Consider the following 115343-nt stretch of genomic DNA (forward strand, 5'->3'; position numbering starts at 1 on the left):
CGGCGACCTGAACCGCTGGCAGAAGGTGATCGAAGCGCATCTGGAACGCTTCGCCTTCCGCGAAGAATTTAAACTCAAATGGAATGAGTGAGGGGTTTCTCCGGACCAACCGCCAATACATCAACATCAGTGTGAGTTTCAGTGTATGACCCAGCAATCTATGCGCGCGTCGCGGCGGATGTTCATGACCCCCGCCCTCAGCAGCGCCGCTGTCATCAGCGATGCAACATTTGCCCGCGCCTTTGCCCAAACGCCTACATCCGGACCGCGCATGAATAGCGCTGAGGCGCCGATATCCATTTCCCATGTTTCATTGGTCGTTAATGATCTGGATCTGGTCGCCGATTTCTATCAATATGCTCTCTAGGTCTGTCGCTGCTGACCAAAGACGGGGAAAGCGCGACCCTCGGAGCCGGTGAGACGCCTCTGCTCTTGCTCCGCAAAGACCGGCAGGCGCGGCGATGGCAGCGCCGGGCTGAAGGAAGGAAGCTGCTGTCGCGCGCACCCGAACTGTCACCGCAATCGGTTACAGACCCCTAGGGCACGCGATTCAACATCCTTGCCAAATGGTAGATTACGCCGCGATTTCTTACGCCCTGCCGGTCAGCGGGGCGTAATTGTCTTTTCGATCAGATCGTGCGGCAATTCGCGTTCATCGTAGATCCCGATAAAGATGCCGACCTGTTCCGCCCCCTTGTCGCGCATGTTAAACAGGGTTTCGGAGCTGACAGTGGTGCGCTGCGACGGACGACGGGCCCATTGTGACAGGCGTTTCATGAACAGATCGACGACTTCCGAATGGGCGGGGTCGGCACCCAGATCATTCAGCTCATCCGGGTCATTGACCAGATCGAACAACAACGGCCGGAACCCGCCATCAGCAAAGACAAATTTCCAGTTTTTGTCGGCCAGCATAAACAGACGCGCGTGTTTGGGATCAAGACCCAGATTTGCCGCTTCGGGCGTGGCGGAGTAGTCATATTCGCTGACCGCATACTCGCGCCATTCCGCCGGGGTCTCACCGTGCAAATAGGGCAACAGCGACCGGCCTTCGATGATGTGGTCCGGCACATCTCCGCCTGCCAGATCGACAAATGTCGCCGCCAGGTCGATGCTTTCAACCAGTGCGTCACAGACTGTACCACGAGTTGCGTCGGCCTGTTCGGACGGGTCATAGACGATCAGCGGCACCCGGACCGACGGGTCATGGAACAGGTCCTTTTCCCCCATCCAGTGATCGCCCAGATAGTCACCATGGTCCGAGGTCACAACGATCATGGTGTCCTGCATATGGCCCGAGTCCTCGAGCCATTTGAACAGGCGGCCCATTTGATCATCGGCCTGTTTGATCAGGCCCATATAGGCCGGGATCACCTTTTCGCGCACCCCCGGCTTGGAAAAGGTCTGCCCGATCTCGTTCTGCATGAACTGTTCATAGACCGGATGCGCGTCCTGCAATTCGGCGTCCGAGCGGATCACGGGCCGGATCTGATCGGGGCCATACATGTCGTGGTAAGGCGCGGGCACGATATAGGGCCAGTGCGGTTTGATGTATGACAGGTGACACATCCACGGACTGGCACCCTTGGCGTCCTGCGCTTCGATGAACTCGATCGCCTGCCCGGTCAGCCACGGTGTCTCGCTGTCCTCTTCGCGGATATTGGCGGGTTTGTCGGCGTGGCGCATGAACCAGCCGGAGGCCACATTGCCCTTTTCATCCAGCCCGGCATTGGCCCGGTGCTGCCACGGATTTTCTTCCTCATACCCCTGCGTCTTGAGGTATTCGTTGTAAGGTGAACGCTTCGTGTCATAGAACCCGGCTGGCCCCTCGCCCCACAGACCGTCATCGCGGATGAAAACGTCAAACCCGCACTCGGCCACACGCGCACCGATCACCCCGTCCCGCGAAATGCCAAGGCGGTCCATCCCGGCCTGATCCACCTGCATGTGTGTTTTGCCGATCAGCCAGCTGTCCATGCCGCGTTCGCGCAGGTGATCGCCCAGCGTCACCTCACCCACTTTGAGCGGAAAGTTGTTCCACGCCGCGCCGTGGCTGTGCACGTAGCGGCCGGTATAAAAGCTCATCCGCGACGCACCGCAGATGGGCGACTGTACGTAGCAATGGGAAAACTGCACGCCCTTGGCGGCCAGCGTATCCAGATGCGGCGTTTCCAGATAGGGGTGGCCAGTACAGCTAAGGTAGTCGTAGCGCAGCTGGTCGAACATAATGAACAGGATGTTCTTAGCTTTTTTTGTCATCTATTCCGACCTTACGATCCCTTTGGCCACCCAATCATCAAAGATGGTAAGCGCCACTTCGGCAAATTTCGCATCGTTGATGTGGCAATCCAGTTCGATCTTTTCGACATTATACGGGCAAGCCTGGCGTAGCTCGTCCATAAAGGCGGCCAACCCTTCGGGGTCATTTAGGTCCTCGCCGGGGCGGTCCCACTCGCCACAGCCCTGCAACGGCATCAGCAACGTTGTCGGGGCACTGGATTTGGCCAGTTGCTCAGAATGCGCGCGGGCTACTTCACGGCGTTCTTCGTTGTTCAGAACGATCGACCGGATCAACCGGTTGTGGTCGTGGCGCGGGTGGTTCTCCCATTTTTTGGGCAACGCATCCCAATATACGATATCGACCAGATCATAACATCCTGGTGCCACAATCTGTGGCGTGCCTGCTGCACCTGCATTGGTCATCCGGTCCGGTCCGGCGGATACGCGTGAGCCATGTACATGGTTGCCCAGTTCCTGCGTACAGAAGTCGAACACGCAGGCGAACGCCCCCTGTGAGGCGAGGCTTTCGAACGCCCGCCCGCCCATACCGGTGGCGTGAAACACAGCCACCTCGAATCCACGCTCCTCCAGCGCGGGTTTCAGCGGCACCATATAGCGCAAAGCGGATTTACCAAGGCTGGTCATGCCGATCAACGGCCTGCTGCGCTGCGGAAGCTCAACCGCCCGCGCCGCGCCCAGAACCGCACCAGCCGCCTGTGATAGTGAGGATTTACAGACCGAGTTCAGCCCATAGAGCCCGCCGGCCCATAGGATCATCTGGACATCCGCCGCCAGTCGTGCAGGCGGCATCAGGGGTGAGAACGAGACGGTCGAAACAATGAATTTCGGCACGCCCAAAGGCAGTGCGGCAGTGGCGTCAAGCGCCAGATCGGTGCCCATGGACCCGCCCAGAATGACGATGCCGTCAAACACACCTTCGTCATAGAGCCGCGACACCAGCGCTGCGCAGCCACGCGCCATGATCTGCATGGCTGTGTTTTCGTCCCCAGAAGCAATAGCCTCGGCAATGGATGATCCACCTTCCTCGGCCACTGCGTGTTTGGAGTAATCCGTGGGAGCCGAAGGATCGCCCAGAACACTGACATCCAGGGTCAGCACGGCGCCACCCTGCCCCCGGATGCAATCCGCCAGATAGTTCAGCTCATCGTCCTTGGTGTCGTATGTGCCGACGATCAGGATTGTCTTGTCGCTCATGTGGTCCTCCCTGCCCGAACTCAGTCAGAGCTGAATCCAGGCTGATTTCAGATCAAGGTATTTGTCCAGCGCGTGCAGGCTCTTGTCATGGCCATTGCCGGACTGACCGACACCACCAAGCGGCACGGTATTGTCCGAGCCGCCATAGGTGTTCACATGCACAACCCCGGCCCGAATCTGCCGGATCATCCGGTGCGCCCGGCTCAGATCCGACGTCCACAGACCCGACGCAAGCCCGTAGACGGTAGAGTTCGCCAGATCGACGGCCTGTTCCTCAGTTTCAAAGGTGTTGACCGCGAGAACCGGGCCGAACACTTCCTGCTGGTTCAGCGTGTCGTTGCGGCCGACATTGGTAATGACTGTCGGTTCCATGTAGAAACCGCCGGTTTCCTCAAGAATACGCTTGCCGCCCAACGCCAGATCAGCGCCTTCGGACAAGGCCTTATCGACAAAGCCCAGATCCTGCTCAAGTTGCACTCTGGAGTGGATCGCGCCCACATCCGAGGACAGATCCAGCGGATCACCAACCGTCAGCTTGCTGGCATGACGGATCAGCGCATCGACAAACTGATCGTGGACCGAGCGCTCGACCACCAGCCGCGAGCCCGCGACGCAGACCTGTCCCGAATTACGGAAGATGCCATTGGCCGACACCTTGGCGGCGTGATCCAGATCCTTCACGTCGGCAAACACGACATTGGGGGATTTGCCGCCCAGTTCCAGATAGCACCGCTTGAGGTTTGAACGGGCCGAGTATTCCAGCAGGCGGCGGCCGACGCCGCCCGATCCGGTAAAGACCAGAATGTCCACATCCATCGACAGGCCGATGGCCTCGCCCACCACCGATCCTTTGCCGGTGACAACGTTGAACACGCCCTCGGGCACGCCGGCCTCGACGGCCAGTTCCGCCAGCCGCAGGATTGAAAGCGAGGCGCTTTCGGCCGGTTTCACCACAATGGAATTGCCGGTGGCCAGCGCGGGCGCGATCTTCCATGCGCCGATCATCAGCGGGAAGTTCCATGGCAGGATGGCACCCACCACACCCACCGGTTCGTGATGCACTAGGCCCAGCACGTTTTCCGCAGTCGGGGCGACCTCGCCATAGACCTTGTCGATGGCCTCGGCATAATAGCGGAACGTGCCCGCCGCCGAGCCGCTTTCGGCCTTGAAGGCCATCGCGATTTCGGTCCCGTTGTCGCGCACGCCCTGTACCGCGATTGCCAGCGCTTCGCGCTCGATCAGTTCGGCCAGGCGCAGCAGCACCTTCTTGCGCGCCGCAGGCGGCTGCCCGGCCCAGACCCGCCGGTCATAGGCGCGCCGGGCGACGGCGACCGCGCGGGCCACATCTTCGGCGCTGCCAGCGGCCAGAGTTGTAATCACCTGCCCGTCGATGGGCGAGATCACATCAAGACTATCGCCACTTGCGGCGTCGGATTGCTGGCCGTCGATGAAATGGCCTTTGGGGGGAATGACCTCAGCGCGTAGTGCGTTCAAGTCTGTCTGAGTCATCGACATCTGTCTGGTTCCTTTTGCGGTGTTCGATTACCAGCACCCGGACGTGGATGATCAAAACCGCCACGATGATGGTGAAGATGATGAAGGAGATCGGTCGGTCGATCATGTCCAACGGCGTTTTCAACCTTGGCATTGCGCTGCGCAACTTGGTCTCCATGATGCCGCCCAGAACCATGCCCAGAATGATCGGAACGATGGGCAGATTCAGCCGCTTGAGGATCACACCCAACACGCCGAAGGCCGAGGCGATCACACAGTCAGTGAACGAGTTGCGCAGCGAGTACACGCCTACAAAGCTGAGCGTCAGGATGAGCACGCCGAGGAACCGGGTCGGGATCTGCACAACCTTGAGCAACTTGTTGGTCGACACCATCAGGAAACCCAGCACCAGTACGTTCAGCACCAGCAGCGCAATATAGATCGCGACGACGAAATCCATCTGCTGTTCGAACAACTGCGGACCGGGCAGAACGTTGTGCACGTAGAACACTGACAACATCATCGCCGTAAGCGCCTCGCCGGGGATACCAAGCGCCAGCAGCGGTATCATTGCAGCGGCAGGCACGGCGTTGTTGGCGGTTTCCGAGGCTACCAGACCTTCCGGAGAACCTTTTCCAAACAGCTCGGGCTTTTTCGAGGTTTTCTGCGCGTAGGTATAGGACAGGAACTGAGCAGTGAATTCGCCCACGCCGGGGATCATGCCCATCAGCACCCCAAAGCTGGCCGAGACAGAGGCCACACGTTTGTGCCCCATCAGCTCTTTCACACCGCCAAACAGATTGCCCTCAACCTTGGCGGCATCAGGTGCATGGTCACGTTCAAGCAACAACAGGAACGCCTGACTAAGTGCGAAGAGACCCAGAACCACAACGATCACATTCATGCCCGAACTCAGCCAGCTCTGCCCAAAGGTAAAGCGCTGAGAATAGTTCACGGGCTCTAGACCGATGGTCGCCAGAAGAATGCCGAAACAGGCCATCATGCCGGCAGCCATGATCTGCCCTCGGTGGGCCAGCACGACAAGGATTATACCTAGAAGCGCCGCTAGAAAGATCTCTCGACTGCCGAAATGTGGGGCGACCTTGGCAAGCAGCGGCGCCATCAGGATCAGCACGACGACCGAGAAGATGCCGCCGAAGAAGGACGAGAAATAGGCCAGTGACAAGGCCCGCCGTCCGTCCCCCGCCTTGGTCATAGGATAACCGTCATAGGTGGTCAGGGCATTCACCGCCGTTCCCGGAGTATTAACCAGAATGGCTGGGATCGCGCCCCCAAAGGCCGAGGAGCCATATATGCCCAACAGAATGATCAGACCCACGATCGGGTCGAGTGAAAACGTAGCAGGCAACAGGATCGCAATTGCCACCGCAGGGCCAACGCCGGGGATCGAACCGATGATGACACCGCCGAAGGAGCCAATCATCAGCGCAACGATCACATCCCAACGGGCCAGAATCTCGAGGCTTGAGAGAAAGATGTCCATGTCGGCCTCACATATAGGTCAGCATGAAGGCACGAATGCCATCGGGGAGGTGCTCGTAGATGGCACCACCAGGGATCTTCACCTGAAGCAGGCCCCTGAAAAGGATGACGATGAGCAGACCGGACCCGGCCGCCGCCAACAGCATCTTGCTGTCGCGATACCCCACACGCAGAGCCAGCAGCACCGAAAACACCAGTGTGGTCGGCAGATAGCCGGTGATTGGTACGAGATAAACGTAGATCAGGAACCACGCCACGTATTCGAGCGACCGAGCCCAGAACCACATTTCCTTTAGACGACCGTAGATGCGCGGGGACCAGAAAGAGCCGATCAGATGCAGCGTGCCGAACAGAACCATGCCACCAACCGCAACAGCGGGCCAGAACCGGGGCTGCACAAACAGCGACTTGCGCGCCACCCATTTGGTCTGGTCACCCAGCTGCGTCAGCAACGCCACCGAGAACACCAGAAAGAATATTGCGAAAACCAGATCTCCCGGTTTGCGGTATCGTTGAAACAACTGCTGAAGCGTCTTTGTCCTGACCATGTACCTTCTCGCGCGCCGAAGATGAAAATTGGGCGCCGGATTATCCCGGCGCCCGCTTTGCCTTGACCAGTTTACTCGCCCAGAAGCTTTTCAATGGCAGCGAAGGAGTCCCTGTCGCTCTGAATCTGGGCGTTGGACGCTTCGGCATCCTGCCAGTAGATCAGCGCACCAGTCCGTTCGGCCAGTTCGCTGGCCTCATCCGACTGCAGCGCCTTTTGCGCCACCGCGATAATCTTTTCACGTACATCCGCAGGCGTATCCTTGTGAACGAACAACCCGTTCCAAAGCGCCAGTTGCAGCGACGGGTCGATTTCGGCAACGGTGGGGACATCCGGGGTTTGGCTGGTGCGCTCACCACCAATCGATGCGAGGATCACTACATCGTCCTGGCATGCGCTGATCTGCTGAATGGTAGTGTTGATCACGTCTACATCGCCCGACGCCAGAACGTTACAGTCAACGTTATCGAACGCAGTTTCAGCCGCGAAATCAAAGCCCATATTCTTGGCCAGCGCAAAGGTCACCTTGGTGGGCGGCAGGAAAGAACCGAAGTGGCCCAGCGTTACGTCGTTGTCTTTGGCATAGGCCGCCAGCTCTTCCATGCTGGAATAGTTGTCGTTTTTGGATGCCGCGATCACGAACGGATAGGTCAGAAAAATACCCAGCGGGTCAAACGGGTTCGGGTTGAGTTCAGGAATGCCGATATCCGGCCCGATGACCGGAACACCGATCACGAAGGAACCCACGGTGTACCCGTCCGCTGGCGCAGTTGCCACTGAAACGGCACCGGGGAAGGGGCCGCCGCCACCGCCGGGCTTATTCACCACGGCAGCCGGAACACCGTAGGTTTCCTGAAACTCCTCAGCGATCAGGCGGGTCAGTACATCCTCAAGATCACCCGGAGGCCACGGGACGACAAACGAGACAGGCTTTTCAGGATATTCAGCTGCAACCGGTCCTGCCAGCAGCGCCGTCGCGCCCAGGGCTACCAGTGCCAATTTTTGAGCGATTTTAGTCATGAGTTCCTCCCATAGATGGTATCGAGTACCGAAGTCGGTTACAATAATGAACCACATTTCACGAATAACACTTGCCATGACAAGTTGTTTGTGTCAAGTATTCATCATCATCGGATCGCGGCATCCAGCAAAAGGATAAAATCTGGCATGGGGACAACTTCCAAATCGTTGCAGCTGCTCGATCACTTTTCGACGACTCGTCCCGAAATTGGTTTGTCTTCTCTGGCAAGGATGTCCGGCAGGAACAAAGCGGCGGTTCACCGGTCTCTAGTTGAATTGCTGAATCTCGGTTTTGTTGAACAAAACAAACACACGAGACTCTATCGGCTTGGACCGACAATCATACGATTGGCAAATGTCCGGGAGGCCACCGTGCCCATCAATCAGGCTGTATCGGGGCCGCTGACTCAATTGGTTGATGCAGTTCACGAAACCGCGCATGTGACCTTATTGCAGGGTAATCAACTGGTTGTTGCCGGTTTTTGTCAGTCCCGCCACCATGGAACACGTGTCGAGATCGAACCTTCGGAAGTACTGCCGTTACACGCAACCGCATCAGGCAGCGCAATCCTTGCCTTCTCAGAAGCTAGTCTGATCGAAGAAGTGCTGAGCCAGCCTTTGCCTGCAGTCACAAACGGGACTTTGACAGAACCCCAGCACGTGCGTGAAAAAACGGCCCTTGCCGAGGCCACGGGATTTGGCAGGTCGGACGGTGAGTACGAATCTGACGTTTGCAGCGTCGCCGCTCCGATTTTCGGTCCGTCGGAAGACTGCATCGGGGCTGTGTCGGTTGCCTTCCCGCGATCTCGATCTTCGGATGCGCTCCAGACCACGATCAAAGAAAACCTCAAACCCGCCGCCAAGGCGATCTCTTTGGCCTGCGGTGGTGAAATTCCTGCTTCACTCGATGAAATCTGGAGACAAAATGAGCCGAACTGACCCCATTTCGGCTTTGGTGCTGGATTTCGGCGGTGTGGTGACCAAAACCCTGCTCGAAACTCATACGCTCACCGAAGCCGCACTAGGATTGAAACCCGGGGCACTGGTTTGGCGCGGGCCTTTTGCGCCAGAAACCGATCCTTTGTGGTGATCCATGCAAGCGGATGAAATCAGCGAGCAGCAATACTGGCTGGGGCGCACGGATGAAGGCGCCGCACTGGTCGGTCAGGATTGGACAGGCATGTCCGATTTCGTCAAAACCGCGCGCGACGCGGCCCATCAGGCGGGCGCCAAACTGCCGTTCATGGCAAATTTCGACGTCTTAATTGACGATCAACTGCGCAACATACGCAACGCGGCCGACGTGGGAATGAAAACCGTCCATTTTGATGTCCGCAACCCTGCCCAAGGCTATGCCGAAGCATTCGCAAAGCTTGGTTTGTCAGAGGAGATTTCACTGTGAAAACCGAAAATTTTATCAAGGAAAACAACGCGCGCCAGTTCTGGCAGCCCATGACCCACCCGGCCGAGGCGCAAAAGAACCCGCCCAAGATCATCACCGGAGCATCCGGCGTGCGCATTACGGATATTGACGGGCACGAGACGATCGACGGAGTCGGCGGTCTGTGGAACGTCAATCTGGGTTACTCCAACGATGCTGTAAAGCAGGCGATTTCAACTCAGCTGGATACCCTGCCCTATTACTCGACCTTCCGCGGCACCACGAATGACGCTTCGATTGAACTGGCCTATGAGCTTTGCGAGTTTTTCCAGCCGGAAGGCATCAAACGGGTGTTTTTCACGTCCGGCGGATCGGATTCGGTCGAAAGCGCCCTGCGCCTGGCACGCCAGTACCACAAGCTGCGCGGCGAACCGGGCCGGACCAAATACCTCTCGCTGAAAAAGGGCTATCACGGCACCCATACAGGCGCGGCTTCGGTCAACGGCAACAACAAGTTCCGTACTGCGTATGAACCGCTGCTGCCCGGATGTTTCCACATCCCGGCGCCTTACACCTATCGTAACCCGTTCAACGAAACCGATCCGGCCAAACTGGCACAGCTCTGTGCTGCTGCACTGGAAGACGAGATCAAGTTTCAGGATCCGTCAACCATCGCCGCCTTCATCATGGAGCCGATCCTGGGCGCGGGCGGCGTGATCCCGCCGCATGACAGCTTCATGCCCATGGTGCGTCAGATCTGTGACAAATACGGTATCCTGCTGATTTCCGACGAGGTGATCACCGCCTTTGGCCGGACCGGCGCATGGTCAGGCGCGCGCCTGTGGGGGGTGCAGCCCGATATGATGTCGACCGCCAAGGCGGTCACCAATGGCTATTTTCCGTTCGGGGCCGTGCTGATCGGCGACAAAATGACCGAGGTTTTCGAAAACGACACCACGGGCGCAGGTGCGATCAGCCATGGCTATACCTATTCCGGCCACCCGGTCGGCGCCGCCGCTGCCATCGCCTGTCTGGCAGAGACCAAGCGCATCGACGTTGCATCCAATGCCGCCGCCCGGGGGGATCAGCTGTTCGCGGGTCTCAAGGAGCTGAAGGCCAAGTACGAGGCCATCGGTGACGTGCGCGGAGGCCACGGATTGATGGCCGCTGTCGAGGCCGTCTCTGACCCGGCAGCCAAGGCACCTGCCTCGGGTGAAACAATGGCCCGGATTTTTGACGTCGCCTATGAGAACAACGTGATGCTGCGTGTTTCCGGCAACAACATCATCCTGTCGCCTCCGCTGATTGTCTCGGAACAGGACGTGTCGGATATTCTCTCGGCCATAGATGCCGGTTTTGCAGCGCTGTAGGGACGGATTACCATGCCTATGAACCCCGAAAAGCTGGCGCGTATTCAGGCGCTTGCCGAAAAGGACTTCACCGAGTATCTGGAGCCCGAACTGGCGGCTTACCTGCGCGAAAGCTCGCGCGAATCTCAGGGAGAGTCGGCGGAAAGTGAACTGCCTCCTCCGCCACGTTTTGCTGGTGAGGCGACGCTGATGAATGCTCTGCGGTCCGACACTCTCGAGGGTGTTGATATCGGCCTCGTCGGTGTGCCCTTCGATATTGGCGTGACCAACCGCCCCGGCCCCCGTTTTGGCCCCAAGCAGATGCGCGAAATGTCGTATCTGGCGGTCAATGGCCCACCGATTCACGAAACCAGCCGGATTGCACCGTTCAACCTGTGCAATATAGCGGATCTGGGCGACGTTGGCTTCCGCAGCCTCTATGACATCAACCTGGGTGTCGAGGACATGATCACCTATTTCAACCGGATGGTTGCAGCCGATGTGATGCCCTTGTCGGCCGGGGGCGACCATTCGATCAGCTATCCGATCATCAAGGCTCTGGGTGCGGACGAACCGGTCGGCATGGTCCATATCGATGCCCATGCGGATACGCTGGGTCCGATGGACGGATCGCGCTTTCACCATGGCGGGCCGTTCTACAACGCCGCCATTGAGGGTGTTCTGGACCCTGAGCGCACGATCCAGATCGGCATCCGCGGCTCGGCAGCCGTGCTTTGGGGCTTTAGCCACGCCACCGGAATGCGCGTCATCGACATGACAGAGTTTTCGGATATGGGGGTTGATGCCGTCATCGCCGAAGCCCGCAAGATCATCGGCGACGGCCCGACCTATGTTTCGGTTGACGTGGACGGGATCGACCCCGCCTACACGCCCGGCACCGGTACGCCCGAAGTGGGCGGCCTGACCCCGCTGGACGTCCAGAAAATCCTGCGTGGGCTTCAGGGGGCCAATCTGGTCGGTGGCGACGTGGTCGAGGTGTCCCCTCCGTTCGATCAGACCGGCGTGACCGCCATGGTCGGCGGTCGGATGATGTGGGAACTGCTCTGCGTTCTTGCAGACGCACGGTCCCGGCGCAGCTGAGTCACACCGGCGAGGCAATTTACCCTTTGCCCGGTCGACAGAATTGCACCGGTCGATATTGAAACTTGAGACCTGAGAAGCATTTGAACCGAGCAGTTGCGAGGTGATGTTATGAAGGTCGGAATTGCATTCCGTTTTGGTAACGCGGTCTAAAGTCTGGTGACTTTGGCAATACCGACCCATGCATAACCCAACCCTTGTGATGCCCAAATGATTGTCGACCTGCCAGCAGATTGCGAAACCTTAGAGGTTTCGCATCCCTTCGAAAGGCTGGAGAACTTTCGCGAAATTTCAAAACCGGACAACCGCATTTAGCCCAACACATTTTTCCGATCTGATCAGCTTGATGCGCTGAGCGGGCAGGCCATTGCGGATCTGGCCGGGATCGGAATCGAAACGATTGTGGATTTGCGCTCGGTCGAAGAACTGACCTCGCACCCCAACAAACATCCGCCGACGGCAAATTTTTACATCAACCTTCCGATCCGGTCAGACCTGGCAGATATTACCAAGATCATGCCCCTTGTGGTCTATGAGTAAATTCTACCACTGTGGTTCGACGAAACGTTTCTGAAAGTCAGCAGTGCGGACAAAACAGTCATCCAGGTTATCGAGCCAATGCTGGCTTTCGCCTGTTGCCGATGCGGGTCAGGAAGCTGATCAAACATATGGCGACTGGCTGATCTTACCAGTCAATGGGTTCCCCATCTCGAAAGAAACCGCCTGTCGGGCCGGAATCAGTAAGCATTGCCGCCCAGACGACCCCTTTGGCACCTTCAGACACCGGGCGACCGCCACCACCCATATCTGTCGCCACCCAGCCTGGGCAGACCGCATTGACAAGTACGTGGTGCGGTTTCAATTCCGCTGCGGTCTTCAGCGTCAGCGCGTTCAAAGCCGCTTTCGAGATACCGTAGCCTGGTGTGCCGGAGGACATTCCGTTCATCGTCCCCGCCCCGGAAGACACGTTCACGATCCGGGCGCTGTTGCCCCGTTTCAGAAGTGGCGCCGCAGAGATTGTCGTTGCCCAAGGGCCGAAGAGGTTGGTTTCGAATGCGCGGTGAACACGGGCAAGATCGGCGGTATGCGCCTGCTGATCCGTGTCGTAATCTACACCGGCGTTGTTCACGAGGATGTCAAGACGGCCATGTTCTGCTGCGATTCGAGCAAAAGCGGCCGAGACAGAATTCTGATCGGACACGTCCAGTTGTAGAGCCTCCGCTTCATATCCGATCTGCTGTGACGCAGCTTGTCCCTTTTCTAATTCGCGTGAACCAACGAAGACTTTCAGCCCGTGATCACTGGCCAGCTGACGAGCCACTTCTTTGCCGATGCCACGATTGGCGCCGGTCACAAGAGCTATACGTTGTTCGGTCATTAGAATCCCTTTCACTCTTTCGCAGCAGCCCGTTCGCCAGCTTGAGCCACAAGGTCGCGATCGCCGGTTTCCCATAGGGGTGTCATGGTCATCGATGTGACTTTCCAGCCGATGCCGTCTTTCACCAGATCATAGCTGTAGCGCCCGCCCAGCACCCAGAACCCATCCTCAATTCGGTGGGTGGCGGTGAAATCAGCTTCGGCCTTGGCGGTAGTGTCGGTCAGTTCGTTGATTGCGTGATTGGTCACCATGTGGTGGGTGATCTCGAACCCCGGCAAAAAACCGACCCAACCAGCAATCAATTCGTCGGCGGGCTGGGTAACGGGATCACCGCCCCACAATCCGGTGTAGTCGGTGGTGACAGTGTCGGCAAAGGCGCTGCGTACACGGGTCCAATCGTGACGGTCGGCTCCGGCGGCGATGTCAGTGATTGCGCGGCTGATGCCTTTGGCGGTGTCAACAGGGATCATGTCGGCCATGGCGGCTCCTCCGATCAGGGTTGCGGTTGCAAGGGTTGCGATAAGTCCACGGGTCATTTCAGTGTCCTTTCATCGAATGGCAAAGCGCTTCATTCATTGGCCAAGCGCTCGGGCACAGGAGCCAACTGATATTGCGACCAAAAGAAAGTGTTGGCGGCGTCTTGATCGGCGCTGAGATTGGTCGCCTCGACGATCTTGCCATTCTCGATCCGGTAAACCAGCGCCCAGGTCGTATCGACATTTGGCTTGCCTTCGGCATTGGACCAGCCCCTGTGGATATCAACCACATGAGTGTCATCAGCACCAAAATAGATCGGATCGGCCTGGAAACCGGCCACACCAAGCTGTGCAAAAAAAGCCAGAACTTCGTCTCGGCCATTCTTGGTGCCGCTAAGGGGGTGACGGCCCGGAATGTGCCATTTCACATTTTCGTCCATGACAGCGGCAATCCCGTCGAGATCATTGGCGCCGTAAGCGGAAAAGAAGTCCTGGACGATTTTCATGTTGTCTTCGGGTGTTTCGGCCATGGCAATGCCTCCAGTCAGGGCTGAGGTTGCAAGGGTTGCGAGAAGTTTGCGGATCATTGGGGTTCCTCCAAGAAAGGGGATGCCGGGCAGCGTGGCCCGGCACTTTTTGACTCAGCCATCAAGGCCGATGCGGAAATGGTCTGCCACGGTGTCGGCGGCGCGGGCCACATCCTCGGGGTTGTCGTAGAAGTCGAACTGGGTGACGTCTTCCAGCCACTGTGCCGTGGCCTCACCGGCAAAGCCCGCCAGAAAGGTTTGCACACCTTGCGGGATAGCGGCACTTTCCGAGTGAACGATGGCCAGCGGCTTGTCCAAACGCTGCGGGTTGTCGGCAGGATGATATGTCAACCAGCCTTCCCAGCCTGCATTGTTCCACTTGTCGTCATATTCCGGGATCGCACCACGGTCGGCTTCGTAATAATAGCCTCCGATCGGCATCAGAACGCCTTCCGCCCCTTCCGGACCAGCCGCGGGAATGATCTCTCCGCCCTTGGCTTCTGCAGCGTGCGAGACTTCGATCAAGCCAGCGATGCCCTCCTCACCGCCATAAACTGCCTCGACGATCTCTTTGTTTTGCAGCCACGGGGCCACCAACCCAAGACGATCCACGAGCGGGTTGCCCGCCACAGCATCGACCATATAGCCAGCCGAAGCGCAGATCCCCAGACCGTTGATGTGATCCGCATCGACCTCTGGTAAGGTTGCGACAAATTCAAAGGCTGTCCGGATATCTGCAGTTTTTGCTTCGGGGCTTTCGACGAAACGTACGTTGCCTGGCAGATCGCCCGACTTGCCCCAGCCGCGGAAATCAAAGGTGAAGGCGGCAAAGCCACGTTCGGCCATCTCGCGGGCATAGTTGGCGGGCATCTGTTCCTGTACCGAGGTCCAGGCGCCGGTTACGACGACAGTCGGCAGCGGCGCGTTACCTCGTTCTTCCGGCAGGTAAAGCGTGCCCGACAGGATGGCGCCTTCGTTTTCAAAGGTCACGGTGCGCGTTTCGACCTGAGCGATCGCAGCGGTCGAAGCCATCAGGGCGGCTGCGGTGGTGAGAGCGAGAGTTTTCATGGCTGCATCTCCGTTGGATTGTTCGATTGGGCTCAAGCCCGATGACCAAAGAGATACGACGTCCGTGACAGGAATTATTGCACGTGACTGCCGGGTTTTTGAAGGATTCTGCTCAGGCGGAATTGGCTGTTCGATAGGCGCGCGGGGTCTGGCCCACGACTTGCTTGAAGCTGCGTGTGAAATGCGCCTGATCCGCGAATCCACAGGCCAGTGCGATGTCACCAAGCGGACGTTCTGCGTCATCCATCATTTTGATGGCCTGCTCAATCCGACAGGCCATGACATACTGCATGGGTGTAGATCCGAGCGTTTCTTTAAACACACGGGCAAAATGCGACGAGCTCATCCCTGCTTCGGCGGCCAGTTGGTCAACCGTGATTGTTTGGTCCAGACGGTTCTGCACGTATGCGAGAACGCTTTGATAGTGTCGCGAGGTAAAGCGCGCCGACAACTCAACCTCGTCCGCGCGACGTTTTCCGTATTTCTGAAGCAGCTTAACCAGGAACACGCGGCTCATCGCCTCAAACATCACGGCCGAGGACATATCGTCGGTCTCAAGCGCGTCGCGCAGAATGACACCAGCGGCGCAGAGGTCAGGGTCGGAAAACTGCGGTAAATCCCGAAATTGCTGGGGATCAAGCAATATACCAAGCTCGGACTGCGCAAAATGCTCTACCTTAGCTGGGTCTAGAGTGATCACGATCACATCCGACTTCTCATACCAGCGCCAGCCAGATCGCATCCCAGCCGGTGTGACGACAATCTCGTCCATGAGAAACGTGAAATCGCGCAGTTCGCCATCCTGCCAATTCTGCACGCGATGCGCGTTGGGATTGAGGTTCAGAAGCACATGATGCTCTTCAAACACCTCTTCTGGCATCTGATCCGGTTCGGCCTGAAAATACCGCACAGACATCAGCCCCGCCGCCGAAGGACGCGCCATCGCATCGCTGTTCAGCAGCGGGTCCGAAGGGTATATGTCGACGTATTTTGAGGGCACTTTTTACTTGTCCTGCTTGTAGTGCGCCAGAAACATCGCGACGCAATCGTCCAATACATCTTTGGGCGTCGGGTTCTCTCCGAGGAAGAACTCCGGCCAGAAGAAGAAGTTTTTCACCAGAGCCAGAAGCTGGTTGGTGGCAAAAACCGGATCAGCTTTTCGGATTACACCTGCGTCCATGGCTTCGCTGATCAACCTCGTTATTGGGTAATCATGTGTTGCGGTTTCACTGAAGAATTGCCGGGACCGATCAAGGTCACGGATCAATTCTGAGATGACCATTCGATTTAACCCGATGGCGGTCTCATCAGTGATTACTCCAATGTAGCGCCATAAGGCTTCCTTCAATTGTTCGACGAAGTCACGACCCGGATCATAGGGCACTGGCTCCATGCTCCGGTTTTGCTCCAGCATGATCTGTGAGATCGCCTCAAAAAGGGCCTCCTTGCTTTCGAAGTGATTGTAGAGCGTGCGACTCGATACGTTCGCCTTTTTGGCAATTGAAGTGGTCTTTGCCCCCAGAAACCCCTGCTCACGGAACTCGTCGATGGCTGCATCGATGATATCTTTTCGTTTCTTTTCCGTACGTTTCACGGTTTTCGCCTCAAAAAGTAAAAAGATGTGTTTACAAACATCATTCCTTCACCATAAGTAAACACAACGATTTACTTTAGCAAGGTGCAATGCAGCCTGACCTTGAAAGGACCAGACCATGACAACTCGACGCTTCAACGCTGGCAAAAACGAAGTCACATTCAAATCTTTTGGCGTGGATTTGGCGGGTGACCTTTACCTTCACGACGGCTTTGATGAGGCCAAAACCTACAAAGCCATCGTTGGCGCAAGCCCGTTCCCGCAGGTCAAAGATCAGATCCCGGCCACTTACGGCCCCGAAATGGCAGCGCGGGGCTTCATCTACCTCGGTTTCGACTATCTCGGCATGGGTTCTTCCCCTGCGCTGCCCAGGGAGCACAAACAGTCGCGCTACATGTTCCGTCTGATCGAAAACACATGGGACGCAGTGTCTTACCTGGGCACGCTTCCGTTCGTCGATGAGATCTATGGCTTGGGCGTATGCCAAGGTGGCTCGATTATCGCGTCCGCTGCTGTGACCGATCATCGGATCAAGAAGATCGCCATGGTCTCCGGCATGATGGCAGCCGATGGATTCCAATGGACCGACCGTGATGCAGCGAAACAGTTGATCGCTTCCGCGAATACGTCAACGCAAAAGATGTATGAAACTGGTGAGCCGGATTACGTCGCGCCGTTCGGACTGAACGACGAAATGTCCCGGGAAGAGTTCGTTGACGCGGCCGCCTATCCGGCAATGGCTGGCGAGACCTATGACTACTACGGTCGAGATGGTGCAAAAGGTCCGGTTGCGGTTGCGACTTTCACAAACCTGCACATCGGCGATCAGCCCATGCAGTCGCTGATTTCCATCGGTGAAGCCTATGCAGACAAGATCGTGCAGCCGTCTCTCACTATTTATAGCAGTTCGGCATTTACGGCTCCTTGCTCAACTCAGTTTGTGGAGAAGTTGACGAATGAGCACGAGGAGTTGGCCTTTGATGAGTTCTCCCATGTGGACTTCTACTACAAGCCCGAGGCGGTAAAAGCGTCGACGGACGCTGTGGCCGAATTCTTTGGCAGATAACCAGATTAGGCAGAGGTCATTCCGTGACCTCTGCCAATTTGATTGGTCAAATGCAGGATCGCTTGACAGCACCCTCAGGGCTTTGCCGTCACCGCATGTGCTTGTCGAAGAATTCGACCAAAGTTTCAGGGTGATCACCGAAGAAATTTCAACCAATAAAGCGCCGCGTATCGCCGTCCTTGATCCTGTGTAGCTTCTCGTCTTCGCCCGGGATCAGATCACAAGTGGTCTGAACGTCTGCGGGGATCGTCCAGACGTCATCCTTGTTTTGCACAATGTAGGTCGGCATGGTGACGTTCTTGGTGTGAAGATGAGGGGTCATTTTGTCCAAGGGCACGCCTCTGAATTTCTCAATCTCTTCGCCCAGAATATCGTGGAACGCGCCCAACCCCATGGAGTCCAACGACACCTTCGACAAGATAGTGATGGACGCGGGCTGCGCGCAAACAAACGCTTTCACATCTTCCAAATATTCTGGGTTTTCCGTCATTGCGTACATCGCGGCGTTGTCACTGGTACATAGATTGAACAGGCCGATTTTCATGTCTTTCAACTTGTCCTGAGATTTGAAGTAGTTGAAAGCCGCCAGAACATCTTTGTGTTCATCGCAACGGCAGCGAATACCCTCGGCCGATCTTTGTGCCAAGACCAAGTAACATCTTCAGCCCAGCGCAATCGTTGTTCACCGGTGCGGTTAAATTTGCGAACGGCCCCGGAAGAAATCCGAGGCCGTTTTCTCATATCACCAGCCAAAATGACCTATAGAAACGTTTCGGTCATGTCGCGTGACGCGTCACAGCAATTTACATCAGGTCTCAACCATCACACTTGGAATGACCGCAGCTTCGGCAGGTCATGCATCCTTCAATCATAACCATTTCGAATTGTCCGCAAGACGGGCAGGCCTTGCCGCGCGGTGCGTCCATGTTGACGACTTGCGCCTGAGGGTCGGCCTTCAGACCCATTCCCTCGCCTTCCAGGAAACCGATATTGATCAGGTGCTGTTCGATCACTCCGCCGATGGCCGCCAGAATGGATGGGATGTACTTGCCCTTGACCCAGGCCCCGCCACGTGGGTCGAACACGGCTTTCAATTCCTCTACCACGAAAGACACGTCGCCGCCCCGACGGAATACGGCCGAGATCATTCGGGTCAGCGCCAGCGTCCACGCGTAATGCTCCATGTTCTTTGAGTTGATAAACACTTCGAACGGGCGACGACGGCCTCCGATGACGATGTCATTGATCGTCAGGTAAATAGCATGCTCGCTGTCTGGCCATTTCAGCTTATAGGTTGAACCCTCCAGCGATTGCGGGCGGTCCAGCGGTTCGGACATGTAAACAACCTCGCCACCGTCCACCTCGTGCGGCGCGGCGGGATTTTCACCCGGTGCCGCGTCGGCGCTTTCTGATACAGTCAGAACCGATCCGGTCACGTCGTTGGGGCGATAGGTCGTGCAGCCTTTGCATCCCTGATCCCAGGCCTGCATGTAGACGTCCTTAAAAGCGTCAAAGCTGATATCCTCGGGGCAGTTGATCGTCTTTGAGATCGAGCTGTCGATCCATTTCTGCGCGGCGGCCTGCATCTTGACGTGATCGGACGGGGACAATGTTTGCGCGTTGACGAAAAATTCGGGCAACTCCTTTTCGCCGAACTTGTCGCGCCACATCTGCACGGCGTAGTCCACCACCTCTTCCTCGGTGCGCGATCCATCCTTCTGCAACACTTTACGGGTGTAGGCATAGGCAAAGACAGGCTCGATCCCCGAAGATACGTTCCCGGCATAGAGCGAAATGGTGCCTGTCGGCGCAATCGAAGTCAGCAGCGCGTTGCGGATGCCATGCTCGCGGATGGCGTCGCGTACATCCTCATCCATCTTCTGCATCGTGCCGCTGGCCAGATATTTCTCGGCATCGAACAGGGGGAACGCCCCCTTTTCCTTCGCCAAGTCGACCGACGCCAGATATGCGGCGCGGGCGATTGCGTGCAACCAGCGCTCGGTCTGGCGCGCCGCCTCGTCCGAGCCATAGCGCAGGCCCAACATCAGCAGCGCATCGGCCAGCCCCGTCACACCCAGCCCAATACGGCGCTTGGCCTGCGCTTCGGCAGCTTGTTCCGGCAGCGGGAATTTCGAGGCATCCACCACGTTGTCCATCATTCGAACAGACGTGGAGACCAGATTCTGCAGCGCGTCCTCGTCCAGATGCGCCGTGTCCTCGAACGGTTCCGCCACCAGCCGGGCGAGGTTGATCGAGCCCAGCAGGCACGCGCCGTAGGGCGGCAGAGGCTGCTCGCCACAGGGGTTGGTCGCCGCGATGGTTTCGGCGTAGCTGAGGTTGTTGGCCTGGTTGATCCGGTCAATGAAGATCACGCCCGGCTCGGCGTAATCATAGGTGGCCTGCATGATCTTGTTCCATAGATCGCGGGCCTGAACGGTGTGATAGACCTTGTCGCCGAACACCAACTCCCACGATCCGCCGGCCTTGACAGCCTCCATGAAGGGATCGGTCACCAGAACCGACATGTTGAACATGCGCAAACGGGCCGGGTCGGACTTCGCGGTTATGAACTGTTCGATATCCGGGTGATCGCAACGCATGGTCGCCATCATCGCCCCCCGGCGCGAGCCTGCAGACATGATCGTCCGGCACATCGCATCCCACACGTCCATGAACGACAGTGGGCCCGAAGCATCTGCGGCAACACCATGCACATCCGCGCCACGGGGGCGGATGGTTGAGAAATCGTAACCGATCCCCCCACCCTGCTGCATGGTCAGCGCGGCCTCTTTCAGCATGTCGAAGATGCCGCCCATACTATCGGGCACGGTACCCATGACGAAACAGTTGAACAGCGTCACCTGACGCGCGGTGCCAGCACCGGCTGTGATGCGGCCCGCAGGCAGGTATTTGAAATCTTCCAGCGCCTCGTAAAATTGCTGCTCCCAGTGGCCCTGGTCCTTTTCGACCTTTGCCAGATCGCGTGCGATGCGGCGCCACGAATCCTCAACCGTCTGGTCGATGGGTGTACCATCCGCCTGCTTGAAGCGGTATTTCATATCCCAGATCTGCTCGGCAATGGGGGCGGCAAAGCGGCTCATTGGTGATTCCCTGTCTTGAAAGAGGTATCCAGACTATCCCAACTCACACCTTCACCACAACACCTTGATGACAACGTACAGCGAGCTACAATATAAAGATGAGCCTCGGGACGACTCTGTGGGAAAGCTGTGGATAAGTACGTAAACCTGATAAAACTCTCGGTCGGATCGGAAAGCGTCGACACGCTTATGGAGTGGCAGGACAGCCGCAAGCCGCTCTATCAGGACGGCTGTCCGCGCCATGTCACCCGCATGTGGCCCAAGCGCGAGGTCGAGATTCTGAACGGCGGATCAATCTATTGGGTGATCAAGGGCACGATCCAATGCCGTCAGCGCATCCTGCGGCTGGATGAGGTGATCGGAGATGACGGCATTCGCCGCTGCGCAATCGTGCTGGACCCCGAGGTTCACCGCACCCAGACCGCGTTGAAACGCCCGTTTCAGGGCTGGCGCTATCTGAAACCAGAAGATACGCCCGCCGACCTGCCCAAAACCCGCGCGCAGGACGACGCATTGCCCGACGATCTGAACCGCGCACTGGCAGAAATCGGCGTGCTTTAACGCAGGCGATCCAGCAAGTCGGTCAGAACAGCCTTTTCCCCGGCATCGCATTTCGCCACCCGGCTGCGCCACAGCGTCGCCTGCGATTGCAGGATCAGCCCGTCCGACAGGATTTTCAGATGGTTGGCCCGCAGGGTCTCGCCGGTTGAGGTGATATCGGCAATCGCTTCGGCGGTCTCGTTCTTCACCGTACCTTCAGTCGCGCCCTGACTGTCGACCAACGTATAGTCGGCGACACCCGCGTCGGTCAGGAACTCGCGAACCAGACGGTGGTACTTGGTGGCGATCCGCAGCCGGTGACCGTGAGTTTTGCGGAACGCGGCCGCAGCGGCATCCAGATCGTCCAACGTGTCTACATCCACCCAGCAGGCGGGGGTGGCGATGATCAGGTCCGCCTTGCCAAAGCCCAGTTGCGACACCTCTTCCACCTGCTGCTCCCATCGCGGCAGTTTTTCCTGCACCAGATCGATACCGGTGACGCCCAGATGGATACGGCCAGCTGCCAGTTCCCGCGGGATTTCCCCCGCCGACAGCAGGATCAATCGGACACCGTCGATCCCCTCGACCTTGCCCGCGTACTCCCGATCCGACCCGCTGCGCGACAGGGTGATGCCGCGCTTTTCAAACCACGAGAAGGTCTTCTCCATCAACCGGCCCTTCGAGGGCACGCCCAGTTTCAGGCTCATTGCGCGTCCTCCTCGACTTCCAGCATCAGGTCGGGGCGGATGACGCCCCCAACAGCCGGGATTTCTGCACCGTTGCCCAACTGCCGCGTCAGTGCGTCATAGCGCCCTCCGGTGGCAATGGGTGGCAGGTCCGGGCGGCCTTCGGCATAAAACCCAAAGACGAACCCGTCGTAATACTCCATCGAGGTGCGCCCATAGGCAGCCTCGAAATCCAGCCGCTCGACATCGACGCCACGAGCCTGCAACGCCGCGATGCGCGCTTCGAGCCGGTCCAGCGCCGGTGTGATCTGCGGCAGGTCCACTGCCACATCGCGCAGTTGTTCCAACGCAAACGGCATAGTCTCGCGCACGTTCAGCAGCGTTTCCAGCCCGGCCAGTTCATTATCGGAGATCGGTGGTGTATCGCGATCTTCGCGCAAGGCTTCGATCCGCGCCTCAATCTCGGAGGCGCGGCGCTTGCCGATCATTGGGATGTCGTTGTTAAGCGGGTTTTCCACGTCCAACAGGGTGTCTCGCCCCTCCGGACCGGGCTTTCGCCCGGCGAAACGATCCAGCAGAACCCGGAACCGGCGCGGACGCCATAGATGCCGCATCAACGCGGCCTTGCGGCGGTCGGTCGTGCGCAGACCTCGAACGGCCGCCGTCAGGATGCCGATATCCCCGGTTGCCGCACGCAGCGACAATCCCCGCAGTTGCAACGCAAACAGCGAGAAAACCTCGGCATCAGCACCCGATGGGTCGTCACGGTCAAAAACCTCATAGCCGACCTGAATGTATTCGTTGGACCGATCGGGGTCGTGCTCCTGTCGCCGGAATACCTCACCGGAATAGGTATAGCGCGCAGGTTCGGCCCCTTCGGTCATATGCATCTGCACAACGGGCAACGTGAAATCCGGGCGCAGCATCTGCTCACCCCTCAGCGCGTCCGAGGTCACGTAAGCGCGCGCGCGGATATCCTCGCCGTAAAGGTCCAGCAACGTTTCTGCCGGTTGCAGCAGAGGCGTATCGACGATCTGAGCGCCCGCGGCCTCAAAACGCACCCGCATCATCGCGGCGCGGGCCTGTATCTGGGAACGATTGGGCATAGCTCAGTCCTGATTGTCCAGAATTTCGCGCACCTTGTCGACCAGATCGCCACGCGACACTTCGAACTGGCTGGGGCGTTCTTTCCATTCCTCCAGCGTGGCGCTTTCGGCAATCTTCGCACCCAGGATCAGATCCTTGATCTGGACAATGCCGTTGGCCTTTTCGTCACCGCCTTCGATCACCGCAATCGGAGAGTTCCGCTTGTCCGCATATTTCAGCTGATTGCCAAAGTTCTTGGGGTTGCCCAAGTAGACCTCAGCCCGGATACCGGCATTGCGCAGCTCAGCCACCATCGCCTGATAGTCGGCCATACGGTCGCGGTCCATCACTGTGACAACTACGGGGCCTGTCGCCTGCGCGGCGATCCGGCCCTTTTCGCGCAGCGCGGCCAGCAAACGATCAACACCGATGGAGATGCCAGTCGCGGGAACCTCTTGCCCGGTGAAGCGCTTGACCAGATCGTCATAACGCCCACCACCCGAGACCGATCCGAACTGCCGCTTGCGGCCTTTCTCGTCGAAAATCTCAAAGGTCAGTTCGGCCTCATAAACCGGCCCAGTGTAGTAGCCCAGACCGCGCACGACCGAGGGGTCAATCTCGATCCGATCCGCGCCATAGCCGCCCGCATCCAGCAGCGCGTCAATCTGTTCCAGCTCGGCAATCCCGTCCGCACCGATCTTGCTGTCACCCACGGCGGCGCGCAGGTTCGCCAGCGTTCCGGCGGTATCCGCAGCTTTCGAGGTCAGGAACGCGATCACCGGCTCGGCCTGATCCTCGCTCAGGCCTACGCCATCAATGAACGCGCCTGAGGCATCCAGGCGGCCCTTGGTCAGAAGCTCACGCACACCGGCCTCACCCACCTTGTCGAACTTGTCGATGGTGCGCAGGACGTTGTCGCGGGCGGCGGCGTCTTCGCCCAGACCCATCGCCTCGAGCACGCCGTTCAGAACCTTCCGGTTGTTGACCCGGACCAGATAGTCGCCGCGCGGAATGCCCACGGTTTCCAGCGTATCCGACAGCATCGCACAGATCTCGGCATCGGCGGCCATCGAAGCTGTGCCAACCGTATCCGCATCGCACTGATAGAACTGCCGATACCGCCCCGGCCCCGGCTTTTCGTTGCGCCAGACCGGCCCCATCGCATAACGACGATAAGGCGTCGGCAGATCGTTGCGGTGCTGCGCGTAGACGCGGGCCAAAGGCGCGGTCAGGTCATAGCGCAGAGCCATCCAATCGCCATTGCCGCCTTCGTCGAATTCCTGCCACGCAAAGACGCCTTCGTTCGGGCGGTCCACGTCGGGCAGAAACTTGCCCAGCGCCTCGACAGTCTCGACCGCGCTGCTCTCCAAGGCATCGAACCCGTACCGATGATACACGCCTGCAATCGTCCGCAGCATCTCGGTGCGCTGCGTGACTTCCTCGCCGAAATAGTCACGGAACCCTTTCGGCGTTACGGCCTTGGGGCGGGGCTGTTTCTTGGGCTTGGCCATGTGGGGCGTCCTTGGGCGAATAGTGTTCCGCGCGCGGTCTATCCCATGGCCTGCATCGGGGCAAGGCGCGCTTTCGCTGGTCATACGGTCAAAGCGCCGCTATGACCGGCCTGTAAGGAGATCCCAATGCAGCATCTGGAAGAACAGATCGCCCATCTGACCCGCACGGTCGAAGAACTGAACACGGTCGTCACCCGCCAGCAGGGCGAGATCGACCGCCTGACCCGCCGGGTTGAGATGCTGTTGCAGCGCGAGGCCGAACGGGCGCAGGAAGGGTCCGGCGGGGTTGTGTTCGGCGACGAACGCCCGCCGCATTACTGAGACATTACAACCCCAGCGTCGATTTCACCGCATTGTCCACGACGCCACCCAACAAAGCGTTTTCGTCCCCGGAACAACCTTCTTTCAGCGCAGCCAGAAAAGTCTCGCGCAGAGCGGCTTTGTCCTCGTCGGAACTGGCATGAGCTTCGATATCGACCTGACGGTTGTAAAGCGACAAGGCGGTCATCTTGCCGACCACGTCCAGAATGTATTCGTCATTCCCATCGGCCTCTTCGATAACCGACGTGCATGTGTGATACATCAACGGCAGCGCCTGTTGCATCATCTGTTCGGCTTCCTCATCGGCCTGGGCCAATCCGGGTGCCATGACCGTCGCGGCCAGAGCGATTCCTTTCAACGCATTGAAACGCATCTTGCGACCTCCCCCGCTCACTTAGTATTTGCGCCGATCAGCGCACCAGCGACCGCACCAGCAGCGGCGCCTTTGCCGTCACCAACCAAGGCACCGACACCGGCTCCGATCACGGCACCTTTGATCGCTCTTTCTTTCTTCTTGTCGTCCGCCAACGCGACAGACGCCGATACCAAAGCCAGCGACGCAGTCGCGCCAAATACTATTTTTCTTAAATCGAGACCTGAAATCGCCATATCAACGCCCTCCCGTGGCATGACCAAGAACATCTCTATGCGGTCAGCCTAGCGGGGTGCCAAACGTCTGGCAACAAAGGGCTCAAATCTCTTCGACGGACAGGATGCCCTCCAGGGATTTGATCGCGCCCTTGATCTGCGGGTTGATCGGAAACTCACGCCCCAGATCCATTTCCACATCTCCCGGCAGGCTCGGGTCCAACAACAGCAGTTGGATCGGCCCCCGGGCGGCCCCTTTGGCGGCGACTGCGGCATCCTCAAGGACCTTGGCGACCGTCGGCAATGCCTGCGCTTCGTCGACAAAGATGCGCAGACCGGTTGCCCCGGCCTCGGCCACGACTGTATCGGCGGGCCGGACCGAACTGCATAGCAGCTTGAGTTGATCTGTCTCCATTTCGGCCTTTGCGGTCAGAACCACCTGCGCGCCGGACTCTAGGAACTCACGTGATTTTTCTAGTACTTCCGAAAACAACGTGACCTCATACGCGCCTGACGGGTCGGAAAGTTGGGCAAACGCAAAGCGATTGCCCCGTGCTGATTTCCGTTCCTGCCGCCCCGCCACGACGCCCGCCATCTCAGCAAAGAACGGACCCGAACGCGCCTTTTCCGTTACCTCATCTAGGGTCATCACCTTTTTACGTTTCAGCGCGGGCATGTAATCGTCCAGCGGATGGCCTGAAAGGTAGAAGCCAATCGCCTTGAACTCCTCACTCAAACGTTCAGCAGGCAGCCAGTCCGGGGTCGGCGAAAGACGTGGTTCCGGCAAGTCGTCACCCGCTTCGCCGAACAACGAGACCTGATTGGAGTTCTTCTGATCGTGGATCGCCGCCGAGTATTGCACCAGCGGATCGAGGCTTTCGAAAACACGACGGCGGTTCTTGTCGAGTTGGTCAAACGCCCCGGCCCGGGCCAGCATCTCCAGCGGACGCTTGCCAACCTTTTTCAGATCAACGCGCCGGGCAAAATCGAACAGGTTCACGAACGGTTTTTCTGCGCGCCCCTCGACCAAAAGGTTCATCGCCTCAACACCGACGTTCTTGAGAGCGCCTAGCGCGTACACCAAATGGCCTTCGACCACATCGAATGTCGCCAAAGAGCGATTCACGCAAGGCGGCACATAGGGCAGTTCCAGCCCCTTGCGAACCTCTTCGAAGTAAACCGCCAGCTTGTCGGTCAGATGGATATCGCAGTTCATGACACCAGCCATGAACTCAACCGGGTGGTTCGCTTTCAGCCAGCCGGTCTGATAGCTGACAACCGCATAGGCCGCCGCGTGGGATTTGTTGAAGCCGTAGTTGGCGAATTTGTCCAGTAGGTTCCAGACCTCGGTCGCCTTGGCCTCGTCCACGTCGTTCTCGGCAGCCCCTTTTAGGAATTTGGGCCGCTCGGCGTCCATCGCCTCTTGAATCTTCTTACCCATCGCGCGGCGCAGCAAGTCTGCACCGCCCAGGCTGTAGCCCGCCATTTCCTGCGCGATCTGCATTACCTGTTCCTGATAGACGATGATGCCCTGGGTCTCGTCCAGGATATGGTCGATGGACGGGTGCAGGGTGTCCCGTTCGCTGAGTTTGTTCTTGACCTCGCAGAACTTGGGAATGTTCTCCATCGGGCCGGGACGATAGAGCGCGACGAGGGCGATGATATCCTCGATGCAGTCCGGCTTCATCCGCTTGAGCGCATCCATCATGCCCGAGCTTTCAACCTGGAACACCGCTACCGTCTTGGCCGCCGAATAGAGCTTGTACGTTGCCTCATCATCCAACGGGATGGCATTGATCTCGTTCACCGCACCCTCGGCGGGTTCATAAAGCTCAGTGCCATCGGGTGCGATGTGAAGATCACGTCCGGACTTGAAGATCAGATCCATCGCGTTCTGGATCACGGTCAGGGTTTTCAGGCCCAGAAAGTCGAATTTGACCAACCCCGCCTGTTCCACCCATTTCATGTTGAACTGGGTCGCCGGCATATCCGAACGCGGGTCCTGATAAATCGGCACCAGTGCGTCCAGAGGTCGATCGCCAATCACCACACCCGCCGCGTGGGTCGAGGCGTTGCGCAACAACCCTTCGACCTGCTGACCGTAGGTGAGCAGGCGCTCCACCACCTCTTCGTTGCGGGCCTCTTCGCGCAAGCGGGGTTCGTCTTTCAGTGCCTTTTCGATGGAGACGGGTTTCACACCCTCAACCGGGATCATCTTGGAAAGGCGGTCAACCTGACCGTAAGGCATCTGCAGAACCCGACCGATGTCACGAACAGCGGCCTTCGACAGCAACGCACCGAAAGTGATGATCTGCCCTACCTTGTCGCGCCCGTATTTCTCTTGCACGTAGCGGATCACCTCTTCACGGCGATCCATGCAGAAGTCGATATCGAAGTCGGGCATCGAGACCCGCTCGGGGTTCAGGAAGCGTTCGAACAGCAACGAGTAGCGCAGAGGGTCAAGGTCAGTAATCGTCAGCGCATAGGCCACCAGCGAGCCCGCGCCCGAGCCCCGCCCCGGCCCCACCGGAATGTCGTGATCCTTGGCCCATTGGATAAAGTCGGCAACGATCAGGAAGTAGCCGGGGAACCCCATGCCTTCGATGATGCCCAGCTCGAAGTCCAGCCGCTCCTGGTATTCCTCGGTCGTCACCGCGTGCGGGATTACAGCAAGACGTTTCTGTAGGCCCTCGTTGGCGATGCGGCGCAGTTCGGCGACTTCGTCATCTGCGAATTTCGGCAGGATCGGATCGCGGCGATAGGCCATGAAGGCGCAGCGTCTGGCGATCTCGACCGTGTTCTCAATGGCTTCGGGTAGGTCAGCGAACAGGGTCACCATTTCCTGCTGCGACTTGAAGTAGTGCTGCGCGGTCAGGCGTCGGCGACCGTCCTGCTGGTCGACATAAGCGCCCTCGGCAATACAGATCAGCGCGTCATGCGCCTCATACATATCCGAGGTCGGGAAATAAACATCGTTGGTGGCGACCAGCGGCAGGTTCTTGGCATAGGCCATCTCGACATGGCCGCGCTCGGTCAGGCGTTCAGCCTCGGGCTGGCCGTCTTCGCCGGGATGGCGCTGTAGTTCGATATACAAGCGGTCCGGGAACATCGAAGCCAGCCGATCCACCAAAGCCTCGGCTGCCGGGCGCTGCCCCTGCTGTAACAGGCGGCCCACTGGCCCGTCCGGTCCGCCGGACAGGCAAATCAAACCGTCCGATCGTTCCGCCAGTTCCTCCAACGTGATCTGCGGCAACTGCCCGCCCTTGTCCACGTACAGGCACGAGCTGAGCTTCATCAGGTTCTCGTACCCAACCTCGGACTGTGCCAGCAGAACCAAAGGCGCGGGCGCTTTGGGCTTTTCCCCCGGCTGTGCCTGCACATAGGTCAGATCGACCTGACAGCCCATGATCGGCTGCACTCCTGAGCTGCTGGCGGTAACGGAAAACTCCAAGGCCGAGAACATCGAATTGGTGTCGGTAACAGCGACAGCGGGCATCTCCATCTTCTCACACAGACCGGGCAGCTTTTTCAGCCGCACGGCGCCTTCCAGCAAGGAATATTCGGTGTGAACGCGGAGATGAATGAATCGAGGAGTACTGCTCATGACCGCTACGCTATCTCAGTCGGGCATGGTTCAAAAGCAGGAACCTTGGCCGTCAAATGCCAAAAAGATAAGGATTGATTATTCGGATTTTTTGGAAGGTGCTTCGGACATCAGACCGAGCCAAGAGACAAAAGCCTTTTAATTTCAACTTATTGGCCGTTAAACGGATATCTCAATCAAACACCATTGGCACCCATTGGTGTATCAAATAGGCAGTTTTTCTTGCCAGACAACCTATGCACTTTCTAACATCTGACGGCAAGCTATTCGCCCGCCACTCTTTCTACGTCGCATCGAAGGAGGGCACCGAAGGGCGCAACCGGGTAAGGCGACGGGTTTCTCGAATGAACATCACGTTTCTTCTGAACGGAGAGACAGTGGAACTGGCGGATGTCGATCCGACAGCAACTCTGCTGGACTGGCTGCGCGAGGATCGCGGCCTGACCGGCACCAAGGAAGGCTGCAACGAAGGCGATTGCGGCGCCTGCACCGTCATGGTCACGGATGAAGGCGGCCACAAGGCGCTGAATTCCTGCATCCTGTTCCTGCCGCAATTGCACGGCAAGGCGGTCCGCACCGTTGAGGGCGCGGCTGGTCCGAATGGCGAAGCGCACCCGATTCAGCAGGCAATGGTAGACCTGCACGGCTCGCAATGCGGCTTCTGCACCCCCGGTTTCGTGATGTCGATGGTCGCCAGCCACGCCAATGGCGCGAAGGATCACGATACGCAGCTTGCGGGCAATCTGTGCCGGTGTACCGGGTACGCTCCGATCATCCGCGCCGCCGAGGCTGTAGAAGACGTGCCTGTTCCGGTCTGGGTCAAGGACAAGCCAGCCGCCGCATCCACCGCGTCGCCTATGTTGCCCGGCTCGTCCGACGAGTTGGCGGCCGTCTATGCCGAAAACCCCGACGCCACTCTGGTCGCTGGTGCCACCGATGTCGGGCTTTGGGTCACAAAGCAATTGCGCGATCTGGACCCGGTGATCTTCCTGAATCGTTGCGACGATCTGAAGGGCATCACGATCACTGACGATGAAATCCGTTTCGGCGCCATGGTCGACATGAACCGAATGGGCGAGGCGTTGGCCGATCTGCACCCTTCTTACGCCGAGATGATCCGCCGCTATGCCAGCGTTCAGGTGCGTCATGCGGCGACCGTCGGCGGCAATATCGCCAATGGCTCGCCCATCGGGGACAACCCGCCTGCTCTGATCGCTCTGGGCGCGACGCTGCATCTGCGCAAAGGCGATGCGCGCCGGTCTATCCCGTTGGAGAAGTTCTTCCTCGACTATGGCAAACAGGACCGCGCACCCGGCGAATTCGTCGAGGCAGTCGGCTTTACCCGTCAGGAGGATCGGCTGAAGGTCTACAAGCTCAGCAAACGGTTCGATCAGGATATCTCGGCCGTGTGCGGATGTTTCAACATCACCGTCTCAGACGGCACTGTCGCTGAGGCCCGCATCGCATTCGGCGGCATGGCCGGTATTCCGAAACGGGCTGCGAATGTCGAGGCCGCTCTGACCGGCAAGCCATGGGCGCGCGCGACTGTTCAATCCGCACTGCCAGCCTTTACCGCTGATTTTACCCCGATGACGGATATGCGCGCCTCTGCCGCTTACCGGTTGGAAACCGCCAAGGCGATGCTTGAGAGGTACTTCCTAGAGGATCAGGGCGAACTGACCAACGTTTTGCAGGTGTCGGCATGAGCGTGACCAAGCCCCTGCCCCATGACGCGGCCCCTCTGCATGTTTCGGGGACTGCCCGGTATGTCGACGACATCCCGACGCCCAAGGGATCACTGCACTTGGCCTTCGGTCTCAGCGCGATTGCCAAGGGCAAGATCGCGGCGATGGACCTGTCTGCGGTGAAATCCGCCAAAGGCGTTGTCATGGTGATGACCGCCGAAGACCTGCCCTTCGCCAATGATGTCTCGCCGTCGATCCATGATGAGCCGCTGCTGTCGGACGGAAAGATTCACTATATCGGCCAGCCGGTGTTTCTGGTGATTGCCACCAGCCATCTGGCGGCGCGCAAAGCTGCCCGTCTGGGCAGGATCGATTATGCCGAAGAGACGCCGATCCTGACTGTTGAAGAGGCGCTGGCCGCCGACAGCCGGTTCGAGGACGGCCCGCGTATCTATGCAAAAGGCGATGCTGAGGCAGCTATTGCGCAGTCCGCTCACGTAATCGAAGGCGGTTTCGAGCTTGGCGGGCAGGAGCATTTCTATCTGGAAGGTCAGGCCGCGCTGGCGGTGCCGAATGAAGGCGCGGACATGCTGGTGCACAGCTCGACCCAGCACCCGACCGAGATTCAGCACAAGGTGGCGGACGCCTTGGGCGTTCCGATGCACGCCGTCCGTGTTGAAACCCGCCGTATGGGCGGAGGTTTTGGCGGCAAGGAAAGTCAGGGCAACGCTCTGGCCGTATCCTGCGCTGTCGCAGCACGTGCAACGGGCAAGGCCTGCAAGATGCGCTATGACCGCGACGATGACATGATCATCACCGGCAAGCGCCATGCCTTCCGCATCTCCTACAAGGCCGGGTTCGACGAGAACGGACACATTCAGGGCGTGTCCTTCCTGCACCATGCCATCTGTGGCTGGGCGCAGGATCTGTCCCTGCCCGTTGCCGACCGCGCGATGCTGCATTCGGACAACGCCTATCTGCTGCCCAATGCGCGGATCGAAAGCCACCGGTTGAAGACCAACACCCAATCCGCCACCGCCTATCGCGGCTTTGGCGGCCCGCAGGGAATGGTCGGGATCGAACGGGTGATGGACCACGCCGCGTATGAGCTGGGGATGGACCCGGTCGAGCTGCGCCACCGGAACTATTACGAACCGGCTCATGCGGTTGCAGACCCTGTGCCTACGGAAAAGCCTCTGGGCCACCCCGATCCGCATGAAGACCTGACCAGCCGTGGCGCGGTCGAGATGGGCGACGCACCCGTGCGCCCTCTGCCCGCAGGTGGCAACACCACGCCCTACGGGATGGAAGTCAGCGATTTCGAACTGCATGGCATGACCGAGGCACTGTTGAAATCTAGCGACTATACCGCGCGCAAGGCCGCCATCGGGAAATGGAATGCAGAGAACAGCGTGATCAAGAAAGGCATCGCCTTCTCTCCGGTCAAGTTTGGCATCTCATTCACGTTGACCCACCTCAATCAGGCCGGCGCGCTGGTGCATGTGTATCAGGACGGCTCGGTCCACCTGAACCACGGCGGCACCGAGATGGGTCAGGGTCTGTTTCAGAAGGTGGCGCAGGTCGCCGCCTCACGCTTTGGCATCCCACTGGAAATGGTGAAGATCACTGCCACCGACACGGCCAAGGTGCCAAACACTTCAGCCACGGCGGCATCTTCGGGCAGTGACCTGAACGGCATGGCGGTGAAAGCCGCCTGCGACACGATCCGCGACCGGATGGCCGATTATCTGGCCGAACGGCATCAGGCCGATCCGTCGACAGTGACGTTCTCGGACGGTCATGTTTCGGTCGGCGAGGAGCGCTATACATTCGCGCAGGCCGCCGCGATGGTCTATCAGGGCCGCGTCAGCCTGTCGGCGACAGGGTTCTACAAAACCCCCAAGATCGAATGGGACCGGATCAAGGGCCGGGGGCGTCCGTTCTACTATTTCGCCTATGGTGCGGCGATCACCGAGGTCGCTGTAGATACGCTGACCGGTGAGAACCGCATCCTGCGCACCGATATCCTGCATGACGCAGGCGCATCGCTGAACCCGGCGCTGGATATCGGACAGGTCGAAGGCGCCTATGTTCAGGGCGCAGGCTGGCTGACCACGGAAGAGCTGGTCTGGGACGGCAAGGGCAACCTGCGCACGCATGCGCCCTCGACCTACAAGATCCCGGCCTGTTCCGACCGGCCCGACATCTTCAACGTCGCGCTTTGGACCGGCGAAAACCGCGAAGACACCATCTATCGCTCGAAAGCGGTAGGGGAGCCGCCTTTTATGCTGGGTATCTCGGCCTGGCTGGCGCTGTCGAATGCGGTGGCGGCCTGCGGCGACAGCTATCCAGCATTGGATGCCCCGGCTACGGCAGAAGAAGTCTGGCGCGGCGTTCAAAGGGTGAAGGGAGGAACCTGATGGGATTTGATCGGGAGGCTTTGAGGGAGGCGGTCAATTCCCACGGCACTGTGGTCCGGGTCGTTATCGCCGGCATCAAAGGGTCGTCACCCCGCGAGGTCGGTGCAGCAATGCTTGTTTGGGAGGACGGGCAGTCGGGCACCATCGGTGGCGGCACGCTGGAGTTTCAGGCGACCGAGGCAGCACGGTCTCAGACCGCTCCGTCCCGTCTGACGCAACACGCGCTTGGCCCCGACATGGGCCAATGCTGCGGCGGCGCGGTGACCTTGTTGAGCGAGGTCTATGATGCGGAAACCGTGAACGCGCTGGGCGACACCGTCATCGCGCGCGCGGCTTCGGGCGGCGAGATGCCGTTTTCCGTCAAGCGCCTGCTGGCGGCGGCCCGTGGACAGGGCATAGCGCCCGAACCTCAGCTAATTGACGGCTGGATGGTCGAACCGGTGCATAAACCGGCGCGGAATCTGTGGATCTGGGGTGCGGGCCATGTGGGCCGGGCTCTGGTCGATGTTCTGTCACCGCTGCCCGATCTGGCCATTACCTGGGTCGATACCGGGCCGGACCGATTTCCCGGCGTAGTACCGAATGGCGTGACCGTCGTACCAGCCACCAAACCGGCCGAACTGGTTCGCCATGCGCCCCGCGATGCTGAACACTTGGTACTGACATATTCGCACAATCTAGACCTGGAACTGTGCAACCGACTGCTTTCGCACGATTTCCACTTTGCGGGGTTGATCGGTTCGGCTACGAAATGGGCGCGATTCCGGTCGCGGCTGGCTGCCCTGGGGCATACGCCCGAACGGATCAGCCGGATCACCTGTCCGATTGGCGATCCGGCTTTGGGCAAGCACCCGCACATGATCGCAGTTGGTGTCGCGGCGCAAATCCTGCGCCCCGCCCGGCAGAACACATTGAAGAAGGACCTGAGCGCGTGACCACTCCTTTACTGAGCCTGCAAGGGCTGACCAAAGCCTATCCTGGCGTCGTGGCCAATGATCAAGTGTCCTTTGACATCGGAGAAGGCGAAGTTCACGCTCTACTGGGCGAAAACGGTGCAGGTAAATCCACGCTCGTCAAAATGATCTACGGGTTGGTGAAGCCGGACAGCGGCACCATGCTGTTGCGCGGCCAACCTTTTGCACCTGCCGAACCTCGCGCGGCGCGGGCTGACGGGATCGCGATGGTGTTCCAGCATTTTTCGCTGTTCGACGCGCTGAACGTGGCCGAGAATATCGCCCTAGGCATGGAAAACCCGCCGCCCATGGGCGATCTGGCCTCGCGCATTCGGGAAGTATCCGAGACCTACGGTCTGCCGCTGGACCCTTACCGCACGGTCGGTGACCTTTCCGCGGGTGAACGTCAGCGGGTCGAAATCATTCGCTGCCTGCTGCAGGACCCCAAACTGCTTATCATGGACGAACCGACCTCGGTTCTGACACCGCAAGAGGTCGAAATCCTGTTCGAGACGCTGAACAAGCTGCGCTCTGAAGGCACCTCGATCCTTTATATCTCTCACAAGCTGGAAGAGATTCGCACCTTGTGCGACCACGCCACGATCCTGCGGCTGGGCAAGAATGTGGGCGAGTGCGTCCCTTCCGAAACCTCAGCCCGCGATATGGCCGAGATGATGGTGGGATCAACCCTGCAAACGCCGGAACGCGCAGGCCGTGAATTCGGCGAGGTCGCGCTGGATGTCAGTGGGTTGTCCGTGCCGTCGCCGTCAGAATTCGGTACTGCGCTGCGCAATGTTCACATGGCGGTACGTAAGGGTGAAGTGCTGGGCATCGGCGGCGTCGCCGGGAACGGGCAGGATGAATTGCTGGGCGTTTTGTCCGGTGAAATCCCGACACCAGCCGATGCGATCAAATTCAACGGCCAGCCAATTGGCAAACTGGGGCCGACCGCCCGCCGCAAGCTGGGCGTGCTGACCGCCCCCGAAGAACGGCTGGGCCATGCGGCGGCCCCGGATATGAGCCTGACCGAAAACGCCCTGCTGACCGGATCGGTCCGCGAGGGACTGGAAAGCAACGGGTTCCTGAAATGGAACGAAACCAAAGGCTTTGCGGAAAAGATCATCGAAGCCTTCGACGTGCGCACGCCGGGACCTGAAAACGCGGCGCGATCATTGTCGGGCGGCAATCTGCAGAAATTCGTGATCGGACGCGAGGTCTTGCAGAACCCGGATGTGCTGGTGGTTAACCAGCCGACATGGGGAGTTGATGCGGCTGCTGCGGCCTCGATCCGTCAGGCCATTCTGGATCTGGCCGCCAAAGGGACTGCGGTCATCTGCATCAGCCAGGACCTGGACGAATTGATGGAAATCTCGGACAGCTTCGCCGCCCTCAACGAAGGACGGCTCAGCGCACCGCGCACCACAACTGGCCTGACTGTAGATGAGATCGGCCTGATGATGGGCGGCGCGCACGGGATGGAGGTGGCGCATGTGTGAGCCGGCATGCCGCCTTCGGCGAGAGTATTTACAAAAAGATGAAGACTTTGGGGGGATGTGCAGATGATAGTGTTGGAGAAACGACCTCAGCCGTCAAAGGCGTGGTCCTACGCAACGCCGTTGGTGGCGGTGCTGGCCACCATGATCTTTGGCGGTCTGCTCTTTGCCATATTGGGCAAGAACCCGGTGCAGGCCATCGGCACCATTTTCTGGGAGCCGCTGTTTGGCGAATTCTCGTTTTACTATCGACCCCAATTGCTGGTGAAAGGTGCCCCGTTGGTGCTGATCGCCATTGGCTTGTCGCTAGGGTTTCGCGCGGGCATCTGGAACATCGGCGCCGAGGGCCAATACATCATGGGGGCCATCTTCGGCGCAGGGGCGGGTCTGGCCTTCTATCCGCTGGATGCTTGGTACGTCTTTCCGATCATGGTGATTGCAGGCGCGTTCGGCGGCTGGCTGTGGGCGATGATCCCGGCTTTTCTGAAGGTACGATTTGGCACCAATGAAATTCTCGTCTCACTGATGCTGGTCTATGTGGCCGAACAGATGCTGGCCTCGGTCTCGCTGGGCCTGTTGAAGAACCCCGAAGGGTTCGGCTTTCCCGGCTCGCGAAACCTGCAGTCCTATGAAAGCGCACACAACGCCGAACTGATTGCCGGATCGGGCATGCATTGGGGTGTCGTCACCGCCCTGATCGCGGTGATCTTCGCCTATGTCCTGCTGAACCGCCACATGCTGGGCTTTCACATCCGCCTGACCGGTGAAGCCCCGCGCGCGGCGAAGTTCGCAGGCGTGAACCCGGCCCGGCTGATCCTGTTCTGTCTGGGCCTGGCCGGGGCACTGGCCGGACTGGCCGGCATGTTCGAGATTTCGGGCCCTGCCGGTGTCGTCAGCATCGACTTCAACGTGGGCTACGGCTTTACCGCGATCATCGTTGCCTTTCTGGGCCGCCTGCATCCGGTGGGTATCCTGCTGGCTGGTGGCCTGATGGCGCTGACCTATATCGGCGGCGAAATCGCGCAATCCCAGATGGGCCTGCCTGCCGCTGCCATTCAGGTGTTCCAGGGGATGCTTCTGTTCTTCCTTCTGGCCTTCGATCTTCTGACCAACTACCGCATCCGTGCGGCCCGTAGCGAGGTGGCGTGAACCATGGACCTAGGTGAAATCAATCCCGTACTTCTGATTGCCTCGCTAATGGTAGCCGCAACGCCTCTGCTGTTGGCCGCAATCGGTGAACTGGTCGTCGAAAAGGCAGGCGTTCTGAACCTTGGCGTTGAAGGCATGATGATCGTCGGCGCGATCAGCGGCTTTGCAATCTCGGTCGAGACCGGTTCACCCTGGCTGGGCTTCGTCGCAGCAGCCGTTGGAGGTGCACTGTTGTCATTGCTTTTTGTACTATTGACGCAAGTCGCACTGGCTAATCAGGTTGCCAGTGGTCTTGCGCTAACCCTATTTGGCCTTGGGTTCAGTGCACTTATGGGACAAGGGTATGTTGGGATAACACCACCCGACGTGGCAGATCTGCATATCCCTGTGGTCAGCGATATACCGGTAATCGGTCCAATCTTTTTTCAGCATGATCTGATCCTATATGTCGGTATCGCTCTGACTGCAGGGGTCTGGTACGTTCTAAAATTTACGCGTGCCGGATTGGTCTTGCGCGCAGTCGGCGAAAATCACGACGCGGCGCACGCACTGGGTTACAAGGTCATCAGAATTCGCATTCTGGCGATCCTGTTCGGTGGGGCCTGTGCCGGGCTAGGTGGCGCCTATATCAGTCTGATCCGCGTGCCCCAATGGACCGATGGAATGACGGCTGGCGTTGGCTGGATTGCCCTGGCACTGGTGGTGTTTGCCAGTTGGAAACCGTGGCGCGTTCTGTTGGGTGCCTATTTGTTCGGCGGCATCACTGTCTTGCAACTGAATTTACAGGCGGCAGGCGTTGCCATTCCCGTCGAGTATCTGGCAATGTCGCCTTATCTCATCACGATCCTTGTGCTTGTGATCCTTTCGGCCGACAAGAGCAGCGCACCTGCCTCACTGGGCCGAATTTTCCATGCTTCGCATTAGACGAGGCCAAATCTACCAACTTGGGGAGTAACCACATGAAAATTAAAACACTTCTGACAAGCGCCGCCTTGGCGCTAGGGCTGGCTTCGAGCGCCATTGCCCAAGAGAAAACCAAGGTCGGCTTTATCTATGTCGGCTCAATCAACGACGGGGGCTGGAACGAGCACCACCATCACTCAGCCAAGGAAATGCAGAAGCATTTTGGCGATAACGTCGAGCTTGTTTACCAGGAAAATGTCGCCGAGGGGCCAGACGCCGAGCGTGCGATGACCCAGATGGCGTTGGAAGGTGCAGACCTGATCTTTTCGACGTCATTTGGATTTATGGACCCGACAATTAACGTGGCCAAGAAGTTCCCGAATGTGAAATTCGAACATGCCACCGGTTACAAGAGGGCAGACAACGTCTCGACCTATTCTGCACGTTTCTACGAAGGCCGTGCAGTACAAGGCCACATTGCAGGCAATATGACGGAGTCAAACATTGTGGGATACATCGGCTCCTACCCGATCCCCGAAGTGATACGCGGCATCAATTCTGCTTACATCCACGCCAAGAAGGTAAACCCAGACGTCGAGTTCAAGGTCATTTGGATTTACACGTGGCTAGACCCCTCGAAAGAGGCGGATGCCGCCAAAGTTCTGATCGAACAAGGCGCGGACGTTATTTTGCAGCATACGGACTCAACTGCACCGTTGGCCGCTATGAAAGACGCCGGCAATGTGATTGGGTTTGGTCAGGCTGCGGATATGGCTGAATACGCTCCACATCCCCGCGTCAGCTCGATTATCGACAATTGGGCACCTTACTATATCGCCAGAACCCAAGCGGTGATGGATGGAAACTGGGAAAGCATCGATACTTGGGATGGAATCAGCGAAGGTATGGTCGGTATCGGCGAAATTTCCGAAGTTGTTCCGGCTGAAACCAAAGAAGAAGCTCTGACGATGATTTCGGCAATCGCGGACGGCAGCTATCACCCCTTCACAGGTCCGATTAAGAAGCAAGACGGTAGCGATTGGTTGGCCGAAGGTGAAGTGGCCGATGACGGCACGCTGGCAGGTTTGAACTTCTATGTCGAAGGGCTGGAAGGCGAGATTCCGCAGTAAGCGGTATCGTCAGTGAATGACAAAGGCCCGCGGGTAGTCTGCGGGCCTTTTTCTTTGGATTTGTCCTATTCCTCACAACCAGGTTTCAGGTGACCTTGCTTGTGACCAGATTGGACCCTTTGGGGCAGCACCAAAAACCTAGCCCAGATTCTCACTTATGGATTCAAACGCCGGCCACTGGCTGTGTCGAACAGATGCAAATCCGAAAAGGACGCGCCCAATTCCAGCTCGCTGCCGGGTTCGGGCAAGTGAATGCCTTGCAGGCGCACGCCTAACGGCGAGGAAGTGCCATTCGCGGAAACCTCACCATGAACGATCGTGTCTGCGCCCAGTTGCTCGACAAAACCGGTTTTGAGTTTCAGGTACAGCGCATGATTGTGAGCGCGGTGAAGATGTTCCGGGCGGATGCCTACCGTCGCGCCTGTCCCGGCGCGTCCGAGGCGATCACCTGCTCATCGATCTGCAACGAATGCCCATCAGACCCGACCGTTGCGTCGATAAAGTTCATCGCCGGTGTGCCGATGAATTCCGCAACAAAGCGTGTCGCCGGACGCAGATACAGATCCATCGGCGAGCCTATCTGTTCGATCTGCCCTTCACTCATGATCACGATGCGGTCGGCCAGCGACATCGCTTCGACCTGATCATGGGTCACATAGATGAAGGTGCCGTTCAGGCGTGCATGCAACGCTTTCAGTTCAGCCCGCAACTGCGTTCGCAGCTTGGCGTCGAGGTTCGAAAGCGGCTCGTCAAACAGGAACACTTTCGGGTTGCGCACGATGGCCCGGCCCATGGCGACGCGCTGACGCTGACCACCCGACAACTGGCGCGGTTTGCGGTCCAGATACTCCGACAGACGCAGCGTGCGCGAAGCCTCGGCAATCCGCTCGGCGATTTCGTCCTTGGGCAGGCCTTCGTTCTTCAGGCCATACGCCATATTCGCGCGCACGGTCATATGCGGGTAGAGCGCATAGTTCTGAAACACCATCGCTATGTCCCGATCTCCGGGTTCCAGATCATTCAACCGGTGTCCGTCGATGTCCAGATCACCGGTTGTGATGGTCTCAAGGCCCGCAATCATCCGCAGAATGGTGGACTTTTCGCAACCCGATGGGCCGACCAGCACAATGAACTCACCATCTTTGATCTCGATATTGACGTCACACACAGCCGACACGTCGCCGGGATAGGTTTTGCCCAGAGACCTGATGCTCAGATTGGCCATATTATTTCTCGCTTTCCACAAGCCCTTTGACAAAGAGCTTTTGCATTGCAATCACAATCAGAACCGGCGGGATCATCGCCAGCACGGCCGTGCCCATGATCAAATGCCAGACCGGCAGGCTTTCCCCCGAATTCACCATGCGCTGAATGCCCATCACGATGGTGTAGAGCCCTTCGTCCGTTGTCACCAAAAACGGCCACAGATACTGGTTCCAGCCGAATATGAAGAGGATGATGAACAGCGCTGCGATGTTTGTACGGCTCAGCGGCAGCAGGATGTCCAAGAAGAACCGCAGAGGCCCCGCCCGGTCAATCCGCGCGGCCTCGACCAGCACATCCGGGATGGTCAGGAAGAATTGCCGGAACAGCAGCGTCGCAGTAGCCGAGGCAATCAGCGGCACGATCAGCCTGGCATAGCTATTCAGCAGCCCCATTTTGGTAACCACATCAAAAGTTGGCAGAATGCGTACTTCGACCGGCAGCATCAGGGTGATGAAGATCATCCAGAAAAAGACCATGCGAAACGGAAACTTGAAGTACACAACCGCATAGGCCGAGATGATCGAGATGGCGATTTTGCCAAATGTGATGCCCAGCGCCATGATCGCACTGTTCAGCATCATTCGGCCCAGCGGCACGCCTCCCGCTTCGGGCATGCCCTGACTGATCAACAAAGAATAATTCTGCCATCCCTGATCGCCAAACCACATCGGAATGGGGGACGAAGACAAGGCGTCGGCGCTGTGCGTCGACGCCACCAGCGCCATCCAAACCGGAAAGCACAGGAACAGCACACCGGTGATCAGCGCAGCATGCGTCAGAAAGGTCAGGAAAGGGCGATTTTCGACCATCAGTAATTCACCTTGCGCTCGATATAGCGGAATTGGATGAAGGTCAGACCGATCACCAGCACCATCAAAACAACCGACTGCGCGGCCGAACTGCCGTAGTCCTGACCGACAAAGCCGGTGGAATTGACGCGGTAGACCAGAATCGACGTCGCATCGACCGGGCCGCCTTCGGTTGTGGCGTGGATCAGCGCAAAGATGTCAAAGAACGCATAGACCAGATTGACCACCAGCAGGAAAAAGGTGGTGGGCGTCAGCAACGGGAACACGATAGTCCAGAACCGGCGCGTCGGGCTGGCACGGTCAATGGTGGCAGCCTCGATCAGTGATTTCGGGATGCTTTGCAATCCGGCCAGAAAAAACAGGAAGTTATAGCTGATCTGTTTCCACGCCGCTGCCACGATCACCAGCAACAAGGCCTGATCGCCATTCACGTAATGGTTCCAATCTACCCCCAAACTTTTCAGCCAATAGGCAACGATGCCAAGGCTTGGGTTCATCAGAAAACACCAGATCACACCTGCCAGCGCGGGCGCGACTGCATAAGGCCATATCAACAATGTGCGATAGGCGTTTGCAGCGCGGATTACACGATTGGCGGTCGCCGCCAACCCCAGTGAAACACTCATGGCCAACGCCGCGACGGAGACGCTGAAAATCAGCGTGGTACGAAAGGACCTCAGATATCCTGGATCTGCGAACAACTCGGCGTAGTTCTGCATCCCGATCCATTCCCTGGAAAAGCCAAACGCGTCCTCCAGGAAAAACGAGCTTTCCAACGCCTGATAAGAGGGCCAAAAAAAGAAGATCAACGTGATGGCGATTTGCGGTGCCACCAGCAAATACGGCAGCAGCCTGGATCGGAAGACAACGCGTTTCTGCATGTCATGTCTCGGCAGTCAGATGAAAAAACAACGCGGCCCCCAATGTGATCAGGGGGCCGCGTCACGGGGGCTCGTCTTAGCTGTTGGCGCCCTGGAACTTGCGCAGCAGGGTGTTACCGCGCTCGACAGCGTCATCCATCGCAGTCTTGGCGTCCTTTTGACCCGACCAGACGGCTTCCAGCTCTTCGTTGATCACGTCGCGGATTTGAACGAAGTTGCCAAAGCGTAGGCCTTTCGACGCCGGGGTCGGTGCATTCAGGCTCAGCTGTTTGATCGCAGTGTCTGTGCCTGGATCGGTCTCATAGAAACCCTGTTCCTTCGACATCTCATAGGCTTCGGTGGTGATCGGAACGTAACCGGTTGTCTGGTGCCAGTGGGCCTGCTGCTCTGCTTCCGACAGGAACTGGAAGAACTCGGCGGCGCAGGTGTATTCCGGCTGCTCGTGGCCGTTCAGAACCCACAGCGTCGCACCGCCGATGATCGAGTTTTGCGGTGCATCCGCCACGGCGGCGTCCAGCGGCAGCATGGACTGGCTGAATTCGAAGTCCTTGATGTCGTTCTTGAAGCCACCGTAATAAGCCGATGAGTTGATCCACAATGCGGTTTCACCATTCACGAACTGACCACGGCTGTCCCCTCGGCGACCACCATAGACAAACAGGCCCTCTTTCCCCATGTCGGCGATACGCTGGATGTGGTTTACAACGGCATCGTTGTTAAAGGTGAACTCGGTCGACAGACCGGCAAAACCTTTTTCTTCGGTGCCCAGATCCACATTGTGCCAGGCCGAGAAGTTTTCGATGTTCGACCAGGATTGCCAACCGAACGAGAACGGCTTTTCAACCCCGTTGGCCTTCAGTGCGCGAGCGGCTTCTTCAACTTCGTCCCAAGTGGTGGGCACGTCAACGCCAGCGGCGTCCAAGGCAGTCTTGTTGTACCACAGAACCGGGGTCGACGAGTTGAAGGGCAGCGAAAGCAGATTGCTGTCCGTGTCCGTGTAATAAGAGATAACGGCAGGCAGATATTTCGACTGGTCGAAGGCGATCCCTGCGTCTTCCATCAGCTTGTAGACAGGGTAGATCGCACCTTATTCTCCGGCGGCCGTCATGTTCTCGGTGTAGTTGCCCTTGTAGGTCGAATTAATCACGCAGCTGTCCGACTGCGCGTTGAAATCGGCTGCGAATTTGTCGGTGATCTCGCCCAGTTGGCCACCTTTGGCGTGCCAGAATTGTACTTCGGCCTTGTCGGCTGCGAATGCGGTGGGGGCAGCGAAAATCGCTGCTGTTGCAGCAGCGTATTTCGTCGGTTTCATTGGATTCTCCAGGCTGTGTCACCGATCAATGGTGTCAGATGCGTCGGGTCTGACGCACGCCCGGGCAGTACGGCGATTCTGTAACGTTCATATGAACTTAAGCTGCGTTCACATGAGCGATCCGGATCAAAACCCACCGATGGATTCGGTCAGAACACATTCGAACAATTCAGTTGAAAAGAGGACTAGAAGCTCTGCCGGTCGCGCAAGCCCTACAGCCTTGCCTCGGCCTTCAGCCAATCGATGAAAGCCTCACGTGCCGGGGTCAATGAATGAGGGGACGGAGGAAGAAGGTAATAGCCTTCGATCAACTGGGCCGCGGTGTCAAACGGCCGTATCAACCTGCCCTGTTCGACGAGACCCGCAGCCAGTGTGTCGTGCGCCATGGAAATACCGGCGTTATTCAATGCCGCATTGATCGCAATTACGTAGGTAGAGGCGAGGTTCACGCTGCCCGATCTGTCAAACGCGCGCCCATCCGCCTGACACCATGCGCCCCAGGTTCCGGTCATTCCTGCGCAATCAAAAAGAACGGCAGTGTCCAGATCAATTTCACCGTTCTGATAATCCGGCGCGCAAACCGGGTAGAACCTGTCATCTGCCAGTTTAATGGCCGTTTCCGCCATCTCTTCGGGCCGACCAAAACGAATTTCAAACGCGGCCTGCGCCGCATGTCGCTCGGGGTCCCAGATCGGAGTAACGATATCGAGAACCAGCCAGGGGTGTTGTTCGTACAGACGGTGCAGTCGGGGCGTAAGCCAAAACACGCTAAAGGCCATATTGCACTGCAGACGCACGATTTCACCGCCATGGGCACCCGTGAAGGCCTTCGTACTGCTGGCGATCAGTGCAAACGCCTCTCGTATCCCGGGCACATAATTCGCGCCGTCTTCAGTAAGTTCCAGCATCCTCGTTTTGCGCACAAACAGGTCACGGCCGAGGAAAGCCTCAAGATGGCGCACATGCTGACTGACCGCCGATTGCGTCAAGCTAAGCTCGTTTGCTGCACGGGTAAAACTCAGGTGACGCGCGCTGGCCTCGAAAGCGCGCAACCATGTCAGCGGAGGCAGGCCCGAGCTGGGATCAATCATGCGTGACAGCTCCATTAATTTTCTTAATGCAATAACCCAAGATATATCATTTGTCATGCGCACCCGCCGTGCGGCATCTCTTTTGAAAGCAAGCCGAGAGATACCATGCCAGATTATGTTCCCACCAACGCCGCCTCGTCAGGTGTGAAACTGGATAAGAAAACCCTCAAAGCTCTTGCCGCCAGATCCGACCGACCCGGCCTGATCTATCTGGGCAAATGGGTTGCGACACTTGGCCTGACTGGCGCGCTAATCTGGCTGAACCTGCGGACCCTCTGGATGTGGCCCGCGATGTTTGTTCACGGAATCGCTCTGACAGTTCCGGCCTATTCCTTCAGCCACGAGACGGCGCATGGTACGGCCTTTCGCTCGCGCTGGTTGAATGAATGCGTTTTGTGGGTCACTTCATTGCTCTATATGGAAGAGCCTTTGCACCGGCGCTATACCCATACCAATCACCACACGCACACCTGGCATGTAGGCAAAGACAGTCAGATGCCGTTTGACACTCCGATGGGTTTTGGCGGCTGGCTGACGGAAGTCACAGGCTTTGGCCTGTTGCGGTTTCACATGCAGGTGTTCTGGCATCTGGCAATTGGCCACTATACCGAAACCATGAAGATGGTGACGCCCGAGGGTGAGTTCGCGAAGATGTCGCGCAACGCCCGCGTCATGTTGGCGATCTATGCATTGATTGCCATTGCACCCTTCGTCGGCATCTGGTGGCCGGTCTGGTTCATCGTGATCCCCCGTGTTCTGGGCGCGCCTGTCATGCTGCTGTTCACGCTGATCCAACACGTTGAGCTACAGGAAAACTCGCCTTCGATCCTTGAGAGCACGCGGTCTTTCCGCAGCAACTGGCTGGGCAATTTCCTGTATATGAACATGTGCAATCACGTTGAACATCACCTGTATCCCAACGTTCCGTTCTATGCGCTGCCCGATCTGGCCTCGGCCGTTGAGGATCAGGTTCCCGCACCGGATCCCGGCTTTTTCCGGACCAATTGGGAAGTTCTTGTTGTCACCCTGCGCAGGACGCTGGGAAAACCGACCCGTGCCGCCTCGATCCGTCAGGCGCCGCATATGATCACAGAAGGCGGGCCTGTCGCCCGTGTAGCCCAAAGGACAATGTAACATGAAACGGATCTATGATTTCAGTCGCAATCCGGCAACGCGCAATTACACCGTGTCGGACCTGAAAGCGCTGAAGGGGTCTGGCAAAACGCTGTCCATGGCCAACCCGGCGGACCGGGATCAGATCACAGCCTGTGTCGAAGCTGGTATTGACCTTCTGGTGGTCGGCACCGAGCAGATGGAAGATGTGCGCGAGCTGGCCCCCGCGCATTTCACCGGGGCAGGATCAAGCTGGGCGCAATTCGGTTCTGATGACGAGATCGTCGCCCATGCCTTTGAAGCCATGCGGCGCGGCGCGGACATGTACTACACTCTGCGCTCGTTTGACGTGATGGAGCGCATGGCGCGCGAAGGTATTCCGGTGCAAAGCCATATCGGCCTGATCCCCACCTTCAGCCATCATTGCGGGGGCTTGCGTGCCTTTGGCCGCAAAGCGGATGAGGCGATGCAAATCTGGACCACCCTGAAACGCATGGAAGATGTCGGTGTTTTTGCCGTTGAAGCAGAGTGCATAGCCGAAGAGGTGTTGGAGGCCGTCAACGACAAGACCAGCGTCGTCACCTTTTCGCTGGGGTCCGGGTTGGCCGGGGATGCTGTTTTTTCCTTTGTGGCCGATATCTGTGGCGAGGCCAGCGAAGAAGATACGCCGCCCAAACACGCCTACGCCTTCGGACAGGTCGGGCGATTGCAAAAGCAAATCCACGAAGAACGCGTCGCCGCATTGGGAGAGTTTCATCGCGAAGTCACTGCGGGTAACTTCCCATATCCCCAAACCAACATCTCGATGCATGCGGGTGAAAAGGAAAAATTCCTTGAAGCGCTGGATAAATGGACGCCAACACATCAGTAAGCGCCGGTTAAAATCCATCCGCTTAACCGGGCTGAAACCTCATGGAACACAGCCTTCTTCCCCAGAACCTGAACAGCCAAGAGCAACGACATGAGCCAATGGATCGACGCCTGCGCCACTGATGAGATCGACGAAGAAGACCTCATTGCGTGGGAACATGAGGGTCGCAAAATCGCCATCTACAACACCGAAAAGGGATTCTTTGCCACTGATCTGATGTGCACGCATGAAGAACAAAGCCTTGAGGACGGCCTTGTGATCGATTGCGTAATCGAATGCCCATTGCATGGTGGGCGTTTCGACATCTGCTCTGGCAAAGCGTTGTCTGCACCTGTTTCGGAAAACCTGCAGACCTATCCGGTCGAAGTGCGTGATGACCGCGTTTTTGTGCAGGTCTGTTAAGCCTTACCTTGTGTTCGCCATCCGACCAGGCTGAGGCAGGTAAACAATACCGCCGCCACGCAGACGATCGAAGGCCCAGCCGGAGTATCGAAGACATAAGCCGCCCTTAGACCTGCAACGGCGGAAAACGCTCCTATCCCGGCTGCGATCAAAGCCATGGATTCCGGTGACCGCGCCAAATTTCGCGCGGCTGCCGCCGGAATGATCAGCATGGCCGCGATCAGCAAAACCCCCACAACCTTGATCGCCACAGCTACGGTTACGGCCAGCGACAGCGTCAGGATCAACTGTTCGCGCTTGGGATCGAAACCGCTGGCGTAAGCAAGCTCCTCATTCAAAGTCGCCGTCAGAAGCTGGGCCCAACGCCATGTAATCAGCGCCACGACAAGTGCCGCGCCACCCCAGATCACAAGTAAGTCCGAACGTGACACCGCAAGGATGTCACCGAACAGATACGCCATCAGGTCAATGCGCACACCGGACAGAAAGGAAACCGCCACCAGTCCAAAGGCAAGCGAGGAATGGGCCATGACACCCAACAACGTATCCATCGCATAGCCGCGCCCGGCCAGCAGAGTTACGGCCATTGCCATAATCAGCGCAACAACCAATACGCCGGGGAAGATGGACATTTGGAACGAAAGCGACAGTGCGACGCCCAGAATGGCGGCATGTGCAGTTGCGTCGCCGAAATACGCCATACGGCGCCACACCACGAAACACCCAAGTGGTGCGGCCGCCAAAGCAACGCCAATACCGGCGAGCGTTGCCCGCATCATGAAATCGTCAAGCATCATTCAGCCGCTTTCTGGGGGTTTTCATCGTGGTGGTGGTAGTCGTGGTGGTGGTCATGTTCATGCCGGTAAAGGGCAAGCGCACCACCGGTGCCAGTGCCGAACAAAGCCCGATACTCGGGTGCCGAAGCAACGACCGCTGGCGACCCCTCGCAGCAGACATGCCCGTTAAGGCATATCACCCTGTCCGACGCGCTCATGACCACGTGCAATTCATGGCTGATCATCAGGATGGCGCACCCGGTTTCGCGCCGCACCGCTTCGATCTGCTGATAGAAGCTTGCCGACCCACGCTGGTCCAGCCCCTGAGTCGCCTCGTCCAGCAGCAAGACGTCAGGTTGGTTTATCAGCGCCCGAGCCAGCAACACCCGCTGAAACTGCCCGCCCGACAATTGTGACATCTGACGTTTCAACAAGTCAGGGACACCCGCCGTTTCCAGCGCATCGACGCATTGACGGCGTGAAACGCGGTCCGTGAGGCGCATGAATCTCTCAACAGAGATCGGCAGAGTGGGATCGACATGCAGTTTCTGTGGCACGTATCCGACCTTTAAACCGGGTTTCAGCGACACCTGTCCAGCGCTAGGCTTGGTCGCACCAATGATGGCCCGCAACAGGCTGGTCTTACCCGAGCCGTTCGGCCCGACAATGGTGACAATCTCACCAGGTTCGACGATCATATCCACATGACGCAGAACAGTGTTTGCGCCATAGCTCACGCTGAGATTCTCGACAGAGACGAGCGTCATTTTCAGGCCTTTTCGGTGCAGTCGGGGCAAAGACCCTCGGCTTCTACAACCGTGCGCTCAATTTCGAAACCCGCCGCGCGTGCGGCTGCCCCAAGAATACCTTTGGCCGGAGCAGACTGTGCCTCGGCCACGGCATCACACTTTCTGCATATCATGAAGGCCGGAGAATGCGACGCACCGGGATGAGAGCAGGCGACAAATGCGTTCAATCGCTCGATCTTGTGCACAAACCCGTTTTGAACAAGGAACTCGAGCGCCCGATACGCGACCGGAGGCTGCGATCCGAACCCTTCATCGCGCAGGCGGTCAAGGATTGCATAAGCGCCAAGTGCCCGGTGCTCTTGCAGCAACATTTCCAGCACCTTGCGACGCACGGGCGTCAAGCGCAGCCCCTCTTCCTTGCAGCGCACTTCAGCCGTGGCCAGCGCAGACTGCACGCAACTCTGGTGATCATGTTCCTGAAACCCGACCGGGGCCGTTTCGTCGGCCGGAATAGGGCGCGCATCTCTTGTCATGTTATTTCATATCATGTATTGCCACTCGCAACGTTATAAAATCACACAGAGGGTCTGATGTCCAGAAAGCTTCTTCCATTGTCGATCACGGCTGCACTGATGGGCGGAACGGCCATCGCAGAGGTTCCAAACGTTGCGGTCGACATCGCTCCGGTGCATTCGCTGGTTGCGCGCGTGATGGATGGCGCCGGAACCCCTGCATTGATCGTGGCGCCGGGTGCCTCGCCTCATGAATACAATCTGCGCCCGTCCGAGGCTGCTGCGTTGCAGGATGCCAATCTGGTGTTCTGGATGGGGGAAGATCTGACGCCCTGGATGGAAGGTGCAATCGAAACCCTTGCCGAAGGTGCGACCGTCACGTCCTTGCTGGAATCTGAAGGCACAGTGCTTCTGGATTTCCGTGAAAGCGCTTTGTTCGAGGCCCATGATCATGGGGACGACCATGACGACCATGACGACCATGACGACCATGACGACCATGACGACCATGATCATGAAGAGCACGCCGAAGACAAGGATCATGACGATCACGACCACGGCGAAGAGCACGCAGAACACGATCATGATGATGAGCATGCGGAAGACAAAGATCACGATCATGCGGAACACAAAGATCATGAGGAACACGCGCATGATGACGAGCATGATCACGATGACCATGCAAAGGATGATGACCACGATCATGAGGAACATGCCGACCACGATGGGCATGATGACCATCACGACCACGCGCATGGCGAACATGACCCCCATGCATGGCTTTCACCGGAAAACGCCGAAACCTGGCTGAACCTGATCGCTGCGCAGCTGTCGTCAGCCGATCCGGACAATGCGGGTATGTATTTTGCCAACGCTGCAGCGGCACGCGAGGAAATGGCCGCGCTTTCTGCAGAAGTGGCTGAGACGCTTGAACCGGTTCGCGGCAGGAACTTCATCGTTTTTCATGACGCCTACCAGTATTTCGAGGATGCGTTCGACTTCCCGGCTGCTGGCGCAATCTCGATCGGCGACGCCTCCGACCCAAGCCCGGCACGTATCGCCGAAATTCAGGGTCGTATCCGCGAGGAAGGTATCGACTGCGTTCTTGCGGAACCGCAATTCAATCCAGGCATTGTGGAAACAGTGCTGGATGGAACCGAGGCCAACACCGGCGTAATCGACCCGCTTGGATCTGATCTTGAGCCAGGCACGGCTCTCTATCCGCAAGTCATTCGCAACATGGCGAAAACCTTGGCTGAGTGCCTTTGATCCACGTTCCAGCCCGGTCACATTTGCAACACTGACCGGGCTGAACTCTCTGCAAGGAACCGAAGGTTAACCGCGCTGAAGGGATGAATGTGTCGAACACTCGACCGGTCGAAAAACGATCCGTCAAATCGAGTGTCTGGCAACCAGCACATCAGCTCGTTCTAACAGATCGGAAATGGCGGCATCTGCCCGACAATCCCTTTGCCATCAAACACATGCACAGTATCAAACTGCTGCAAGACCGCTTCTGACTGGGTAGGGCGAAACACGAAATGTGTCGGAGCGTCAGAGCCGCTCGGCAGGCAAAAACCATGCTGATTGGACGAAGCGCTAAAAAACGGGCTGTTGCTCAGCCCTTGCGGAAATACCGGCTTTGCCATCCATTTCCCGCCATATGAAAAAGCAATACGTTTCCGGATCAACCGTACTTGTCGCAACAGGCGCGACAATTGGGTGTGACCGGGCAAACCGTGATCGCAGGTCTTCAACACCGGAGTCACGATAAAGATTGCAGGTTGAATAGCCCTGTTCAGATCCTGATCGAAATCGGATGGTTTCACCAGAATTGAGCCGAGCGTTACATCATTGGCTGGCCCATCCGCTGGAAGGCCCAGAGCCGTGGAACTACCACCTGTGTTGATGATTTGCTTCTGTTCCGGCTTAAGACATTCTGCAAATGCCGCCAGCCGTGCCATCGCGCGGGCTTGCGCTGGCGCGCCACCTCCCAGAAATCCGGGAAGGGCATTTACATGCGCCTCATACCCCATCAGGCCACATGGGATCAAAGGCGCGTTTCCTACCTTGGCCAGACACGCTTTCAATTCCTCAGGCGTTTCAAATCCGCCGCGTCCCAGCCCGATATTGACCTCGAAAGCGACTTTCAACAAAACCCCCGCTTCGGTCGCGAGGGTTCGATAAGAGGCCAGCGTCTTTGCATTGTCGATCAACCACGTCACGCGTCCGGCATCGGGGCTGGTTTTGAGAAACTGAGCAGCTGCTTCCACTGGCATGGGCTTTCCCATAAGCGCCTCGGCTTTCGGAAACTGTGCCAACACACGCGCCGTCAATGGCAGGTGAAACGACATGATCTGGTTGGTGCCCAGCGCTTTAAATCCAGATTCAAGAAGATCCGGCACCGGCAGGGACTTGTCAGCAAGCCGCACCTTGAATGACTTTGGCACGGTCGTTCTTAGGTGTTCCAAGTTGGCGTTTAGGCGCGTTTGATCCAGCACCAGAACCGGGCGGTGTAATCCAGCGCCCTCAACCGCCTGAATCAGTGTCTCAAAATAGCCGCTCATAGCCCCAGCAACTGCGCCATGTACGGTGTTACAAGCCGGTTATCCGGGTCCAGCTCGCGCCGCGCCGCAATGGCCATATCCCATTCGGGATACAGAGTACGAAATTGAGCTGAGGTCAGCGAGTGCACTTTGCCCCAGTGTGGACGACCTCCATACTTGTGAAAAACAGTCTCAACCGCCTGAAGCAAAGCACCAAAGGGGCGCCCGGCCTCGTGGTGAACGGCAATTGACATGGTATCGCGTTGGTAAAACGGGCTGAGGCACAGATCGTCGGCACCAACAGTCCGCACCTCCATCGGAAAGTAAACATGCGGAAAGCTCTTTTCGATCAATGCTACAACTTCTCGCAACGCCTTTGGTCCATTTTCCAAGGGCAAGTGATACTCAGTTTCGTTGAAGCGTATGCCATCGCGGTCGCTTGGGAAGGCAAGATGCCAATCCTCGACAAAATGCTCGCTCGTATGCGATTTGATCATCCGGCCCAACACCGCACGGCGAATTGTCGGAGACCATCCCAGCAGCTTCCCGGCAAGCCGCAGTTGCGCCAGCCCCTCCTGATCGCGGTCCGGCGGTCTGGCCACGGGGGCTGCTTCGCTGGCCTCGCTTTCCATCACCAGTGCCTGCCCTGACCCTGTAATGTAGTAAAACTCGACATTTCGGCAGGCGTTCATACGGGCGCTGACATCATCAAGCATGTCGTTCAGTGAGATGGCGTAACGCGTTCGGTCAAGGCGATAGGGTGCTGTGGTATTCATCACCGCATCGGTCACGATACCGCCGGTTCCGATGCCAACGGCCATGGCGCGAAACAAGTCCGCATCGCTGTCACGCGACAGCACCCGCTTTTCGCCGCGCCCGTCGATCAATGTCAATTCAGACAGCATCGACGAATAGCACCCGAATTTCAGCCCCGTTCCGTGGGTGGCCGTGGCCAGAGCGCCGCCAAGCGTCTGGTCATTGATATCACCCATGTTGAAAAACGCTTGCCCCAGAGCGTGCAGTTTCGATGAAATCGCTCCAAGCCGCCCGCCACCGCCAAGTCGGGCTTGCCCGGGCCCGGTGGCTTCAACGTGGTCAAACCCGTCCAGCGACACCAGCGTACCGCCCTCAACCGCAGCGATTGGCGAGAACGAATGACCCGCCCCCACCGCGCGGATCGCGCCCGTTGAACCCTTTATAAGGTCGCTCAGGTCATTCTCGGTCATCACGCTCACGTGGCGCGCCGGTCGGGCCACGGCGCTTCCGGACCAGTTCGACCATACTTTCATGTTGCTCCTCCCAGTGGCCAGAAATGCTCAGTAGGCGTTTGTTCAGCCAGTTTCGGGGTTGGAGAGGTCAAGTCAAAGGATACCCTACGGAACTTAAAGGCATAATTCTGCCCTTTTTCAGCAATTCAATGCAGTCAAAAGATCGGCGTCCAAGGCGGGTTCGGTCTGATCGGTAGCGTGAAATCCCCCAAGTCGTCCCATTGCGCCACACTGAATGACCCGGTGTCCGGTATCGATCATCTCAGGCCGGTCTGTAAAGGCAATCAATCCGCTGCCCAGGATCGTGTACAGACCACTGGGTTGGGGACGCGAGAAATAGCCCTCCACCTGAACAATCTCCACGGGATGTTCAAACAACCCTGTCTCCAACCGTATTGCGGCGATCCCGTTCGGCTCGGGCTGCCCTGACACGCGCACCAGATCTCCGCGTTTCAAATGTCGCGGCTCTATCCCGGTGACGACGCTGCCACCTACAATAACATTTCCACTGAGGCCCACACCCAAATAGGACCCGCTCAATTGAGCGACGTGGTCGTTACCTTCCAGAACATCGACCCGCGACGCGAGGACCTTGGTGTCCTTCCACAATCCGCTGACGGCGACCCAATCCCCGGCATTAACGTCCAACTGTAAGTCTGCAACGGCAACCTGCGCACCCAGAACGGTCATCTCGCCATTACTCAGCCCTGCAACCTGCCCCACCAGCGGCAACACCTTGCGGATATGTCTCGCGTACCAGCCCTCATCATCATGCGCAGCAACAACCGCAACCGTGTGCCCCGGGCGCAAGTCCTTTGCGGTCATCGGGAACAACGAACCGGATACAGGCGTTGCGTCTTCGAGCCGGATGCGCAGGCCGTTCACATGAATACTGCCCAGCTGCGTAATGGTGCCGACGATACCTGTGCCGATGATCCCGCCTTCACGTTCTTCGTCGTCACGCGCTTGCGCGGAAACAGATAGCAAAGCTGAAAGCAGGATTGCAGCCAACGCTCGGGGAAACGAAAACATGTTTACTTCCCCTCTTCCGGTGACGGCAAGATATACGCGCCCAACGCAAACCGACCCTTGTGGTCACCCTCTTGATCCTTGTCCTGCAACTTGCGCGCCAAGGCATTGATGTCCTGCAACAGCGCCTGCGCCCTTTCATCCGAAATCCTGCGCAACTCTTCGATCGACTCGGCTGACAGGTGTGAATACCGCACGGCGCGGTCGAAATTCCTGGCCTCTCCGGATTTGGCCAGAAGATTCTGGGTCGCTGCTTTCATGTGAACGGACAGGGTCGCCTGATAGGCCGCCACCTGTTCCGCCCCACCACCCGAAGGAAGAAAGGCATGGGTCAGCAGACGCAGAGCCCCTGTTTCCTGCTGTTCGACGATATTCTGCTCCAGCAAGATCGACAGCACGGTTCCCGGCGCCATGTCGATCCGGGCAAGACGGACCAGATCGTCAAATCCCGGACCGTCATTGCCCCCTTTTCTTATCAAGACCCGGGGGGCACCCGACGCGTCCTGAAACTCTGGCGATGTTGCCCAATGGCTGATCACCAATGCCGCCGCACTGCAACTGCGTTTTTCGGGCGTGTCATCATCCAGATTGCGCAACCGCTTAACGTCTTTTCGGTGAAGACCCGTCAACAGACTGGCGCGACTATCGCTGAGCGGCGAATCCGAGCTTTGTTCAGCCGCAGCCAGCAGCGCCTGTTTCAGCGCTTCGGTTGCTGATCCAATCGTCACGCCATGTGCAACCATGGCCTGAGCCAGCGGTTCCAGCAACGCAGCAAGCGCGGATTCTAAAGGAGGCTTGGAGTTCTTCGACATTTCATTACTCGTTACGCGCTGATCCTAGGAGGCTAATCCCTGTCGTTAACCATTCAAACGGTTTCGTGACCAAAATGTGATCGAATGTGACATTTAATGGGAAATTTTCCCATTATCACTAAAGCGTGACCTTCTCAGAAAAGGAAAACGCTATGCAGAATTTCTCTGTCACTCCTTTGAATGACTATCACCCCCTCCCCTTGCCCCCTTACGGCCCTGTTGATCAACGAAACGGGCTCGAAAACCTTTCACCTTCAGATCAGGCAAAGTTTCGTCGCTTTGGCTGGGGGGCCAGCCAGGCCCCGCGACATGCGACGATTGCGGATGCACTGCTCTACCAGATGCAGCGAAACCCGAACGCAATTGCCGTTGAATGCCTTGGACACAGGCTCAGCTATGCAGCGCTGGACGAGGCGTCGAACCGGCTGGCCGGTGTCCTGCGCGCCCACGGGGTAAAACGCGGCGACGCTGTTTGCTTGTTTCTGCACCGTTCGATTGAAATGGTCGTGGGCATTGTCGCAGCGATGAAACTGGGCGCTGCATATGTACCACAACATGTCGGTGTCGCCCCGACCGACACCTTGCGTCACGTCGCCAAAGTGACTGGCTCTCGCGTCCTGCTCAGCCTCAGCACACTGGCCGATCAGGTGCCCGTCGCAAGCGATCAGACGCTGATTACCATCGACACGGTAATGTTCGACCCGATGCTGAACGCCTCGTGCCCAACTGGCCTGCAGCACCGTGCCCGGCCACGGGATCTGGCGATGATCCTGTTCACCTCCGGCACAACAGGGGTGCCTAACGGCGTTCAGGTCATTCATGGGAATCTTGCAAACATCCTGCTGACCGCACCCGGCGATCTTGGCATGCGCCCGGGATTGAAGGTCGGGCAAATCCTGTCCATCGCATTCGACATGGCCGCATGGGAAACGCTGGGCGCTTTGTCCAACGGCGCGACACTGGTCATACGCGGGAGCTCGATTCAGGAGACCGCGGAACAGGTCGATGTTCTGATCGCAACCCCTTCGATCCTGAACGCGCTGGATCATTCGCGCTGTCGGCAAGTTAAAGTGGCCGCCGTCGCCGGCGAGCCCTGCCCTCGCCCCCTTGCCGACGCTTGGGCATCCTTCTGCACATTCTACAATTCCTGCGGGCCGACCGAGACCACGATCATCAATACGGCCGAGCCGCACCACCCCTCGAAACCAGTCCTTTCGATTGGCCGCCCAACACCAAACAACACCGTCTACATCCTGAACGAAGAGCTTAAGCCCTTGCCCATTGGCCAGAAGGGCGAGATGTGGGCGGGCGGCGATTGTGTCACTGCCGGATATCTGGCCGACCCCGATCTGACGGCCGAACGATATCGTCCCGATCCGTTCCGTCCCGGCCACATGATGTTCCGCACCCGCGATCTGGGTCGGTGGACCGAAACTGGCGAGCTTGAGCATTTCGGCCGCGTCGACGATCTGGTCAAAGTGCGTGGATTCAGGGTGGAACTGGACAGTGTGTCCGGCGCGCTGGAAGCATCGGAATGCTGTCAGCAAGCGGTGACGCTGCAATATGACAGCCGCAATCTGGTCAGCTTTATCTCTCCCGCTTCGGCCTGCCCGAAGCGGGCGGCTCAATCGGTGGCCAACCGCCTACCCTATTACTGCAGCCCCACAATGGTCATGCCGATGGACACGTTGCCACGCACACCGCGCGGCAAGCTGGACAAGCGCCTGCTGCTGAAATGGGCGCAAGATCATATTGCCGAGACCGGGACGGAGTTGAACTGATGACAACACAGACAACAAACCTGGAAGCCCGCGCCCCGAACTGGCGCCGGTTCACCCGCCACCCCGCCTTGATGGAGTATCGCCGTCTGGCATTTCTGGTTGCCGTGGTGAATCTTGGTGTATTCGCAATGGGCCTGCGAGACGGGTTCTGGTTTTCAGGGGACACATATGCGTTGAGCCCCATTGCCGATATGGCTTTGATCAACCTGAGCCTCGGTATCCTGATCCGACAGCAACGGGTGGTCAACGCATTGTTCTGGCTGGCAACGCGCATACCGACCTCATGGCCCTTGTGGATCCGCTGGGGCGCTGGAAAGGTGTTCCATTTCGGCGGGCTTCATTCCGGTGGCACGGTCGCAGGCACGATCTGGTTCGGGTTCTTGCTGTTTGCCATGGTATCGAACCGGGTAAACGGGGCGGCGCTGCCGTCGGACCTGACGCTGAGTCTGAGTGCGATGATGGTCGCGCTTATAACGTTGATGATAGTCTCAGCGCTGGGCCCGATCCGCGCAAAGTTTCACAACACGTTCGAGAAAATCCATCGTTTTGTCGGCTGGACAGTGCTGGCCTTGTTTTGGGCGCAGACCGTTTCGATCACCCGGGATATCGGGGGAGACCTGCTGCAAAGCCCGGCATTCTGGATGCTGTGTCTGATCACATTGTCCATCCTATCACCCTGGCTGACCCTAAAGCGTGTGGATGTCGAGATCGTGAAACCTTCGAACCACGCGGTTCTGGCGCGTTTCGACTATGGCGATACGCCTTTTCCTGGCAGTTCGAATGCGATCAGCCACACGCCTTTTGGCGAGTATCACTCTTTCGCCAATATCCCTGTTCCGGGCGCTTCCGGTTATCGGCTGGCAATCAGCCGGGCCGGAGACTGGACAGGCCGGTTTATCGACGACCCACCCCAAAAGGTTTGGGTCAAGGGCATCACTACGTCCGGTGTCGCACGGATCGAGGTTCTGTTCAAAAAGGTTGTTTATGTAGGAACCGGGTCAGGCATCGGTCCGATCCTGCCGCATCTGCTGGCCAAGGACGTTCCGAACCGGTTGATCTGGTCCACCCGCAGCCCGCGAAAGACATATGGTGACGCGCTGGTGGATGAGATCGAAGCCCATACCGAAAACCCTCTGATCTGGGACACCGATGCGCGCGGCAAACCAAACCTGTCGGCGTTGGCCCTGCAAGCCGTCAACGACAGCGGTGCCGAGGCGGTCATCGTGATCTCGAACCAGAAACTGACGCGCAAGGTCGTGCATGACATGGAAAGCCTGGGCATCCCCGCCTATGGCGCAATCTGGGACAGCTGAGATGTTTGAAACAATCGAAACTGAAACCGAGGGGCGGGTCGCAACGATCCGCTTTAACCGACCTGATCAGTTGAATGCGCTGAATTCGCAGGTCGAGAGGGAAGTTCTGGCCGCCGCGACCACCTTTGATGCCGACCCCGACATTGGCTGCCTGATCCTGACCGGCAATGACCGCGCCTTTGCGGCAGGTGCCGATATCTCGGAACTGGCGGTTCAGACTTACGCCACAATGCAGGCCCGCGACTTCTTTGCGGGCTGGGACAGGTTCGCGGCGCTCCGTCTGCCCAAGATTGCCGCGGTCAGCGGATATGCCTTGGGCGGCGGGTGCGAGGTGGCATTGATGTGCGACGTCATCCTTGCCTCGGACACCGCAAAATTCGGCCAGCCGGAAATCAAGATCGGCTGCATTCCCGGCATTGGTGGAACCCAGCGGCTCACCCGCCTGATTGGGCGGGCAAGGGCAATGGACATGATCCTGACCGGTCGGTTGATCGACGCGCATGAAGCGCTGCAAATGGGCTTGATCAGCCGTGTCGTACCCTCCGAAGATCTGGCAGGCACGGTGATGGATGTGGCCCGGACGATAGGCAGTTATGCCCCTGACATCGTCAACATGGCACGCACCTGCGTTAACATGGCGGAACACAGCACGCTGGACGCCGGGCTAAGATACGAACGGCAAACATATCACGCACTATATGGATTGCCCGCTCAACAAGAAGGTATGTCCGCGTTTCTGGAAAAGCGAAAACCGCAGTTTCATTCGACCTGATTGCAGTGTCGGATCGACTGAGCGTTCGACAGTTTCGCACGAGTTGGGCAAGATCCGTAGTTTCTTCGTCACCAAAGGCTGTAACAGTACGTTCTGGCAACGCCGCCGCCCTTTCAAAGCGCGTCGTGGTCAGCCAGCCGGTCCCTCAGGAAGGTATATTCTTCCCTAGCCTGCAACAGCTGCTCCTTGCTGACGGTCAACTGGCGCAAGTCCTCAGCTGTGTCGACAAATCGCACTGGCAGATTGTTCTCATCCATCCACGGCGAGCAGTAGATCGAATTTCTCTACCTCGTCCCCGCGCGATTCAGCGACAGGAAGAAAACCTGGTTTTCAATCGCACGCGTCGTGGCAAAGCTGTGCCAGGTGTTAAAGGACTCGTCACGATAATAGGCGCCGCAATGCAAGATCAGTTCGACGCCGTGCTTCAGGGTCAGAACCCGTGAAAGCTCGGGCAAGCGGATGTCATAGAAGATGATTGGGGAAATGGTTATTTTATTGATCTTGAACGTAAATATGTGTTCCCCTGAGATGAAATAACTTTTTTCCATCGACGCGCCATTTTGGCACAGATGCAGCTTGTCATAGTATCCGGCTAACGTACCGTTCAGTGCGACCACCGCGAAGGAAATGAAGGTGCCGTCTGCCCCTTTGCCGGCAAAACTCTAGGACACATGCGCGCCAAACTCGACGGCAACCTCCTTCCAAGTGTCAAACGACGCCCCGTCCAACGGCTCCGCGATCTCGTCCTCCCGACTGAAGGCAGCCCGGCTGAGAACAGCCAGCTTGACCATGCCGGACACGATGTCTTCGGTGCCCTGTGCGCTCTGGATTGCGCGCGCCAGGCTTCCGAACAAGTCCAGACACTCCTGGTTAAGACGCTGCCCCGCAGGAGTGACGCGAAAATGGGAGGGGCTTCGGTCGATCAACTGCGTACCCAGCGGGGTCTCGAACCGCTTGAGGGCCTGACCAACCGAAAGCTGGCGGCGCATCAGACACTCGGCGCAAGCGTGATGCTGCCTTCCTGGACAACGAACATGAAGGTTCGCGGCAGGTTCCAATCCAACTCGCGGATCAGCTTTTCCTGTTCAGCAGCGTTTTTTATTGATTTCATCAACAACAGTCACAGGCATTATCTATTTGCGCCACACTGCTTTCAAACACAAGCTTGGGCAACACTTCACCCAACTGAATCTGTCGAATTGAGAAACCCTGTGCAGACGTCAAACCTGTTTTGTCAAAGTCGAAGGCGTCGCCCCGAGGTCGAGCGCGCCGAAGGCATCTATATCTGGGGCCAAAATGGTGAACGGTATATCGACGGATCATCGGGGGCCATGGTCAGCAATATTGGCCATTCCAACCCCCGCGTTCTGGCAGCGATGAAAGCGCAAATGGACAACGCCACCTTTGCCTACCGGCTGCATTTCGAAAACGCCCCGGTAGAAAACCTGGCCACGGCAATTGCCGACCGAATGCCTAAGGGGCTAAGCAAGGTATTCTTTGTATCCGGCGGGTCCGAGGCCGTAGTATCCTGTGTTAAGTTCGCACGGCAATGGGCCGTAGCCTCGGGGCAGGAAAAACGCTCGAAAGTCATTTCACGGTTTCCATCCTATCATGGCTCGACGCTGGGGGCGCTGGCGATCACCGGCTATGGGCCGCTGACAAATGCGTTCACGCCACTTTACAAGGATATGCCGAAAATCCCCGCACCGACCTGTTACCTGGATCGCGATAATCTGTCGGATCACGAACGCGGGCTCAAATATGCCGAGATGCTGCGGGATGAGATCATCGCGCAGGAGCCCGAGACCGTACTGGCCTTTGCGATGGAACCCGTAGGCGGCGCATCCACAGGGGCGCTGATGGCACCCGACAGCTTTTACGGCAGAATTCGCGAGATCTGTGACGAATTCGGCGTTTTGCTGATCATGGATGAGGTGATGTCAGGGGTCGGGCGAACCGAGGCGTTTTTGGCCTCGGAACATTGGAATGTGCGTCCGGACCTTGTCGCTTTGTCCAAGGGGTTCGGCGCGGGTTATGCGCCGCTTGGGGCGATGATCGCGGATGAAGCGATGGTTAACACTGTTCTGGATGCCGGTGGATTTGCGCATGGGCATACCTATGCGGGCAATCCACTGGCCTGTTCGGCCGGGCTGGCCGTGATGGCCGTGATTGACCGGCTAGATCTGACGACCAATGCCAGCGTCATGGGGGATGTGCTGATGGCCGGGCTCCGCGACCTGATGGATCGGTATGCATTTATTGGCGATGTGCGCGGCAAAGGGCTGCTGACCGTGTTCGAGTTTGTCTCGGACCGCGAAACCATGGCACCGCTGCCCAAGGCATTGAACGCTTATGATCGGTTTGTAGAAATTGTCTGACGTCAGCGCCAATGGGACAGTTTAGGTTGATTTGATAAGAGAGGGTTTCTGGCTCATCGTAACCGCTAAGGAGTTGAGATGAGAAAGACTCGGCCTCAAGGGCGCAGACAAGGTAGGGTTCTGACGCATGAAAGTGTTATTAGATCGCGAACGGCAAGGCCAGCATAACACCAGCGGATTTCTGGTGGACGGTGTCATGCAACCCAACCCCGAAATGCCGGAAAGGATGGAGCGCCTGCTTGCAGGCGTCGCAGCGGGTGGGCATGAGGTGCTTGCTCCAATCGATGGCGGCCTTGGCCCTATCGCTGCTGTACACAGCCCCGCTTATCTGAAGTTCCTGTCCACGGCCTATGAACGCTGGCAACGTATCCCGGATGCGGCACCAGAGATTTTCCCGAACATTCACCCGGATCGCCGCACCACCAGCTATCCCCTGTCGGCGGTCGGTCAGGCAGGGTTTCACATCACGGACATGTCCTGCCCGATTGGCGAACATACCTGGAAAGCGGCACGTAGGTCGGCCAATTGCGCTGTGTCCGCGATGCAGGCCGTTCTGGACGGGGATCACAGGGCCTATGCCTTGTGCCGCCCGCCCGGTCATCATTGTTTCACCGATCTCGCAGGTGGATTTTGCTACCTCAACAACAGCGCCGTTGCCGCCCAGCGCCTGCGGCAATTCCACGAACGTGTGGCGATCATCAATGTTGATCTGCACCATGGAAACGGGACGCAAGGCATATTCTACGCACGCGACGACGTGTTCACCTTGTCCATCCACGCAGACCCCGCCCGGTTCTATCCGTTCTTCTGGGGCCACGCGCATGAGGTCGGTGAAGGCGCTGGGCACGGATACAATCTGAACATCCCGCTTCCGCGCGGCACGGCGGACGAAGGTTTCATGAAAGGCCTGAGCGATGGCCTGACCCATGTCAGGAGTTTTGCGCCCGGTGCCATCGTGATCGCGCTCGGCCTCGATGCTTTCGAAGGGGACCCATTCGGAGGTCTTGCCGTCTCAACCCCCGGTTTTTCAGAAATGGCCAGGATGCTCGCGGCGCTCAACCTGCCCACCGTGATCGTTCAAGAGGGCGGGTATCTGTGTGATGAGTTGGGCGACAATCTGCATGCGTTCCTGCAGGGTTTCGAGGAAGGCGTCGCATGACAAACGGGATCACCTCAGAAACCCGCCGGGTACCGGACGCGTGGATCGACTATAACGGCCACATGAATCTGGCTTACTACGTCATGGCCTTTGACGAAGCGCTGGATGTCATGCTGGATCACGAGCTTGGCGTTGGCCCAGGTTATGTGAAGGCTTTCAACGCCGGGCCATTTGCGCTGCAAAACCACGTCCACTATCTGGGTGAGCTTTTGACTGGCGATGAGTTTTTCTGCCGGTTTCTCATGTTGGACGCAGACGTCAAACGCCTGCATATCGCAGGCTCGATGATAAGGCTGAAAGATCAGGCAACTGTCTGCGTGATGGAGCAGGTTCTCATGAATGTCGATCACGGCACACGCCGCTCTGCCCCCTATCCGCCGGACATTCAGGACCGCATCGCCGCATTGGTGGCTGAACACAAACCGATCGCCCGACCTGCTCAAATAGGTCGGCCTATCGGTTTAATAAGACGATGAAAAATCGCGCTTTCAGCCGCAGATATTCAGCGGCCAAACCCCAAAAAAGCCCCAAACTGAGAGTAACCCGAACCAGGAAAATCAAGCTTTGAATCAAAGCTCATAATGATACTTTTTCGCATATTGTGACCAAACGCAAAAATTTTGCAGCGGTCAGGATGTGATCGACCGCTTGCTGGCCAGCAAAAACTAATCATCAGCACAATCAATCGGGCCGGCAAAACTGCCGGCCCTTTCGCTATTTACTCTCTAAAAAAGAAAAAGGCGGGGGGACAGGCATGTCGATTGAGAAAGATGACATGACGACGTATGTCGGCGACGACGACGCTGATAATCCGCAGAAAATCACGGACGAACTTCCACCGATCATCGGGTACTTGCCGACCGGAACAACCGGGATCCTCTCTTTGGTGCTGTTGGCAATTCCTCTCTTCATGATCGCTGGCAGCATCATGGAGAAAGGCCGGATAGCAGCCCCTCTGGCAGCGCTGGCCGAGATGTTCATCGGTCACATCAAAGGCGGTCTGAACGTGGCATCATGGTGCCGTACCGGAAAAAGGCAAATTATCCGAAAGGGCAATCCGCAGCACTGATCGTGTCGGCTAGCCCCTCGAGTCTTTTGACCCCGCCCAACTCATCGCACATCCATTATGGCTGGGTGGCACAACAACACGTGCTGAAACGCTCCCTGTCTACGGTCATCCCCGCGATCATCTTGATCACGCTTCTGATCATTACCAACCAGTTCATGCTGCGAAAGTATGACGATATCCAACTGACGGCTCGTCCTGATCCGTTCATGCCTGTGCTGTTGGGTCAAGGCCTTCTGGCCGGGCCCGCACTGATGATGCCGATTATCATTCTGGGCGGTATCTATGGCGGCATCATAACCCTTAGCGAGGCCGCAGGCATCGCGGTGTGCTACGCGATCCCGGTTGCGATCTACTTCTATCGCGGTCTGACCTGGAAAACCCTGGCGCAAACGATCCAGAACTCGGGCGTATTCGCATTGCGATTACTGCATAACGACGTCGGCCCGGGTCTTTGTAAAACGACCCTCGTCAATTTTTCAAAATGAAAGCTCTCGCCCTCAACTGGCTATGGGTCTTCCCACTAAGGACCCCAACGGCACTACGTTCTCGAAGCCTCAAATGCGGCCCAGGCGGTTTCAAAAGCTTCAAAATCGAACCCCGGTTCACGAGCTGGCTCAAGGATGAGCTTTTCTGTTTCCAACAGCTTGGTAATCGCCTGCTCCAACACATCCATGACATCTGGCGGGATCACCAATGCACCATGCCGATCCGCATGAACCAGATCACCGTCATTGATCGAAAGCCCGAAAATGCTCACAGACGTTGCGATCTCTTTTACGTGTACGAATCCATGGCTTGGACCAATTGAACCGGCCACGACAGGGAAAGCGTCAGGCAGATCGCTAAGGTCCCGCATCACGCCATTTGTCAATGCACCGCTGATGCCAAAGCCTTTGTGGACCGTCGTGTTGATTTCACCCCAATACGCGCCGATGCAATGCGGGTAATCCAGATCCTCGACGACAGTGACGGCAGGCTTTTTCCCGGTCGCCATGTGCCGATAATACTCCATCCGGCGCCGGCGGATCACCTCCGCCGGCTCTTCGGGTGGGTTCAGGGCAGCGATTTTGGCCGTTCTTGCATAGCCGACCATTGTCCCCGCATCGGGGTCGGAGCACAACATGGTTCCTCGTGTGAAACTGTCGAACCCGCGCTTGCCCTGCGCCACTTCAATCGCATTGCAAACAGTAGGTGTGTCGACGGATTTCAGAAGATCAAGCAGGGATTGTTTCATATCGCCTCCATCCAGCAGAGCAGCGCCGCTGTCGTTTTTTCCGGTTGTTCCAGTGTCGGCAGATGTCCGGCCTGTTCGATGATCTCAGACCGGCTATGCGGTATCAGATTGTGCATCAATTCGTGCCGCGAGACCGGGCACAAGGTATCCTCGCGCCCACACAGGATCAGTGTTTCGCCTTTAAAGGCACGCAGCGTTTCGCTCTGGTCCCGGCGATCCCGCAAGGCTTTGGATTGATTGACAAAAACTTCCGACCCAAGATCCATTGCCATATCCATGCACAAATCCAGAATGGTTGCACGATTGGGGCCGTTGGTCAGATAATTCGGCTTCATCTCTTCCGCCATGACAGTTCGAAGACCCCCCTTGCCTGCCGCCTCGATCTGAGGCGCACGTCGGGCCTTGACCTCATCCGTTTCGGCCAGAGGGTTGGTGTCGAGCAACGCCAGCCCTGCAACACGTTCCGGTGCCTGGCGCAGAATCTCCATTGCAACGATCCCACCCATCGACAGACCCGCCACAGCGAAGCGATGGGGTGCATAGGACAACACCTCGGAGGCAAGAGCCTCCATGGTATCGTGCCCGCCAATCGGCGCACAGATAATCGGGCATCTGCCAGACAACGCTGCAATCTGCGGGCAAAACAACCGCGCATCGCACATCATGCCGGGCAGAAGTACAAGCGGCATCATTTGACGAGGGCAGCCCCTTCGGACAATGCGCCAAGCTTGGCATAGGCGATATCCGGATCAACAGCACCAAACCCTGCGAATGTGCCGAAACCGCAATCCGAGCCGGCAATGACCCGTTCGCTGCCGACGATATCGGTGAAACGTTCAATACGCTGCGCGATCAGTTCGGGATGTTCGACAAAATTCGTTGTGGTGTCGACGACGCCGGGCACCAGCACCTTGTCGTCCGGGATTTCTTGCTTGCGATCACGGAATACAGTCCATTCATGCGCGTGGCGCGGGTTCGACGTTTCAAACAGCACATACCGGGATTTGGTCGACATGAGAGTCGAAAAGACCTTGTCCATGCCGATGTCACAGCAATGCGGCCCCTCATAGTTGCCCCAGCAGATATGAACGCGCACCTTGTCAGCAGGCACATTCTGCAAGGCGTGGTTCAGCGCCTCCACATGCATATCAGCGATTTTGACGAACTCATCATCCGATAAATCAGTGAACAGCATATGACGCGACAGGGCCAGATCCGGGCAGTCCAACTGCAAATCTAACCCAGCGCCTACAATGGTCTCATATTCCGCCTTCATCGCATCTGCGAGCGCTGCCAGATAAGCCTCGCGCGTGGGATAGTAATCGTTCTGCAGAAACAGCGAGATAACTCCGGGACTTGCCGCGTTCATAAACCCACTTTCAACCCCATGTTCGGCTATCGCCGCTTTGAGGTTGTCGATGTCCTTTTGCAGCTCTCCCTGCCCTTTGGACCGCACCTTGCCTACGCACATGGGCCGAGCGTATTGCGGGGTGCCGCCATCGTCCGCCAAGCGCTTCAGAAAACCGGGAAACATCTTTAAGTCAGCAGGCGCATTGCGTGGGCTGTCACCATCGAACCCGGTGTAACGGTCCTTTACATAGGTCGCATAAGAGATTTTCGAGGTCTCACCATCCGAAACGATATCAATCCCCGCTTCAGCCTGTTTGCGTACGGTATCGGACACTGCTTTGGTCATGCAGGCGTCGAACGCAGCATGGTCATATGCTTCCTCGCGTTCGCGCGCAAAAATGAAATCCACGACCTCCTGAGATCGTGGAAGCGACCCGACATGTGTTGTCTTTACGGTCATGAATCCTCCCTAAATCTTGCGTGCCATCAGCACAGTATGGCTTTGGGTTTCGGGATCTTTCGCCAGAAATCCGCTCAGGATCATCCCGTTTTCTTCCAGACACGTGGCGTAGCCGGCCGGCGAAAGCGATGCATGGTATACAAGTTCCCCTCCGACAGTCCCTTGTTCCTCACCTGCGCTGGGGCCAACAGTCAACATCAGCATACCGCCGCTGCGCAGATGACGTCCCATTCGAGCAATGCAGGCTATTTGCTCCTCTGCTGTCAGGTGGAAAAAGCTGTTCCAAGCAATGATCCCGTCGAATTGCTGGCTCAGCTCGAATTCACGCATGTCAGCCTGCCGCCAATCGCCTTCGGGCCAACGGCTTTGGGCGATCTCAAGCATGGCCTCTGAAAAATCTACACCCGTGACGTTAAATCCCTCAGCCATGAACCAACGAGCAATCGGCTCACCAGTACCACAACCCAGATCCAACACTTGATCGCCGGGTTTCAGGCTGGCGGTGAAGCGCGCCAGCCAGCGCGCTTCGAACAGGGCCCGCGAGCGTTGCTCGTCATAGGTCCTGGCCTGCCGTTCGTAGACGGAATGGGTATCGTCGGGATTTACGGTCATCCGACCCAGGTGGCCCCTGCGGGATCATCGGTGGCTGTGATCCGATACAGGCCCGCTTGCCCGGTCATGGAAGGCTCGGCACTGTAAGTTTCACCGGGCAAGACCAGCGCAGTATCGCCATTGGACAATGTGACCTCAACGTCATTGATTGCGATCCGCCAATGGCCGCTTGCGGGCATCAGAACCACAGGTTTTTCAGCGTCGACCGTATCTTTCACGGCTGATCCACGGGTCAGGAAATCAACCTCAAACCCCGGTTTATCTTTGATCAGGCCATTCTCTCCAATCACGACCGCAGGTTCGTTGACCGACAAAGCCATAAGGTCCCAATACCGCGCTACGTACTTCCCGATTACGTTCTCGACCGGCACCTCGGGGTAAGCTTTCAGTTCTTCTTCGGTTAGCAAGGGCATGGGTTGCACATTGTGCGGCAGTTCTTCACCCTTCTTGCTGTCATAGAGGACGCCGTTGTTGCCCAACATCAGGCCATGGGCCTGCGCGTCCTGAATGACCTGCGGAGCCCAGGTCACACCGCCGCCCGCGTCATCGCCGCCGAGGATCGACATGATCATGCCATAGTCCTGGCCCACGTTCTCGAACCCACGAAAAATTCCGGTGGGGATGTTGAAGATGTCACCCTCTTCCGCAATGAACTCACCCGCCGTGCCGTAGCGGCCCCAGAAGAACCGCCACCGGCCCTTGGCAACAAAGAACACTTCGGCGGTCGTGTGGCTGTGCAACGAGTTGCGGCATTTCGGCGGTTGACCCGCCGCACCAATGTTGAACCCGATCTTGTCGGTGATGTGAACGTGCTGATCGGGGCTTTCACTGACGCCGCCACCGACGATGGTAAAGTTTTCTTTCTGGTCCGAGCCCGGCGTATGCGCATCGATGAACGCGGTTTTGCAGGGTTGTAATTCGCCGTAACGGACGATGCGGCTTTGGATTGTACTCATATCTTTCTTCCTTCTGATTGGGGTTTGAACGGATCAAACCCCAAAACCCGGAGGGCGGTTGTTCAGCCGCCGTGCACGCAGGCTGGCGCGATGGGCGTGAAACCGTCGCGCCGCCAGCCCGGCATCCAGATTTGAGATACGCCGCGGCATCCTAAAGATCGCCGGTTTTCAGCAGGATCTGTTTCCAGATCGACGTTTCGTCAAACAAAGTGTATTCGCGGCGCAGCCCCCAAGGTCCGAATTCCGCATGGCTGATGCCAAGCACAAACACTTCGGCACCGGTCGGAACGCCGAACACACCCCAACCGTCGTGGTTACCGTGCAGTGTCCAGCGGATCGCAGCTCGTGGTGGCATCAACGGGTCATCACGACCGACCTGATGCTGGATTTTGAATTCGGCATTCGGGAAAGACGCGCGCAATCCCATCCAGAACCTGTCCACCGGTCCCCAGCTATGACCAGTCGTACCGCCGGGATACTCAGACTGAACAGCACGGTCATATTCCGCCTCAATCACCCCCATATCCGCGTTCATGATACGGGTCAGGATGTCGGCGTATTTCTGGCCCCATTCGTTGTCATTGCCGGTGCCATTGTAGGGCCCGGGCTGATCGTTCGCAGGGGTGTAGGGCCGAACACAAGCCTCGGGGCCGCCCTCACGCGCAATCAGATCGCGCGCATAGTCTTTTGCCTCCCAGCCCATTTGTTGCACGATCGCGCTCTGATCCCGGATCAGCCATTCATCGTTGATCTGATTGTTGATCGCATGGCAGTCGGCGAGGATACGGTAAACCAATTTTTTGCCGGTCGCCTTGCCGTAAACCCCGTCGCCCAAATGGGTAGCTGTCGACAGCAGACGGTGCGAGGACAACATCCCCTCTTCCGGCGTTCCTGACCAGATCACGTCTTCGCCTAGCAGAGTGCGATCAGGGAATTCGGCAAGGGTCGCCATGGTGGCGGCAATCACGCCCTGGTTTCCGACGACCACCGACCCGGGCGACCGCACCACAATGTCTGGCGCGTAGTAGTGGTGCAGCGTGGCGATGCCGCGATCTTCCCAGATCTCTTTGGTGATCCCGATGATGTAATCGGGAAAATCTTTGAATTTGGGATCAAATCCCTTCATGACTTCCATCCTTCTGGTATGCGGGCCGAACCGCGAACGATCAGGGGTCCATCAATCTCCAACCGGCGCGGACCGGCGTCCGGACCTTCGATTTTTCTAAGCAGAATATCGACGGTTTCAGCGACCATTCGGTTGGCGGGTTGCCGCACGGTCGTCAGGTCGTAGGCTGGCCAGGAGGCCACCGCCACATCGTCATACCCGACAACCGAAACGTCACCGGGGATGTTCAGCCCCAGTTCGAACCGCAGCGTGTCCATGACCGCCAGCGCCATGTGGTCGTTGGCGACAAAAACGGCGTCAGGCGGGTCGGCGGCAAACATCTGCCGTGCGGCCTCCTGCGCCTGTTCGGTCACAAAGTTTCCGATTTCGCGTGCATGCAGGTCGATGCCTGCGTCCCGCAATGCCGCAACAAACCCCGCCTCGCGGTCGCGCTGGGTGGACGCACCTTCCCAACCGGCGATGTAGCCGATCTTTTTGTGCCCGCCAGCCAGCAGAAACTCGGCCGCCTTGCGTCCGCCCGAGATATTGTCCGAAGTAACAGCGGACATGGCCGGATCGTCCTGCGCCCGGTTGAACAGAACCATCGGCACACCTGCCGCGCGGCATCGAGCGGACAAATCCGAAGACAAGGCCACCGACGCAGCGATAATGCCATCCACTTGGAAATCCAGAATCTCTTCGACGATTTTGTCAATGTTTCCAGCGGATTGCGACGCCATGAATATCAGCACGTGATAGCCACGTTCCTGCAACGCATTTGTAAGCTTTTCCAAGGCTTCCGGGTAAAACTGGTTGTTCAGATAAGCAACGACAAGCCCGATGATCCGGCTTTTGCCGGACACCACGGCGCGGGCCAGAACATTGGGCCGATAGCCCAGTTCCTCGGCCGCCTTGCGCACTTTCTCAACGGTTTTTTTCGATGCCGAGGCACCGGGCGTAAAAACCCGGCTGACGGCGGATTGGCTGACCCCGGCCAGCCGGGCAACGTCCAAGGATGTGATCTTTTGCCCTGCCATCAGTCTGCCGTCCAACCCCCGTCAATCATCATCGCAGTGCCGGTCACCAATGCCGACGCGTCCGAGGCCAGATAGACCACAGCGCCCATGATGTCTTCAATCTCACCCGGACGGCCAAGTTTGATCTTGTCCAGTATCCAGTCGCGTTTTTCGGGATCGTCGAAAGTTGAGCGTGTCAGATCGGTCAGGATGAAGGTCGGGCAGATGGTGTTGACCCGGATTTTGGAGGGGCCAAACTCCAGCGCCATCGCTTTGGTGAAGCCTTCAACCGCGAATTTCGACGCGCAATAGACCGCTCTTTCACGCCCGCCGACATGGCCCATCTGGCTGGAGATGTTGATCAACGACCCGGCCTTCCCGGAATTGAGTAAGCCTTTAGCAACCGCTTGGGTCAGGAAGTATGCGCCACGTACATTGACGTCCATCACGGCGTCGAAGTCATCCGGGGTCGTATCGACAGCTTTGCTGTGACGTGCAAGACCCGCGGAATTCAGCAGGATATCGAACGGCCCGTTCTCTTGAACCGCGACGGCCGTTTTTGCAACGTCCGAGACATCCAGTTCCAGCACCTTGGCCGACCATCCCCGCGACCCCATCTCATCCGCGATGTCCTGCAACGCGCCTGCCCGGCGCGCCGCCAATGTAACCTCAGCGCCATGTTCCGCCAAAGCGACAGCGCAGGCCATGCCAATGCCGGACGACGCTCCGGCGACCAGCGCACGCTTGCCGCTTAGGTTGAAACTGGGGGTGCTGGGGAATTGGGGCATATCAGACCTCGCCGACCGGGAATGGAATTTCACCCATCACGCGTGCCTTGTTGAACTCGCGCAGACGGGCGAACACATCTACGCCCAGTTGCCGGTACGCGTCCAGCAGGTCGACCATCACCCAGTTTTCCCGGATCAGGCCGTTTTCCAACCGCCAGAAATCCAGTGATCGCATGGTGATACGTTGCCCCGAGGGCGCGATGCCCATCCAGCCGTCATGGGTTACGGTCTGGATCATGTTGGGCCAGCCCGTGACGGCAGCATAGTCACCGTCACCGAAGAAATGATAGGTGATGTCATCCACGTATTTGCCGCGGTCCGGCATGCCATTCAGAAACGGGATCTGGTGCCAATTGCGGAAGCCCGCAATGCCGCGACCGGTTCCGATGCCCGCAGGCCCGTACCAGTTCATGCGCGGGTGCCAGAACCTGTCCATCTCCATCACTTCCGGACCGCCTCGGCTCGGGTGTTTCTTCAGATGTTCCAGCATGTTGACGATGTGATTGCAGGACACCTGCGATTTGGCTTCGTCCCACGGCCCCGGCACAATCCCGTCCAGCGTCGCCGGTCCGGGAATACAGAATTCCAGCCCCAAGGACGGCGCCATCGGCCAGGCGTTGGCCTGCATCATGACCTCAGGGATGTCCCAAAGGGTCTGTATCTCGACAACCTTTCCGTCCTCGATACGGTAGAATTCGTGGAACCGCATATGGGTCAGGTGCCCGGTCGGCGGGATGTCCAGCCATGGTGCGACGAACGTTCCGACATAGTGCCCACCACATCCGATCCAGTCGCCACCATGTTCGGTCCTGCCGCCCATGACGATCCAGTCCCGACGTTCAAGATCGGGCATGGCTTTCAGCAGCGGTGCATAGCAGATGTCGTAAAGCTCACGCGGGCCAGTCAGATCCCCGAAAGGATGCGGCATGTGCACCACAGCGTTCGAGGCGATGACCCCATTCAGCGCGGCCTGAACGCGGATTGAGTCAAAGTCGTACATCGCGGCCCGAAGTGGCGCGATCAGCGCTTTGTTGGCCGTATGGGTATCGCTCATTCCGCGGCCTCTCGGTACGGGGCACCTTCGCCGTAGGGAACGTTGATACCGCCATAGCGGCGCACACGGATATTGCACTGCTCGGCATGGCCAACAAAGCCTTCGAGCATACACAGGCGCGAGCCGTATTCACCGATCATCGTCGCAGCTTCATCCGTCAGTACCTTCTGATAGCTGTGTGTTTTCAGGAATTTACCCACCCAAAGTCCACCCGTGTATCGCCCGGCCTTCTTGGTTGGCAACGTGTGGTTGGTGCCGATCACCTTGTCGCCATTGGCCACGTTGGTGCGCGGTCCAAGAAACAGCGCGCCATAGCAGGTCATGTTGTCCAGGAACCAGTCGTCGCGATCCGTCATCACCTGCACATGCTCGGACGCAATGTCATCAGCCACCTGCAGCATCTCATCATAGGTGTCGCATACGATGACCTCTCCGTATTCCTCCCAGCTGACCTTGGCGGTGCCAGCGGTTGGCAGGATGCCCAGAATGCGGTCGACCTCATTCAGCGTATCCTCGGCCAGTTTGCGCGAGTTGGTGAGCAGGACGCAGGGGCTGTTATAGCCATGCTCGGCCTGCCCCAGCAGGTCGGTGGCGCACAGTTCGGCGTCGGCGGCGGATTCATCCGCAATCACCATGGTCTCGGTCGGGCCCGCGAACAGGTCGATGCCCACGCGCCCGAACAATTGGCGCTTGGCTTCGGCCACGAAGGCATTGCCCGGTCCGACCAGCATATGGACCGGCTGGATGGTCTCTGTCCCGATCGCCATCGCGCCGACGGCCTGAATACCGCCCATGACGTAAATCTCATGCGCCCCGCCCAGATGCATCGCAGCGATCACGGCAGCGTTCGGCTTGCCCTGAAACGGTGGCGTGCAGGCGATGATGCGCGGCACGCCCGCCACCCTAGCGGTTGCAACGGACATGTGGGCCGAGGCAACCATCGGGAACTTACCTCCCGGAACATAACAACCCACCGACTGCACCGGGATGTTCTTGTGGCCGAGGATCACGCCGGGCTGCGTCTCAACCTCGATATCCAGCATCGAGTCGCGCTGCGCCTGCGCAAAATTCATCACCTGCTCTTGCGCGAACTTGATGTCCGCCAGTTCCCGGTCGCTTAATGAGGCGATCAGGTCATCAATCTCCTGTTGGCTCAGGCGAAAGCTTTCGGGCGTATAACTGTCGAATTTCTCCGACAACTCGCGCACGGCCGCATCACCGCGCGCCTCGATATCCTTCAGCGTCGCCTCGACGACGGCGCGGGTTTTGGCATCATCCTCGGCCCGGTCGGCCTCGGGTTTGCCGCGTTTGAGATATTCGATTGCCATTGTCCTAATCCTCAGTTTTCGGGCCGCGGCGGTGTTTTTTCGCCCCGGTCAAATGCTTCCCAGCCTTCGCCGTTGAACACGTCCACGCCCAGCTGCGCCGCGACGTGGGCGAAATCGACGTTCACCCAGTTGTCGACGATCTTGCCGTCGACGACTTTCCAGAAATCCATGTATCGAATCTCGACCCGTTTCCCGGTCGGGGCGATGCCCAGAAACTCGCCCGAATGGGTCGCCTCCTGTCGGCCAAAGGCCGCAGCCCATTCACCCATGTAAAGGCGCGCTTCATCGATGCAGGTCTTGTCGGAAAACGCCGCCTGAAACGGGCGTTGCCAGTTGTTCTGGAATTCCTCCAACCCGGACTTGGTGCCGCAGCCCTGATTGCCCAGCCAGCGGAACCCCCGCGAGAAGAACTCGCCAATGTCGTCAATGCGGTGATCGTTCAGTCCGTCGACCATCGCTTCGATCACGGCGCGGGTTTCTTCGGTTTTGCTCATGTCCGTGTCTTTGGTCAGCACGGCCTGTTCAGGGCGGGAACCCTTCATGTGTCTCATCCTTTATGTGGTGCCTTTGGAATTTTCGAAGTGACGAAGTCCGTTAGTTGTCCGTCAAAAAATCCCTCGGCATCCGGTTGAGCGCAGGATGGCGCGCAACAAAGCTGTTTCTTGCAGATGCGCTCATCAGCCTTTCACCGCCCCTGCTGTCAGACCGCTGACGATCTGGCGCTGGAAAAAAAGGATCAGCACGAACAGCGGTGCCGTAGCAGACACAACTGCTGCAACGGCGTACATGACCTTGCCTTCGACCTGCGTAGTGCCCATGAAGCTGTTGATGGCCGGAATGATGGTCTCATTCTCTTCGCTCAACAGCATCACAGCGACGGTAAAGTCGTTATAGGCGAGCAGAAAACTGAACAGACCCGTGGTGATCACGCCCGGCCACATGACGGGCACGATCACATGCCGGAAAGCCTGAAACCGGGTGCATCCGTCGACCATGGCGCTTTCGTCCATGTCCTTGGGAATGTTCTTGAAGAACGAATGCAGCATCCACAGCGTGAAGGGCTGGTTGATTGCCACCAGCACGATGATCGTGGTGGGCAGAATGCCCCAGACATTCCATTCGAAGAACCACAGCAGATAACCTGAAACCAGCGTGATATGCGGCATGGCGCGGAAAACCAGCGCGGCCATCAGAATCCAGAACGCATAGCGGAAGCCCGAACGGGCCAGCGCGTAACCACCCAATGTTCCGAAGGTCAGCGAAATGACCACGGTAAAGAACACGACAATGCCGGTGTTCTTGAAGTTGAACCAGAAATCTTCCTCGATCCACGCGCCGTAGTAGCCCGCACCGGTAAAGGCGCTACCGGTTTGCTCGATGGTGTTCGTGCCCCGCAGCGCGTTCATCCAGTCGGCCTTGGACAGGAAGTCGGCCTGAACCTTGAAGCTGCCCCAGAACGTCCAGAAGAAGGGAAACGCCGCGATGATCAGCCAGAACGCCACAAAGCCATAAGAGAACAGCTTAAGCGGGGTCATGCGGGATTGTGCTTTGGTCGCCATGTCGTGTCCTCAGTGAGATTTACGGGTGAAGTCGCGCCACGTACGCACCAGCACCGGCATCATCAGGATGACCACGATGATGATGGTGATCAGCGAGGTCGCACCAGCCGATGCATAAAGCGGATTGCCGCTTTCGCGCAGGTCATTGAAGATGATCCAGCTGAGCGACCGCGCATGTGCCTCGGCCTTGAAGCTGACGATCGGTTCAAAGACGCGCAGATTGTCCATGATCATCATCAGCGTCACGAACGAAACCAGAGGCATCAGATGCGGCACAACCACATGGATCATGCTTTGCCATTTGCTGGCACCGTCGATCTGTGCTGCTTCCATCGTGTCTTCAGGCACCGTCTGAAGCCCGGCATAGAAGGTGATGAAACTGAACGGCAGGGTGTGCCAGACACCGTAAACCATCAACATGATCCACATGAGCGGCGTGGACGCCTTCAGGCTGAGCGATGGATCATTTAACAGCTTCTGAATGGTCGCCCCGATCACTCCGTCACCGTCGACCATCCAGAACAGGATCAAGGAACCAACCAGCGGGGTCACGAGGAACGGCAACAGGGAAATAAAGATCGCCAGACCTTTCAACGCGCGTGGCAGGTTGTTGACACCCACCGCGATGGCCAGACCCAGCACCAGAACAAGGGGGGTCACGATGAATGTATAAGCCAGCGTAAAGGTCAGAGCGTTGTAAAATGGAAGGTTGTAAACCTTGGACCAAAAGTCACCCAGACTGTCTGAGGTCGCCCAGGCCTCTCCAATATCTGCAATCGCAAGGTGCGACCGGTCGAAATACGTGCCCAGACCGTTGAATCGGCCCAAAGGTTGTTCTTCGCGCAGCTTCTCGGTCGCTTCCGTATCAACCGTAGTGGTCGGGTTACATCCAAAGGGGCCGCAGCTTTCCGAGACGACCAGAACCTGCTCGTGTTCGACAAAAAGCGACTGGATAAACACCGATACGATTGGCAGCGCGATGAACAAGATCATCGCTGACAATGTCGGCAGAACAAACCAGAAGAAGGTGCGGTGTTTCATAGCATGCGTCCCGATCTGAATTCGAGAATGAGAGGGGGCCACAACAGCCCCCTCAAGTCGGGGAGATTACTGGAGGAAACCAGCCTCTTTGGCAGACGTTCTGTAGGTTGCCTCGACATCGGAAAGCGCTTGTTCAGCAGACTCGCCACCCTTCATGAAGTCGGACAGCTCCTTGCCAAGAGCGGCGTGCAGAATGCCGATCTGAGGGATCATCGGATACGGTTTCGCACCGCCCTGCGCTGTAGCTGCAACACCAGCAGCGGCTGCCCCGGGTTCATAGCCATCCAGCAGCCATACGGCATCGTCATTGTTTGCTGCTACCATTTCCGGTGTCAGCGCGCTGGCCAGTGCCGCAAAGGTGGCTTCGGCTTCTTCATCCGACACGTTAGAGGAAATCGAGAAACCGTCCCACCACAATGTCGAAGCCGGAGTCGATCCCCCGCCAACAGTCGGAGCTGCGGACAAAACAGTGTTCGAGGTCACTTCTTCCGTGGAACCCTCATCATCCAGAATCGGCGAGCCGCGCGAGCCCCACATGACGCCAAGTGCGGCCTGACCAGCTTCCCAAAGGCCTTGCGTCTCGTTCGAGGCGTGAGTCAGGTGATCCGGATGCGCGTATTCTGCCAGCGCCTTCATTACTTCAAGCGTGGCCAAACCCTTTTCATTGTTGATCGCAGGCTCAGCTGAGCCCGGCTCAAAGAATTCTCCGCCATGTCCAAGGTAGATCATGTTGAAGACCTCAGCGAGGTTCCAACCACCGTCGCCGGCGCTCAGGTTCATCACGATCGGATGCTCCATGATACCGGCAGCGCGGATCATCTCGGCCGCCTCAAGAACTTCTTCGTAAGTTGCCGGAATACCGTCAAATCCTGCCTGCTCAAGGATGTCCGTGCGGGAAAACAGGTGCTGCGAGTTGGCCATGAAGGCCACCGCCATGACGTTGCCATCGATTGTGATCAGAAGGTTCGGCGAGATGTTTTCACCGTATTTCTCGACCAGATCGTTCAACGGACGCACCAGTCCGTCATTCATCAGCTGAGTCAGCGTCGCATTCGCCAAAATGACTGAGGTGTATTCAGACGGGTTGGGCGTCAACGCCGCGTTCATGATCTGACGGGCTTCGGTCGTGTGGTTGGTGGAAAACTCAGCCGCGCCACTTGCGCAGTTTGCTTCGGCGGTCCCTGCGACCGCGTGAATGGCCGGGAAGTCACTTGCAAGAATGCGGATGGACTGGCCTTCGGGACCACAATTGGCCGCATATGCGGCCGAGCCCATCAGACCAAAAAAGGTCGTTACAGTTGCTAGTTTTCTCAGAAACATCTCAGTCTCCCTGTTTCTTTGAGTTTGGATTGCGTGCCCCTTACACGCATATGATTTGACCCCGGGGCTCATCCCCGGTGAGTTGGTGGGGTGGAACTCAGATCCGTTGTCCGGTCTGCCCGTCGAACAAATGGCAAATCTCGGCGGGCACAGAGATTGACACCATGTCGTCAATTTCGGCGCGGAAGTTTTTGTCGGCCTTTACCGAGACCAATGCCCCGCCCACTCGCACCGAAATCATCGTGGCGTCGCCAAGCAGTTCCTGCGTATAGATCGGCGCATTGATCTGCCCCTGCCCGTCGGTCGCCAGCGACGCGTCTTCGGCGCGGAACCCAAGCGTCATTGGACCATCAGGGGCATTGATCCCCGGGATCTCAACATGTTTTGCCGTGAATGTGCCGTTGCGCACTTCACCTTCCATCAGGTTCATCGCCGGATTGCCTATGAAACTGGCCACGAATGTGTTGGCCGGGGTGTCATAGATATCCGTCGGGCTGCCTACCTGCTGGACAACACCGCTTTTCATGACAACCACACGGTCGGCAAGCGTCATCGCCTCAATCTGGTCATGCGTCACATAGATCGTGGTCACTGCCAGTTCGTGGCTGAGGTTCTTGATCTGCGCCCGGGTTGAAACACGCAGTTTGGCGTCAAGGTTGGACAGCGGTTCGTCCATCAGGAACACGTTCGGCTCGCGCACAATCGCGCGGGCCAAGGCGACACGCTGTCGCTGACCGCCCGACAGTTCGGCAGGTTTGCGATGCAGAAAATCGTCCAGTTCCACCATGGCCGAAGCACGGCGCACTTTGTCATCATGGGTGGAAGGATCGATGCCACGCACTTTCAGAGGAAAGCGGATGTTTTCGTAAACGTTCATGTTAGGATACAGAGCATAGGACTGAAACACCATCGCCACATCGCGATCCTTGGGCTCCATGTCATTGACCCGTGTGCCGTCGATCAGGATGTCGCCTTCGCTGGCATCTTCCAGCCCCGCGATCATCCGCATGGTCGTGGTCTTGCCGCAGCCGGACGGCCCCAGAAGAACAAGGAATTCCTTGTCGGCAATGGTCAGATCAAAATTGTCGACACCGACAAACGAACCCCAACGCTTGCCAACATTGCGCAACTGAATCTCGGCCATAAGCTTCTCCCGCCGGGTTGGAACAATTTTTGCATACGCATGCAAATACGGTAGACTTACAGGCAGCAATTTGGCAAGGTTTTTTTGCAAACGTATGCAGGGAGCGATTTTTCATGCCCGGGTTTTCGGCAGAAAAACAAGTAATCAGAGATCTTTACGCCAAACTGGACAACGCCGACGCCCAATCACAAGAGACCGTTTTATCCAGCTTCTACGCCTCGAATCACATCTGGCGCGGGTATCACCCGTTTAACGAGCAACACGGTGCCGGTGCCGTTGCCCAAACCTTTTGGACACCCCTGCGCAAAGCCCTGAAAAACATGAAGCGGCGTCAGGATGTGTACATGGCCGGCACCAACGAAACGGACGGGTTTCAATCGGTTTGGGTGGTATCGATGGGCCATCTTATGGGCCTGTTCGATGAGCCCTGGCTAGGCATCACCCCGACAGGAAAGATGGCTTTCCTGCGTTACTGTGAATTCAACAAGGTCGAAGACGGGCTGATCACCGAGACGGCGATGTTTTTCGACATCCCCCACTTTATGATCCAGGCTGGGTTACAGCCCTTCCCGCCGCAAACCGCCGCTCAGCTTGTTCAGCCCGGACCGGTAACGCATGACGGGCTTATGTTTGGTCCTCAACCCGAAGACGAGGGTCAAAAGACGCTGAACGCAATCAACGCCATGATCTCGGATCTGGGGCAATGGGACAGCGGTCTGAGCCTTGAAGACGAATTGCGCCGCACCTGGTGTGAGGATATGATCTGGTGGGGCCCAACGGGGATCGGGGCAACCTATACGATCGAGCGTTATGCCAAACAGCACGCTGGTCCGTTCCGGGCCGGATTTACCGACCGAACCAAAACCAAGCATATCTGTCGGATGGCCGAAGGCCATTATGGCGGTTTCTTCGGATGGCCCAATTTCTCCGCCCGCCCTATCGGAGGCTTTATGGGTATGCCCGCTACAGGCAAGGCCGGTGAGTTCCGGGTCATCGATATCTATCGGCGCGAGGGTGACAAACTGGCCGAGAACTGGATTTTCATCGACCTGTTGCACTTCTGGAAGCAGCAGGGCGTCGATATTCTGGCTCGCACGCTGGAGGTTCAACAGGCATGACAGGCTGGATTGATGCGCATCATCACCTCTGGGACCTTAACGCGGTAAACTACCCGTGGCTGATGGCGCGCGGTCAGAAACGGTTCTTTGGCGATCCCACACCGATCCAGAGGAACTATCTACTGAGAGAATTTCGAACCGAGGCGGAGGCGGAAGGTATTCTTGCCTCGGTTCATATTCAGGTTGGTGCGGGAAACAGTCTGGACGAAGCCAGGTGGGTGCAGTTGGTGGCGGATGCCAATCCGGATTGGCCAATGGCGCAGGTGGTATTCTGCGACCTGACCGAACCCGATCTGCACAATCAATTGGACGAGTTTCAAACTCTGACGACTGTCCGCGGTGTCCGCCAGATCGTTGGTCGGGCTCCGGGCGAGGATGCGCAAACCGGAACGAACAAGTTGCTGGACGACGACAGGTTCGTTGCCGGGCTAAGAGAAGCCGGTCAACGCGGCCTGAGCTTTGATTTGCAACTTATTCCAGAACTGATGGGAAAAACGGCCAGAGTTCTGGAACAGGCCCCAGACACAAGGGTTGCCCTGTGTCACGCCGGATCACCGCATGATCGCAGCACAAAGGGCTTGAAGCTTTGGGCGACACACCTTCGCGCCTTATCGGACCTGCCAAATGTGAGTTGCAAGTTGTCTGGTTTGGGGATGTTCGACCACGCGTGGACACTCGAAAGTACTCGACCGATTGTCGAGACCTGTCTGGAACAGTTCGGGCCCGAGCGGGTTATGTTCGGCTCGAACTTCCCGGTCGATAAGCTGTATTCAGACTATCGAACCCTTGCCAATGCCTATCGCCAGTTGATCCCCCAGCAAGATCACAGGGCGGTTTTCTACGACACTGCAGCAAAATTCTATAGGTTGAATAGCTCCGACAATTCTGCCTCAGAAGATTGACACCTCTTGTTGGTGCTGAAACTGCCGAGATTTGAGCGGTCGTTGAACTCCAGTACACACGCTATCGGCTTCCGGTATCACTTCGCAAGGTTGAACCCGAACGCAGAAGCGGGCAATTTACAACGGTGCTTAAGGTCAGAATTGGCAGATACTAAATACTTGGGACGGAACGTCGCTTTTGTCTGCTCTCCACTTATTCTCACATCTAGCGAACGGCCCGTTGCAGACTTTCATCGTGCAAGGCCGCGCCGCTTTGATCGTCGAGGATGTTCAGAAGCGGAACTCCAGCAATCCCGATGATTGGGAGGCTCGGGGTATTGTCCCTGCAGATGCGCCTCGCGCCGGAACGGCAATTCTGCCGTTCATTCCCGTTGTCGACAAGTCAACACGACGGGACCGAACATGGTCGCGATTCGACGAGGACCTCATCTTCTAAGCATTCATTTGGCTTGACCACATTTACTTGCTTCGGAAATTAGTCGGTGTCATTCCGGTCTGACCTCGGAAAAAGCGAGTGAAATGAGACTTGTCAGAATAGCCGAGCATCAGACCAATCTCTGCAATTGTCATCCGGCCTTCTTTGAGCTGCTCCTTGGCGACATCGACACGCAGCCGTTTGATTTCGCGGGGTAGCGTTGTGCCTTGTTGCTGAAGCGCTTTCAGAAACCTTTCCGGCTGTATTCCCAGCAATCCGGCCACCACCTCTGGTCCCAAATCGGTTTCATCCAGTTTGTCGCGTAAGACAGAGCGCAATGCAGCCACCACAGTTACTTCTTCATCTTGTCGTGGTGAGACTATGGGCTTGGCAGAGCCCTCAGAGACATGGTGCAAAAACAACCATTCCACAGGAAAACTAATTTGCATTCCAGGATCAGTCCCTAGGCCAACCTCGATCCCCTTGTAGCCGACAGGGAGACCATTGATGTATCTGCTTTCCCATCGCACGCGGGAGGAATCCCAGGCACCCCCGACGACGGACTGTAGTAGGCGTACATAGATTGCGGCACCAAAACCGGTCACCTGTATGGGTGGGACAGTTGGCTCCTGTTGCCTCTCGATACGATAAGTCGCTTTGTCTGCTTCAACGACAAGGCTGTGCCGCACGGAATTGGATTCCTGCGGTACAAGCCCCACGAAACGGGTGAAAAACTCGAACAGCAACTTCGTTGATTGCAAGGCTTGAGCGAACGGCGGCCATCCTTGCAGGTCAAACGTCTCACCTACATTCAGTCCAAGGTATCGATCCCCCGACAAGTCCGAGAAGGCATTCAACAGGCCGTAGACCAACTCCGAGTGGACATAGACAGATGGGTCGGACAACAGTTCGGCTTTTAAACCGACTTGATCCAAGGCGGGTTGCGGGTTGATCTCGCGGTCGGTGAGATACTGCAGAAACGGAGCAGCCAATGAGAGGCGAATGAAGCCCTCGCTATGCTCTTGAGAGGTGGAGTTGAATGGCAATCTCGGCACCCTTTTAGGATCAAATGCTGTGTTCAGTGGCCATTTTTACAATCACATTCGAACATCCTAATTCGAAAGTGGCAACCGAGCCAAGACTTTCCGGACTACAGTTGGCAAAACGTGAATATGAAGGGAGCACTTATGTCCGGTCTACGAATGTCGCTTTGCTCGACGGTAATTTTTGCTGCAGGTCTTTCTCTTTCAGCGTCCGCGCTGGCTCAGGATCAAGAAGAACCCCAAACGCTGTTTACCAACGTGCATGTGTTCGATGGCGTGAATGAACAGCGGATCGAGAATGCCAGCGTTTTGGTCGAGGGCAACCTGATTAAGTCCGTATCAACCGATGCGATCGATGCCCCCAATGCGACGGTCATTGATGGAAAGGGAAGGACACTGACCCCCGGGTTTATTGAACTGCACGCGCACCTTATGCTGATGGGGCCGACCTTGCCCGCGATGGAGGCCAACACAACTTGGGAGGATTTTGCCATACACGGTGCGCGGATGGCCGAGATGTATTTGATGCAGGGCTTCACCACAGTCAGGGATGCGGGTGGGGCCAATGGCGGGTTGCGCCGGGCAATTGACTCAGGCCAAATTGACGGTCCGCGTTACTTTCCATCTGGTGCATTTATCGGAACGCGAGGTGGTCACGCTGACTTCGCGAATTTCACTGCTCCGCCGGGCTCAGAGACCAACATGAGCCGCCTGAACTTGGCGCAGGAGGCTAGCGGTGTCGACGATGTCTATAAGTACGCACGCAACAATTTCCGCATGGGTGCAACACAGTTGAAATTCATGCAATCCGGGGGTGTGGTGTCGGCCTTCGACCCATGGCAATTGCTAGCTGGATCGCCCGAGGAAATTAGGGCCGCAGTGCAAGTGGCTAATGAGTATGGCAGCTATGTCATGGCGCATTCCTATCGCAAGGAAGCTATCCTGAGTGCGCTCGACGCAGGTGTTATGTCAATCGAACACGGCTTTTCGTTTGACTGTGAAATTGCCCAGGTCATGAACGAAAAAGGGGCATACATTACCACCAACCTGACGGCTTTCGATCCCGGGTTGCTTGATATTCCGGCAGTGGCAAACGTCCCGTCGAGCCTTGCAAAAGCAAAGTCTGCCTCGGCTACATTTGCAGGCTACATCGACAATATGAAGGAATGCCCGGTGAAGCGTGGGTTCCAGACCGACTGTGTTGGTTCGGTCGAGGCTTGCAATATCCAGATTGCCTACGAAAAGCACCTGAACAATGAATTTTTTGGGCCCTACACGTCGATGGTCACGTTGACATCGACGGGTGGCGAGGTAGTCGCTCTGTCAGGTGACTTTATGAATCCGTATACTGCCGGCAAACTGGGTGTGATCGAAGAAGGCGCCTATGCCGACATCCTGCTGATCGACGGCAACCCTCTTGAAGACTTCTCGGTTGTTGGCACGGGTGATCAGTGGTTCGGTGCCGACCCGAGGCCTGAAAGCCCAGATACGATCCGACTGATCATGAAGGACGGCGTCATCTACAAAAACACACTGGATTGATATGCCTAAATAGCCGGAGAGTATTTATGCACCATTGGTTTCGCACCGCAGTATTCGCAGGGTTGGTTTGGTGTGGACATCCTGCCATGGCAACGCCTGAATCCGCATTAGATTGGGCCGACTTGCCAGACCCATCTGCGCAGGTCTTTGAAGACCCCTACCGTGATCTCAGTCCCGAACAGTTTGACGATGTCCGCTTCGTTGTAAGTCTGCGCGGTAAGTTGCAGCTAAAAGCAGGAAACGAAGAAGAACGGCAGAAATGGCAAGCCCTTTTGGCCGAGACTGAGGATGCCTTGGCAGCTGATGGAATTGATGTCGACTGGCTGCTCGATCAGCGCGAGGTTGTAACGGAACGCAGAAGAAAAGCGGCAACGGATGGAAACCCGCAATTCGACGGTCAAACAATCACACTCGCGGGCTTTGCCATTCCCGCACCAAGCGATCCGGACGGTCGGCCTGTGGCGTATTTGGTGCCAGAAAGGGGGATGTGCAGTCATATGCCTCCACCACCGCCCAACCAGATGATCCGTGTGCGGTTGAATGGGGACTGGACGCCCAGCTATTTCCACGAACCCGTTCGGCTGACGGGCATGCTGACCATTGATCCTTCAGTTCAGAATATGATGGTTGTAGACGGCCTCATGCCTATGAACGCGACGTTCCAGCTCGAGACGGAACGTGTCGAAACTCTGGAAACCAAGGCAGACGGGCTGGAATGGAAGCAGCGTGCCGCTGATCGCATCCGAGCGGCGGGAAATCGCAAGACCGGCGGGGCACAGGCGTCAGAATGATAAGACTTCTGGTTACCGCATTGAGCATTGCCTTTGCTGGTGCTGCCGCGGCGCAAGGACTGTCCGGGCCCTCTTCGGTTGAAGCTGATCTAGAGCCCGGAGATGGGCTGACCGACCCACAATATCGTTCCGATTTTCCGAGCAATATCGCACCGGGTTGGTTTCAGTGGAAAGACCGCCTAGCTGAAGGTGGGTTTCGCTTCAACATTGATTACTTGGCGTTGGGCCAAACCACGAACGCTGATCTGGGAACCGGCGAAGCGGCCAGCGGAATTGCGCGCCTCTACGGCAGTTGGCAGGCAACTGAACGGGGTTCTTTGACATTCAAGATTGAAGACCGGCACAGTTACACGGACGTTGCTCCGCAGTTTCTGGGTCTGGATGGCGGAGCCCTTTCAATCACGGGAACAGCCTTCAACGACAATGGTTTGCTGCTGACCAACCTTTTCTGGACCCAACGGGCCGAGAACGGTTCGTGGACGCTGCAAGTCGGGCAGATTGATGTAACGGACTTTGTGGACATTTATGGGTTGGTAAGCCCCTACAGTGGCTTTCAAAACCTCTCTTTCAATACCAACCCGACAATTAACACGCCCAACCAAGGCATTGGCATTGCCGGTGGGTTTAAGCTGAGCGAGAACCTCTACGCCGTTGCGAGCGTCTCAGACGCAAACGCCGACCCGTCTGATCCAAATTTTGATGTGTTCAGCGAGGGCAATCTCTTCAAATCGATCGAGCTCGGCTACACCTCCGGCTTTGATCGCATCTACTTCGACAATATCCATTTGACCCTCTGGCATGCGGATGCAGCCGACGATGGCAGCCGAGCGGAAGACTACGGCGCTGCGTTTTCTGCGGCATGGTTTGTTGACAATAAATGGATGCCGTTCTTTCGGGCTGGGGCTTCAAAGGGGACCGCGGCGCTTTACAATAGGTCGGTTTCTGCCGGTCTGGGTTACTATGGTCGCAATACCGATCTGGCCGGGTTGGGCCTAAACTGGGCCGAGGCAAGAGGCATCGACGGTGACCAGTTCACGCTCGAGGCATTCTACCGGTTTTCAATCTCGCCCGGACTGCAGATCACGCCGTCACTGCAGTTCATTTCTGACCCTCTGCTGAACCCCACTCAGGACCAGATTACTCTGTTCGGTCTACGAACCCGGATCGTTTTCTAATGCAGGGTGAACGCAGTCGGTAAGAGTTGTGTCAAAGGGCGACTGACCGTAACCATGTGGCGACCTTTCATTGTTTCCGTGAAAAAGGGGAACCAATTCGTCGTTCACGGATTTCGGATCAAGTTTCGCTCACAGTTGATCGATTAAGACCTGTTTTCAAATTCATGATTTTCCATTCTTCGGCCGTTCCATTCCAATAGTATTGTTTACATTGACACATCACCTTGCATACGATCCGGTTGATTTCTTTCGATTGTTCTAACGCAAAGGATTGATGCCATGTCAGAAACGCTGGACCTGCATAAATTCGAAAACCTAAGTCCTTTCCAGATCAAAGACGAACTCATAAAGCTGGCGCAGAGGGAGTCGCGCCAAATGGCGCTGCCATATTTGAATGCAGGGCGCGGAAATCCGAATTGGATCGCTACCAAGGCGCGGGAGGCGTTCTTCCTCTTGGGGCAATTCGCGATGACGGAGGCCCAGCGACATCGCAATGAACCGCAGGTTGGACTAGCCGGTATGCCACAAGGGCCGGGAAGTTACGATCGGCTCAAGGCATACTGCGCCGACACGTCTGAAAAAAACAGCAGTCCCGGCGCGGATACTTTGGCTACCGTAGTGGATTTTGCGATTGAGAAATTTGGTTTCACAGCGGACGATTTCGTACTCGAATTGACCGATGGTATCATCGGCGACCACTATCCGATGCCAGACCGATGCTTGGCGCACAATGAGGCGATCGTCCATGAATACGTGATGTGGGCAATGTGCGCAGGCCATCGGCCCGACGCGAAGTTCGACATCTACGCCGTTGAGGGTGGAACTGCCGCAATGTGCTATATCTTCAAGGCGCTCAAGAACCAGCGGTTACTGAATGCTGGCGACACTATTGCATTGGGCACGCCGATCTTCACGCCCTATCTGGAAATGCCGGTTCTTGAAGATTATGGGCTGAATACTGTAGATGTGTCTTCCACCGAAGAAGATCATTTTCAACTTAACGACAATGATTTTGAACTGCTGGCCGATCCTAAAGTCAAAGCGTTGTTCTTGGTTAACCCCGGTAACCCGTCCTCCGTAGCGATCAGCCCCGAAGTCATGACCCGCCTTGTAGACTTCGTAAAGACCCGCCGTCCTGACCTGATCATACTGACAGATGATGTCTACGGCACTTTCGTTCCAAATTTTCAGTCGGTAATGGGGCATCTGCCTGAAAACACGATCGGGGTTTATTCCTACTCGAAGTATTTCGGCTGCACGGGCTGGCGTCTGGGCGCTATTCTGGTGGCCGAGAACAACATCTTCGACAAGATGATTGCTGAGGCGCCAAGCGACACCAAAGCTGTGGTTAATGCCCGGTATGAGTCTCTGACACCCGACCCGTCCTCGTTCAAGTTCATTGACCGGATCGTCGCTGACAGCCGGGATGTTGCACTAAATCACACGGCGGGCCTATCGGTGCCGCAGCAAGTGATGATGACTTTGTTCTCACTTGTCGAGTTGATGGACCAAGAGAAAAACTATCAGAAATTCTGTTGGGGTATCCTAAAACACCGCTTTGATGAACTGGTCGAAGGACTGGGCGTTGAAATCGCCGACAACCCGTTGTTCGACAAATATTATGGCATCATAGATTTCGAGTTCTGGCTGCGGAAATACGTAGGCGAAGAAGTGGTTGAATGGATCAAGGAAAACGTTCATCCGCTGGATATCTCGTTCAAACTGGCGCAGGACCACGGGATCGTGCTGCTGAACGGGTCCGGCTTTGATGCGCCCAATTGGTCCGCACGAGTGTCTTTCGCCAATTTGGACGACAGCGCTTATCGCAAGATCGGCCGCGCTGTAAGGGCGGTGGCCGTTGGATATGTGCAGGCTTATCGCGCGTCAAAAGGATTGCCGTTGCATGGTTAAAGAGAAGACCGCAGAGGATGCAGGCAGCGCAGGCTTTCAACCTGCCTCCTCTGCGGGTTTTGTTACGGGCCACACAATTGTATTCGGCCAACGTGATCCTTCTGAAACGGCTTAAGGTACAAACGCCACAACGAGTGGGCCCCAGAGCGTCAAGAAAATATTCGCAACTGCATAGGTCATGGTGAACGCTGGCGTAGGGGTGGAGTTCCCTGCCTTTTCGAGCAACGTTGCAAACCCCGGGTTACCAGAGCGGGACCCGGTAACAACTGCGCAGGCTTCGATTGGGTTTTTAATACGCAAGACGTAGTAGTTGATTGGGAATTGAACAATCATCGGCATCAGTGTGACCAGAACGCCCAGCAGTAGCAAAGTAACACCGTACTGTTGAATAGCTTCCAGAGCTGGTTTGCCAGCATTTAGACCAACAACCCCGACAAATACCGCCAATCCAAAGCTTTGCAGGAAATTCGCAGCCCCGTGGTTGATCCCGCCGATCTTAGGTCGACGAATACGCAGATACCCGATGATCAACCCTGTAACCAGACAGCCGAGACCCGAGCCGAGCGAAACTTTGGTGCCAGCAATCACAAAGCTGATCTCGCCGATCAAATAGCCAACTGCCACACCGATCCCCAGCGCGATGAAATTTGTGGCAGAAGCCAATGGAGGCACGTATCCCGCCTCCTTTGCGACGCGGTTCAAATCGTCTTTGTGGCCAACGATGCTGATCTCATCGCCTGCATGAATTTCAGTGTTGTGTAGCACCGGCAAATCGTGACCCATGCGGGTAATTTTTGAGATGTGAACGCCACGTCGCTGATCTGCTGTTAGGGCGTCGCGCAGTTCGGCAATGGTTTTACCCGTCAGTTTCCGATTGGTAACGACAACATTGCGGCGCTCTTCTACCACGGTCAATTCAGGTGGGTATTCGCCAACCTCTCCACTTGCTGTGCCTTCGAACTGAGTCAGCGTCGCGACGAGCGCGGATACAATAATCACGTCTCCTGCGCTGACAACCATATCCGGTGTCGGGTCCATCGGGGCACCTTCATGCAGAAGCTTCTCGACGATCAGATCACCGTCATAAGTGCTTTCGATGGATTTAACTGACTGTCCTGCGATCGAGGCGTCGGAACTTACCTGATAGGCACGGGCGTTAAAGCGGTTCATTGGGAAGAACTCGCCTTCTTCCAGTTTGCGGCCGCCTCCGCTGAGTTTTTGGGCCAGCTTAATCGCCTCTTTACGCAGGTCCACGCGCATAATGATGGGAATGACACTCACCGCCAAAATTGGGCCGATCGAGCCGAAGATGTAAGTGACTGAATATCCCACGGCGATGTTGGTTTTCAGCTTTTCCGCTTCGTCGGCGGCCAGCCCGAGCAGGTCGATGGCATTTCCAGCGGTACCAATGATTGCGGATTGCGTAAGCCCTCCAGCAGCCAGCCCAGCGGCCAACCCTTTATCCAATCCTGCCAATCGGGCGACAACTATGACAAAGAAAAGTCCCCAGACAGTCATCATAAACGCGGCCAGTAGCTTGGTCAGGGCGGTTCGATTCAGAGCCGCAAAAAATTGAGGACCGCCATTATAGCCAACCATAAAAATGAAAAGAGAAAAGAAAATATTCTGGACGTCGGTGCTTAGGTTGATGCCTCCGATCTGACCTACGACAACGGCCACCAGAAGGGTTCCGGCAATGCCACCCAGTTCGAACTTGCCGACCCTAAACTTTCCAACGCCATAACCCAGTCCCAGACAAAGAAACAGCGCCATAATCGGGAAGGTACGAAGTTGATCAGTAATCAATTCCATATTGAAATCTCCTGCATCTCTCCTCAGGTTCGTTCCGATCAAGATACAGTGACTAACTGTATTGAAAACAAAAATTTTTATATGAAAAACGCTGCGGGGAAATTGAAGGACAAAGCGCACTGAAATTCTGTACCGGCAGAAACGATTAGAAAATGAATTATTGTTCTTAGGTACGTTGAACACGCCTCCCACGCTTTATCGTGTCGAAACGATCACTTCGGGCTTCGGTCGCTATTCGCAATTCTTGGTTCTCCGTTTCCTGAAAATAGTGGTGGGCCATTTCAGTTGGGGAAGCTGTCGGGCGTCAGCACCCATGGGGCATTTTAGGTTGATTTGATAAGATAGGGTTTCTAGCGCATGTGTCGCAAACTTTTGAAATGGCCAAAGTTAGCGACGTACTGGACACACCTATCCTGCGTTCTCGTCAAATGGCCGAAGCGGATTTGAACGACTTGAACCCACACTTGTGCCGAATACGACGCTTGATGAACCTATGAACCTGCTCAATCAGGGTGTTCAAATACTTGGACGTGACTGTTTGGACTTTGGCTGAGCAGCCAAACCGATTAAGGATTTTGTTCACTTCTCGAATGCCCGCCGCATTAGCTCCACTTTTGTCGATGACGATCTTTCCAGGACTTCGATTAGAAGACAGCGCTTTGGCAAAGAACTCGGCTGCTGCTGGACGGTTCCTCCGCTCAGCCCAGCCTGACGCTCAAAGCCTTTGCTTCAGCAGCGGCAACGTTGGACGGAAAAAAGTGGCGCACATGATCCGCAACGGTCAAATCACGCCCGGACTCTGTCCATTTCGCCAGTTCGCGGAACTCGCCTCTTAAACCCGCTGCCACAGCGCGTTCTTGTCATCCAACCAAAACTTCGCAACAAAACCCCATCCGCGTCGATAGCGCGCCAAAGCCTGTGTTTTTCGCCGCAGATCGGGGGCACGACCTCATCCAAGTGCCATTTTTCGTTCGGCTGAGGCCGATCCCGTCAAATACAATCCGCGAAATGTTTGCCAAAACGACAAAGGCAGTTCCGACTGCTGAGGTAAACAACGACGTCACCGCAACGCTGCGCAGTTTGGCTTTGGGCACAACTTAGCTACGCTGGCATACGCCAATAGGTTCCTTTGGGTGTAACGACCTCCTCTAACGTAGCCATACGGCGTTTGGGCGGACGCTGACCGGAGAGAAAAAGCGCCCCGATGTCATCCAGCAAGCCGCGATCTTCGCCATAGACCCCGTGGTTCAGTGAGAGCACCTCGGACCCGATCTCGGTGATGTCGATGCTATCGACCCCAGGCACCACCTGCGGCCCCTCTGGCCCCACATCACCGAGCCGCATGTAACCTTTGCGCAGCGCGCGTGAGACATCGAGAGCGCGGTCCGCAGCGTTGGCGTAGAGCGTCACGTTCTGCGCCGCGCCGGTGAAATGCTGATAGATGTTGCCAAACTTGCCCGCGTCGATATCGGGTGCGGCCAGGATCATCTGATCGATGGAACGGCCATCACGGCGCAACTTGGTGCCCGCGCGCGTCAGAAGCTCTTCCAAAGCGGCGTTGCCCATCGAATGGGCCACCAGATGCACTTTCTCCAGCCCTGGAACCGAGAATACAACCTCAAGGAAATCATCGATGAAATTGGCCGCATTCTCGGCATTCGCGATGTCGGTGAAGTAGTTGTCGACCGAACCCGCTGAGGGCCAGGAATAGGCAAAGGCCGGGCCGTCAAAGCCCAGATCATGGGCCAGCTGCGCCGTGCGGAACATCGCTGGGGCAAACTTGGTGTTGAACCCGTGCATAAAAACAAAGCCCGTGTTGGCGTAGGTCTCTGCACTGTGGGCGTACTGTGCGGCTTGGTTGCGGAAGTCCTCGACGGTCAATAGCTCGGTGCCGCGCAGGGTGAAGTGCCGCTTCGGGTCCTCGCGCCCTTTCCAGATGGTCAGCGACAGGAACCCTAGGTTCTTTGGTCGCGCGATCGTGCCGATCCGGCGTGCCCGGGTGGGAATGGTCACCTCAGCCACCCCCAAGGCCAAGCGCTCACCGCGTTTATCGATGAAGCTGGGCCCGGAATCGGTGGGATCGCCCTCCGCCCGGTCGGTGCCAAAGAAGACCCGCTGTACGGCGAACCGCTCCGAGTTTTGGGGTCCCTCGGCCTGGGGCGCGGCACTTGGGGCGGCAAGCACCGCATCCTCGACCGTCTCAATCTCGATGAACTGTGGCCGGTCCGCCAGAAGCTCGATTTCAGCGCTAGTAGCGGCAAGCGGGTCAACGTCTCGCAGGCCGCCAAAGTCCAGGCCGCTGAGCTCTTCAAGGAACTTGATCGAGACCTGGAACGTTTTATAGGCACCGAAGGCAAAACCAGTCCCCTCATAGCCAAAGCCCTCCACGGCCTCGTTGCTGCGCAGGTCTTGCAGGTAGGTCTGGATCGCCTGGCCCTGGCTCAGCAGATAGGCGGTCGCATGCAGCCCGGGCCCGCCGCCCACCTCCTGCTCGACATCCATCACCACGACCTTCCAGTATTGCAAGGGCAAGCGAAACCCAGGCTCGATCTCATCGACCTCCGGGTCGTCCAACCCAAAGAGCGGACCGGTGAAGACGCTGGCCCGGAAGCCATGGGTGCGGGTGCTGTCCAGGATGTGGTTTTCCAGCCCCTGCCAGGTCTTCTTGCTTTGGTTCAGAGCCGCGTGCTGCGGCGAGGCGTTGGTGTAGTGGAATGTGTCGAAATTGGCCTGGATCGCCCGCGGCTCGTCATCGCCCCAATTGGGATCCTCGCGCCGCACCATATGCCCCCGGTCGAGCGCGCCGGGGAAGTCATCCTTGCCCAATTGGCTCTCTACGGGGATGCGCTTGTCAAAGAACCACTTGTCGCGACCGCGCTTCACTCGGATCGAGCGCGACCCGTCGATATTGACCGCCGTGACCACCGGGCTTTTGCGGGCGGTATCGTAGAGCAGTCCGAAATGTGTGTAGCGCAGCTCGTGCGGGCGCTCAGGCGTGGCATCCGTTGGCGTGGCCAAGGTGAATTCTCCATCGGGCAGCGTGGGAAAGGGCACCGGGGCGGAGAGGAAATTCGGGTTGTACCCCTCGCGCCCTTTAAAGTGCTCGGGCTCGTGGAACCCATCGGCACGCTCCACCTCCAGCGCCCCCTCGATAATGACCTGAGTGGGGCGCTCGCCGGCCAAGAGCGCCTTGAGCGTGCTCACGCGCACCGCACTGTTTGCCACTCCATACTCGCCCGCGAAATGCAGCCCCACCACGGCGTCGCGGTCCAAGCTCAAAAGCGGCGAGCCTGAATTGCCCCCCAGCGTCGTGCAGTCATGGCTGAGGATCGAGCCGGGCCGGACCGACATCATCAGCCCCGGAGAGAAGCGTTTGACGTCGTAGATGCCGGTAAAATACTGCTCCATCTCGGTCTTGTCGTTGCGGCTGTCGAAGGCGGGGTAGCCGATGACCGCCACTGTCTCTCCCTGTTCGGCATCCGTCTCGGCCAGCGGCACCGGATGAAGCTCTAGACCTGCCGACGCCTGAACCCGCCCGATGGCGACGTCGGCACTGTGATCATCGGCAAGGTAGGTGAAGCGCTCGATCACGGCCAGCTGTGCATCGCTGGGCAGCGCGCCCACCTGCTCATTGAAATCCACCTCGGCCCCATAGCGCACCATGGTGAAAGGAGAGCGCATAAAGATACCTTCGCCCTTGGCGTTGCGGCGGGCGACCTCGGCGGCGACATGGCGGTTGGTGACGACAAGGAATGTGCCGCCCGCCTCTTCGGCGACCACCCACGCGGTCCCGCCCCACAGCATGTGGTGGTTCAGGAATTCGACGCGGCCAACCGACTTGCCCCAGATCTCGTTGCGCACGATCTTGTCGCCAATATCCGGCGCGAAGTCGGGCAGCGGAATCTGCTCGACCTTGCCATTGCGGAACAGCAGCGGGGGGCGCGTGACCGTCTTGATGATCGCCTCAAGCCGGTTGGCGGGCATGCGCATGCTTTCCAACTGCGTAGGCGAGGCGGTCAGGCCATCCAACGCAGTCTGGTGATCCACCCCAAGCTCTTCGAGCAGCGGATGCCCGGCCATCCCTTCCAGGGCGCGCTGCGCGCGCTCCATGCGCCCCGTCGACCGCAGCATTTCGAGCCGGTTGAGGCTTTCCTGGTAAGCTTGCGTTGTCATGGTTCGGTCTCCCTGAATGCAGTGTGTTCAAATAGGTTCGGATCACGGTGATCCGTCGAAAAAAGCGGTGTGTTAGGACATTAGCGGCATGTCTGCGCCAAAAAGCATCTCCGCCATCTGATCTGTGGACATCTCCGTGGCGAGCACCGCAAGCGCGGCGGTCACTGCGGGCCCCATCATCTTGGGACTGAGCCGCGCCGCCATCGCCTTGGGATCGCGCACCTTGCCCTCGCGCAGGGCGTCCACCGGCCCCGCTATGCGGTGGGCAAAGACCCGCGCCCCAAGTGCGTTCCCCTTGCCAAGGTCAGGATAGCTCGAGGCAAAGGCAAACCGGCGCAGAAGTGCACAGGCAGAGGCGATGGGGTCCTCCTGGGCAAACAGGCCGTCCAGCCGCCGCCGCAGCACCGGATCGGGCTCGCCATACTCGGCCCAACCGGCCTCGCTCCACCCATCGGGACGGCTCTCCTTCGGCCAGGGCCAGGAGCCCATCGCGGCGACGCGCCAGCGCTCTGCAGCGCGGGCCAAGGTCGGGACGTCAGGGACTACATGGAACAGCGTGAAGGCTGAGGCCCAATCGCTGGTCAGCCCCAAGGCGCCGAGGATCTCCGGCCCATCATGATGCGCGGTGTCCAGGTAGCGCGTGTAGTGATCGAATTGATCGCCCGTGCCCAAAAGCGGCAATAGCTCGTCCAGGCCTTGATAAAGCCCAGTTAGCCAGCGTCCCATCACGGGGCTATGGTCGATCCGCGCGAGGGTCCCAAGCCGCCCGGCCACGGGGTTCAGCCGGGCGACCTCGTGGTGCATCCCTTCACTATTGGCCGCTTCAAGGTCGGCCAGGATCCCGTAGCGCTCCGCTACTTCCTGCGCATACCGCGCAGCACGGCTGCCGCGTAGCCCTCCTCGGGAGCGCCGCGCCTCGACTATGTCATGGGGTATGTCCGCCAGGCTTCGGTTGGATTTGCTTTGGCCGGTATCGGCCGCCGCCAGGGCCAGGTCCAGCGCTCCGATCAGAGCCATATGCTCGCCGCGAGACCGAACCTCGGTCACTCGGCGCTCGTATTCCGCATCCGATCGCAGGCGCGCGACCACATCCGCGAACGCGGTCTGCGCGTCGATCTCGTCGAGAACCAGAGGATAGACCGGCGCATCGCCCTCGATCAACGCGGCACGGCGCTTTGAGGGCAGCGTCTGCGACAAAGCGATGGCCCGTGCCCATTGCCCGCTTAGCCAGTAATAGGCCAGAACGGCGGGGGTCTCGGGCCGGTCCCAGGACGGCTTCCTCGGAAAGCCTGCGTCGCCTGCAAAGATGAGATGCGCCTCCAAGGCGTCCCCCTTTTCCAGGGTCATTTCCAGCTCTTGTATAGCGAGCGGGTCAACTTCGCGCGCGGTGCCAGCCGCCGTGACCTGTGAATCCGTGCCCGACGCCGCGCCAAGATCGACGCTGGAGCGCTGCCCAAGCGCCTGCCGGATGCGGATCGCAGCGTCCCGTGGCAACTCGTTGATGTCGTCCTGCGTGAAGCCAGACACCTCCGTGGCCGAGAACTCGGGCATCGGGGCACCATCACGGGTCGCCTGAAAGGCGTGGTAGAGCGCGCTCTCAGGGTCATCGTTCACAGCGAACCAATCGCGGGCCTTGCGGTCGATCTCGCCAGCGAGGTCCTTTTGCTCGGCATAGAGGAGAGGCAGGATGATGCGGCGCAGCTGTGTCTCATGCTTCAACCAATCGACTCCGTCCGACCGCACAAGCCAATGCTGGCTCGACAGGTCCTGCCATAGCTGGTCGGCCGCTTCCTGGTCGATCTCCTGCTTCAAGAGCACCGGGGCCAATATCCCTTTCAGGCAGTCCGCGCTGATGCGCCGGAGGATCAGCCCCGGATGGGCCAGTGCCGCCAGGCGGGGGTCGTCGATGCGCGACAGGATCGCGCGGTAGAGATAAGCGGCCCCCAGGGCACCCTTCCCCCCTACCGCCAGAGACCCCGGGTCGAAGTCCGGCTCTTTGGCGGCTCGCGCGGCGAGGCGCAGCATCAGCGGGTTGTAGGCGGGTTCTCCGGACGTCCCTGAACTCGGATCATCGTGCGGGTCTTCATTTTCATCGGCAAGCGCCAGGATGTCGTCAACAAAATCCTCATCGGTATCCAACTCGTTCAGCAGAAGGCGCGCCTCGTCTTCGCTCAGCCCCCCAAGTGACAAGGGCGCGCCGTCGATCCGCTCCTTATCGGGGTCAAGGGCATCGCCGCGCCCGGCGGCCAGCACCCGCATCGGGCCGACATCCGCGCGCAGTAGATGATCCAGCAGCGCAAAGAGGCTCCGGATGCGCTGGTCTCCCTGGCTGCGCAGTTCCTCCAGAGTGTCGAACACCACAACAACATGGGTCTGGGCCTCTCTGAGAGCCCGCGCCATCGCGTCCGTCAACTCATAGGGCACACCGGCGCCGGTGGTGTCGTTCGGCTCACTAGCCTCAGCGTATTTCAGGCGCATGTCGCGGAGTTCTTTGGCGCTTCTGGGGATCATGTCCCCAAGTTGGCGCGACATCTCAAAGACAAGATCGTCCTCACGCTCCAGATTCAAACTGCGGCGGTCGAAATCGAGATGGATGATGACGGGCCGCTTGGTGTCCTTGCGGTAAAGCGCCATGGCGCGGTCCAAAAGGAAACTCTTCCCGATGCCCGGCAGGCCCGTGATGAACAGGGCGCGGACAGGTGGCTTCTCTTGCCCGCTTGCGACCCAGTACGCGATACGCTCCAATTCCGGCCCGCGCCCGACGAATTCGCGCTCTAGGATGGCCTCAGAGCGCTCATACGCCTCGATCCTGTTCAGCGCCCCGCGCAGGCGCACCAGTTTGTCATAGGCCGCCGCCTGGGTGCCCGCCCGATCTAGCACATCGGCCAGAGCTTGAAGCTGGCGGCGTAGCTGACTGCGGGCCTCGGCGCTTGGCAGGTTCGGCAACTCGCGTAGCGTCTCGTCGATCGCCTCAGCAGCGTATTCCCCCAGCCCACGGAGGGCTTGGTCGATAGGTGTCAGCGCCTCAGGCACCTCATCAAACCCGCTCTCCCGCCGTTCAGCGGCCAGATCATCAAGGACCTTGTGGCGCGGACCTGGGCGCAGGGTCCATTCGCCCGGGGCCTCGACCCCGCTCTCAAGCGAACTGGCGCGGATCTCTGATAGCAACTGGAGCGATTGCATCCTGGTCAGCGAGACATCCAGCGCTTGCGACGCTGCTTTGATCGCGTCCTTGGGCAAAAAGTTGTCCCGCAGCGCCGCAAAACGTAGTGCCGCCTGGAGCGCTTGTTTGAGCATATCGTCTAGTGGGCGCATCATGAGGAGCGCCCCTGTCCAGCCTGTGCCACTTTCCTGTTGAGGTTCATCCGCAGCGACTCCGCAGCGTCTTTGAAGTGCTGCGCATCGCGCAACGCGGGCCTCTCCTGCATGGCGAGTTCCGCAATCGTCCTTTTTTGGTGTTCCTCCATACAAAGTCCGTAGGTGCTGTCGATCACCCCCACAGTATGCACCAAGCTGTCCAATCGCACATCACCCATGCGTTCGACCCAGATGCCGGGTCGGCTCAGGCCGGTGGGACTGTCGGCCTGAGGCTGCGGCAGCGCATAGGTCTCGCCCCCCGCCAGCACAAAGCGCAACGACGGCTCATGCAACAGGACTTGGGTAAGGATCTCTAGTTGCTTCTGCGGTCCATCCAGCAGGCCGCCGCGGGGGTTGTCGAAATAGAGCCAGACGGGTTCCTTCTTCGTCCCGTCGAGCTTTCGCACCAAGGCCGCCACCAGTGCCTTGGCCTGATCCTTATACGCCGCTCCGTCGCTGGTTTGGGTCGTTGTAACGCCCTGGTTTGGCTTAGGCGCTTTCGTGCCCAGGACCTGCAACGCCATCTCGTCGTACAGATCGTCGATGGCCAAGCGCAGCACAAAGCGCGGCACGTTCGAGCGGGCCCCGTTCTCGGCCAGCATTTGCCGCAGAATCTCATAGGTGAACTCCATGCCCGGCGTCTTGTCCACCCAAAGCCTGCGCACCCAAATGCCGCGCAGGTTCTTTGCAGCCACCTGCGCGTTCACCACGTCATGGATGGCGGTGCAGAAGTCCTCGCGCCCGATGACCAGATCCCCGCTCAACATGCCGTTGGTGGAGTAGATAAAGCGAGGTCTGCGGTCCCGATCAATCGCCTCGGTAACCTCGCTTTTTTCGCCAAAGATGGCGTGCGGCACCGCAAGCCCATGCCCGCCCAGCATGCCTTGGTGAAATCCGATGAAGTCGTGACTGAGATTGAAGATCGGCGCCCCGGACGACCCCGGCGACGTCCCCGCCATCTCGGCATCGAAGCGAAAGCGCGCGGGGTCATCCTCGGCGGCATGCATATCAAAAATCGCAGCATCCGCCGGAGCACTGGTGCCGCCTCCATTCCGGGCGGGGGGCCCATGGTCCTGCTGGTGCAACAGAATCACCTTATGGTCGCCCTGGGGCAGCTTGACGATCGGGTCTGGCAACATGCAACTCGTGAGCATCGGCCTTTCGAGATACATGAGTGCAACATCAGGGTGCTTTCGTAGGGTCGCTGAGCTGATGTCACTCACTGTGCGGGTCTCATCGGCTTGGGCCTCGTCGCAAGGAAGTTCCACAGGCAGCGCGAGCACTTTGTTCCGTGAGGTGTTATGCTTAAAGCGGACCCAGAGGTCAGAGCGTCTCTTCCAGCATATCTTTTGTCCGTTAGACCCGTCTTCGCAGGGCACTTTGCGGTGCGCGACGTGCCAGGCCGTCAAAGCCAGACGGCTAGAGATAAGTGTCGCCACGCCGCAGCGCCCATTTGCGTCAAAGACAAACAAACGAAAGCTGTGATCGGCTTTTTTCAGGAAGTCGGCGCGTTCTCTGGCGCCGAACCGGTTGGTGGGAGGAGGCGGACCCTCTTCAAGCGCCTTCTGCATCTCAGACATGAAATGCCATTCAAGTCCCTGCTCCTCGAGGAAGATCTTCAACTCTTCAGCCAGCGTGGTCTGCTCGCCCGCAGGGACCATAGAGTTCACGACATCCACATTGGCCTGCAGGACGTCGAGGGTCACTGGCACGGGGCTAAAGCCCTGCACTTTGCGCAATACCCTGGCCACTTCTTCTGCTTCGGTATCCAGAAATTCTTGCAACTCGTCCGCTGTGACGGGCATCTCTAATTTTCCCAAAATAATCTAGCGGAAATTACTCCATCGGGCTTCAATTCGATAAAACATCAAAAAAAACGCACCTAAACTAGAAAAAGTCGATTTAAGTGCTGAGAGACATTCTCACTCCTGGGCACAAGGATAAACGAAAGGGCTTCTCACTCAAGCTTTATTACTCACCACCTTTTTTGCACAAGGATGCAAATGGTTGAGAACGTTTCTAGGCCCCGGCCCCATTGATTTCCGCTTAACCTCGTTATTCAAATAGGTAAAATCGAGCGGTGATCATGTCTGATCTTTTCTGGCTGTCGGATGCGTAGATGGCGTCTTGAGCCTTTCTTCCCAAAGTCGCACCGTAGGCCGCGCGTTGATGATAAACATGTCTTGAGTGGGATTATCTTCATCAATCTCAATGGGCTGCGATGGCGCGATGCGCCCAAGGAATACGAGCCGCACAAGGGTTCTGTTGCAAACTTTTGAACATTGACGCTCACGCCGCCAGCGGGTGAATGAATTTCTGTATTATCAAGTCGAAAGCCAGTTCATGATCTCATTCAAAGGCGCGCAATATCCGAAAGCCGGAAGTCGTATCGCTAGATAATTGCTTCGTCCGGATCATGTTGGTTAACTCTTTTCCATCCAGTGTGGCTGAAGCCGATTTGAAAGACTTGAACCCACACAAATGTCGTACGCGTCGTTGGATGAATCTGTGATCCTGCCGATCCTCCTCGGGAAATTGACAGCCTTTCAAGGAAATCATGCTAAAACCTGTTGGAGAACAACACGCAGACAACAAACGTCGAAATCTAAAGGCTTGCCAATCCGGATCCAAAGTTCGCGACACATCCTCCACAGATGCTACGTCAAAATCACCGTTCGACGGAGCGCAGGATGTCAGTGACGACACCGGCGTCTACAAGGACGTTGATATCCGGAAACCACATACTTTGCGATCCACTCTGATAGAGTTTGTCCAAAAACCACGGCGCAACTCCTGCGCGACGAAAGGTTGCCAAATCGCGCTCTTGTTCCTTGTCAGGGTCGACGGCGAGGATTACTGCGTTGGTGTCAAAGCGGTACTGGTGAAATCCGAGTTTCGCCCTGTTTGCGATCCTGCGTGTATCGCCCCCCATAAAAACCAGCGTACAGGCGGAGCTGCACTCGCTGTCGACGAATGTCGCAAGGCCATAGTTTTGGATTTGTGCCGCCAGGCCGCGAGCTTCAAAGATGTTGCCCCCGGGGCTTGTGAGATGAATGGTCTTGATCGAGGGATGGGCATCGAGGAGTGCTGACAGGCGTTTGGTTATTCCAAGTTCCAGCGATCCTTCGAGGGCGACGAACGTCTGGTCGTCAGACAGCGAGAGGCTGTAGCGGGTCGCGCGCTCAGCATCGAGTTCGTCAAGGCTGGGCATAGTCGTGTCGGTTTGGGGCTGAGTCAGGTGCCAGGCCTCAAGGCTGTAGGACAGAACCCAGAGTGCGGCGACGATCAGAGCCAGATGACTACCCCAGACTTTGAACATCTGTCCGCTGTCTTGGCAGTACCTGTCCGCTGCCCGGAGGAGGCCGACAGTTTGCCAGACAAAGATGCAGCCATGGAATACGATCACCATCGGAATCACCAGCCACAACGGAAACACTCTGCCCGGCAGCAGAAAGGTCGCGGCGGCTTCCTGGAAAAGAAACAAGACAAGGCGGAGGATCACAAAATTCACCCAGAATGACCAGGCAAGACCCTGACGACCTTGCCAGTGGTTGATCACATATCGAGCGAACCCTTTGATTGTTCTTCTCTCCGTTTAGCTGACGTGGGCAATGAGATCGGGTAATACTAGCGCAACACGTTAGAGGATGGGGCACATTTCATGGATGAACATGGATATATGGGAGGGCGGTTGAATCTGCCCTTCGTAGGTATTTCATCATTCGGCAAATCGCCGGTGGTCGAGAATTGGGATCGGATCGAGGCCGATGTTGCGATTATGGGCGCGCCATTCGATTTCGGGACGCAGTGGAGACCGGGCGCCCGGTTCGGTCCGAGAGCTGTACGTGAGGCGTCGACCCTGTTCAGCTTTGGTCATGCTGGCGCTTACGACCACGAGGACGATGCGACCTATCTCGATGCCTCTGTGCGGATAGTGGATATCGGCGACGCCGACATCATCCATACCAAGACCGAAGAAAGCCATGCGAATATCGCAATGGGTGTTGGCAAGATACTAAGTGCAGGTGCGTTGCCTGTGGTGATTGGCGGTGACCACTCGATTAATATTCCGTGCATAAATGCCTTTGCCGAGGATTGTGCGCAAAACGGCCCGATCCATGTGGTTCAGATCGACGCGCATCTGGATTTTGTAGATATGCGGCACGGGGTAACGGCCGGACATGGTAACCCGATGCGTCGCGCAATCGAGAAACCCTATGTCAGCGGCATGACCCAGCTTGGCATTCGCAACGTTTCGTCAACTGCGAAGGAAGGCTATGAGGACGCCCGAACACGGGGCTCGGACATCCTGTCGGTGCGGCAGGTGCGGGCGCTCGGGACAGAGGCGGTATTGGCACGAATTCCCGAGGATGCGCGCTATTATGTGACCATCGACATCGATGCCTTTTGTCCGTCAATTGCGGCAGGAACTGGTACGCCCAGCCATGGTGGCTTTCTGTACTATGACGTATTGGAAATCTTGCAGGGTCTGGCGAAACGCGGCGATGTGGTGGGCGTGGACCTGGTCGAGGTTGCGCCGGCCTATGATCCGACGGAAAGCACTCAGATTCTCGCGGCCCAGCTGTTGCTGAACTTCATCGGATTTATTTTTCATGAGCGCGCCGCCCGTGACTAGCGGGTCAAGTCAGGGGCGGCCACCAATTCGATGGGTCAGGCCCCGACGCAGTTGTGTTCAGGACCATAGGGGAAGCCGGTGATGTTTTCGGCACCGTCTTCGGTCACGACAAGGATGTCATGCTCACGGTAGCCGCCAGCGCCCGGTTGGCCCTCGGGAATCCAGATCATCGGCTCAATCGAAACGACCATGCCGGGTTTTAACTCGGTGTCGATGTCCTCGCGCAATTCCAGCCCGGCCTCACGCCCGTAATAGTGGCTTAGAACACCGAAAGAATGACCATAGCCGAATGAACGGTATTGCAAGAGGTTCTCGCTGGCAAAGAACCGGTTGATCTCGTCCGCGATACCCGAGCAGGTGGCCCCCGGTTTGATCAGACTCAGTCCCAACTCATGAGCTGCAACGTTGGCGTTCCAAAACCGCAGGCTGTCTGCGTCGGGTTCCCCCACGAAGAGCGTGCGTTCCAAAGCAGTGTAATAGCCTGAGATCATGGGAAAGGTGTTCATGGACAGGATGTCGCCCATTTCCAACCTCCGGTTGGTCACCGGATTATGCGCCCCATCTGTGTTGAGGCCGGATTGGAACCAGACCCAGGTGTCGCGGTATTCGGCATCCGGATAGGCGCGGGCAATCTCGCGCTCCATCGCGTCGCGTCCGGCGATGGAGACTTCCAATTCGGTCGTACCGACGCGGATTGCGTCATAAATGGCGGTGCCGCCAATATCCGCGGTACGGGCACCAGCCTTGATAAGTTCGATCTCTTCCGAAGACTTAACCATCCGCGCCGCCATGGTGTCGGGAGCGACGTCGACCAGTTCCAGCTCGCCCAGCATCCTCAGCGCTGTATCCCGTGCCGCCAGCGTCAGGTGATCGCTCTCAACCCCGATCCGCTTGACTCCGCCGATCAGACTCGCGACCGCGCGCCAATAATTGTCGCGTTTCCAGTCAGTATAAATCACGTTGTCTTCGATTGAACGCCGCCAGGGCTGGCCTGCGTCTATGTTGGCTGAGACGGTCGTGCAGGCATCCTGCGTCACAACACAGGCATAGGGTCGTCCGAACGCGCAATAGAGAAAGCCCGAGTAATAGGCGATGTTCTGCATCGAAGTCAGCAGCACAACGGGGATATCTCGTCTGGCCATGATCGCGCGAAGCGCAGCAAGTCGGCGAGCGTATTCATCTTTGGAAAAGGGCAGTTTCGCCTTTTCGCCGTTGTGGCAGACAAAGAACTCTGGGCGGTTTTCAAGGTCTGTCATGTCAGGTCTCTCCTTTGCCGGGATATGCGAAGGCCCGGCCACATGTCCCGGCGTACAGGACAGGCGGTCTCGGGATCCGAGAGCCGAACACGCCCCTTTTTGTCGCGACGCCATCGCGACGGGGCTGAACGAAAAAACCGTTAAATCAGGACGAGATTCGCGTCAAGCAGGACTGAGGCCGCGCAGACGTTCCGAGCGGCGGCGGAGAAGTTCAACAGTCGTCAGAAGCGCAATCGAGATCACCACAAGGATGGTCGCGACCGCTAGAATGGTCGGGCTGATCTGTTCGCGAAGACCCGTAAACATCTGCCAAGGCAAGGTTTTTTGACTGGCCGAACCGACGAAGAGAACCACCACGACTTCGTCGAAGGACGTGATGAACGCAAAGAGCCCGCCGGAGATCACACCGGGCAGGATCAGCGGCATCTGGATCGAGAAGAAGGTTTTCACCGGTCCCGCCCCCATATTCGCCGCCGCGCGCGTGAGCGACCGATCAAATCCGACCAGTGTGGCCGTTACAGTGATGATTACAAAGGGAATTCCCAATACCGCGTGCGCCAGGACAACTTTCACATACCCCACGAACGTCTTGTTCATGCCAAGCGTTCCTTCAAGGAAATTGCCGATCGACGAATAGAAAAAGAACATGCCCGTGGCCGAGATAATCAACGGTACGATCATAGGCGAGATCAGGATACCCATGATCGCGCGCCTCCCCGGGACATGCGACTGGCTTAGGCCGATGGCCGCCAGAGTGCCCAGCGACACTGAGATAACCGTGGCTATGGGAGCGATGATCAACGAGTTCTTGAAACTCCGCTGCCATTCGTTGTTCGTGAAAAAGTCGCGGTAGTGCTTCAGGGAATATCCCTCGGGATCAAGCCGCAGCATCTCGGGCGTGAAGGTGAAGAAATCCTGCGAATTGAATGATAGCGGCAGGACCACAAGGATCGGGGTGATCAGAAAAACGAAGATCGCGCCGCAGATCACGCGGAAGGCATAATGCCAGAAGACCTGGCCCGCCGTCATATAGGGGAGTAGCTTTTGCCGGTAGCGGCCCTCGTAAAGCCAATAGATGAAGAACCCGAAGAACCAACCGGCCAGCAGGCCCAGAATACCGCTCATCACGCCGCCGAAGATCAGGCCCAGCGCGCCAAAGCCAATGATGGTGATCCAGCGGGCCACGCGCTCGTTCTTCAGAACTTCGATATAGACCCAGGCGAGCGCTGCGATCACTACGGCACCGCCGACAATGCCCAAAAGAACCGAACCCTGCCCGGCGCCAATGAACATGCCCGCGAAGGCACCAGCCAGTCCGACGCTTGGCAGGACCATCGAAAGGGGTTTGCGGGATATAGGTGTCAATGCTGCCATGTCTCTACCCCAGCTTCACGTTGTCGATGCCGACGATCTTGTCGTAGGCCCAGTAAAGGATCAGGACCACTACCAGAAGGATCGTGCCCAACGCCGCGGCAAGTCCCCAGTTCAGTGAGGACGAGATGTGATAGGCGATCCGGTTGGAGATGAATACACCCTTTGTGCCGCCGACGATCTCAGGCGTGATGTAGTAGCCGATCGCCAGAATGAACACGAGGATAGAGCCGGCGCCGATTCCCGGAATGCTTTGCGGGAAATAGATCCGCCAGAAAGTCGTCCAGTTGGTCGCCCCCATGGATTTGGCAGCGCGGGTGTAGCTGGCCGGGATTGTCTGCATCACCGAATACATTGGCAGAACCATGAAGGGCAAAAGGATATGCGTCATCGCGATAATCGTGCCGATCTGGTTGTTGATTATGATCAATCGCGCCGCATCGTCCACCAGCCCCAGCCAGACCAGCGTGTCGTTGATCACCCCTTGTTGTTGCAGCATCACCTTCCATGCGGATGTCCGCACGAGTAGGGAGGTCCAGAATGGTAACAGGACAAGGATCATCAAGAGGTTCGACACCCGCATCGGCAGCGTGGCCAGAAGATAGGAAATCGGATAGGCCAGCAGGATACAGGACGCCGTGATTACCAGCGACATAAACAACGTGCGCCCGAACAGCTTGATAAGGATCTGCTTGTCTTCGGGTTGAGCCTGCGCTCCTTCCGGGGTGCGCCGCATGTCAATCGCGTTCAGGAAGTATCCATTGGTTATAGCGGGCGAGTGAGTTTTGATGACGGCCCATGTATTGGGCTCACCCCAGCCATCGTGAATCTCGATCACCTGCTCTTTGAAGGGACCGTCTGTTTCGGGATCTAGCTTACCCATTTTCCGACCTGAACGGCGGAACATCGAAGACATACCGGTTTCTTCGTAGTTCAGACGCGAGCCCAGTCGTGTATGGGTCTTATTGTCGACGGCCACGACCATATCGCGGACGAAGGCGTCATAGACAGCCTCATCGGGCAGTTCTCCGCTGGCTTCATCCCAGCTTTGCAGAGCTTCGACCGTTAGAGGTAGGGTTTCCTGAACAATGTTGTTCTCCACCGACCGGAATAGCATCGAAGCAATCGGTACAATAAATGAGAACAGCACGAACAACAGCAGCGGTGCCACCAGCATAAGAGCCCGGAGTTTTTGCCGCCGCAGTGACCGCGCAAGCGACTGCTTGAGCGGCGTTCCATCGGCGGCCAGCATCGGACCGGAGTTTTGTTGGGTGGCGTCAGTCATCGGTGCCCCTTGGGTCCTTTTTGGGGTCGGGGGCGAATAGAGGCCCCCGACAATCTCACGAAATCAGACGCTTATTGCGCCAGCCACGCCTGGAATTTGGCGTCGATGTCGTCGCGGTAATCCGCCCAGAACTCGTAGTTATACAGGAACGTGTTCTTGGCATTTTCCGGATCGGTCGGCATATGCGGCGCCATGTCGATCCCCAGATCGGCGTGCTGACCCACCAGCGGGGCCGACGAGGCACGAGCCGGACCGTACGAGATGTACTTGGCCTGATCCGCCAGACGCTGCGTGTCGGTCGCGAACATGATATAGTCCAGCGCGCGCTGCTGACGCTCTTCGCTCAGACCGGCCGGGATGATCCAGCCATCCAGGTCGAACACCTGCGCGTCCCACAGCATTGCAACGGGCTGTTTCTGCTCTTCGATCACGCTGAACAGACGACCGTTATAGGTCGACCCCATGACCACCTCGCCATCGGCCAGCAGCTGTGGGGTGTCCGCACCAGCAGACCACCAGACGACGCTGTCCTTGATGGTGTCCAGCTTGGCCAGCGCCTGATCCTGTCCTTCGGGGGTTGCCAGAACGTCATACACGTCGTCCTTGGCCACTCCGTCACACAGCAACGCCCATTCCATGTTGTTGATCGGGCGCTTTTCCAGCGAGCGCTTGCCCGGATAGGCTTCCAGATCGAACACGGCGCAGATATCGCTTGGCGGTGTATCTCCGACCAGATCGGTGCGGTAACCGAAGGTGGTCGAATAAACGATCTGCGGGATAAAGCAGTCGCTTACCAGAAGGTCACCAAAATCTTCGGACGCCGGTGTCCCGTCCGGTGCGGCAGCCAGTTGGCTGTCAAAGTCGATCTCCATCGCCAGACCTTCGTCGCACAGGCGGATCGCATCTGCTGCAACAACGTCCACCACATCCCAGGTGACGTTGCCCGCCTCGTTCATCGCGCGCAGTTTGGCAACCGCTTCGGCCGAGCTGTCGTCATTGAGGATGGTGACACCCGTCTTTTCCGAATAGGGCTCGTGATAGGCCTTGAGCTGCGATTTGGAATACGCACCGCCCCATGAGACGATGGTCATCTCTTCGGCGTACACGCCCCCGGCGGCTGTTGCCACAGCCACCGCTGTCAGCAAAGTTTTGGTTGGTATCATGTGTTACTCCCAGTTGATCCCGTTTGTTATTTGGTCAGCTGGCGCACGGGTTTTCGCCAGCCGGTCCCTCAGTAATACCGCGCTTGTGCCGCGCGGGTTGGTCTATGCGTCAAGCGCACGACAATCCTTGGCTAACCAGCCGATGTCGACCTCTTGGCCAGGCTGCAGGCGAACGGCATCGGGGGCGTTACGTGTCTTGACGATGAATTCTTCGTTACCCGCGACCGACATGCGAAAGCGGAATACGTCGCCCATATAGATGAATTCTTTGACCGTCGCCTTCAGTGTATGCGCATCGGCATGCAGGCGGTCTTTGTTGAATTCCACTCGCTCGGGTCGGATCGAAACCTTGGTCCGCTCGCCCGGATTGTGTACGTTGATTGGCACCGCATCGATTTCCGAGCCGTCATCCAATTGAACCAGACAGGTGTCACCATCGATGGATTTGATGACACCTTCCAGCGTGTTGTTCTCACCGATGAATTGCGCGACAAAACTATTCTCGGGCTCTTCATACAATTGATCCGGCGGCGCAAGCTGCTGAATACGGCCATCATCGAACACCGCGACACGGTCGGACATGGTCAATGCCTCGGTTTGATCGTGGGTCACGTAGACTGTGGTGATGCCCAACTCATGCGCCAGTCGGGTGATTTCAAATTGCATATGTTCGCGCAGCTGTTTGTCGAGCGCGCCAAGCGGTTCGTCCATAAGGACAAGCTCGGGTTCGAAAACCAAAGCGCGGGCCAAAGCGATCCGCTGTTGCTGACCACCCGATAACTGCGCCGGACGGCGGTTGCCGAACGCGCCCATCTGCACCATGTCGAGCGCGCGCTTCACCTTGGCTTCGCGGTCCGATTTGCCGATCTTGCGAACTTCCAGTGGGAAGGAAAGGTTCTCGGCCACCGTCATATGCGGGAACAGAGCATAGTTCTGAAACACCATGCCAATCCCGCGCTTGTGCGGTGGGATATTGTTGATCGGTTGCCCATCCAACATGATCTCGCCGTGGGTCGCAGTCTCGAACCCCGCCAACATCATCAGACACGTGGTCTTGCCAGAGCCGGACGGCCCCAACATTGTCAGGAACTCCCCTTTGGGCATGGAAAGGTTCAAATCCTTAACGACGAGGATCTCGCCATCGTAGGACTTTTGTACGCGTTGAAACTCGACGAACGCGGCGTCGTTGGACATTTCGGCCAAGTGGCCCCCCTGTGTCGTCATTTCCGGCCCTGGTTGATCCGGGCCTGTCTTTTGATCGATGTTTCGCATTTAACGCGATAATCCGCGCGCGGGGCAAGACCCAATTTTGAACCGGGTTGGCGAAACAAGTTTATGTGAGCAGTGTTTAGGTCATATTCAAACGCTTCATGTGCCAGGCAAGGCACTGGTTCGACGACATCACGGGTTTTGATATCCGCGCTTCGATTTGGGGAATCGCGGCAAGGGTTCTGAGATTTGTACAACTTAGAAATACAGCCTCGACCGCCGAATCCCTGCCCAACTCTACCGCAGCTTCAACGATTGACGCGGTGGATATCCGCACCACTTTGGCTTCGTCCGCCTCACCGAAGGTGGCGAAGACATCCGTCGAAAGGCCGTTGTCGGCGAAGGCACTGCGGAGCGGCAGATTAACCTCTTCAATATAGGGGGAAAGAAGTGCGAGTTTCGAGACACCAAGGTCTTTGGCGCAGGCAGACGCAGCGCGAAGGGGATTGGTGACGGTGGTCACGTCGCAGGTTTGCTGCACCATCTTCTCGACCCGGTCCGAGCCAATGACCGAACTGGCTGAAGTGCATCCATACCCGACCACACGATATGGGCGCACCTTTGGCAGGAGGTCGGCGGCGGCGGGCAGCGCGATTTCCATTTCGGCCAAGCTGTCGGTGGTCACGGTGGCCCCGCTGGGGATACGCGTGACATAGATCGGGTCGTCCTGATCCGCGAAAAGGGTTCTGAAATCAGGTTCGATGGTCTCGTCGGTTTGGAGGACAATCAGGCCCATGGGTGGTTTGCCCGGATTGTCTGGATCGAGCGTGTACGGCAGAAAGGTCATAGGCAGGGCAACTCCGATCCGATCCTTGGACTGATGAAACGAGGGCCAGCTTCGGTAATGACGATGTTCTCTTCGTGGACAAGTATCTTGTCACCAACGGCGATGCCAGGCTCCAGCGTCAAAACCATTCCGGGTTCCAGTATTGTATGGTCGGTCGGAATCAACGACGGCCATTCGGTCAGCGACATTCCGAGCCCATGCCCCAACCGGCCGGCATCTGTTCCGCCCCCGTCGCGTGCAAGAACAGCATTCATCTCGTGGTACAGGTCCGCAGCAGTCGCGCCGGGCCGCGCGATCCCAAAGGCCGCTTCGGACGCTTCGATCAGGCGGGCGTGAGCCGATTGCACCTTTACGCTGGCCGGACCAATCGACCAATTACGATCGAAATCGCAGAAATAGCCATCAAAAACCAAACCTGTATCCAGCATCAGCACATCACCCGGGGCCAGTGGCGTCGCACGCGCGGGCGAGATCACATCCATATACCCACCCTGTTCCGCGCCTCCCGCCAGATAAGGCACCCAGTCGGCACCTTCTTCGAGACAAAGCATCTGGAATCTTCGAAACACTTCATCGAGCGCCACCCCCGCCCGCGCTATTTCCGGCACCCGCGCGAAAGCCCGGCCTCCGATGGCGCAGGCGGTTTCGATCTTTGCGATCTCGGTGGGGGATTTCACCATGCGCAGAGCGCGCAAAATGCCTTGGTCCCCGGCGATGTTGCGGGGTCCAATCGCATTCTTCACGCGCGCCAGATCGGCCAACGGCATCCGGGTGTGCGATTCGTGACCGTCTGGCATCCCGATCTTGGCGTCTGTCGGCGTCAATTCGATCAGGGCTTCGGCCAATAAGCCCACCCCGTCGTCCTCAAGATCTGGCGCGCTCCAGGTGCGAATGTCGTCGATCCATGTTTCGGCCATCAAAGCGGCACCAATGGATGGGATTACGGCTACGGGCTTACCAGTGATCGGCAGGATCACAAACCACGGGCGCGTCGGGCTTTCCCAGAACCGGGTCAGAAATCCTGTGAAGTATCGCACCTCGGGTTCGGTGGTGAGCAAGAGTGCGGAAAGGCCGTGCGCATCCATCATCGCCTGGGCGCGTTGGGTGCGCGCTTCGAATTCGGCAGTCGCAAAACCCCTCATTCTGCACACTCGGACAGATAGCAAAGCACCCGGGCGTCTTGATCGATATGCAGCGCTTCGTGCACCGTGTCATGCAAAACCGCCGCCACGCCCGACGCGGTGGTGGCAAGGCCCGCACTGGCCAAAGCAGGCAGATGCACCGCGATCACATAGGCAGCACCGAGCGCCTTGAACGAGCCAAGGTTCATCCGCACGCGCTCGTCCTTGATCCAAAGCCGTGCGATTGGGCCAGTTCCTTGGCCTCGACCTTAGGCGTTTCCGCTGCTGCAAGACACGACGAAAACAGCGACGCCACCCGGTCTGCGTCGACCAATGGATAGGGCGCCAAGGGCACCAGCCTTTTAGCGAGCCGATGGGGGTTTGAAACGATCCGCACGTGTGCTCCTCCGTATGCGTGACCCGCTGACGTCATCCGATTGGCGAAGATCTGTCAACCAGACGCAAGCGAGAAGTCCTTAAATCGCTCACGCTGGGGCCGGGTTGTACCAGCACTTGGGTCCAGCGAGATTGTCTTTGGACTAGGCACAATTGCCCAAGTCTGAATGCCCGATGGTTTTTCACTCAGTCCGTTAGAGTTCTGCTGTCGCAAATTTCTGCGCCTTGCAGAGCACCCGACCACGGCCATGTCGCAAACTTTTGACCTCTCTGTCTGAAGTGAGGTCCACATGTTGACGCCGTCATGAATTTCGACAGAGGCAAACTGTGCCGATTTTCAAAATCCAGATCGGTCGGAGCCTATCTCGGGCTGACGTCCCGGCGTTACCAATCTGGGGACATCGACTATAGCAGCAGAGTATCGAAACGCGGTGATGCTATGCTGCGCTCAACGCTCTATGAGGCAGCCAGCAGTTTGCTGAACAGGGTGAAGCCGGGCAAAAGTTTGCGACAGATCCGGCCATCTTTCTCGCAGACAAGATCGTTTTCCTTGCGGCAAATCCCGGTCGGTTGAAAACCATTCTGAATCTGGACTTCAAGAAGGGCATCGAGTTGCACAGCAAAGAAGAACTGATCGCCCTGCCTGGTTACCTGGAATGCGAACGGGAAATCACGGCGTTGATGCACTCGGAGGCCGACAAGACCGAAGACGTCAATTTACGCACTGGCCTATCGCTGAGGATCCCAGTCGCGTTTAAGCAGGAACTGGTTCTTGTAGTTTTTCAGGCCCAGCATCACCTCGGCATCGGCGATGTCCTCGACCCCATGAATGTGATGTTCCAGAAATATCGCCAAATCGCCCGGTTCGTCGCAGACGAGTTCAACCATCAGGTCAAAGCGCCCGGTGACCCATAGAATGTAAACGACGCTCGAAATCTCACTCAGACGATCCGCCACCATCTGAGGCTTGATCCCCGGCGCGACTTTCAGACAGATCATGGCATCTGCCTTGTATTCCGAAGCCGCCGGGTCGGCGATTGCAACGATGCGCAGCAGGCCGGCGTCTTTCATGGCGTTAACGCGGTTGCGTACCGTGCCCTCGGACACGCCCAGTTTCTGCGCGATTTCCGAAAATGGCATCCGCCCATCCAGTTCGAGCATCTGGACGATCTCGCTGTTCAAACGCTCTTCGACCGAGTGCTTGCCCCGTTGCCGGGACGGTTTATCCGCTTCTGTCTTTTGCGATAAGTTCACATCGCTTCCTTTTGTTTCGTCATGCATGCAAGCCCGGCACCAGGACCCCGAATACAGGTGCAAACCTGCCCGGATATCTTACCGGTTTCCACCATGCACAAGGTCCGTCATGTATACTACACCTTATCCAATGCTTCGAGCAGCTTCTGGTCTCATCATCCGACCTATGCACGGTTTATTTCGACCCGGGGAAGGACCCTTCGTGGACCGCTTCACGAGACCTGACCATTGCCTCGACCCGCTCGCTGAAAACCTGTTGCCTCATCCGCCGTTTTACCCATGGTGCACAGGATTACATCATTGATGACGTGTGCCTCCCACACCATGCCTGATCCGGCAAAGGTGGTGGAAGTGGCTTCACGCAACCTTGCGTGCATGCAGGTTTGCAACCGTAAAATTGCGCTGCGCCAGTGTACCGTTAAACGTGCAGATATTCTTGAGCACGGATGTCCCCCGTTTGGTTTACTCTTGCAAAAGCGCACGAATGCCGGCGTCCAACGCGGCGGTGAACCCCGGATCGTTGCCGGGATTGGCTGCGCAGTGACCCCAGGGCGAGTCATAAGGGCGGAATTCGGCGTTCGGCATGTGCCGCGCCTCAATCGCGTTGTCCTCGGGCGGGAAATACAGGTCCTGCGTGCAAGGCATCAGGATCGCGCGCGCCTTGATCGCGCCAAGCGCCGCTTTGAAGTCGCCGTTGTAAAGCGGCCCGGCCGAGATATCACCCGCCTGCCAGGTCGCCAGCTTGGCCAGCAGGTTGTTGGCATCCCAGCCCTCGACATGATCAATTTCCCAATCCACCAGAAGGTCTTCGACGGTCTCGAATCCCAAGTGTTTGTAGAGCTCCTCTCGATAGAAGGTCTGTGAAAACGCCCATCCCGCGTAGACCCGCCCGAACGCTTTAAGCCCAGCGACCGGAGGTTTGTTGTATTCACCGCCGTTCCAGCTTTGATCGGCGCAAAGCGCAGCCTTTACACCTTCGAGGAATACAAAGTTGTGCGGCGAGGTTATTGCCGAGGCGCAGAACGGCAGGATGGCCTGCACCATGTCCGGGTATTGGGCCGCCCATTGATAGGACTGGCACCCGGCCATGGACCAGCCCGCGACCAATGCGATCCGCCCGATCCCCAAATGGTCATGGATCAGCCGGTGCTGCGCTGTGATATTGTCCCACATCTGGATCAGCGGAAAGCGCGGCCCGTCCTGCGGCGCGGGGGTGTTTGATGGCGACGATGACCGCCCATTGCCAAACAGGTTCGGGCTAACGATGAAATGCCGCGCCGGATCAATGGCCCGGCCCGGCCCGAAGAAACCTTCGCTGCGCGTGTTGGTGCCGGTGTAAAAGGTCGGCAGAACGATCACATTGTCTCGCGCGGGCGCCAAGGTGCCGTAGGTCTGATAGGCGAGTTTGGCATTTTTCAGGATCTCGCCCGAAAGCAACTCAAAATCGCCGAGTTCGAGAATCTGGTATTCCTGCGTCATGCCGGCCCCTGCTGCTGTTCAGAAAACGGCCCCAACCTTTCGGGGCCGTCTGTTTTTTACTCAGTAAAGCCGCAGATATTCTTGCACCTCCCAGTCGGTGACCGACTGGTGATACCGTTCCCACTCGTCGTTTTTGTATTCGAGGTAGGAACTACGCATGACCGGGCCCAACACATGCTCGGCCATGTCGTCATGCCGCAAGGCCTCAATGGCGTTGAACAGGGTGCGCGGCAGGCGGCGGATACCCAATTCGGCTAGTTCCGCTTCGGTTTTCGCGTAAAGGTCGAAATCGGTGGGCTTGCCCGGATCGATCTTGTACTTGATTCCCTTCACCGCGCAGCTCAGATGCATCGCCATGGCCAGGTAGACGTTCATCGTCATGTCGCAGGCGCGGTTTTCTATGCAATGGCGGCTCTGCGGTAAACGGAACTGGGCCGAGCGATTGTTGAACCCGTAGGTGATGTTGGTGGGCGCCCAGGTGACGGTGCCGCCCTCGAACCCGCCGACACGCGGAACCAGACCGTTATACGAGTTCACGATAGGACAGGTGATTGCGGTGATCGCCTCGGAATGCTGCATCAGGCCGCCAACGGCCCAGCGGGATTCATCGCTCCAGTCCCCTTCGGGCGTCTGGAAAATATTCTCGCCGGGGCGGCTTTCGTGCTGCATCGACATGTTGATATGCGCACCCGAGCGCCAGTCCCCCACGGTGGGTTTCGGCATGAAGGTCACGAACATCCCGTGCTTCTTGGCGACCTCTTTCAGCACGATGCGCAGGAACGCCAGCCGGTCAGACATTTCCAGCATGTTGGTATAGTGGAAATCCAGTTCGAACTGGGAATAAGCGCCTTCGGCCACCACGTCATGCAGGTTCCAACCCAGCCCCTCGATGATGTCGATCATGTCCTTCAGGAAGGGCATCGAATCCACCGAGTATTCCACGTCATAGCCAAAGGCCTGACGGCGCGGGCGCAGACCATCCGCAGGATCGTCATCGAACGCTTTCACCGGCTGGCCAGCCTCGTCATATTTCATGACGATGAATTCGGGCTCGACACCCGCATAACCGGTATAGCCTTCCTGCGCAGCCTCATGCATGGCACGTTTCAGCGCCTGACGGGGGCAGACGTTGTAAGGTGCGTCTTCCCAGTAGAGATCCGAAAAAATGATCGCCATCGAGGTATCCCACGGGCAGACATAGACCGCATCCAGATCCGGCACCACGACCTGGTCGCTGTCGGCCGGGCTGAGCTCGGGAACATAGGAAATCGAATGTACGGCGAATTGCGGACCCTTGCCCAGGCACAGCTCTTCGAAATCGCTCATCGGGACAGGTTTGGTTTTGGGGATACCGTGAAGGTCGATCCAGGCCCCCATTACATATTTTACACCCGCGTCTTCCAGACGCTTTTTCACGGCGGGAATTTTGGGCCGGTTGCGTTCAACCGCGTCCTGAAAGCTTTCGTAGTAGATCTTGCTGTTTGCGTTGTCTTTAGGCACTTGGCTTCCTCCTGTTGGGGCGCCGCGAGGGTCCGGTTTCAGGACCCGGCGGCGTGGAACCGGGCGGTGTGTTCGCCGTGGGGAAAGGCGGATGCCCCGGATTTAAAGAGAGCATCAAGAGCACCCGCTTTCAGGCAGCGTCAGGCATTCAGCCTGCCACAAAATCGTCGGGATCTATGCCCGGAACCTTGGTAATTCCGGCCAGTTGCTTCCAGTTATGGGGATAGGCGGCGTAGAAGATTACGCAGCGCTCATCCGCCTCGTAGGAGATGTGATTGTCTTTGGGGATGTACAGAACGTCACCGCGATCGCAGATGTAGGTTTCGCCATCGCAAACCAGCCGGAAAGTACCTTCCAGAACATAGATGATCTCATCGCAGGTCAAATCCCACGGCACCTTGATGTTCTTCAGAACATTGATACCACCGCACATGGTTTTGGAAAACTCACTGGTGACCATCGGCTTGATGTAGGTGTCACTGTCCTTGTCACCGATCTGGTTATAACGATCCTCGACAAGGTCCCACTTCATCAGTCTTGGTTTTTCTCCCATGGATCAGGACCCTTCCTTGGCCAGATGTTTCAGGATGCTTTCGTTCAGCTCGACCTTGTAGCCGTCCGGATCTTCACAGAACGCAATGACACGGGTGCCGTTTTTCATTGGCCCCGGTGGACGCGTGATATTCACACCAGCAGCGGCCAAGTCCTCGCAGGCTTTGTAGACATCCGGAGTTTCGATGCAGATATGGCCCCAGCTATTGCCGTGGTCATAAGAGTCTTCCTGATCCCAGTTGGCGGTCAGTTCCAGCGTCGGAGATTCCGCCTCGGGGCCATAACCGATAAATGTATTGGTGAACTTGCCTTCTGGGTAGTCGGTCCGGCGCAACACCTGCATCCCCAGAATGCCGCAATAGAATTCCAACGATTTTTCCATATCCATCACCCGCATCATCGTGTGGGCAAGGCGGAATCCGCTGCTCAAGTTGTCAGTCACGGTTCTCTCCTTGATTCAGTGTTGTTCGGCGGTGGTCACATCGCGTGCCACCATCTCCTGAAACGCACGCACACTGTCTTCCCAAGCCGGAGACAGCACTCCCCCAGCCTCGGCAATGGTCGAAGCCCGACCCAGTTGCAGCCGTTCCGTCATTTCGTGATCTTCCTTGTGCACATCCCACCACAGCTTTTTCAGCCCTTCGACCTCCTCGGGGTTCAGGGTCTGTCCTTCGGTGGTATAGAGCGCCCGTTTCTGCATCATCGTGCCGGGGCCGGTTGGAATGTTCAGATAAACGCCCAGCTGATCAGGGAAGTACCGGCCCAGAATGAAATTCGGATACAGCGTCAGATATCGTGAACTGACGCCCAGACTGCCCGAAGTGCCGATCTCTTCCTCCAGATCTACGGCGCTGCCGACACAGTTTCCATCAATGATCGTATAGTGATCCTCAAGCGGCTGATCCGTGGTCGAGGAGTGCACGAATTGGACGTGATAGGGCTCGATGAAGTTCTCCATGATGAACTTCCAGTTGCAGGCGATTTCACCAA

The 115343-nt window shown here is 57.6% G+C and carries 107 protein-coding genes and 8 pseudogenes (1 of these 115 running past the window's edge); 40 read left to right on the plus strand and 75 right to left on the minus strand.

What is annotated here, in order from left to right:
* The first annotated feature begins 145 nt into the window (after positions 1-145).
* Positions 146-367 carry a hypothetical protein gene (locus ACR0LF_RS14525; RefSeq protein WP_480581406.1) on the plus strand — a complete coding sequence of 74 codons (222 nt, stop codon included), beginning with the start codon at positions 146-148 and terminating at the stop codon, positions 365-367.
* Between the two features lie 236 nt (positions 368-603).
* On the opposite strand, the gene ACR0LF_RS14530 is transcribed toward ACR0LF_RS14525, so the two are convergent.
* From ACR0LF_RS14530 to ACR0LF_RS14555, 6 genes are all read right to left on the minus strand, one after another.
* Positions 604-2259, minus strand: a complete 1656-nt coding sequence (locus ACR0LF_RS14530) for a sulfatase-like hydrolase/transferase (protein WP_480581404.1) — start codon at positions 2257-2259, stop codon at positions 604-606.
* A complete protein-coding gene (locus ACR0LF_RS14535; RefSeq protein WP_480581402.1) occupies positions 2260-3495 on the minus strand; it encodes a Tm-1-like ATP-binding domain-containing protein in 1236 nt (411 codons plus the stop codon).
* A 24-nt stretch (positions 3496-3519) separates the two neighbouring features.
* Positions 3520-5004: an aldehyde dehydrogenase gene (locus ACR0LF_RS14540; RefSeq protein WP_480581400.1), complete on the minus strand. Its 1485-nt coding sequence runs from the start codon at positions 5002-5004 to the stop codon at positions 3520-3522.
* Positions 4970-6493 carry a tripartite tricarboxylate transporter permease gene (locus ACR0LF_RS14545; RefSeq protein ID WP_480581398.1) on the minus strand — a complete coding sequence of 508 codons (1524 nt, stop codon included), beginning with the start codon at positions 6491-6493 and terminating at the stop codon, positions 4970-4972. Before ACR0LF_RS14545 ends, ACR0LF_RS14540 begins: the two co-directional genes overlap by 35 nt.
* A 7-nt stretch (positions 6494-6500) precedes the next feature.
* Positions 6501-7040: a tripartite tricarboxylate transporter TctB family protein gene (locus ACR0LF_RS14550; protein WP_480581396.1), complete on the minus strand. Its 540-nt coding sequence runs from the start codon at positions 7038-7040 to the stop codon at positions 6501-6503.
* A gap of 71 nt (positions 7041-7111) precedes the next feature.
* A complete protein-coding gene (locus tag ACR0LF_RS14555; protein WP_480581395.1) occupies positions 7112-8059 on the minus strand; it encodes a tripartite tricarboxylate transporter substrate-binding protein in 948 nt (315 codons plus the stop codon).
* 90 nt (positions 8060-8149) lie between these two features.
* Between ACR0LF_RS14555 and ACR0LF_RS14560 the strand changes: the two genes are divergently transcribed.
* The 6 genes and pseudogenes from ACR0LF_RS14560 to ACR0LF_RS14585 form a co-directional block, all read left to right on the plus strand.
* Positions 8150-8998 carry an IclR family transcriptional regulator gene (locus ACR0LF_RS14560; protein ID WP_480581393.1) on the plus strand — a complete coding sequence of 283 codons (849 nt, stop codon included), beginning with the start codon at positions 8150-8152 and terminating at the stop codon, positions 8996-8998.
* Complete coding sequence (locus tag ACR0LF_RS14565; protein ID WP_480581391.1) at positions 8985-9149, plus strand: hypothetical protein; 165 nt, start codon at positions 8985-8987, stop codon at positions 9147-9149. Before ACR0LF_RS14560 ends, ACR0LF_RS14565 begins: the two co-directional genes overlap by 14 nt.
* Before the next feature lie 3 nt (positions 9150-9152).
* Positions 9153-9461 (plus strand): hypothetical protein, encoded by a 309-nt coding sequence (locus tag ACR0LF_RS14570; protein WP_480581389.1) that lies wholly within the window; start codon positions 9153-9155, stop codon positions 9459-9461.
* Complete coding sequence (locus ACR0LF_RS14575) at positions 9458-10810, plus strand: aminotransferase class III-fold pyridoxal phosphate-dependent enzyme (protein WP_480581387.1); 1353 nt, start codon at positions 9458-9460, stop codon at positions 10808-10810. Before ACR0LF_RS14570 ends, ACR0LF_RS14575 begins: the two co-directional genes overlap by 4 nt.
* 12 nt (positions 10811-10822) lie before the next feature.
* Positions 10823-11890, plus strand: a complete 1068-nt coding sequence (locus ACR0LF_RS14580; RefSeq protein WP_480581386.1) for an agmatinase — start codon at positions 10823-10825, stop codon at positions 11888-11890.
* A gap of 330 nt (positions 11891-12220) precedes the next feature.
* Positions 12221-12430 (plus strand): annotated as a pseudogene (locus ACR0LF_RS14585) (tyrosine-protein phosphatase); the annotation flags it as partial.
* Positions 12431-12575: 145 nt separating this feature from the next.
* On the opposite strand, the gene ACR0LF_RS14590 reads toward ACR0LF_RS14585, so the two are convergent.
* The 6 genes from ACR0LF_RS14590 to ACR0LF_RS14615 all read right to left on the minus strand — a co-directional run bounded on the left by ACR0LF_RS14590 (position 12576) and on the right by ACR0LF_RS14615 (position 16933).
* Entirely contained in the window at positions 12576-13268 is a 693-nt protein-coding gene (locus ACR0LF_RS14590) for an SDR family oxidoreductase (RefSeq protein ID WP_480581384.1), read from the minus strand.
* A gap of 11 nt (positions 13269-13279) precedes the next feature.
* A complete protein-coding gene (locus tag ACR0LF_RS14595) occupies positions 13280-13804 on the minus strand; it encodes a nuclear transport factor 2 family protein (RefSeq protein ID WP_480581382.1) in 525 nt (174 codons plus the stop codon).
* Positions 13805-13836: 32 nt separating this feature from the next.
* On the minus strand, positions 13837-14331 hold the full coding sequence (locus ACR0LF_RS14600; protein ID WP_480581380.1) for a nuclear transport factor 2 family protein: 495 nt from the start codon (positions 14329-14331) through the stop codon (positions 13837-13839).
* 54 nt (positions 14332-14385) lie between these two features.
* On the minus strand, positions 14386-15339 hold the full coding sequence (locus tag ACR0LF_RS14605; RefSeq protein WP_480581379.1) for an alpha/beta hydrolase: 954 nt from the start codon (positions 15337-15339) through the stop codon (positions 14386-14388).
* Positions 15340-15451: 112 nt separating this feature from the next.
* Complete coding sequence (locus ACR0LF_RS14610; protein WP_480581377.1) at positions 15452-16339, minus strand: helix-turn-helix transcriptional regulator; 888 nt, start codon at positions 16337-16339, stop codon at positions 15452-15454.
* Between the two features lie 3 nt (positions 16340-16342).
* Positions 16343-16933 (minus strand): TetR/AcrR family transcriptional regulator, encoded by a 591-nt coding sequence (locus ACR0LF_RS14615; RefSeq protein ID WP_480581375.1) that lies wholly within the window; start codon positions 16931-16933, stop codon positions 16343-16345.
* Positions 16934-17051: 118 nt separating this feature from the next.
* On the opposite strand from ACR0LF_RS14615, the gene ACR0LF_RS14620 reads away from it, so the two are divergent.
* Positions 17052-17999: an alpha/beta hydrolase gene (locus tag ACR0LF_RS14620; protein ID WP_480581373.1), complete on the plus strand. Its 948-nt coding sequence runs from the start codon at positions 17052-17054 to the stop codon at positions 17997-17999.
* Between the two features lie 148 nt (positions 18000-18147).
* Here ACR0LF_RS14620 and ACR0LF_RS14625 read toward each other — a convergent pair whose 3' ends face one another.
* Together ACR0LF_RS14625 and ACR0LF_RS14630 are read right to left on the minus strand one after the other, a co-directional pair.
* Entirely contained in the window at positions 18148-18645 is a 498-nt protein-coding gene (locus ACR0LF_RS14625) for an alpha/beta hydrolase family protein (RefSeq protein ID WP_480581371.1), read from the minus strand.
* Between the two features lie 169 nt (positions 18646-18814).
* Entirely contained in the window at positions 18815-21100 is a 2286-nt protein-coding gene (locus ACR0LF_RS14630) for an adenosylcobalamin-dependent ribonucleoside-diphosphate reductase (RefSeq protein WP_480581369.1), read from the minus strand.
* Between the two features lie 129 nt (positions 21101-21229).
* On the opposite strand from ACR0LF_RS14630, the gene ACR0LF_RS14635 reads away from it, so the two are divergent.
* Positions 21230-21661, plus strand: a complete 432-nt coding sequence (locus ACR0LF_RS14635) for a DUF1489 family protein (protein ID WP_480581367.1) — start codon at positions 21230-21232, stop codon at positions 21659-21661.
* Here ACR0LF_RS14635 and hisG read toward each other — a convergent pair.
* Genes hisG through hisS form a run of 3 tightly spaced genes read right to left on the minus strand, consistent with a single transcriptional unit; the run spans position 21658 to position 24923 of the window.
* A complete protein-coding gene (hisG, locus tag ACR0LF_RS14640; protein ID WP_480581365.1) occupies positions 21658-22347 on the minus strand; it encodes an ATP phosphoribosyltransferase in 690 nt (229 codons plus the stop codon). The two genes, ACR0LF_RS14635 and hisG, sit on opposite strands and share 4 nt — an antisense overlap.
* Positions 22344-23432 carry an ATP phosphoribosyltransferase regulatory subunit gene (locus tag ACR0LF_RS14645; RefSeq protein WP_480581363.1) on the minus strand — a complete coding sequence of 363 codons (1089 nt, stop codon included), beginning with the start codon at positions 23430-23432 and terminating at the stop codon, positions 22344-22346. The genes hisG and ACR0LF_RS14645 overlap by 4 nt, the downstream gene beginning before the upstream one ends.
* A gap of 3 nt (positions 23433-23435) precedes the next feature.
* Entirely contained in the window at positions 23436-24923 is a 1488-nt protein-coding gene (hisS, locus tag ACR0LF_RS14650; RefSeq protein WP_480581361.1) for a histidine--tRNA ligase, read from the minus strand.
* A 126-nt stretch (positions 24924-25049) separates the two neighbouring features.
* Between hisS and ACR0LF_RS14655 the strand changes: the two genes are divergently transcribed.
* Complete coding sequence (locus ACR0LF_RS14655; protein ID WP_170573549.1) at positions 25050-25244, plus strand: SlyX family protein; 195 nt, start codon at positions 25050-25052, stop codon at positions 25242-25244.
* A 4-nt stretch (positions 25245-25248) separates the two neighbouring features.
* Here the strand turns inward: ACR0LF_RS14655 and ACR0LF_RS14660 are convergent, their stop codons facing one another.
* From ACR0LF_RS14660 to dnaE, 3 genes are all read right to left on the minus strand, one after another.
* Positions 25249-25617: a hypothetical protein gene (locus tag ACR0LF_RS14660; protein WP_480581359.1), complete on the minus strand. Its 369-nt coding sequence runs from the start codon at positions 25615-25617 to the stop codon at positions 25249-25251.
* Between the two features lie 17 nt (positions 25618-25634).
* Complete coding sequence (locus tag ACR0LF_RS14665) at positions 25635-25853, minus strand: YMGG-like glycine zipper-containing protein (RefSeq protein WP_480581357.1); 219 nt, start codon at positions 25851-25853, stop codon at positions 25635-25637.
* 82 nt (positions 25854-25935) lie between these two features.
* Entirely contained in the window at positions 25936-29436 is a 3501-nt protein-coding gene (gene dnaE, locus ACR0LF_RS14670; protein WP_480581355.1) for a DNA polymerase III subunit alpha, read from the minus strand.
* Between dnaE and ACR0LF_RS14675 the strand changes: the two genes are divergently transcribed.
* The 8 genes from ACR0LF_RS14675 to ACR0LF_RS14710 all read left to right on the plus strand — a co-directional run bounded on the left by ACR0LF_RS14675 (position 29435) and on the right by ACR0LF_RS14710 (position 39169).
* Entirely contained in the window at positions 29435-29578 is a 144-nt protein-coding gene (locus ACR0LF_RS14675) for a hypothetical protein (protein WP_480581354.1), read from the plus strand. The genes dnaE and ACR0LF_RS14675 overlap by 2 nt on opposite strands.
* 202 nt (positions 29579-29780) lie before the next feature.
* Positions 29781-31142 (plus strand): xanthine dehydrogenase small subunit, encoded by a 1362-nt coding sequence (xdhA, locus tag ACR0LF_RS14680; protein WP_480581412.1) that lies wholly within the window; start codon positions 29781-29783, stop codon positions 31140-31142.
* The gene (gene xdhB, locus ACR0LF_RS14685) at positions 31139-33541 is read left to right on the plus strand and encodes a xanthine dehydrogenase molybdopterin binding subunit (RefSeq protein ID WP_480581352.1); all 2403 of its coding nucleotides are present in this window, start codon (positions 31139-31141) and stop codon (positions 33539-33541) included. The genes xdhA and xdhB overlap by 4 nt, the downstream gene beginning before the upstream one ends.
* Entirely contained in the window at positions 33541-34476 is a 936-nt protein-coding gene (xdhC, locus tag ACR0LF_RS14690; protein WP_480581350.1) for a xanthine dehydrogenase accessory protein XdhC, read from the plus strand. Before xdhB ends, xdhC begins: the two co-directional genes overlap by 1 nt.
* The gene (locus ACR0LF_RS14695; protein ID WP_480581348.1) at positions 34473-35990 is read left to right on the plus strand and encodes an ABC transporter ATP-binding protein; all 1518 of its coding nucleotides are present in this window, start codon (positions 34473-34475) and stop codon (positions 35988-35990) included. The genes xdhC and ACR0LF_RS14695 overlap by 4 nt, the downstream gene beginning before the upstream one ends.
* Before the next feature lie 63 nt (positions 35991-36053).
* Positions 36054-37136, plus strand: a complete 1083-nt coding sequence (locus ACR0LF_RS14700; RefSeq protein WP_480581346.1) for an ABC transporter permease — start codon at positions 36054-36056, stop codon at positions 37134-37136.
* Between the two features lie 3 nt (positions 37137-37139).
* Complete coding sequence (locus ACR0LF_RS14705) at positions 37140-38060, plus strand: ABC transporter permease (protein WP_480581344.1); 921 nt, start codon at positions 37140-37142, stop codon at positions 38058-38060.
* A gap of 35 nt (positions 38061-38095) precedes the next feature.
* The gene (locus ACR0LF_RS14710) at positions 38096-39169 is read left to right on the plus strand and encodes a BMP family ABC transporter substrate-binding protein (RefSeq protein WP_480581341.1); all 1074 of its coding nucleotides are present in this window, start codon (positions 38096-38098) and stop codon (positions 39167-39169) included.
* A gap of 155 nt (positions 39170-39324) precedes the next feature.
* On the opposite strand, the pseudogene ugpC reads toward ACR0LF_RS14710, so the two are convergent.
* The 6 genes and pseudogenes from ugpC to ACR0LF_RS14740 all read right to left on the minus strand — a co-directional run bounded on the left by ugpC (position 39325) and on the right by ACR0LF_RS14740 (position 44528).
* Positions 39325-40394, minus strand: a pseudogene (gene ugpC, locus ACR0LF_RS14715) (sn-glycerol-3-phosphate ABC transporter ATP-binding protein UgpC).
* Between the two features lies 1 nt (position 40395).
* Positions 40396-41244: a sn-glycerol-3-phosphate ABC transporter permease UgpE gene (gene ugpE, locus ACR0LF_RS14720; protein ID WP_480581338.1), complete on the minus strand. Its 849-nt coding sequence runs from the start codon at positions 41242-41244 to the stop codon at positions 40396-40398.
* Positions 41244-42125: a sn-glycerol-3-phosphate ABC transporter permease UgpA gene (gene ugpA / locus ACR0LF_RS14725; RefSeq protein ID WP_480581335.1), complete on the minus strand. Its 882-nt coding sequence runs from the start codon at positions 42123-42125 to the stop codon at positions 41244-41246. Before ugpA ends, ugpE begins: the two co-directional genes overlap by 1 nt.
* A gap of 76 nt (positions 42126-42201) precedes the next feature.
* On the minus strand, positions 42202-43206 hold the full coding sequence (locus tag ACR0LF_RS14730) for an extracellular solute-binding protein (protein WP_480581410.1): 1005 nt from the start codon (positions 43204-43206) through the stop codon (positions 42202-42204).
* Positions 43207-43212: 6 nt separating this feature from the next.
* Entirely contained in the window at positions 43213-43437 is a 225-nt protein-coding gene (locus tag ACR0LF_RS14735; protein ID WP_480581332.1) for a hypothetical protein, read from the minus strand.
* A 212-nt stretch (positions 43438-43649) separates the two neighbouring features.
* A complete protein-coding gene (locus ACR0LF_RS14740) occupies positions 43650-44528 on the minus strand; it encodes a LysR family transcriptional regulator (RefSeq protein WP_480581330.1) in 879 nt (292 codons plus the stop codon).
* 105 nt (positions 44529-44633) lie between these two features.
* Here ACR0LF_RS14740 and ACR0LF_RS14745 point away from each other — a divergent pair, with 105 nt between their 5' ends.
* From ACR0LF_RS14745 to ACR0LF_RS14755, 3 genes are all read left to right on the plus strand, one after another.
* A complete protein-coding gene (locus ACR0LF_RS14745) occupies positions 44634-45662 on the plus strand; it encodes a fatty acid desaturase (RefSeq protein ID WP_480581327.1) in 1029 nt (342 codons plus the stop codon).
* A 1-nt stretch (position 45663) separates the two neighbouring features.
* Positions 45664-46512, plus strand: coding sequence for a 3-methyl-2-oxobutanoate hydroxymethyltransferase (locus ACR0LF_RS14750; RefSeq protein WP_480581324.1), 849 nt, complete (start codon positions 45664-45666; stop codon positions 46510-46512).
* Positions 46513-46602: 90 nt separating this feature from the next.
* Positions 46603-46914 (plus strand): non-heme iron oxygenase ferredoxin subunit, encoded by a 312-nt coding sequence (locus tag ACR0LF_RS14755; protein WP_480581323.1) that lies wholly within the window; start codon positions 46603-46605, stop codon positions 46912-46914.
* Here ACR0LF_RS14755 and ACR0LF_RS14760 read toward each other — a convergent pair.
* From ACR0LF_RS14760 to ACR0LF_RS14770, 3 genes are read right to left on the minus strand one after another with little or no spacing between them, the layout of a single operon-like run.
* Positions 46911-47708, minus strand: coding sequence for a metal ABC transporter permease (locus tag ACR0LF_RS14760; RefSeq protein WP_480581320.1), 798 nt, complete (start codon positions 47706-47708; stop codon positions 46911-46913). The two genes, ACR0LF_RS14755 and ACR0LF_RS14760, sit on opposite strands and share 4 nt — an antisense overlap.
* Positions 47708-48457, minus strand: a complete 750-nt coding sequence (locus ACR0LF_RS14765; RefSeq protein ID WP_480581317.1) for a metal ABC transporter ATP-binding protein — start codon at positions 48455-48457, stop codon at positions 47708-47710. Before ACR0LF_RS14765 ends, ACR0LF_RS14760 begins: the two co-directional genes overlap by 1 nt.
* 2 nt (positions 48458-48459) lie before the next feature.
* Complete coding sequence (locus tag ACR0LF_RS14770) at positions 48460-48972, minus strand: transcriptional repressor (protein ID WP_480581316.1); 513 nt, start codon at positions 48970-48972, stop codon at positions 48460-48462.
* A 57-nt stretch (positions 48973-49029) separates the two neighbouring features.
* Here ACR0LF_RS14770 and ACR0LF_RS14775 point away from each other — a divergent pair, with 57 nt between their 5' ends.
* Positions 49030-50220: a zinc ABC transporter substrate-binding protein gene (locus ACR0LF_RS14775; RefSeq protein ID WP_480581313.1), complete on the plus strand. Its 1191-nt coding sequence runs from the start codon at positions 49030-49032 to the stop codon at positions 50218-50220.
* A gap of 161 nt (positions 50221-50381) precedes the next feature.
* Here ACR0LF_RS14775 and ACR0LF_RS14780 read toward each other — a convergent pair whose 3' ends face one another.
* From ACR0LF_RS14780 to ACR0LF_RS14795, 4 genes are all read right to left on the minus strand, one after another.
* Entirely contained in the window at positions 50382-51518 is a 1137-nt protein-coding gene (locus ACR0LF_RS14780) for an alanine racemase (protein WP_480581310.1), read from the minus strand.
* Positions 51515-52786 carry a D-arabinono-1,4-lactone oxidase gene (locus ACR0LF_RS14785; protein WP_480581307.1) on the minus strand — a complete coding sequence of 424 codons (1272 nt, stop codon included), beginning with the start codon at positions 52784-52786 and terminating at the stop codon, positions 51515-51517. The genes ACR0LF_RS14780 and ACR0LF_RS14785 overlap by 4 nt, the downstream gene beginning before the upstream one ends.
* 117 nt (positions 52787-52903) lie before the next feature.
* Positions 52904-53797 carry a DUF5666 domain-containing protein gene (locus tag ACR0LF_RS14790; protein WP_480581304.1) on the minus strand — a complete coding sequence of 298 codons (894 nt, stop codon included), beginning with the start codon at positions 53795-53797 and terminating at the stop codon, positions 52904-52906.
* 2 nt (positions 53798-53799) lie between these two features.
* Positions 53800-54606: a DUF6502 family protein gene (locus ACR0LF_RS14795; RefSeq protein WP_480581302.1), complete on the minus strand. Its 807-nt coding sequence runs from the start codon at positions 54604-54606 to the stop codon at positions 53800-53802.
* A gap of 152 nt (positions 54607-54758) precedes the next feature.
* On the opposite strand from ACR0LF_RS14795, the gene ACR0LF_RS14800 reads away from it, so the two are divergent.
* Genes ACR0LF_RS14800 through ACR0LF_RS14810 form a run of 3 tightly spaced genes read left to right on the plus strand, consistent with a single transcriptional unit; the run spans position 54759 to position 58472 of the window.
* A complete protein-coding gene (locus ACR0LF_RS14800) occupies positions 54759-56387 on the plus strand; it encodes an AMP-binding protein (protein WP_480581301.1) in 1629 nt (542 codons plus the stop codon).
* Entirely contained in the window at positions 56387-57700 is a 1314-nt protein-coding gene (locus tag ACR0LF_RS14805) for a ferric reductase-like transmembrane domain-containing protein (protein WP_480581299.1), read from the plus strand. The genes ACR0LF_RS14800 and ACR0LF_RS14805 overlap by 1 nt, the downstream gene beginning before the upstream one ends.
* Position 57701: 1 nt before the next feature.
* On the plus strand, positions 57702-58472 hold the full coding sequence (locus ACR0LF_RS14810; RefSeq protein WP_480581296.1) for an enoyl-CoA hydratase-related protein: 771 nt from the start codon (positions 57702-57704) through the stop codon (positions 58470-58472).
* A gap of 284 nt (positions 58473-58756) precedes the next feature.
* Here ACR0LF_RS14810 and ACR0LF_RS14815 read toward each other — a convergent pair whose 3' ends face one another.
* The 3 genes from ACR0LF_RS14815 to ACR0LF_RS14825 are packed head-to-tail and all read right to left on the minus strand — an operon-like array spanning position 58757 to position 59583.
* A complete protein-coding gene (locus ACR0LF_RS14815; RefSeq protein ID WP_480581290.1) occupies positions 58757-59089 on the minus strand; it encodes a carbon-nitrogen hydrolase family protein in 333 nt (110 codons plus the stop codon).
* A gap of 45 nt (positions 59090-59134) precedes the next feature.
* Positions 59135-59461 carry a hypothetical protein gene (locus ACR0LF_RS14820; RefSeq protein ID WP_480581288.1) on the minus strand — a complete coding sequence of 109 codons (327 nt, stop codon included), beginning with the start codon at positions 59459-59461 and terminating at the stop codon, positions 59135-59137.
* Positions 59461-59583, minus strand: a complete 123-nt coding sequence (locus tag ACR0LF_RS14825; RefSeq protein WP_480581285.1) for a hypothetical protein — start codon at positions 59581-59583, stop codon at positions 59461-59463. The genes ACR0LF_RS14820 and ACR0LF_RS14825 overlap by 1 nt, the downstream gene beginning before the upstream one ends.
* A gap of 100 nt (positions 59584-59683) precedes the next feature.
* Here ACR0LF_RS14825 and ACR0LF_RS14830 point away from each other — a divergent pair, with 100 nt between their 5' ends.
* The 4 genes and pseudogenes from ACR0LF_RS14830 to ACR0LF_RS14845 all read left to right on the plus strand — a co-directional run bounded on the left by ACR0LF_RS14830 (position 59684) and on the right by ACR0LF_RS14845 (position 63563).
* Complete coding sequence (locus ACR0LF_RS14830) at positions 59684-60850, plus strand: aminotransferase family protein (protein WP_480581283.1); 1167 nt, start codon at positions 59684-59686, stop codon at positions 60848-60850.
* A 127-nt stretch (positions 60851-60977) separates the two neighbouring features.
* Entirely contained in the window at positions 60978-62009 is a 1032-nt protein-coding gene (locus tag ACR0LF_RS14835) for a histone deacetylase family protein (protein WP_480581280.1), read from the plus strand.
* Positions 62006-62485, plus strand: coding sequence for a thioesterase family protein (locus tag ACR0LF_RS14840; protein WP_480581278.1), 480 nt, complete (start codon positions 62006-62008; stop codon positions 62483-62485). The genes ACR0LF_RS14835 and ACR0LF_RS14840 overlap by 4 nt, the downstream gene beginning before the upstream one ends.
* A gap of 452 nt (positions 62486-62937) precedes the next feature.
* Positions 62938-63563: pseudogene (locus ACR0LF_RS14845) on the plus strand (TRAP transporter large permease subunit).
* A 53-nt stretch (positions 63564-63616) separates the two neighbouring features.
* On the opposite strand, the gene ACR0LF_RS14850 reads toward ACR0LF_RS14845, so the two are convergent.
* The 15 genes from ACR0LF_RS14850 to ACR0LF_RS14920 form a co-directional block, all read right to left on the minus strand.
* Positions 63617-64312 carry an RraA family protein gene (locus ACR0LF_RS14850; RefSeq protein ID WP_480581276.1) on the minus strand — a complete coding sequence of 232 codons (696 nt, stop codon included), beginning with the start codon at positions 64310-64312 and terminating at the stop codon, positions 63617-63619.
* Complete coding sequence (locus ACR0LF_RS14855) at positions 64309-65004, minus strand: alpha/beta fold hydrolase (RefSeq protein WP_480581273.1); 696 nt, start codon at positions 65002-65004, stop codon at positions 64309-64311. The genes ACR0LF_RS14850 and ACR0LF_RS14855 overlap by 4 nt, the downstream gene beginning before the upstream one ends.
* Positions 65001-66122 carry a cobalamin-independent methionine synthase II family protein gene (locus ACR0LF_RS14860; protein ID WP_480581270.1) on the minus strand — a complete coding sequence of 374 codons (1122 nt, stop codon included), beginning with the start codon at positions 66120-66122 and terminating at the stop codon, positions 65001-65003. Before ACR0LF_RS14860 ends, ACR0LF_RS14855 begins: the two co-directional genes overlap by 4 nt.
* Before the next feature lie 9 nt (positions 66123-66131).
* Positions 66132-66734, minus strand: coding sequence for a class I SAM-dependent DNA methyltransferase (locus ACR0LF_RS14865; RefSeq protein WP_480581267.1), 603 nt, complete (start codon positions 66732-66734; stop codon positions 66132-66134).
* Positions 66731-67690 (minus strand): cupin domain-containing protein, encoded by a 960-nt coding sequence (locus ACR0LF_RS14870; protein WP_480581265.1) that lies wholly within the window; start codon positions 67688-67690, stop codon positions 66731-66733. Before ACR0LF_RS14870 ends, ACR0LF_RS14865 begins: the two co-directional genes overlap by 4 nt.
* A 151-nt stretch (positions 67691-67841) precedes the next feature.
* Positions 67842-68816 (minus strand): nuclear transport factor 2 family protein, encoded by a 975-nt coding sequence (locus ACR0LF_RS14875; protein WP_480581263.1) that lies wholly within the window; start codon positions 68814-68816, stop codon positions 67842-67844.
* Positions 68813-69832: a LacI family DNA-binding transcriptional regulator gene (locus ACR0LF_RS14880; protein ID WP_480581261.1), complete on the minus strand. Its 1020-nt coding sequence runs from the start codon at positions 69830-69832 to the stop codon at positions 68813-68815. Before ACR0LF_RS14880 ends, ACR0LF_RS14875 begins: the two co-directional genes overlap by 4 nt.
* Positions 69832-70599, minus strand: coding sequence for an SDR family NAD(P)-dependent oxidoreductase (locus ACR0LF_RS14885; protein WP_480581258.1), 768 nt, complete (start codon positions 70597-70599; stop codon positions 69832-69834). The genes ACR0LF_RS14880 and ACR0LF_RS14885 overlap by 1 nt, the downstream gene beginning before the upstream one ends.
* A gap of 1 nt (position 70600) precedes the next feature.
* Positions 70601-71653 carry an ester cyclase gene (locus ACR0LF_RS14890; RefSeq protein WP_480581255.1) on the minus strand — a complete coding sequence of 351 codons (1053 nt, stop codon included), beginning with the start codon at positions 71651-71653 and terminating at the stop codon, positions 70601-70603.
* Positions 71650-72981 carry a histidinol dehydrogenase gene (hisD, locus tag ACR0LF_RS14895; RefSeq protein WP_480581252.1) on the minus strand — a complete coding sequence of 444 codons (1332 nt, stop codon included), beginning with the start codon at positions 72979-72981 and terminating at the stop codon, positions 71650-71652. Before hisD ends, ACR0LF_RS14890 begins: the two co-directional genes overlap by 4 nt.
* A gap of 11 nt (positions 72982-72992) precedes the next feature.
* Positions 72993-73523 carry an ester cyclase gene (locus ACR0LF_RS14900; RefSeq protein ID WP_480581249.1) on the minus strand — a complete coding sequence of 177 codons (531 nt, stop codon included), beginning with the start codon at positions 73521-73523 and terminating at the stop codon, positions 72993-72995.
* 135 nt (positions 73524-73658) lie between these two features.
* Positions 73659-74540, minus strand: coding sequence for a carbohydrate ABC transporter permease (locus tag ACR0LF_RS14905; protein ID WP_480581246.1), 882 nt, complete (start codon positions 74538-74540; stop codon positions 73659-73661).
* Between the two features lie 9 nt (positions 74541-74549).
* Positions 74550-75581, minus strand: a complete 1032-nt coding sequence (locus ACR0LF_RS14910; RefSeq protein ID WP_480581244.1) for a carbohydrate ABC transporter permease — start codon at positions 75579-75581, stop codon at positions 74550-74552.
* A gap of 66 nt (positions 75582-75647) precedes the next feature.
* Positions 75648-76901 (minus strand): ABC transporter substrate-binding protein, encoded by a 1254-nt coding sequence (locus ACR0LF_RS14915; RefSeq protein ID WP_480581241.1) that lies wholly within the window; start codon positions 76899-76901, stop codon positions 75648-75650.
* A 97-nt stretch (positions 76902-76998) separates the two neighbouring features.
* Complete coding sequence (locus ACR0LF_RS14920) at positions 76999-78045, minus strand: ABC transporter ATP-binding protein (protein ID WP_480581238.1); 1047 nt, start codon at positions 78043-78045, stop codon at positions 76999-77001.
* Between the two features lie 113 nt (positions 78046-78158).
* Here ACR0LF_RS14920 and ACR0LF_RS14925 point away from each other — a divergent pair, with 113 nt between their 5' ends.
* The 3 genes from ACR0LF_RS14925 (at position 78159) to ACR0LF_RS14935 (ending at position 80501) form a co-directional block, all read left to right on the plus strand.
* Complete coding sequence (locus ACR0LF_RS14925; protein ID WP_480581236.1) at positions 78159-79163, plus strand: nuclear transport factor 2 family protein; 1005 nt, start codon at positions 78159-78161, stop codon at positions 79161-79163.
* A complete protein-coding gene (locus tag ACR0LF_RS14930; RefSeq protein WP_480581234.1) occupies positions 79160-80065 on the plus strand; it encodes an amidohydrolase family protein in 906 nt (301 codons plus the stop codon). The genes ACR0LF_RS14925 and ACR0LF_RS14930 overlap by 4 nt, the downstream gene beginning before the upstream one ends.
* 220 nt (positions 80066-80285) lie before the next feature.
* Positions 80286-80501: a hypothetical protein gene (locus tag ACR0LF_RS14935; RefSeq protein ID WP_480581231.1), complete on the plus strand. Its 216-nt coding sequence runs from the start codon at positions 80286-80288 to the stop codon at positions 80499-80501.
* A 23-nt stretch (positions 80502-80524) separates the two neighbouring features.
* On the opposite strand, the gene ACR0LF_RS14940 is transcribed toward ACR0LF_RS14935, so the two are convergent.
* Entirely contained in the window at positions 80525-81526 is a 1002-nt protein-coding gene (locus ACR0LF_RS14940; RefSeq protein WP_480581228.1) for an AraC family transcriptional regulator, read from the minus strand.
* A gap of 141 nt (positions 81527-81667) precedes the next feature.
* Here ACR0LF_RS14940 and ACR0LF_RS14945 point away from each other — a divergent pair, with 141 nt between their 5' ends.
* From ACR0LF_RS14945 to ACR0LF_RS14960, 4 genes are all read left to right on the plus strand, one after another.
* A complete protein-coding gene (locus ACR0LF_RS14945) occupies positions 81668-83065 on the plus strand; it encodes an amidohydrolase family protein (RefSeq protein WP_480856424.1) in 1398 nt (465 codons plus the stop codon).
* Between the two features lie 86 nt (positions 83066-83151).
* Positions 83152-83856: a DUF3299 domain-containing protein gene (locus tag ACR0LF_RS14950; protein WP_480581223.1), complete on the plus strand. Its 705-nt coding sequence runs from the start codon at positions 83152-83154 to the stop codon at positions 83854-83856.
* Positions 83853-85031: a carbohydrate porin gene (locus ACR0LF_RS14955; RefSeq protein WP_480581220.1), complete on the plus strand. Its 1179-nt coding sequence runs from the start codon at positions 83853-83855 to the stop codon at positions 85029-85031. Before ACR0LF_RS14950 ends, ACR0LF_RS14955 begins: the two co-directional genes overlap by 4 nt.
* A gap of 279 nt (positions 85032-85310) precedes the next feature.
* Positions 85311-86942 carry a bifunctional aspartate transaminase/aspartate 4-decarboxylase gene (locus ACR0LF_RS14960; protein WP_480581217.1) on the plus strand — a complete coding sequence of 544 codons (1632 nt, stop codon included), beginning with the start codon at positions 85311-85313 and terminating at the stop codon, positions 86940-86942.
* A 111-nt stretch (positions 86943-87053) separates the two neighbouring features.
* Here the strand turns inward: ACR0LF_RS14960 and aspT are convergent, their stop codons facing one another.
* Together aspT and ACR0LF_RS14970 are read right to left on the minus strand one after the other, a co-directional pair.
* Positions 87054-88937, minus strand: coding sequence for an aspartate-alanine antiporter (gene aspT, locus ACR0LF_RS14965; RefSeq protein WP_480581215.1), 1884 nt, complete (start codon positions 88935-88937; stop codon positions 87054-87056).
* 241 nt (positions 88938-89178) lie between these two features.
* On the minus strand, positions 89179-89409 hold the full coding sequence (locus ACR0LF_RS14970) for a DDE-type integrase/transposase/recombinase (RefSeq protein ID WP_480581408.1): 231 nt from the start codon (positions 89407-89409) through the stop codon (positions 89179-89181).
* A 44-nt stretch (positions 89410-89453) separates the two neighbouring features.
* On the opposite strand from ACR0LF_RS14970, the pseudogene ACR0LF_RS14975 reads away from it, so the two are divergent.
* A pseudogene (locus ACR0LF_RS14975) lies at positions 89454-89590 on the plus strand (IS6 family transposase); the annotation flags it as partial.
* Between the two features lie 52 nt (positions 89591-89642).
* Here ACR0LF_RS14975 and ACR0LF_RS14980 read toward each other — a convergent pair.
* From ACR0LF_RS14980 to ACR0LF_RS14995, 4 genes and pseudogenes are all read right to left on the minus strand, one after another.
* Positions 89643-89783: pseudogene (locus tag ACR0LF_RS14980) on the minus strand (IS6 family transposase); the annotation flags it as partial.
* A gap of 72 nt (positions 89784-89855) precedes the next feature.
* Positions 89856-92927, minus strand: coding sequence for an alpha/beta fold hydrolase (locus ACR0LF_RS14985; protein WP_480581212.1), 3072 nt, complete (start codon positions 92925-92927; stop codon positions 89856-89858).
* Positions 92928-92999: 72 nt separating this feature from the next.
* Entirely contained in the window at positions 93000-96245 is a 3246-nt protein-coding gene (locus ACR0LF_RS14990) for an ATP-binding protein (protein WP_480581210.1), read from the minus strand.
* Entirely contained in the window at positions 96242-98089 is a 1848-nt protein-coding gene (locus ACR0LF_RS14995) for a hypothetical protein (protein ID WP_480581207.1), read from the minus strand. The genes ACR0LF_RS14990 and ACR0LF_RS14995 overlap by 4 nt, the downstream gene beginning before the upstream one ends.
* Before the next feature lie 281 nt (positions 98090-98370).
* Here ACR0LF_RS14995 and ACR0LF_RS15000 point away from each other — a divergent pair.
* Positions 98371-98542, plus strand: a pseudogene (locus ACR0LF_RS15000) (transposase); the annotation flags it as partial.
* Between the two features lie 91 nt (positions 98543-98633).
* Here the strand turns inward: ACR0LF_RS15000 and ACR0LF_RS15005 are convergent.
* Together ACR0LF_RS15005 and ACR0LF_RS15010 are read right to left on the minus strand one after the other, a co-directional pair.
* A pseudogene (locus tag ACR0LF_RS15005) lies at positions 98634-98801 on the minus strand (IS6 family transposase); the annotation flags it as partial.
* A gap of 151 nt (positions 98802-98952) precedes the next feature.
* Entirely contained in the window at positions 98953-99843 is an 891-nt protein-coding gene (locus ACR0LF_RS15010) for a COG3904 family protein (RefSeq protein ID WP_480581204.1), read from the minus strand.
* Between the two features lie 102 nt (positions 99844-99945).
* On the opposite strand from ACR0LF_RS15010, the gene speB reads away from it, so the two are divergent.
* Positions 99946-100920 (plus strand): agmatinase, encoded by a 975-nt coding sequence (gene speB / locus ACR0LF_RS15015; protein ID WP_480581201.1) that lies wholly within the window; start codon positions 99946-99948, stop codon positions 100918-100920.
* Positions 100921-100955: 35 nt separating this feature from the next.
* Here speB and ACR0LF_RS15020 read toward each other — a convergent pair whose 3' ends face one another.
* The 8 genes from ACR0LF_RS15020 to ACR0LF_RS15055 form a co-directional block, all read right to left on the minus strand.
* The gene (locus tag ACR0LF_RS15020) at positions 100956-102176 is read right to left on the minus strand and encodes an aminopeptidase P family protein (RefSeq protein WP_480581198.1); all 1221 of its coding nucleotides are present in this window, start codon (positions 102174-102176) and stop codon (positions 100956-100958) included.
* 162 nt (positions 102177-102338) lie between these two features.
* Positions 102339-103550 (minus strand): ABC transporter permease, encoded by a 1212-nt coding sequence (locus tag ACR0LF_RS15025; protein WP_480581196.1) that lies wholly within the window; start codon positions 103548-103550, stop codon positions 102339-102341.
* A 4-nt stretch (positions 103551-103554) separates the two neighbouring features.
* Positions 103555-104832: an ABC transporter permease gene (locus ACR0LF_RS15030; RefSeq protein WP_480581194.1), complete on the minus strand. Its 1278-nt coding sequence runs from the start codon at positions 104830-104832 to the stop codon at positions 103555-103557.
* A 71-nt stretch (positions 104833-104903) separates the two neighbouring features.
* The gene (locus tag ACR0LF_RS15035) at positions 104904-105995 is read right to left on the minus strand and encodes an extracellular solute-binding protein (protein ID WP_480581191.1); all 1092 of its coding nucleotides are present in this window, start codon (positions 105993-105995) and stop codon (positions 104904-104906) included.
* 102 nt (positions 105996-106097) lie between these two features.
* On the minus strand, positions 106098-107219 hold the full coding sequence (locus ACR0LF_RS15040; protein ID WP_480627536.1) for an ABC transporter ATP-binding protein: 1122 nt from the start codon (positions 107217-107219) through the stop codon (positions 106098-106100).
* Between the two features lie 124 nt (positions 107220-107343).
* Complete coding sequence (locus ACR0LF_RS15045; RefSeq protein WP_480581186.1) at positions 107344-108051, minus strand: maleate cis-trans isomerase family protein; 708 nt, start codon at positions 108049-108051, stop codon at positions 107344-107346.
* A complete protein-coding gene (locus tag ACR0LF_RS15050; RefSeq protein ID WP_480581183.1) occupies positions 108048-109193 on the minus strand; it encodes a M24 family metallopeptidase in 1146 nt (381 codons plus the stop codon). The genes ACR0LF_RS15045 and ACR0LF_RS15050 overlap by 4 nt, the downstream gene beginning before the upstream one ends.
* Positions 109190-109387: a hypothetical protein gene (locus ACR0LF_RS15055; RefSeq protein ID WP_480581180.1), complete on the minus strand. Its 198-nt coding sequence runs from the start codon at positions 109385-109387 to the stop codon at positions 109190-109192. Before ACR0LF_RS15055 ends, ACR0LF_RS15050 begins: the two co-directional genes overlap by 4 nt.
* A 485-nt stretch (positions 109388-109872) precedes the next feature.
* Here ACR0LF_RS15055 and ACR0LF_RS15060 point away from each other — a divergent pair.
* A pseudogene (locus ACR0LF_RS15060) lies at positions 109873-110079 on the plus strand (transposase); the annotation flags it as partial.
* Between the two features lie 218 nt (positions 110080-110297).
* On the opposite strand, the gene ACR0LF_RS15065 reads toward ACR0LF_RS15060, so the two are convergent.
* The 7 genes from ACR0LF_RS15065 to ACR0LF_RS15095 all read right to left on the minus strand — a co-directional run.
* Positions 110298-110822: an Lrp/AsnC family transcriptional regulator gene (locus tag ACR0LF_RS15065; protein WP_480581177.1), complete on the minus strand. Its 525-nt coding sequence runs from the start codon at positions 110820-110822 to the stop codon at positions 110298-110300.
* Positions 110823-111034: 212 nt separating this feature from the next.
* Positions 111035-111199 carry a hypothetical protein gene (locus ACR0LF_RS15070; protein WP_480581174.1) on the minus strand — a complete coding sequence of 55 codons (165 nt, stop codon included), beginning with the start codon at positions 111197-111199 and terminating at the stop codon, positions 111035-111037.
* An 85-nt stretch (positions 111200-111284) separates the two neighbouring features.
* A complete protein-coding gene (locus ACR0LF_RS15075) occupies positions 111285-112301 on the minus strand; it encodes an alpha/beta fold hydrolase (protein ID WP_480581171.1) in 1017 nt (338 codons plus the stop codon).
* Positions 112302-112361: 60 nt separating this feature from the next.
* Positions 112362-113801: a glutamine synthetase family protein gene (locus ACR0LF_RS15080; RefSeq protein WP_480581169.1), complete on the minus strand. Its 1440-nt coding sequence runs from the start codon at positions 113799-113801 to the stop codon at positions 112362-112364.
* A 148-nt stretch (positions 113802-113949) separates the two neighbouring features.
* On the minus strand, positions 113950-114333 hold the full coding sequence (locus tag ACR0LF_RS15085; protein WP_480581166.1) for a cupin domain-containing protein: 384 nt from the start codon (positions 114331-114333) through the stop codon (positions 113950-113952).
* Between the two features lie 24 nt (positions 114334-114357).
* Positions 114358-114795 (minus strand): lactoylglutathione lyase, encoded by a 438-nt coding sequence (gene gloA, locus ACR0LF_RS15090; protein WP_480581163.1) that lies wholly within the window; start codon positions 114793-114795, stop codon positions 114358-114360.
* A gap of 15 nt (positions 114796-114810) precedes the next feature.
* Positions 114811-115343, minus strand: the 3' end of a protein-coding gene (locus ACR0LF_RS15095) for an aromatic ring-hydroxylating oxygenase subunit alpha (protein WP_480581161.1). It continues 577 nt past the right edge of the window; 533 of the gene's 1110 nt are visible here — the last part of the coding sequence; the start codon falls outside the window, past its right edge; its stop codon occupies positions 114811-114813.

It is taken from the genome of Ruegeria sp. E8 (genome assembly GCF_056533985.1).

Excerpts from the sequence above, each read along its gene's own strand:
- ACR0LF_RS14910 (WP_480581244.1), bottom strand. The coding sequence starts at position 75,581 with ATGAAACACCGCACCTTCTTCTGGTTTGTTCTGCCGACATTGTCAGCG.
- ACR0LF_RS14595 (WP_480581382.1), bottom strand. The coding sequence starts at position 13,804 with ATGACCCGTGGACTTATCGCAACCCTTGCAACCGCAACCCTGATCGGA.
- ACR0LF_RS15020 (WP_480581198.1), bottom strand. The coding sequence starts at position 102,176 with ATGACAGACCTTGAAAACCGCCCAGAGTTCTTTGTCTGCCACAACGGC.
- ACR0LF_RS14775 (WP_480581313.1), top strand. The coding sequence starts at position 49,030 with ATGTCCAGAAAGCTTCTTCCATTGTCGATCACGGCTGCACTGATGGGC.
- ACR0LF_RS15040 (WP_480627536.1), bottom strand. The coding sequence starts at position 107,219 with ATGACGACACAGGGGGGCCACTTGGCCGAAATGTCCAACGACGCCGCG.
- ACR0LF_RS14765 (WP_480581317.1), bottom strand. The coding sequence starts at position 48,457 with ATGACGCTCGTCTCTGTCGAGAATCTCAGCGTGAGCTATGGCGCAAAC.
- ACR0LF_RS14915 (WP_480581241.1), bottom strand. The coding sequence starts at position 76,901 with ATGTTTCTGAGAAAACTAGCAACTGTAACGACCTTTTTTGGTCTGATG.
- ACR0LF_RS14880 (WP_480581261.1), bottom strand. The coding sequence starts at position 69,832 with ATGGCAGGGCAAAAGATCACATCCTTGGACGTTGCCCGGCTGGCCGGG.
- ACR0LF_RS14530 (WP_480581404.1), bottom strand. The coding sequence starts at position 2,259 with ATGACAAAAAAAGCTAAGAACATCCTGTTCATTATGTTCGACCAGCTG.
- speB (WP_480581201.1), top strand. The coding sequence starts at position 99,946 with ATGGATGAACATGGATATATGGGAGGGCGGTTGAATCTGCCCTTCGTA.
- ACR0LF_RS14885 (WP_480581258.1), bottom strand. The coding sequence starts at position 70,599 with ATGCCCCAATTCCCCAGCACCCCCAGTTTCAACCTAAGCGGCAAGCGT.
- ACR0LF_RS14655 (WP_170573549.1), top strand. The coding sequence starts at position 25,050 with ATGCAGCATCTGGAAGAACAGATCGCCCATCTGACCCGCACGGTCGAA.
- ACR0LF_RS15025 (WP_480581196.1), bottom strand. The coding sequence starts at position 103,550 with ATGGCAGCATTGACACCTATATCCCGCAAACCCCTTTCGATGGTCCTG.
- ugpE (WP_480581338.1), bottom strand. The coding sequence starts at position 41,244 with ATGGTCGAAAATCGCCCTTTCCTGACCTTTCTGACGCATGCTGCGCTG.
- ACR0LF_RS14550 (WP_480581396.1), bottom strand. The coding sequence starts at position 7,040 with ATGGTCAGGACAAAGACGCTTCAGCAGTTGTTTCAACGATACCGCAAA.
- ACR0LF_RS14905 (WP_480581246.1), bottom strand. The coding sequence starts at position 74,540 with ATGGCGACCAAAGCACAATCCCGCATGACCCCGCTTAAGCTGTTCTCT.
- ACR0LF_RS15030 (WP_480581194.1), bottom strand. The coding sequence starts at position 104,832 with ATGACTGACGCCACCCAACAAAACTCCGGTCCGATGCTGGCCGCCGAT.
- ACR0LF_RS14660 (WP_480581359.1), bottom strand. The coding sequence starts at position 25,617 with ATGCGTTTCAATGCGTTGAAAGGAATCGCTCTGGCCGCGACGGTCATG.
- ACR0LF_RS15045 (WP_480581186.1), bottom strand. The coding sequence starts at position 108,051 with ATGACCTTTCTGCCGTACACGCTCGATCCAGACAATCCGGGCAAACCA.
- ACR0LF_RS14705 (WP_480581344.1), top strand. The coding sequence starts at position 37,140 with ATGGACCTAGGTGAAATCAATCCCGTACTTCTGATTGCCTCGCTAATG.
- ACR0LF_RS14620 (WP_480581373.1), top strand. The coding sequence starts at position 17,052 with ATGACAACTCGACGCTTCAACGCTGGCAAAAACGAAGTCACATTCAAA.
- ACR0LF_RS14565 (WP_480581391.1), top strand. The coding sequence starts at position 8,985 with ATGAGCCGAACTGACCCCATTTCGGCTTTGGTGCTGGATTTCGGCGGT.
- ACR0LF_RS14875 (WP_480581263.1), bottom strand. The coding sequence starts at position 68,816 with ATGAAGGGATTTGATCCCAAATTCAAAGATTTTCCCGATTACATCATC.
- ACR0LF_RS14580 (WP_480581386.1), top strand. The coding sequence starts at position 10,823 with ATGCCTATGAACCCCGAAAAGCTGGCGCGTATTCAGGCGCTTGCCGAA.
- ACR0LF_RS14590 (WP_480581384.1), bottom strand. The coding sequence starts at position 13,268 with ATGACCGAACAACGTATAGCTCTTGTGACCGGCGCCAATCGTGGCATC.
- ACR0LF_RS14710 (WP_480581341.1), top strand. The coding sequence starts at position 38,096 with ATGAAAATTAAAACACTTCTGACAAGCGCCGCCTTGGCGCTAGGGCTG.
- ACR0LF_RS14995 (WP_480581207.1), bottom strand. The coding sequence starts at position 98,089 with ATGCCCGTCACAGCGGACGAGTTGCAAGAATTTCTGGATACCGAAGCA.
- hisG (WP_480581365.1), bottom strand. The coding sequence starts at position 22,347 with ATGAGCCTGAAACTGGGCGTGCCCTCGAAGGGCCGGTTGATGGAGAAG.
- ACR0LF_RS14925 (WP_480581236.1), top strand. The coding sequence starts at position 78,159 with ATGCCCGGGTTTTCGGCAGAAAAACAAGTAATCAGAGATCTTTACGCC.
- ACR0LF_RS14570 (WP_480581389.1), top strand. The coding sequence starts at position 9,153 with ATGCAAGCGGATGAAATCAGCGAGCAGCAATACTGGCTGGGGCGCACG.
- ACR0LF_RS14810 (WP_480581296.1), top strand. The coding sequence starts at position 57,702 with ATGTTTGAAACAATCGAAACTGAAACCGAGGGGCGGGTCGCAACGATC.
- ACR0LF_RS14850 (WP_480581276.1), bottom strand. The coding sequence starts at position 64,312 with ATGAAACAATCCCTGCTTGATCTTCTGAAATCCGTCGACACACCTACT.
- ACR0LF_RS14785 (WP_480581307.1), bottom strand. The coding sequence starts at position 52,786 with ATGAAAGTATGGTCGAACTGGTCCGGAAGCGCCGTGGCCCGACCGGCG.
- ACR0LF_RS14555 (WP_480581395.1), bottom strand. The coding sequence starts at position 8,059 with ATGACTAAAATCGCTCAAAAATTGGCACTGGTAGCCCTGGGCGCGACG.
- hisD (WP_480581252.1), bottom strand. The coding sequence starts at position 72,981 with ATGGCAATCGAATATCTCAAACGCGGCAAACCCGAGGCCGACCGGGCC.
- ACR0LF_RS14900 (WP_480581249.1), bottom strand. The coding sequence starts at position 73,523 with ATGAAGGGTTCCCGCCCTGAACAGGCCGTGCTGACCAAAGACACGGAC.
- dnaE (WP_480581355.1), bottom strand. The coding sequence starts at position 29,436 with ATGAGCAGTACTCCTCGATTCATTCATCTCCGCGTTCACACCGAATAT.
- ACR0LF_RS14865 (WP_480581267.1), bottom strand. The coding sequence starts at position 66,734 with ATGACCGTAAATCCCGACGATACCCATTCCGTCTACGAACGGCAGGCC.
- ACR0LF_RS14665 (WP_480581357.1), bottom strand. The coding sequence starts at position 25,853 with ATGGCGATTTCAGGTCTCGATTTAAGAAAAATAGTATTTGGCGCGACT.
- ACR0LF_RS14920 (WP_480581238.1), bottom strand. The coding sequence starts at position 78,045 with ATGGCCGAGATTCAGTTGCGCAATGTTGGCAAGCGTTGGGGTTCGTTT.
- ACR0LF_RS14700 (WP_480581346.1), top strand. The coding sequence starts at position 36,054 with ATGATAGTGTTGGAGAAACGACCTCAGCCGTCAAAGGCGTGGTCCTAC.
- hisS (WP_480581361.1), bottom strand. The coding sequence starts at position 24,923 with ATGGCCAAGCCCAAGAAACAGCCCCGCCCCAAGGCCGTAACGCCGAAA.
- ACR0LF_RS14825 (WP_480581285.1), bottom strand. The coding sequence starts at position 59,583 with ATGAAATCAATAAAAAACGCTGCTGAACAGGAAAAGCTGATCCGCGAG.
- ACR0LF_RS14985 (WP_480581212.1), bottom strand. The coding sequence starts at position 92,927 with ATGACAACGCAAGCTTACCAGGAAAGCCTCAACCGGCTCGAAATGCTG.
- ACR0LF_RS15070 (WP_480581174.1), bottom strand. The coding sequence starts at position 111,199 with ATGCACGCAAGGTTGCGTGAAGCCACTTCCACCACCTTTGCCGGATCA.
- ACR0LF_RS14840 (WP_480581278.1), top strand. The coding sequence starts at position 62,006 with ATGACAAACGGGATCACCTCAGAAACCCGCCGGGTACCGGACGCGTGG.
- ACR0LF_RS14945 (WP_480856424.1), top strand. The coding sequence starts at position 81,668 with ATGTCCGGTCTACGAATGTCGCTTTGCTCGACGGTAATTTTTGCTGCA.
- ACR0LF_RS14630 (WP_480581369.1), bottom strand. The coding sequence starts at position 21,100 with ATGAGCCGCTTTGCCGCCCCCATTGCCGAGCAGATCTGGGATATGAAA.
- ACR0LF_RS14800 (WP_480581301.1), top strand. The coding sequence starts at position 54,759 with ATGCAGAATTTCTCTGTCACTCCTTTGAATGACTATCACCCCCTCCCC.
- ACR0LF_RS14605 (WP_480581379.1), bottom strand. The coding sequence starts at position 15,339 with ATGAAAACTCTCGCTCTCACCACCGCAGCCGCCCTGATGGCTTCGACC.
- ACR0LF_RS15050 (WP_480581183.1), bottom strand. The coding sequence starts at position 109,193 with ATGAGGGGTTTTGCGACTGCCGAATTCGAAGCGCGCACCCAACGCGCC.
- ACR0LF_RS15085 (WP_480581166.1), bottom strand. The coding sequence starts at position 114,333 with ATGAAGTGGGACCTTGTCGAGGATCGTTATAACCAGATCGGTGACAAG.
- ACR0LF_RS14820 (WP_480581288.1), bottom strand. The coding sequence starts at position 59,461 with ATGCGCCGCCAGCTTTCGGTTGGTCAGGCCCTCAAGCGGTTCGAGACC.
- ACR0LF_RS14855 (WP_480581273.1), bottom strand. The coding sequence starts at position 65,004 with ATGATGCCGCTTGTACTTCTGCCCGGCATGATGTGCGATGCGCGGTTG.
- ACR0LF_RS14870 (WP_480581265.1), bottom strand. The coding sequence starts at position 67,690 with ATGAGTACAATCCAAAGCCGCATCGTCCGTTACGGCGAATTACAACCC.
- ACR0LF_RS15035 (WP_480581191.1), bottom strand. The coding sequence starts at position 105,995 with ATGATACCAACCAAAACTTTGCTGACAGCGGTGGCTGTGGCAACAGCC.
- ACR0LF_RS14955 (WP_480581220.1), top strand. The coding sequence starts at position 83,853 with ATGATAAGACTTCTGGTTACCGCATTGAGCATTGCCTTTGCTGGTGCT.
- ACR0LF_RS14545 (WP_480581398.1), bottom strand. The coding sequence starts at position 6,493 with ATGGACATCTTTCTCTCAAGCCTCGAGATTCTGGCCCGTTGGGATGTG.
- ACR0LF_RS14780 (WP_480581310.1), bottom strand. The coding sequence starts at position 51,518 with ATGAGCGGCTATTTTGAGACACTGATTCAGGCGGTTGAGGGCGCTGGA.
- ACR0LF_RS14540 (WP_480581400.1), bottom strand. The coding sequence starts at position 5,004 with ATGACTCAGACAGACTTGAACGCACTACGCGCTGAGGTCATTCCCCCC.
- ACR0LF_RS14750 (WP_480581324.1), top strand. The coding sequence starts at position 45,664 with ATGAAACGGATCTATGATTTCAGTCGCAATCCGGCAACGCGCAATTAC.
- ACR0LF_RS14990 (WP_480581210.1), bottom strand. The coding sequence starts at position 96,245 with ATGATGCGCCCACTAGACGATATGCTCAAACAAGCGCTCCAGGCGGCA.
- ACR0LF_RS14760 (WP_480581320.1), bottom strand. The coding sequence starts at position 47,708 with ATGCTTGACGATTTCATGATGCGGGCAACGCTCGCCGGTATTGGCGTT.
- ACR0LF_RS14645 (WP_480581363.1), bottom strand. The coding sequence starts at position 23,432 with ATGCCCAATCGTTCCCAGATACAGGCCCGCGCCGCGATGATGCGGGTG.
- ACR0LF_RS15075 (WP_480581171.1), bottom strand. The coding sequence starts at position 112,301 with ATGACGCAGGAATACCAGATTCTCGAACTCGGCGATTTTGAGTTGCTT.
- ACR0LF_RS14755 (WP_480581323.1), top strand. The coding sequence starts at position 46,603 with ATGAGCCAATGGATCGACGCCTGCGCCACTGATGAGATCGACGAAGAA.
- ACR0LF_RS14740 (WP_480581330.1), bottom strand. The coding sequence starts at position 44,528 with ATGATTGATCCCAGCTCGGGCCTGCCTCCGCTGACATGGTTGCGCGCT.
- xdhA (WP_480581412.1), top strand. The coding sequence starts at position 29,781 with ATGAACATCACGTTTCTTCTGAACGGAGAGACAGTGGAACTGGCGGAT.
- ACR0LF_RS14770 (WP_480581316.1), bottom strand. The coding sequence starts at position 48,972 with ATGACAAGAGATGCGCGCCCTATTCCGGCCGACGAAACGGCCCCGGTC.
- ACR0LF_RS14795 (WP_480581302.1), bottom strand. The coding sequence starts at position 54,606 with ATGTCGAAGAACTCCAAGCCTCCTTTAGAATCCGCGCTTGCTGCGTTG.
- ACR0LF_RS14930 (WP_480581234.1), top strand. The coding sequence starts at position 79,160 with ATGACAGGCTGGATTGATGCGCATCATCACCTCTGGGACCTTAACGCG.
- ACR0LF_RS14860 (WP_480581270.1), bottom strand. The coding sequence starts at position 66,122 with ATGACCGTAAAGACAACACATGTCGGGTCGCTTCCACGATCTCAGGAG.
- ACR0LF_RS14805 (WP_480581299.1), top strand. The coding sequence starts at position 56,387 with ATGACAACACAGACAACAAACCTGGAAGCCCGCGCCCCGAACTGGCGC.
- ACR0LF_RS14835 (WP_480581280.1), top strand. The coding sequence starts at position 60,978 with ATGAAAGTGTTATTAGATCGCGAACGGCAAGGCCAGCATAACACCAGC.
- ACR0LF_RS14890 (WP_480581255.1), bottom strand. The coding sequence starts at position 71,653 with ATGAGCGATACCCATACGGCCAACAAAGCGCTGATCGCGCCACTTCGG.
- ACR0LF_RS14735 (WP_480581332.1), bottom strand. The coding sequence starts at position 43,437 with ATGAAACCGACGAAATACGCTGCTGCAACAGCAGCGATTTTCGCTGCC.
- ACR0LF_RS14535 (WP_480581402.1), bottom strand. The coding sequence starts at position 3,495 with ATGAGCGACAAGACAATCCTGATCGTCGGCACATACGACACCAAGGAC.
- ACR0LF_RS14950 (WP_480581223.1), top strand. The coding sequence starts at position 83,152 with ATGGCAACGCCTGAATCCGCATTAGATTGGGCCGACTTGCCAGACCCA.
- ACR0LF_RS14600 (WP_480581380.1), bottom strand. The coding sequence starts at position 14,331 with ATGATCCGCAAACTTCTCGCAACCCTTGCAACCTCAGCCCTGACTGGA.
- ACR0LF_RS14790 (WP_480581304.1), bottom strand. The coding sequence starts at position 53,797 with ATGTTTTCGTTTCCCCGAGCGTTGGCTGCAATCCTGCTTTCAGCTTTG.
- ACR0LF_RS14745 (WP_480581327.1), top strand. The coding sequence starts at position 44,634 with ATGCCAGATTATGTTCCCACCAACGCCGCCTCGTCAGGTGTGAAACTG.
- ACR0LF_RS14675 (WP_480581354.1), top strand. The coding sequence starts at position 29,435 with ATGACCGCTACGCTATCTCAGTCGGGCATGGTTCAAAAGCAGGAACCT.
- xdhB (WP_480581352.1), top strand. The coding sequence starts at position 31,139 with ATGAGCGTGACCAAGCCCCTGCCCCATGACGCGGCCCCTCTGCATGTT.
- ugpA (WP_480581335.1), bottom strand. The coding sequence starts at position 42,125 with ATGCAGAAACGCGTTGTCTTCCGATCCAGGCTGCTGCCGTATTTGCTG.
- ACR0LF_RS14525 (WP_480581406.1), top strand. The coding sequence starts at position 146 with ATGACCCAGCAATCTATGCGCGCGTCGCGGCGGATGTTCATGACCCCC.
- xdhC (WP_480581350.1), top strand. The coding sequence starts at position 33,541 with ATGGGATTTGATCGGGAGGCTTTGAGGGAGGCGGTCAATTCCCACGGC.
- ACR0LF_RS14960 (WP_480581217.1), top strand. The coding sequence starts at position 85,311 with ATGTCAGAAACGCTGGACCTGCATAAATTCGAAAACCTAAGTCCTTTC.